The organism is Mucilaginibacter auburnensis (assembly GCF_002797815.1).
In the GTDB taxonomy this organism is placed as follows: Bacteria; Bacteroidota; Bacteroidia; order Sphingobacteriales; family Sphingobacteriaceae; genus Mucilaginibacter; species Mucilaginibacter auburnensis.
Genome location: NZ_PGFJ01000001.1, coordinates 1,903,163 through 2,018,505, shown reverse-complemented (window position 1 = coordinate 2,018,505; position 115,343 = coordinate 1,903,163). Strand labels below are relative to the sequence as shown.

General features: G+C 41.3%; 104 protein-coding genes and 1 other RNA gene (2 of these 105 running past the window's edge). 61 read left to right on the top strand and 44 right to left on the bottom strand.

What is annotated here, in order from left to right:
• Positions 1-889: the beginning of a M56 family metallopeptidase gene (locus CLV57_RS09020; RefSeq protein ID WP_100340972.1), read on the bottom strand. The gene continues 1,280 nt to the left of window position 1, outside the view; 889 of the gene's 2,169 nt are visible here — the first part of the coding sequence; it begins with the start codon at positions 887-889; the stop codon falls past the left edge of the window.
• Positions 890-893: 4 nt separating this feature from the next.
• Complete coding sequence (locus tag CLV57_RS09015) at positions 894-1,256, bottom strand: BlaI/MecI/CopY family transcriptional regulator (RefSeq protein WP_100340971.1); 363 nt, start codon at positions 1,254-1,256, stop codon at positions 894-896.
• A 161-nt stretch (positions 1,257-1,417) separates the two neighbouring features.
• On the opposite strand from CLV57_RS09015, the gene argB reads away from it, so the two are divergent.
• Together argB and proC are read left to right on the top strand one after the other, a co-directional pair.
• A complete protein-coding gene (gene argB, locus CLV57_RS09010) occupies positions 1,418-2,221 on the top strand; it encodes an acetylglutamate kinase (protein ID WP_100340970.1) in 804 nt (267 codons plus the stop codon).
• A complete protein-coding gene (proC, locus tag CLV57_RS09005; protein ID WP_100340969.1) occupies positions 2,218-3,036 on the top strand; it encodes a pyrroline-5-carboxylate reductase in 819 nt (272 codons plus the stop codon). The genes argB and proC overlap by 4 nt, the downstream gene beginning before the upstream one ends.
• Here the strand turns inward: proC and CLV57_RS09000 are convergent.
• Positions 3,033-5,831 carry a PAS domain-containing hybrid sensor histidine kinase/response regulator gene (locus tag CLV57_RS09000; protein ID WP_100340968.1) on the bottom strand — a complete coding sequence of 933 codons (2,799 nt, stop codon included), beginning with the start codon at positions 5,829-5,831 and terminating at the stop codon, positions 3,033-3,035. The genes proC and CLV57_RS09000 overlap by 4 nt on opposite strands.
• Before the next feature lie 180 nt (positions 5,832-6,011).
• Here CLV57_RS09000 and CLV57_RS08995 point away from each other — a divergent pair, with 180 nt between their 5' ends.
• Positions 6,012-7,298 carry a citrate synthase gene (locus CLV57_RS08995; RefSeq protein ID WP_100340967.1) on the top strand — a complete coding sequence of 429 codons (1,287 nt, stop codon included), beginning with the start codon at positions 6,012-6,014 and terminating at the stop codon, positions 7,296-7,298.
• A 63-nt stretch (positions 7,299-7,361) separates the two neighbouring features.
• Here CLV57_RS08995 and CLV57_RS08990 read toward each other — a convergent pair whose 3' ends face one another.
• Positions 7,362-8,321 (bottom strand): alpha/beta fold hydrolase, encoded by a 960-nt coding sequence (locus CLV57_RS08990; protein WP_100340966.1) that lies wholly within the window; start codon positions 8,319-8,321, stop codon positions 7,362-7,364.
• Positions 8,322-8,418: 97 nt separating this feature from the next.
• Between CLV57_RS08990 and CLV57_RS08985 the strand changes: the two genes are divergently transcribed.
• Together CLV57_RS08985 and CLV57_RS08980 are read left to right on the top strand one after the other, a co-directional pair.
• Complete coding sequence (locus CLV57_RS08985) at positions 8,419-9,729, top strand: NAD(P)/FAD-dependent oxidoreductase (RefSeq protein WP_317044577.1); 1,311 nt, start codon at positions 8,419-8,421, stop codon at positions 9,727-9,729.
• Positions 9,730-9,744: 15 nt separating this feature from the next.
• Positions 9,745-11,001, top strand: a complete 1,257-nt coding sequence (locus tag CLV57_RS08980) for a cation:proton antiporter (RefSeq protein WP_100340964.1) — start codon at positions 9,745-9,747, stop codon at positions 10,999-11,001.
• Here the strand turns inward: CLV57_RS08980 and CLV57_RS08975 are convergent.
• From CLV57_RS08975 to CLV57_RS08925, 11 genes are all read right to left on the bottom strand, one after another.
• Positions 10,998-11,606, bottom strand: coding sequence for an FMN-binding negative transcriptional regulator (locus CLV57_RS08975; RefSeq protein WP_100340963.1), 609 nt, complete (start codon positions 11,604-11,606; stop codon positions 10,998-11,000). The genes CLV57_RS08980 and CLV57_RS08975 overlap by 4 nt on opposite strands.
• 138 nt (positions 11,607-11,744) lie before the next feature.
• The gene (locus CLV57_RS08970; RefSeq protein ID WP_100340962.1) at positions 11,745-12,692 is read right to left on the bottom strand and encodes an N-acetylornithine carbamoyltransferase; all 948 of its coding nucleotides are present in this window, start codon (positions 12,690-12,692) and stop codon (positions 11,745-11,747) included.
• 91 nt (positions 12,693-12,783) lie between these two features.
• On the bottom strand, positions 12,784-13,914 hold the full coding sequence (locus CLV57_RS08965) for an aspartate aminotransferase family protein (protein WP_100340961.1): 1,131 nt from the start codon (positions 13,912-13,914) through the stop codon (positions 12,784-12,786).
• 131 nt (positions 13,915-14,045) lie between these two features.
• On the bottom strand, positions 14,046-15,029 hold the full coding sequence (gene argC / locus CLV57_RS08960; protein WP_100340960.1) for an N-acetyl-gamma-glutamyl-phosphate reductase: 984 nt from the start codon (positions 15,027-15,029) through the stop codon (positions 14,046-14,048).
• Positions 15,030-15,033: 4 nt separating this feature from the next.
• Complete coding sequence (locus CLV57_RS08955; protein WP_100340959.1) at positions 15,034-15,501, bottom strand: GNAT family N-acetyltransferase; 468 nt, start codon at positions 15,499-15,501, stop codon at positions 15,034-15,036.
• A complete protein-coding gene (locus tag CLV57_RS08950) occupies positions 15,482-15,877 on the bottom strand; it encodes a cupin domain-containing protein (RefSeq protein ID WP_100340958.1) in 396 nt (131 codons plus the stop codon). The genes CLV57_RS08955 and CLV57_RS08950 overlap by 20 nt, the downstream gene beginning before the upstream one ends.
• 2 nt (positions 15,878-15,879) lie before the next feature.
• Positions 15,880-17,079 (bottom strand): argininosuccinate synthase, encoded by a 1,200-nt coding sequence (gene argG, locus CLV57_RS08945; RefSeq protein ID WP_100340957.1) that lies wholly within the window; start codon positions 17,077-17,079, stop codon positions 15,880-15,882.
• A gap of 89 nt (positions 17,080-17,168) precedes the next feature.
• A complete protein-coding gene (locus CLV57_RS08940) occupies positions 17,169-17,825 on the bottom strand; it encodes an N-acetyltransferase (protein WP_100340956.1) in 657 nt (218 codons plus the stop codon).
• Positions 17,826-18,218: 393 nt separating this feature from the next.
• Entirely contained in the window at positions 18,219-19,175 is a 957-nt protein-coding gene (locus tag CLV57_RS08935; protein ID WP_100340955.1) for a YpdA family putative bacillithiol disulfide reductase, read from the bottom strand.
• A gap of 110 nt (positions 19,176-19,285) precedes the next feature.
• Positions 19,286-19,384, bottom strand: an RNA gene (gene ffs / locus CLV57_RS08930) — signal recognition particle sRNA small type.
• Positions 19,385-19,467: 83 nt separating this feature from the next.
• Entirely contained in the window at positions 19,468-20,403 is a 936-nt protein-coding gene (locus CLV57_RS08925; RefSeq protein WP_100340954.1) for a cation diffusion facilitator family transporter, read from the bottom strand.
• Between the two features lie 113 nt (positions 20,404-20,516).
• On the opposite strand from CLV57_RS08925, the gene CLV57_RS08920 reads away from it, so the two are divergent.
• Positions 20,517-21,200 carry a DUF4397 domain-containing protein gene (locus CLV57_RS08920; protein WP_100340953.1) on the top strand — a complete coding sequence of 228 codons (684 nt, stop codon included), beginning with the start codon at positions 20,517-20,519 and terminating at the stop codon, positions 21,198-21,200.
• A 153-nt stretch (positions 21,201-21,353) separates the two neighbouring features.
• On the opposite strand, the gene CLV57_RS08915 is transcribed toward CLV57_RS08920, so the two are convergent.
• Both CLV57_RS08915 and CLV57_RS08910 read right to left on the bottom strand, forming a co-directional pair.
• On the bottom strand, positions 21,354-22,556 hold the full coding sequence (locus tag CLV57_RS08915; RefSeq protein ID WP_100340952.1) for a GAF domain-containing sensor histidine kinase: 1,203 nt from the start codon (positions 22,554-22,556) through the stop codon (positions 21,354-21,356).
• A 77-nt stretch (positions 22,557-22,633) separates the two neighbouring features.
• Entirely contained in the window at positions 22,634-23,503 is an 870-nt protein-coding gene (locus tag CLV57_RS08910) for a LysR family transcriptional regulator (RefSeq protein WP_100340951.1), read from the bottom strand.
• A gap of 92 nt (positions 23,504-23,595) precedes the next feature.
• Here CLV57_RS08910 and CLV57_RS08905 point away from each other — a divergent pair, with 92 nt between their 5' ends.
• From CLV57_RS08905 to CLV57_RS08885, 5 genes are all read left to right on the top strand, one after another.
• Complete coding sequence (locus CLV57_RS08905) at positions 23,596-24,318, top strand: class I SAM-dependent methyltransferase (RefSeq protein WP_100340950.1); 723 nt, start codon at positions 23,596-23,598, stop codon at positions 24,316-24,318.
• A 135-nt stretch (positions 24,319-24,453) separates the two neighbouring features.
• Entirely contained in the window at positions 24,454-24,735 is a 282-nt protein-coding gene (ppnP, locus tag CLV57_RS08900; protein WP_100340949.1) for a pyrimidine/purine nucleoside phosphorylase, read from the top strand.
• A gap of 92 nt (positions 24,736-24,827) precedes the next feature.
• Entirely contained in the window at positions 24,828-25,157 is a 330-nt protein-coding gene (locus CLV57_RS08895; RefSeq protein WP_100340948.1) for a YbjQ family protein, read from the top strand.
• Between the two features lie 331 nt (positions 25,158-25,488).
• Positions 25,489-25,704, top strand: coding sequence for a hypothetical protein (locus CLV57_RS08890; RefSeq protein ID WP_100340947.1), 216 nt, complete (start codon positions 25,489-25,491; stop codon positions 25,702-25,704).
• Positions 25,705-25,913: 209 nt separating this feature from the next.
• Positions 25,914-28,673 (top strand): hypothetical protein, encoded by a 2,760-nt coding sequence (locus tag CLV57_RS08885; protein ID WP_100340946.1) that lies wholly within the window; start codon positions 25,914-25,916, stop codon positions 28,671-28,673.
• A 32-nt stretch (positions 28,674-28,705) separates the two neighbouring features.
• Here the strand turns inward: CLV57_RS08885 and CLV57_RS08880 are convergent, their stop codons facing one another.
• On the bottom strand, positions 28,706-28,993 hold the full coding sequence (locus CLV57_RS08880) for a YciI family protein (RefSeq protein WP_100340945.1): 288 nt from the start codon (positions 28,991-28,993) through the stop codon (positions 28,706-28,708).
• A gap of 123 nt (positions 28,994-29,116) precedes the next feature.
• Between CLV57_RS08880 and CLV57_RS08875 the strand changes: the two genes are divergently transcribed.
• From CLV57_RS08875 to CLV57_RS08865, 3 genes are all read left to right on the top strand, one after another.
• Positions 29,117-30,301: a galactokinase gene (locus CLV57_RS08875; RefSeq protein ID WP_100340944.1), complete on the top strand. Its 1,185-nt coding sequence runs from the start codon at positions 29,117-29,119 to the stop codon at positions 30,299-30,301.
• Positions 30,301-30,837, top strand: coding sequence for an RNA methyltransferase (locus CLV57_RS08870; RefSeq protein ID WP_100340943.1), 537 nt, complete (start codon positions 30,301-30,303; stop codon positions 30,835-30,837). The genes CLV57_RS08875 and CLV57_RS08870 overlap by 1 nt, the downstream gene beginning before the upstream one ends.
• 82 nt (positions 30,838-30,919) lie before the next feature.
• Positions 30,920-31,606: a hypothetical protein gene (locus CLV57_RS08865; RefSeq protein ID WP_100340942.1), complete on the top strand. Its 687-nt coding sequence runs from the start codon at positions 30,920-30,922 to the stop codon at positions 31,604-31,606.
• Positions 31,607-31,609: 3 nt separating this feature from the next.
• Here the strand turns inward: CLV57_RS08865 and CLV57_RS08860 are convergent, their stop codons facing one another.
• Genes CLV57_RS08860 through CLV57_RS08850 form a run of 3 tightly spaced genes read right to left on the bottom strand, consistent with a single transcriptional unit; the run spans position 31,610 to position 33,923 of the window.
• Positions 31,610-32,248: a uridine kinase family protein gene (locus tag CLV57_RS08860; protein ID WP_100340941.1), complete on the bottom strand. Its 639-nt coding sequence runs from the start codon at positions 32,246-32,248 to the stop codon at positions 31,610-31,612.
• Positions 32,241-33,146, bottom strand: coding sequence for a DPBB and LysM peptidoglycan-binding domain-containing protein (locus tag CLV57_RS08855; RefSeq protein ID WP_100340940.1), 906 nt, complete (start codon positions 33,144-33,146; stop codon positions 32,241-32,243). Before CLV57_RS08855 ends, CLV57_RS08860 begins: the two co-directional genes overlap by 8 nt.
• A gap of 21 nt (positions 33,147-33,167) precedes the next feature.
• Entirely contained in the window at positions 33,168-33,923 is a 756-nt protein-coding gene (locus CLV57_RS08850) for a DUF4905 domain-containing protein (RefSeq protein ID WP_100340939.1), read from the bottom strand.
• A 96-nt stretch (positions 33,924-34,019) separates the two neighbouring features.
• Between CLV57_RS08850 and CLV57_RS08845 the strand changes: the two genes are divergently transcribed.
• Entirely contained in the window at positions 34,020-34,499 is a 480-nt protein-coding gene (locus CLV57_RS08845; protein WP_100340938.1) for a Dps family protein, read from the top strand.
• A 72-nt stretch (positions 34,500-34,571) separates the two neighbouring features.
• Here CLV57_RS08845 and dnaB read toward each other — a convergent pair whose 3' ends face one another.
• The gene (gene dnaB, locus CLV57_RS08840; RefSeq protein ID WP_100340937.1) at positions 34,572-36,125 is read right to left on the bottom strand and encodes a replicative DNA helicase; all 1,554 of its coding nucleotides are present in this window, start codon (positions 36,123-36,125) and stop codon (positions 34,572-34,574) included.
• 274 nt (positions 36,126-36,399) lie between these two features.
• On the opposite strand from dnaB, the gene rlmB reads away from it, so the two are divergent.
• A complete protein-coding gene (gene rlmB / locus CLV57_RS08835; protein WP_100341355.1) occupies positions 36,400-37,158 on the top strand; it encodes a 23S rRNA (guanosine(2251)-2'-O)-methyltransferase RlmB in 759 nt (252 codons plus the stop codon).
• A 3-nt stretch (positions 37,159-37,161) separates the two neighbouring features.
• On the opposite strand, the gene CLV57_RS08830 is transcribed toward rlmB, so the two are convergent.
• The 3 genes from CLV57_RS08830 to CLV57_RS08820 all read right to left on the bottom strand — a co-directional run bounded on the left by CLV57_RS08830 (position 37,162) and on the right by CLV57_RS08820 (position 42,829).
• Complete coding sequence (locus CLV57_RS08830) at positions 37,162-38,430, bottom strand: DUF1501 domain-containing protein (protein ID WP_100340936.1); 1,269 nt, start codon at positions 38,428-38,430, stop codon at positions 37,162-37,164.
• A gap of 4 nt (positions 38,431-38,434) precedes the next feature.
• The gene (locus CLV57_RS08825; RefSeq protein ID WP_245856909.1) at positions 38,435-40,291 is read right to left on the bottom strand and encodes a DUF1800 domain-containing protein; all 1,857 of its coding nucleotides are present in this window, start codon (positions 40,289-40,291) and stop codon (positions 38,435-38,437) included.
• Between the two features lie 81 nt (positions 40,292-40,372).
• Positions 40,373-42,829, bottom strand: a complete 2,457-nt coding sequence (locus CLV57_RS08820) for a TonB-dependent receptor (RefSeq protein WP_245856906.1) — start codon at positions 42,827-42,829, stop codon at positions 40,373-40,375.
• An 84-nt stretch (positions 42,830-42,913) separates the two neighbouring features.
• Here CLV57_RS08820 and CLV57_RS08815 point away from each other — a divergent pair, with 84 nt between their 5' ends.
• Positions 42,914-43,567, top strand: coding sequence for a metal-dependent transcriptional regulator (locus CLV57_RS08815; protein WP_100340934.1), 654 nt, complete (start codon positions 42,914-42,916; stop codon positions 43,565-43,567).
• A gap of 206 nt (positions 43,568-43,773) precedes the next feature.
• On the opposite strand, the gene CLV57_RS08810 is transcribed toward CLV57_RS08815, so the two are convergent.
• Positions 43,774-46,137: an endonuclease MutS2 gene (locus CLV57_RS08810; RefSeq protein ID WP_100340933.1), complete on the bottom strand. Its 2,364-nt coding sequence runs from the start codon at positions 46,135-46,137 to the stop codon at positions 43,774-43,776.
• Positions 46,138-46,141: 4 nt separating this feature from the next.
• Positions 46,142-46,618 (bottom strand): DUF4296 domain-containing protein, encoded by a 477-nt coding sequence (locus CLV57_RS08805; RefSeq protein WP_100340932.1) that lies wholly within the window; start codon positions 46,616-46,618, stop codon positions 46,142-46,144.
• 39 nt (positions 46,619-46,657) lie between these two features.
• On the opposite strand from CLV57_RS08805, the gene CLV57_RS08800 reads away from it, so the two are divergent.
• From CLV57_RS08800 to CLV57_RS08785, 4 genes are all read left to right on the top strand, one after another.
• Entirely contained in the window at positions 46,658-47,347 is a 690-nt protein-coding gene (locus tag CLV57_RS08800; protein ID WP_100340931.1) for a YggS family pyridoxal phosphate-dependent enzyme, read from the top strand.
• 80 nt (positions 47,348-47,427) lie between these two features.
• A complete protein-coding gene (locus tag CLV57_RS08795; protein ID WP_100340930.1) occupies positions 47,428-47,895 on the top strand; it encodes a GNAT family N-acetyltransferase in 468 nt (155 codons plus the stop codon).
• Positions 47,888-48,694: a DUF3298 and DUF4163 domain-containing protein gene (locus CLV57_RS08790; RefSeq protein ID WP_169927070.1), complete on the top strand. Its 807-nt coding sequence runs from the start codon at positions 47,888-47,890 to the stop codon at positions 48,692-48,694. The genes CLV57_RS08795 and CLV57_RS08790 overlap by 8 nt, the downstream gene beginning before the upstream one ends.
• Entirely contained in the window at positions 48,694-49,950 is a 1,257-nt protein-coding gene (locus CLV57_RS08785) for an aspartate kinase (protein WP_100340928.1), read from the top strand. Before CLV57_RS08790 ends, CLV57_RS08785 begins: the two co-directional genes overlap by 1 nt.
• 8 nt (positions 49,951-49,958) lie before the next feature.
• On the opposite strand, the gene CLV57_RS08780 is transcribed toward CLV57_RS08785, so the two are convergent.
• From CLV57_RS08780 to CLV57_RS08760, 5 genes are all read right to left on the bottom strand, one after another.
• The gene (locus CLV57_RS08780; protein ID WP_100340927.1) at positions 49,959-50,939 is read right to left on the bottom strand and encodes a Kelch repeat-containing protein; all 981 of its coding nucleotides are present in this window, start codon (positions 50,937-50,939) and stop codon (positions 49,959-49,961) included.
• A 118-nt stretch (positions 50,940-51,057) separates the two neighbouring features.
• Positions 51,058-51,585: a hypothetical protein gene (locus CLV57_RS08775; protein ID WP_169927069.1), complete on the bottom strand. Its 528-nt coding sequence runs from the start codon at positions 51,583-51,585 to the stop codon at positions 51,058-51,060.
• A gap of 315 nt (positions 51,586-51,900) precedes the next feature.
• Positions 51,901-55,071 (bottom strand): efflux RND transporter permease subunit, encoded by a 3,171-nt coding sequence (locus CLV57_RS08770; RefSeq protein WP_100340925.1) that lies wholly within the window; start codon positions 55,069-55,071, stop codon positions 51,901-51,903.
• A 21-nt stretch (positions 55,072-55,092) separates the two neighbouring features.
• Positions 55,093-56,238, bottom strand: a complete 1,146-nt coding sequence (locus CLV57_RS08765; RefSeq protein ID WP_100340924.1) for an efflux RND transporter periplasmic adaptor subunit — start codon at positions 56,236-56,238, stop codon at positions 55,093-55,095.
• Between the two features lie 37 nt (positions 56,239-56,275).
• A complete protein-coding gene (locus tag CLV57_RS08760) occupies positions 56,276-57,598 on the bottom strand; it encodes a TolC family protein (RefSeq protein ID WP_100340923.1) in 1,323 nt (440 codons plus the stop codon).
• Between the two features lie 358 nt (positions 57,599-57,956).
• On the opposite strand from CLV57_RS08760, the gene spt reads away from it, so the two are divergent.
• The 11 genes from spt to CLV57_RS08705 all read left to right on the top strand — a co-directional run bounded on the left by spt (position 57,957) and on the right by CLV57_RS08705 (position 70,036).
• Positions 57,957-59,165 (top strand): serine palmitoyltransferase, encoded by a 1,209-nt coding sequence (gene spt, locus CLV57_RS08755; protein ID WP_100340922.1) that lies wholly within the window; start codon positions 57,957-57,959, stop codon positions 59,163-59,165.
• Positions 59,166-59,252: 87 nt separating this feature from the next.
• A complete protein-coding gene (locus CLV57_RS08750) occupies positions 59,253-60,371 on the top strand; it encodes a GNAT family N-acetyltransferase (protein WP_100340921.1) in 1,119 nt (372 codons plus the stop codon).
• A complete protein-coding gene (locus CLV57_RS08745; RefSeq protein WP_100340920.1) occupies positions 60,368-61,354 on the top strand; it encodes an NAD-dependent epimerase/dehydratase family protein in 987 nt (328 codons plus the stop codon). Before CLV57_RS08750 ends, CLV57_RS08745 begins: the two co-directional genes overlap by 4 nt.
• Positions 61,355-61,377: 23 nt before the next feature.
• Positions 61,378-62,700, top strand: a complete 1,323-nt coding sequence (locus CLV57_RS08740; protein WP_100340919.1) for an inositol-3-phosphate synthase — start codon at positions 61,378-61,380, stop codon at positions 62,698-62,700.
• A gap of 289 nt (positions 62,701-62,989) precedes the next feature.
• Complete coding sequence (locus CLV57_RS08735) at positions 62,990-65,545, top strand: DUF5686 and carboxypeptidase-like regulatory domain-containing protein (protein WP_100341353.1); 2,556 nt, start codon at positions 62,990-62,992, stop codon at positions 65,543-65,545.
• A 15-nt stretch (positions 65,546-65,560) separates the two neighbouring features.
• Positions 65,561-66,286: a CDP-alcohol phosphatidyltransferase family protein gene (locus CLV57_RS08730; protein WP_100340918.1), complete on the top strand. Its 726-nt coding sequence runs from the start codon at positions 65,561-65,563 to the stop codon at positions 66,284-66,286.
• A complete protein-coding gene (locus CLV57_RS08725) occupies positions 66,287-66,859 on the top strand; it encodes a DUF4833 domain-containing protein (protein WP_100340917.1) in 573 nt (190 codons plus the stop codon). It begins immediately after the preceding gene.
• Between the two features lie 7 nt (positions 66,860-66,866).
• Positions 66,867-67,487, top strand: a complete 621-nt coding sequence (locus CLV57_RS08720) for a sterol desaturase family protein (protein WP_100340916.1) — start codon at positions 66,867-66,869, stop codon at positions 67,485-67,487.
• Entirely contained in the window at positions 67,488-68,426 is a 939-nt protein-coding gene (locus tag CLV57_RS08715) for a phosphatase PAP2 family protein (protein ID WP_100340915.1), read from the top strand.
• 166 nt (positions 68,427-68,592) lie between these two features.
• A complete protein-coding gene (locus tag CLV57_RS08710) occupies positions 68,593-69,378 on the top strand; it encodes a hypothetical protein (protein WP_100340914.1) in 786 nt (261 codons plus the stop codon).
• 103 nt (positions 69,379-69,481) lie between these two features.
• Complete coding sequence (locus tag CLV57_RS08705; RefSeq protein WP_100340913.1) at positions 69,482-70,036, top strand: CAP domain-containing protein; 555 nt, start codon at positions 69,482-69,484, stop codon at positions 70,034-70,036.
• On the opposite strand, the gene CLV57_RS08700 is transcribed toward CLV57_RS08705, so the two are convergent.
• The 5 genes from CLV57_RS08700 to trpD form a co-directional block, all read right to left on the bottom strand.
• Complete coding sequence (locus CLV57_RS08700) at positions 70,033-70,281, bottom strand: DUF1456 family protein (protein ID WP_100340912.1); 249 nt, start codon at positions 70,279-70,281, stop codon at positions 70,033-70,035. The two genes, CLV57_RS08705 and CLV57_RS08700, sit on opposite strands and share 4 nt — an antisense overlap.
• A 73-nt stretch (positions 70,282-70,354) precedes the next feature.
• Positions 70,355-71,122: a tryptophan synthase subunit alpha gene (trpA, locus tag CLV57_RS08695; RefSeq protein WP_100341352.1), complete on the bottom strand. Its 768-nt coding sequence runs from the start codon at positions 71,120-71,122 to the stop codon at positions 70,355-70,357.
• 101 nt (positions 71,123-71,223) lie between these two features.
• Positions 71,224-72,405 carry a tryptophan synthase subunit beta gene (gene trpB, locus CLV57_RS08690; RefSeq protein WP_100340911.1) on the bottom strand — a complete coding sequence of 394 codons (1,182 nt, stop codon included), beginning with the start codon at positions 72,403-72,405 and terminating at the stop codon, positions 71,224-71,226.
• Positions 72,389-73,030 carry a phosphoribosylanthranilate isomerase gene (locus CLV57_RS08685; RefSeq protein ID WP_100340910.1) on the bottom strand — a complete coding sequence of 214 codons (642 nt, stop codon included), beginning with the start codon at positions 73,028-73,030 and terminating at the stop codon, positions 72,389-72,391. The genes trpB and CLV57_RS08685 overlap by 17 nt, the downstream gene beginning before the upstream one ends.
• Before the next feature lies 1 nt (position 73,031).
• The gene (gene trpD / locus CLV57_RS08680; protein ID WP_100340909.1) at positions 73,032-74,021 is read right to left on the bottom strand and encodes an anthranilate phosphoribosyltransferase; all 990 of its coding nucleotides are present in this window, start codon (positions 74,019-74,021) and stop codon (positions 73,032-73,034) included.
• Between the two features lie 340 nt (positions 74,022-74,361).
• Here trpD and CLV57_RS08675 point away from each other — a divergent pair, with 340 nt between their 5' ends.
• The 9 genes from CLV57_RS08675 (at position 74,362) to CLV57_RS08635 (ending at position 87,122) form a co-directional block, all read left to right on the top strand.
• The gene (locus CLV57_RS08675) at positions 74,362-74,757 is read left to right on the top strand and encodes a hypothetical protein (RefSeq protein ID WP_157799110.1); all 396 of its coding nucleotides are present in this window, start codon (positions 74,362-74,364) and stop codon (positions 74,755-74,757) included.
• A 94-nt stretch (positions 74,758-74,851) separates the two neighbouring features.
• A complete protein-coding gene (locus CLV57_RS08670; RefSeq protein ID WP_100340907.1) occupies positions 74,852-75,991 on the top strand; it encodes an efflux RND transporter periplasmic adaptor subunit in 1,140 nt (379 codons plus the stop codon).
• Between the two features lie 61 nt (positions 75,992-76,052).
• On the top strand, positions 76,053-79,214 hold the full coding sequence (locus CLV57_RS08665; RefSeq protein WP_100340906.1) for an efflux RND transporter permease subunit: 3,162 nt from the start codon (positions 76,053-76,055) through the stop codon (positions 79,212-79,214).
• A 7-nt stretch (positions 79,215-79,221) separates the two neighbouring features.
• Positions 79,222-80,673: a TolC family protein gene (locus CLV57_RS08660; protein ID WP_211290040.1), complete on the top strand. Its 1,452-nt coding sequence runs from the start codon at positions 79,222-79,224 to the stop codon at positions 80,671-80,673.
• 115 nt (positions 80,674-80,788) lie between these two features.
• Entirely contained in the window at positions 80,789-83,026 is a 2,238-nt protein-coding gene (locus CLV57_RS08655) for a bifunctional alpha,alpha-trehalose-phosphate synthase (UDP-forming)/trehalose-phosphatase (protein ID WP_157799109.1), read from the top strand.
• Between the two features lie 71 nt (positions 83,027-83,097).
• A complete protein-coding gene (locus tag CLV57_RS08650) occupies positions 83,098-83,310 on the top strand; it encodes a hypothetical protein (protein ID WP_100340904.1) in 213 nt (70 codons plus the stop codon).
• Positions 83,311-83,381: 71 nt separating this feature from the next.
• Complete coding sequence (locus CLV57_RS08645) at positions 83,382-83,696, top strand: hypothetical protein (RefSeq protein WP_157799108.1); 315 nt, start codon at positions 83,382-83,384, stop codon at positions 83,694-83,696.
• Between the two features lie 66 nt (positions 83,697-83,762).
• Entirely contained in the window at positions 83,763-86,060 is a 2,298-nt protein-coding gene (locus CLV57_RS08640; RefSeq protein WP_100341350.1) for a TonB-dependent receptor, read from the top strand.
• Between the two features lie 102 nt (positions 86,061-86,162).
• On the top strand, positions 86,163-87,122 hold the full coding sequence (locus CLV57_RS08635) for a D-2-hydroxyacid dehydrogenase (protein ID WP_100340902.1): 960 nt from the start codon (positions 86,163-86,165) through the stop codon (positions 87,120-87,122).
• 125 nt (positions 87,123-87,247) lie between these two features.
• Here the strand turns inward: CLV57_RS08635 and CLV57_RS08630 are convergent, their stop codons facing one another.
• Positions 87,248-87,457, bottom strand: a complete 210-nt coding sequence (locus tag CLV57_RS08630) for a hypothetical protein (RefSeq protein WP_100340901.1) — start codon at positions 87,455-87,457, stop codon at positions 87,248-87,250.
• A 234-nt stretch (positions 87,458-87,691) separates the two neighbouring features.
• On the opposite strand from CLV57_RS08630, the gene CLV57_RS08625 reads away from it, so the two are divergent.
• Positions 87,692-88,144, top strand: coding sequence for a VOC family protein (locus tag CLV57_RS08625; RefSeq protein ID WP_100340900.1), 453 nt, complete (start codon positions 87,692-87,694; stop codon positions 88,142-88,144).
• Between the two features lie 127 nt (positions 88,145-88,271).
• Positions 88,272-89,726 carry a DUF3943 domain-containing protein gene (locus CLV57_RS08620; RefSeq protein ID WP_157799107.1) on the top strand — a complete coding sequence of 485 codons (1,455 nt, stop codon included), beginning with the start codon at positions 88,272-88,274 and terminating at the stop codon, positions 89,724-89,726.
• A 276-nt stretch (positions 89,727-90,002) separates the two neighbouring features.
• Here CLV57_RS08620 and CLV57_RS08615 read toward each other — a convergent pair whose 3' ends face one another.
• From CLV57_RS08615 to CLV57_RS08605, 3 genes are read right to left on the bottom strand one after another with little or no spacing between them, the layout of a single operon-like run.
• A complete protein-coding gene (locus tag CLV57_RS08615) occupies positions 90,003-90,800 on the bottom strand; it encodes an NIPSNAP family protein (RefSeq protein WP_211290039.1) in 798 nt (265 codons plus the stop codon).
• 11 nt (positions 90,801-90,811) lie between these two features.
• Positions 90,812-91,684 carry an ABC transporter permease gene (locus tag CLV57_RS08610; RefSeq protein ID WP_100340898.1) on the bottom strand — a complete coding sequence of 291 codons (873 nt, stop codon included), beginning with the start codon at positions 91,682-91,684 and terminating at the stop codon, positions 90,812-90,814.
• Positions 91,681-92,652: an ABC transporter substrate-binding protein gene (locus CLV57_RS08605; RefSeq protein WP_100340897.1), complete on the bottom strand. Its 972-nt coding sequence runs from the start codon at positions 92,650-92,652 to the stop codon at positions 91,681-91,683. The genes CLV57_RS08610 and CLV57_RS08605 overlap by 4 nt, the downstream gene beginning before the upstream one ends.
• Positions 92,653-92,725: 73 nt before the next feature.
• On the opposite strand from CLV57_RS08605, the gene CLV57_RS08600 reads away from it, so the two are divergent.
• From CLV57_RS08600 to msrB, 8 genes are all read left to right on the top strand, one after another.
• Positions 92,726-93,877, top strand: a complete 1,152-nt coding sequence (locus CLV57_RS08600) for a methionine aminotransferase (RefSeq protein WP_100340896.1) — start codon at positions 92,726-92,728, stop codon at positions 93,875-93,877.
• 27 nt (positions 93,878-93,904) lie between these two features.
• Positions 93,905-94,687, top strand: coding sequence for an amidohydrolase (locus CLV57_RS08595; RefSeq protein ID WP_100340895.1), 783 nt, complete (start codon positions 93,905-93,907; stop codon positions 94,685-94,687).
• Positions 94,688-94,713: 26 nt separating this feature from the next.
• The gene (locus CLV57_RS08590) at positions 94,714-97,284 is read left to right on the top strand and encodes a GH92 family glycosyl hydrolase (protein WP_100340894.1); all 2,571 of its coding nucleotides are present in this window, start codon (positions 94,714-94,716) and stop codon (positions 97,282-97,284) included.
• Positions 97,285-97,294: 10 nt separating this feature from the next.
• Positions 97,295-97,654: a TfoX/Sxy family protein gene (locus tag CLV57_RS08585; RefSeq protein ID WP_100340893.1), complete on the top strand. Its 360-nt coding sequence runs from the start codon at positions 97,295-97,297 to the stop codon at positions 97,652-97,654.
• 79 nt (positions 97,655-97,733) lie between these two features.
• Entirely contained in the window at positions 97,734-100,028 is a 2,295-nt protein-coding gene (locus CLV57_RS08580) for a penicillin-binding protein 1A (RefSeq protein ID WP_100340892.1), read from the top strand.
• A gap of 73 nt (positions 100,029-100,101) precedes the next feature.
• Positions 100,102-103,263 (top strand): DPP IV N-terminal domain-containing protein, encoded by a 3,162-nt coding sequence (locus tag CLV57_RS08575; RefSeq protein ID WP_100340891.1) that lies wholly within the window; start codon positions 100,102-100,104, stop codon positions 103,261-103,263.
• Between the two features lie 44 nt (positions 103,264-103,307).
• Positions 103,308-103,907, top strand: a complete 600-nt coding sequence (locus tag CLV57_RS08570) for a fasciclin domain-containing protein (protein ID WP_157799106.1) — start codon at positions 103,308-103,310, stop codon at positions 103,905-103,907.
• A 66-nt stretch (positions 103,908-103,973) separates the two neighbouring features.
• Positions 103,974-104,450, top strand: a complete 477-nt coding sequence (gene msrB / locus CLV57_RS08565) for a peptide-methionine (R)-S-oxide reductase MsrB (RefSeq protein ID WP_100340889.1) — start codon at positions 103,974-103,976, stop codon at positions 104,448-104,450.
• On the opposite strand, the gene CLV57_RS08560 is transcribed toward msrB, so the two are convergent.
• Entirely contained in the window at positions 104,440-104,796 is a 357-nt protein-coding gene (locus tag CLV57_RS08560) for a GIY-YIG nuclease family protein (RefSeq protein WP_100340888.1), read from the bottom strand. The two genes, msrB and CLV57_RS08560, sit on opposite strands and share 11 nt — an antisense overlap.
• An 84-nt stretch (positions 104,797-104,880) precedes the next feature.
• Between CLV57_RS08560 and CLV57_RS08555 the strand changes: the two genes are divergently transcribed.
• Positions 104,881-105,657, top strand: a complete 777-nt coding sequence (locus CLV57_RS08555) for an XRE family transcriptional regulator (RefSeq protein ID WP_100341348.1) — start codon at positions 104,881-104,883, stop codon at positions 105,655-105,657.
• Between the two features lie 99 nt (positions 105,658-105,756).
• Complete coding sequence (locus tag CLV57_RS08550) at positions 105,757-106,122, top strand: hypothetical protein (RefSeq protein WP_100340887.1); 366 nt, start codon at positions 105,757-105,759, stop codon at positions 106,120-106,122.
• 150 nt (positions 106,123-106,272) lie between these two features.
• Here CLV57_RS08550 and CLV57_RS08545 read toward each other — a convergent pair whose 3' ends face one another.
• Entirely contained in the window at positions 106,273-106,761 is a 489-nt protein-coding gene (locus CLV57_RS08545) for a hypothetical protein (RefSeq protein ID WP_100340886.1), read from the bottom strand.
• A 415-nt stretch (positions 106,762-107,176) separates the two neighbouring features.
• Here CLV57_RS08545 and CLV57_RS08540 point away from each other — a divergent pair, with 415 nt between their 5' ends.
• From CLV57_RS08540 to arsB, 4 genes are read left to right on the top strand one after another with little or no spacing between them, the layout of a single operon-like run.
• Positions 107,177-107,506: an ArsR/SmtB family transcription factor gene (locus CLV57_RS08540; RefSeq protein WP_100340885.1), complete on the top strand. Its 330-nt coding sequence runs from the start codon at positions 107,177-107,179 to the stop codon at positions 107,504-107,506.
• Between the two features lie 57 nt (positions 107,507-107,563).
• Positions 107,564-108,094 carry a DUF6428 family protein gene (locus CLV57_RS08535; protein WP_100340884.1) on the top strand — a complete coding sequence of 177 codons (531 nt, stop codon included), beginning with the start codon at positions 107,564-107,566 and terminating at the stop codon, positions 108,092-108,094.
• 32 nt (positions 108,095-108,126) lie between these two features.
• Positions 108,127-108,561, top strand: a complete 435-nt coding sequence (locus tag CLV57_RS08530; RefSeq protein WP_100340883.1) for an arsenate reductase ArsC — start codon at positions 108,127-108,129, stop codon at positions 108,559-108,561.
• Positions 108,548-109,612: an ACR3 family arsenite efflux transporter gene (gene arsB, locus CLV57_RS08525; protein WP_100340882.1), complete on the top strand. Its 1,065-nt coding sequence runs from the start codon at positions 108,548-108,550 to the stop codon at positions 109,610-109,612. Before CLV57_RS08530 ends, arsB begins: the two co-directional genes overlap by 14 nt.
• Positions 109,613-109,679: 67 nt before the next feature.
• Here the strand turns inward: arsB and CLV57_RS08520 are convergent, their stop codons facing one another.
• Entirely contained in the window at positions 109,680-110,078 is a 399-nt protein-coding gene (locus CLV57_RS08520) for a (R)-mandelonitrile lyase (RefSeq protein ID WP_100340881.1), read from the bottom strand.
• Positions 110,079-110,148: 70 nt separating this feature from the next.
• Here CLV57_RS08520 and CLV57_RS08515 point away from each other — a divergent pair, with 70 nt between their 5' ends.
• The 4 genes from CLV57_RS08515 to CLV57_RS08500 form a co-directional block, all read left to right on the top strand.
• Positions 110,149-111,240, top strand: coding sequence for an MBL fold metallo-hydrolase (locus CLV57_RS08515; RefSeq protein ID WP_100340880.1), 1,092 nt, complete (start codon positions 110,149-110,151; stop codon positions 111,238-111,240).
• 101 nt (positions 111,241-111,341) lie between these two features.
• Positions 111,342-111,728, top strand: coding sequence for a group III truncated hemoglobin (locus tag CLV57_RS08510; RefSeq protein WP_100340879.1), 387 nt, complete (start codon positions 111,342-111,344; stop codon positions 111,726-111,728).
• A gap of 406 nt (positions 111,729-112,134) precedes the next feature.
• Positions 112,135-114,465 carry an outer membrane protein assembly factor BamB family protein gene (locus CLV57_RS08505; RefSeq protein ID WP_100340878.1) on the top strand — a complete coding sequence of 777 codons (2,331 nt, stop codon included), beginning with the start codon at positions 112,135-112,137 and terminating at the stop codon, positions 114,463-114,465.
• A 26-nt stretch (positions 114,466-114,491) separates the two neighbouring features.
• Positions 114,492-115,343, top strand: the 5' end (the start) of a protein-coding gene (locus tag CLV57_RS08500; protein ID WP_100340877.1) for an FG-GAP repeat domain-containing protein. The gene runs 1,101 nt beyond the window's last position; 852 of the gene's 1,953 nt are visible here — the first part of the coding sequence; the start codon lies at positions 114,492-114,494; its stop codon lies off the right edge, out of view.

The window sequence follows — 115,343 nt, the reverse complement described above, 5'->3', positions numbered from 1 at the left end:
CGCTTTTCAATTTGGCAAAAGCCAGGCAGCTTATCAGCACCACCGGCACTGTAAGCAGGTAAATTACTTTTTTCATTTTATGTGTGGGTTTAGTAAAAAGCATTGTAATACGTTTTTTAAGCGGAACCATACTAAAGTTGTGGTACAAACTACCACCGGATGCGACCGATAAATGCAGCAATAATTCGGCGTATTTGTGTCTGTTGGTTGAGTTACCCACTTCTCTATCCACTTCAAACTCGTGATTTTGCTCAATAGCTTGGGCGTACAGGTAAACAAATGGGTTAAACCATAAAAATACCTGGGCAATTTTAACCAAAATGCGATCAACAGAGTGGAGCAGCTTAACGTGCAGCATTTCATGCGCAATGATCTGTTGCAGTTCATCAGCGGTAAGCTCATCGCTGTTTAAAAAAATATAATTAAAAAAGGAGCCGTTGTTGAGTGTTTTGTCGCCAGTTACTATTTGCACACCGTCCACCTTAGTGCGCTTTTTGTTGCGCATTTTGGATAAAAACCTAACAACTATAATTATAAGTCTTGCAGAAAGCGCGAAAACAGAAAGCTTGTAAAGGGTCGTTAAAACCTCCATCCAGTTTAATGGCGTGCTTACACGTTCAGATACTGCAGGCGCGGCGCTTATTTTTAGAGGTTCGGCTACAGTTTGCAACTGGTTAACATACACCACCTTTTGAATAATTTCAGGATAGGCTTCGTTTTGCTGCACTGTAATGGTCAACAATGGTATAACAAAGCTAAGCGCCATTGTTATTAGTAAATACCAGCGGTTAATTGTAAAAAAGGTAAACCTGCTCAATAGCGCATAATAAAACAGGTAAAATATACCCATGCATGCACTTACCTGAAATAAATAAACCACGGCGTTCATAAGCTTATTTGTTTTTGTTGATGATGTCTTTGATCTTATCAATATCTTCCTTGCTCAACTGCTCTTCCTTTACCATGAATGATACCAGGCTCTCCACCGAATTATCAAAATAACCCGATATCATTTTTTTGAAGAAAGCCTTCCGGTATTCTGCTTTAGTTATAGCAGGGAAATACTGGTACGTTTTGCCATAAGCTTTATAATTCAAATACCCTTTTTTTTCCAGGATGCGAACAACAGAAGATATGGTATTATACGGCGGTTTAGGGTCATCAGGCAAGGCATCAATAACATCTTTAACAAAGCAGCTTTTCAACTTCCATATTACCTGCATTACGCGCTCTTCAGTTTTGGTCAACTCTTCCATAACCAAATGTAAAACTTATTTTTCAGTTATACAACTATTTTTTACGTTAATCAACGTATTTATAAGTTTTATAATTAAACAATCAGTTTGTTATCTATATAACACCTATTTGACACATTTTTGATGGTTTTTTGATTATTTTTGCCGATTATTATAGAATAATGACTGCAAACACCCTTAATATTATTAAAATTGGTGGAAATGTTATAGATAATTCTGAAAATCTATATCATTTTCTTAAAGATTTTAAAGATTTAGACGGTTACAAGATATTAGTACATGGCGGAGGAAAGATTGCCACGCAGGTATCTGAAAGTTTGGGCATTGAAGCCAGAATGATTGACGGCAGGCGTATAACTGACGTTGAGACACTTAGGGTAGTGACCATGGTATACGGAGGCTTGGTTAACAAAAATATTGTAGCACAGCTGCAACGCTTTGGCACCAATGCTATTGGGTTAACAGGTGCCGATGGCAACCTGATAAAAGCACGTAAACGCCCTGTAAAAACTATTGATTATGGTTTTGTAGGCGATTTATTTGATGGTTCAATAAACAGCACCGGTATAGCCAGTTTATTACAGGCAGGCTTTACACCGGTTTTTAGCGCGCTTACGCATGATGGCGAAGGGCAGCTATTAAACACCAACGCCGATACAATTGCGTCGGCTTTAGCGGTGGCAATGTCAGGATTATTTGAAACTACATTGATCTACTGCTTTGAGAAAAAGGGTGTGTTGATGGATGTGAATGATGACGAATCAGTTATCAGGGAAATTGATCCGGCACGCTATGAAGATTTAAAAATACAGCAGATCATCCACAGTGGTATGCTACCTAAACTGGATAACGCATTTACGGCAATAGCCTGTGGTGTTAAAGCGGTAGTGATAGGACGATCAGACGATCTGGGTAATATTAGAGAGAATAAACCGTTTGGTACACGATTAAGTAAAAACACATGAGTTCGCAACAACATGTTGCCATTTTAGGCAGCGGAAATATTGGTCTATCATTGGCTAAAGGCTTGGTAAAATCAGGCCTGTGGCAGCCACAACAAATAACACTTACACGCCGTAACGTTGACGCTATGGCCGAGTACGCAACACAGGGTTATCAAACCACTACCAATAATATGAAGGCCGCCAAACGTGCCGACATTGTTATACTTGCAGTATTACCTCAACAGCTCAACAAACTGCTTGATGAAATAAAACCGGCTATCAAGTCGGAAAAACAATTGCTCGTATCGGTTATATCAGGCGTTAGCTGCGAGGACATACGCTCCTATTTAGAAATGAACGTACAGGTGGTACGCGCTATGCCAAATACGGCCATAGCCATAGGCGACTCCATGACCTGTATAGCAACTGATAACGGCAGCGTAAAAAATGTAAACCTGGTGAAATCATTATTTGACACGGTTGGCGTAAGCATCCAGATCAATGAGGAGCTGATGACATCAGCAACTGCTTTGTGTGCCTGCGGCATAGCTTTCTTTTTGCGTTCGGTACGGGCAGCTTCGCAGGGTGGCACCGAAATTGGCTTTCATGCACATGATGCTTTAAAAATGGCGGCTCAAACTGCTAAAGGCGCTGCAAATCTTTTACTGCAGCTATCTTCGCACCCTGAGCAAGAGATAGATAAGGTAACATCTCCGAAAGGTTGTACCATTGCCGGATTAAATGAAATGGAACATAACGGGTTTAGTTCAGCTATGATAAAAGGCATTAAACTATCTGCCGAGAAAGCCGGCGACCTTTACAAAGCCGAAGATTAATAATCGCGCTTTTTATAGTAGGTAGATATTTTATTAAACAAAACATCTGGTACGAATGGCTTGGTTAGATAGTCATTCATACCAGATGATATAGCTTTGTCGTAAGTATCAGGCATTGCATCTGCAGTAAGCGCGATTATCGGCACTTCAATATCAAACTCGCGGATCTTTTCGGTAGCTTCAAAACCGTTCATAAATGGCATTTGCAGATCCATTATGATTAAGTCGTAGCGCTTTTGCGCCGCTATGCTAACTGCTTCTTCGCCGTTGTTTGCAGAATCTACGTTGATATGCCATTTCTTTAAAAACTTCGACGCTATTAAAAGGTTCATTTTATTATCGTCTACAACCAGCACTTGCATTCCGTTCAATGCGCCTACATCCTGAACGCCAACATTCTTTTTCTCTTCGGTTATTTCAGTATGAGCTAATGCAAACGTGATAACAAATGTAAACTGTGCGCCTTTGCCTGTATCGCTAACTACCGATATATCGCTTTTGTGCAGATTTACCAAACGTTTGGTTATAGCCAAACCCAACCCTGTGCCCATATGCACCGGTTGATTAATTACCGGATCTTGAACAAACGGATCAAATATCACAGATTGATGTTCGGGTGAAATACCTATTCCCGTATCTGCCACAACAAATTTCACCGTAACGCCTGCATCACCTTTAATTATTAGTTGCAATTGCAACGTTATTTTTCCGCTATCTGTAAACTTGATCGCATTGCTTATCAGGTTATTTAATATTTGACTTAGCCTTTGCTGGTCGCCCATTAAATTATCAGGAATACCATCATCTGCTAAAAGTTCAAGCTGCAGGTTTTTTTCAGCTGCCCTCGCACTAAATATATGAATGGTTTTTTGGGCCAATTGCCGCAAGTCAAAATTTTGAGGATTTAGTTCAAGTTTACCTGCTTCAATTTTATTGTAATCAAGTATATCATTGATAATAGCCAATAAATTTTCGCCCGAAAACTTCAATATATTAAGATATTCCATCTGCTCCGGACGAGGATTTTCATTCAATAACAAATTGGTTGTTCCTATAACAGCGTTCATGGGTGTGCGTATCTCATGGCTCATGGTTGAAAGGAACTCTGATTTAAATTTTGAAGACTTTTCAGCCATCTCCTTGGCCGATATCAATTCCTGTGTTACACGAAATTGCTCAGTTACATCCTCGCCAATGCCGGTTATCTCGTCTATCTCACCGTTCTCATCGCGCGTCATGGTGTTTTTCCAACTGATGATGCATTCACTCCCATCTTTACATTTGATGGCGTTGGTATACTTACTCGGTAGTGCATCCGCGTCAATCATTCCGTTTATGTGCTGAACTATGCCGTCAGGAATAAATGAGTTATACCAATTCATTCCAATTATTTCGTCGCGTGTGTAGCCAAGCAAATTTGCCAGGTGCTGGTTGCAAAATACAATGGTGCCCGTTCTGTCAACTGTTACTGCAACCAGGTTAACGGCCTCTAAAATTCGTTTAAATTTATCGTCAGTTCTGGTGTAATCCAGCTCAAACTGTTTTTGTTCGGTAATATCCTGAATCGTACCTATTATTTTGTTTAGTTGTCCTTTTTCGTTTCTCAGTATCTTCCCAATGATAATACTTATATACTTTACTTTTTTTTGAGAGGTGAGTATTCTGAAAACGCAACTATGATCTGAAGCATTGATACCACTTTTGTATAGGTTTCTAACTATCTGCCTATCGTTTTCGTGTACCACTTTCAACAAGAACCGAAAAGGAGAAATGCTGATAAACTTTGTGGTATTTACCTCAAAAATATTGACAAGCTCATCAGAATATGATAACTTTTTGGTTGATGGGCGCCAACTCCAATTACCTATTTTGGCAATAGTTTGTGCTTCTATAAGTTCCGCTTTGCCGCGTTTAATAAGTTTTTCGGATAATTTTATCTCCGTAATGTCTTGTATAATTCCAGCCACCCGCTGAATAGTACCGTCGTTATTTAAGGTTTTGTCTCCAACAATAATCCTGATGTATTTGAGCTCACCTTCCGGTGTAATCAATTTGTGCTCCAACTGCTTCGTTGCGGAAGATGAAACAGCACTCAAAAAAGATTGGCATTTTTCCCTGTCGTCGTGATGAACCAGACTGATATAATACTCAAAAGCGGCTCTGCCTTTTAGCGCTAAACCCTCGCTTCCCATTATGCGGAAAAGGCTTTCCGATAAGAATATCTCCTGACTTGCTTTATCATACAGCCAATTACCTATTTTGGCCACATGCTGTGCTTCAAGTAAAAGCAGCTCTTTCTCTTTCAGCTTACTCTCATATCTTTTTTGCTCTGATATATTTGAAACCGATGCCGAAACACGATTGAGGTATTTACCCTTGTTATCAAATACCGGGGTAACTTTAGCTAACAACCAGGCTCCGGTACCAAAGTCTGATACATACTCTAATGAAGTTGGCTGCTTGTAATCTATAGCAAAATCAAGTGCTTGATTAAATTTAAGCGCTTTCTCATAACCAATAACTTCTTCCAGCTTTTTGCCGATACAAACCCGCGGATCAACTACCCTATCGTCGCGTTCATTGAACCAAACATTAAGGCAAACTCTCTCCTCGTTAAATTCAAATATTACATCGTTCAATGAATTTAACAAAGCGTTCAGATCATCGCGTGCATTGAGGTGCGCAGATACTTTGTTGTCTAACCTTTTTAATAGACCGCGTACCAGTAATATGACTAAAAAAGATAATAATGTTAAACCGACAAAAGCAACTATAAGGTAGAGGCTGAAATGCATTTATGTACAATAACGTTTCGATTTTACGCTCTTAAAGATAACAATTAACAGGTGCGTAGCAAAGCCGTAACAGTAGAAAAAAATATAGTTTTCGGGACAAGTTTTTTACAATTGACAGATGCGATAGTGTAGGGATTACGCTTTCATTTTCTATATTTGTTGCTTACTAACATTCTTTCTATGTCTGGCAAAGCACAACTACAACTTGATGGAAAAACGTATGAACTCCCTGTAATTGAGGGTTCGGAGGGTGAAAAAGCGATAGATATTTCTAAATTAAGAGATCAAACGGGTTATGTAACGCTTGATGTGGGCTACAAAAATACAGGAGCTACAAAAAGTAACATTACGTTTTTAGATGGTGAGCTGGGCGTATTAAAATACCGTGGCTACCCAATTGAGCAACTGGCCGAGAAATCAACTTTTATTGAAGTTGCCTATTTATTGATATATGGGGAGTTGCCAACGGCTGAGCAGCTTACAAAATTTCAAAGTGATTTAACGCATCACACGCTGCTGCACGAGGATATGAAGAAATTTTTTGATGGTTTTCCGTCAAAATCTCATCCAATGGGTCAGCTCTCATCATTAGTTGCCGCGCTGTCTGCATTTTACCCTGAATCATTAAAATCCAATCAAACTGCCGAGGAGCAAAATCAAAGCATTATTAAGGTTTTGGCTAAAATGGCTACTGTGGTATCATGGATATACAAGAAATCTTTGGGCCATCCGGTTATTTATCCTCAAAACAAATACGACTATGTTACCAACTTCCTGAACATGACCTTCGGTCAGCGTACAGAAGAAGTGGAAATTGATCCGGTAGTGGTTAGCGCAATGAATACCTTGCTTATTCTGCATGCAGATCATGAGCAAAACTGCTCTACTTCTACTGTGCGTATTGTTGGTTCATCTGAGTCAAACATTTACGCATCTGTTTCTGCAGGTATCTCAGCTTTATGGGGACCACTGCACGGTGGCGCCAACCAAGCCGTAATTGAAATGCTGGAGCAGATCAAAAACGATGGCGGAGATACCGATAAATGGATAGCTAAAGCTAAAGATAAAAATGATCCTTTCCGTTTAATGGGCTTTGGTCACCGCGTTTACAAGAACTTTGACCCACGCGCCAAGATCATTAAAAAAGCTTGCGATGATATTTTAGAAAAACTGGGTATTAACGATGAGGTATTAGAAATTGCCAAACGCCTGGAAGAAGTTGCGTTGCAAGACCCATACTTTGTTGAACGTAAGCTTTATCCTAACGTTGACTTTTACTCAGGCATTATTTACCGTGCGTTAGGCTTCCCAACAGATATGTTCACTGTATTGTTTGCTCTTGGCCGTTTACCGGGATGGATTGCACAGTGGAAAGAGATGAAAGAGAACAAGGAGCCAATTGGCCGTCCGCGTCAAATATACACCGGAGCTACTAACCGTGAGTATGTAGACCTGGATAAAAGATAGTTAAAATTTATTGTAATGGAACAAAGCCCCTCGGATGAATATCCGGGGGCTTTGTTTTTGAAGTTACTTCGCCAAAAACTCGTTAATGAGCTGAAACTCTTTTTCAGGCTCTTCCACCTGTGGGTTATGGCCCGATTTTTCAAACATTACAAATTGTGCCTGCGGGCAATACTCCTTGTACTTAACAGCCATCCATGGCACGGCAACACGATCATATCTTCCCGTAACTATCAGTACGGGCATTTTAAGATCTTTTAACTGTTTTCTGAAATCAAAATTGCCAATATCGCTACCCACAATAAAATCGCCATCCTTACCCACCATTTGGTAATACAGTTTACTATTGAAGGAATTAGGATAAGGTTTGCCGCCACGCCCTGTAAATTTATCAGGATTATAGGCATACATAAATCCGTATGGAACACGGCCATAAATTTCCTGGTGTTTAGCATCGCTTGATACGGCGCCCTGTTCACGTATCTTCATCAGCTCGTCCCACACTTCCGGATAACCCACTCTTATTTCGTGGTTGGAGTTGTCATCATTTTCCTGCCACATAATAAAACTATGGAAAGTGTCCGCCAAAATTAAATGACTAACATTTTGAGGATACTTAATAGCATAACCCTGCGCTACTACCCCACCGTAAGAATGACCTAAAACAGAAATTTTGTTGAGATTTAAGGCTTTGCGCAAACCTTCCAAATCTTCAACATCGCGTGCTATGGTGTATTCTGCAACGTTTTTTGCCGTGTCAGATTTACCCCTGCCAAAGCCGTCAAAATAAATGAGCTGATGTTTTTTCTCAGCCAGGGGGTCAAAACTGCGCAGGCCCGGATGAGCGCCACCGGGACCACCGGCTATAAAAATTATGGGGTCGCCCTCTCCTATAGTAACAACCCAAAGTTTGGCGCCGTTAACCTGCACATACTTGCCGTCGGTATTGCTGTCAACAGTTTTAACCTGAGCACCCGCTACGCTTATTATCAATGCGAATAAAGAAAACAGTATAAGCTTTTTCATGTTTAAATTTTTGTAATTGCAATATACCGTATTGCAGGTTTATATTTAATACACGGTGTAATATCATTATTATTTTAAATGCCGATGAGTACATTTATTGAAAAACAGATACATGGACAACAACATCAATAAAAAACCCCGTGTAGTAATAATAGGTGGCGGCTTTGCCGGGCTGCAAGTAGCTAAAAATTTAAAAAACACTCCGGTTGAAATATTAATGCTGGATAAGCATAACTACCACACCTTTCAGCCCCTTTTATACCAGGTTGCAGTAGGCGCCTTACCGGCAGACTCCATAGCTTTCCCTATACGCCGGATATTCACTTTTCAGGATAACTTTAATTTCAACATGGCCAATGTGTTGAAGATCAATCCGGATAGTAATACGCTTGATACCAACATTGGCCCAATACACTATGATTATTTGGTGGTAGCTACCGGCTCAAACACCAACTTTTTAGGTAATGACCAAATAGCCCATTTTGCCATGCCTATGAAGAACGTGCCGGAAGCATTGAACATGCGTGTACTGGTGTTACAAAATCTGGAAAAGGCATTGGTAACACGCGACGAGGAAGAACGAGAAGCGCTGATGACCTTTGTTGTAGTGGGCGGCGGTCCCACCGGTGTTGAACTATCGGGCGCGTTAGCTGAGATGCGCCGGCTGATATTGAGTAAAGACTACCGTTACTTAAAAGAGCAACACATGAGTGTTTACCTCATAGAAAGCAAAGAACGCTTATTAGCTGCCATGTCTGAAAAAGCATCAACAGTTGCTAAAGAATATCTGATCAACGACAAAGTGACTGTTTATAACGGCGTACGCGTGCAAAGTTATGATGGAAGTACTTTAACCATTAACAACGGAGAAGTGATCAAAACCCATAATGTATTTTGGGCCGCGGGTGTTAAAGGTGAGTTTCCGGAAGGTTTGGAAAATGCTACCATAGCGCGTGGCACCCGTATACAAACAGACGAGATCAACCGTGTTACGGGTTATCAAAATATTTTTGCCATTGGCGATACATCAGCCATTATAAGCGAAGAATTTCCAAACGGGCATCCGGGAGTTGCGCCTGTAGCTATACAACAAGGGCAGCAACTGGCTAAAAACCTGCTGCGAATTATCAAAGAAGAACCAACCGTGCCCTTTAAATATCATGATAAAGGAACTTTAGCTACGGTTGGCCGCAACAAAGCGCTTGCTGATATTGGCAAGCTGAAATTAACCGGCTTTATTGCCTGGATACTTTGGGGTTTTGTGCATATTATGTCGTTGGCTGGCTTCTCTAACAAAGCTGCTGTTTTTATGGAATGGGTAATTAACTACCTGACTAAAAATAGCGATAACAGGCTTATTTTAAGGCCCTTTAATACCGAAACACGAAAAGTTGATCCCGATCATTAAATAATTTATCCATAAATGGATCTGTTTGCATTAATTGCCCTTTTAGTGATAGTGAGTGCATTTTACTCTTATATCAATGCCCGATTTGTTAAACTGCCGGGCACCATCGGTGTTATTAGTGTAGCTATTATAGGTTCTATATTAACTATAGCGTTCAAAAACTTTTTCCCCGATGCAGCGAAGTACTTAACCCTGCTGGCCCGCAATATTGATTTCTCCGAAATTGTACTCAATATTATGCTGGGGTTTTTACTTTTTGCCGGTGCCTTTACCTTGAATGTAAAACGGCTGAAAAAAGAAATGCGACCGGTATTTCTATTGAGTACCATAGGCGTTATTTTATCGTGCGCAATATTTGGGGTGATATTTTACGGAATTTCAATACTTTTTGATTTTGATATACCACTTGTTTATTGTTTTTTGTTTGGCGCGCTTATTTCGCCTACTGACCCTGTAGCTGTTAGTGCCATCATCAAAAACTCAAAGCTCCCCGATAAACTGGAGACTATTATAACCGGCGAATCCTTATTTAATGATGGCATTGGCCTGGTTCTGTTTATCACCCTTTTGCAAATAGCCCGCACCGGCACAGAAAATATAGATGTTGGCGAGGCTGTGTTTATGTTCATCAAATCTGTATTTGGCGGCATTTTTTTAGGGTTATTATTTGGCTTTATTGCTTTCAGACTCATGAAATCCATTAATGATTTTCAAACCATTGTGCTGGTTTCTCTGGCGCTGGTTATGAGTATCTCGGTAATTTGCGCCTACCTTGAATTTTCTATACCGCTGGCTATTGTTTCGGCTGGTTTATTTGCCGGTAACCGTTCCATTAATTATGATAATACGGAACGTTCGCATCAATCTCTTGAAAAGTTTTGGGAGTTGATAGATGAGATATTAAACACCTTACTTTTTGTAATGATAGGCCTGCAAATGATCAACCTGCCATTTTTAGATAAGTACTGGCTGGCTGGTGCCATTGGCATTGTGGCTATCTTAGTAGCGCGCTGGTTAAGTATAATGCTTCCGTTAACATTTCTGCGCAGAAGGCTTAAAGTAAACTACAGGAGTGTGAATATTTTAACCTGGGCGGGTTTGCGGGGAGGTATTTCAATAGCTTTAGCGTTAGCCCTGCCTAACGGACCTTATAAGCATACTATTTTAGCAGGGGCGTATTTTATTGTGATATTTTCAGTAATCGTTCAGGGCCTAACATTGAACAAGCTCATCAATTCTGCAGATGCAACAAAAGTGCAGGAATCGGATTAATGTTGTTCTTTCATATAATCGGCAATATCGCGGGCGGCGGTATCTGCGTGGTTGCTAAGGTCTTTAATGATATTTTGGCGTTCAGCTGCTGAACGATTTTGGCTGATTTTACTTTTTCCCTGCAAATCATTAACCACAATTTCAAAGCCAACAATTCCTTTCATTAAGCCTGAGCGATAATCCTGAGGTAAAGCATCCCATTGCGGCATATAAGCGGCTTCATAAAATTGAATGCTTTCCTCCAGTAGCTTTACCTTTTCCTCTTCACTTTCTAACAAAGTTACTGTACCATAAGCATGTACAGCTATGTAATTCCAGGTAGGCACATTGCGTTCATGCTCATAGTTTTTTGTGGAGATGTAAGCATGAGGTTCGGCAAATATTACCAAGGGTTTGCACTCCAGCAATTCATCAGCCTGCGGATTAGCTTTGGCAAAATGTGATAACAAAACTATCTGGCCATCCCGCTCCTTCACTACAAATGGCAGATGCGTAGCGTTTGGCACTCCATTATTAACCGTAACAATGGTTGCAAAATTGTACCGCTGCATAAAGCTGATGGCTTCTGCCCGGTCAGCCATTAAGTTTATTTTAGGGATATACATTGTTTGAGAGGCAAGATGTTAGAATCATGAATTAGTATAAAGACCTAATTACAATTACTGGTATACCGAATTCATTTCGGCAACTCGTTAACAACTTGTATATGAGATGCGGAAATCAGTTCAGCGCGATTAGAATCATTATAATGCCTCCAACATATGTTTCAAAACCGCCTGGGCTGCCCAAACACGGTTACCGGCTTCATGTACTACTACCGAGTTTGGCCCATCCAATATCTCATCAGAAAGCTCCAAATTACGGCGTACAGGTAAGCAGTGCATTACTTTCGCATCATTGGTTCCTTTTAGTTTCTCATTGGTAAGCATCCAGTCTTCATTACCCGGCAGTACTTTACCATAAGGCTCATAAGCCGACCAGTTTTTTACATAGATAAAATCAGCATCAGCCAAAGCTTCGTCCTGATTATGCGTAATGGTGGCGCCGTTGGTGAAATCAGCATTTAACTCGTAACCTTCAGGATGTGCGATGGTAAATTCAACATCTGCTTTGCACATCCACTCGGCAAATGAGTTAGGTACTGCCTGCGGAAGCGGCTTAATATGCGGAGCCCAAGTCAAAACAACCTTTGGTCGCCTACGGGTTTTCAGTTCGGTAATAGTAACCAGATCGGCTAAACTCTGCAGCGGGTGGCGCGTAGCAGATTCCAAACTTACAACAGGCACCCCACAAAAATCAACAAATTTATTAAATATGGTTTCGCTGTAATCCTCTTCCCTGTCTTTCAATCCCGGGAAAGAGCGTACGCCAATAATATCAACATACTGGCCCATTACGGCAGCAGCCTCTCGTACGTGCTCAACGGTGGTACCATTCATAATAGCGCCGTCGCGCAATTCCAGCGCCCAGCCTTCTTTGTCTATGTTTAACACCATAACATTCATACCCAAATTCATGGCGGCCTTTTGGGTGCTCATGCGGGTACGCAGGCTCGGGTTTAAAAAAACAAGTCCGAGGGTTTTATTTTCGCCGAGATGCTTATAAGCATATGGATTTTGTTTAAGCGCCAATGCTTCGGCTGCTAACGAGTTAATATCGGTTACGTCGTGTACTGATGTAAAAAGTTTCATAAGCCTCTCCCTAAATCCCTCTCCGGTAGAGAGGGACTTAAAATCTTAATTATAAAATGAACCCGCAAAAATCTCCCCTACCGGGGGAGACTTAGAGGGGGCGCAATACTTTACTAAACGCCTCTAAAAACTGGTCGGCGTGTGCTTTAGTTAAATTTAGTGCAGGTAAAAGCCTTATCACATTTGGTTTGGCTTCGCCGGTGAATATATGATGCTTAAACAGCAGATCTTTTTTTGCATGAGCCAACTCGGCCGGCAGATCAATGCCTATCATCAAGCCCCTACCACGCACCTCGTTAATCTGATCAAACTTCTTAAGTTCTTCGATCAAATAAGATCCGCGTTCGGCAGCATTCTGTATCAGTTTATCCTCTTCCATTACTTCCAGCACAGCCAAAGCAGCAGCGCAAGCTAAATGGTTTCCGCCGAAGGTAGTGCCCAACATGCCATAAGCAGGCTGTATTTTTGGAGATATACTAATAGCTCCAATTGGGAAGCCATTGCCTATGCCCTTAGCCATGGTGTAAATATCCGCGTCAACACCGGCATAATCATGGGAGTAAAATTTACCTGAACGACCGTAACCGCACTGAATCGAATCAGCAATAAATACCGCGTTGTGCTCATCGCAAAGTGTTCTGATCTTCTGCAGGAAGCTTTCCGGCGCTACCTGTATGCCACCCACACCCTGAATACCTTCAATTATAACCGACGATATTTCATGCTCGGCAAAAGCTTGCTCCAAAGCGGCTTCATCTTTCCATGGCAGGCGTACCACATTGTCGCTCTCATTAACCGGTGGAACAATCTTAGGGTTATCAGTAACAGCAACAGCCAGCGATGTACGTCCGTGAAATGCTCCTGTAAAGCAGATCACTTTCTTTTTACCGTTATAGAACGAGGCCAGTTTCATGGCATTCTCGTTGGCTTCAGCACCTGAATTACACAAAAATAATTGATAATCTTCTTTCCCCGACACTTTACCCAGCTTTTCAGCTAATTGAGCCTGTAAAGGAATCTCAATAGAATTAGAGTAAAACCCTATTTTATGCAACTGGTCTTCCAATCGTTTTACGTAGTGCGGATGTGTGTGACCAATAGAAATTACGGCATGACCGCCATATAGGTCCAGGTATTCCTGGCCTTTATCATCATAAACTAAACTGCCAACACCTTTTACAATGTTGATAGGATTAATTGGATATACGTCGAATAGTTTCATTCTTAATTTTTTACTGTCATTGCGAGGTACGAAGCAATCCCTGACTATGTTATGCCGGCTGACTGTCGACGTGAGCTTGCTTCTTTCCCTCAGAATGACGTATTAACATTTTATTGATTTACATCATTACCTTAAAAGGCTGCTGCTTTGAGTCGTAAGCCGGCGCGTTCATCCAGGCAAAATAGTAGGTTCATGTTTTGAACGGCTTGTCCTGACGCGCCTTTAAGTAAATTGTCTAAAATGCTTATTATAAAAAGTTTACTGCCATGTTTTTTAATCTGCAAAAACACTTTATTGGTGTTAACTACCTGTTTTAAGTCAATATTTCTGCTGGTTACGTGCGTAAACGGATGTTCGGCGTAAAAATCATGATAAAGCTTCAAAGCCTCATCCTCCTCCAACTGGCTATCTAAATGGATAGCAGCGAATATACCGCGGGTAAAGTCGCCGCGATAAGGAATAAAATTCAGCGTCTGACCAAAATCAGGCTGTAATTGGTTGAGTGATTGCCCTATCTCATTTAAGTGCTGATGACCAAATGCCTTATAAACAGAAAGGTTATCATTACGCCATGTAAAATGCGACGTAGTTGCAAGGCTTTGTCCCGCTCCTGTTGAACCTGTGGTAGCAGATATATGCACCTCACTGTTCAACAAACCTTTTGCAGCCAAAGGCAATAAGCCCAACTGTAAAGTAGTTGCAAAGCAACCCGGATTAGCAATGTTCTGAGCCGATTTAATAGTTTCCTTATTCAACTCAGGCAAACCATACACAAAGCTTTTGTCGCCATGAGTAGATGTTGCAGAAAGCCTGAAATCCTGACTTAAGTCGATTATCTTAACCCTATCCGGAATTGGGTTAGCATCTAAAAACTTGCGCGCATCACCATGACCTACGCATAAAAACAGCACATCAACATCGGTTGATAACGCATCGGTAAAGCGCATGTCGGTATCACCAAACAAATCGGTGTGCACCTCGTAAATATGGTTACCTGCATTGCTGTTGCTGTGTACAAAAGCTATATCAACGTCAGGGTGATTGATCAGGATCCGCAGCATTTCACCGCCGGTATAACCTGCTCCACCCACTATTCCTGCTTTTATTTTAGTCATGATATTAGTTGTTATCAACGGCCTTACGGTACACCATGAACTCGGTATCCGGTTGCTGTTGTATAAACCCAACAGATTCGTATAAGCGTTGGGCATTAAAATTATCAGTCTGCGTTTCCAACTGCACAAACTTAGCCTTGTTAGCTTTTGCAAAATCCATTGCAGCTTGTATCAGTTTTGACGCAATTCCTTTGTTTCTATAGGCTTCATCTACATACAGGTCATTCAATATCCAATTCTTCACCGCTCGCATAGACGAGTACTTTGGATAAAGCTGCGTGAAACCTACCGGCTTATTGTCCCATAAAGCAACATAAATAACCGACTCGTTATTACTAAGCCTATCATTAATGAAACTTTCAGCTAACGCCATTTCCGATTCTTGTTTATAAAATATTCTGTATTTATCAAACAGTTCTGCAACCAGATCAGCCTCATTCGCCGTTATGCGTTTAACAGTTAACTCTATCATTTTTTGTTGATGGATAACTGTATAAAATAAATTCCAGGTCTGCTTGTTGGCGGTTATCAATCATATGCTTCCTACCAGGTAATATTTCCATACCCTGCTGCTCCCTTAACTCGGTTTCAACACCGTCAATAGTGAAGAGTGCGCGACCTTTTAAAATAAAAAACACTTGTGATGCCTTTTCATGATAATGCAGTTGCTCGGCAGTATCAGGTGGCATCAATTCTTGCTTAACAGACAATGCTTCGGTGTCAACAAAGGTCCACCCATGGCAATCATCGCCCCAGGTGTAATGCGCTATACACTCGCTCTTTGAAAACACACCCCCTCCGCCCCCTAAAGGGGGAACCTGATTGAATGTATTTGACACCGCTTCCATAATTAAGCTTCGGTGGCATTTACTTTATGGTAGATCATTACCTGATTACCAAATATTTTAGAGAAGCCTTTGACGTCTTCCCCACTCCATGCGTTGTTCATTTCACCGTAGCTGCCAAATTTGTTTGACATTAAATCGTGGTCAGACTCGATGCCTACAACCTGGAAACGGTAAGGCTGTAATTCAACAAATACTTTACCGCTTACCTGTTTCTGCGTATCGGTAAGGAAGGCTTCCATATTACGCATAATTGGGTCGTGGAACTGTCCTTCATGCAGCCAGTTACCGTAGAACATAGATAACTGATCTTTCCACGTTAACTGCCATTTGGTTAGTGTGTGTTTCTCTAAAGTATGGTGCGCTTTAATGATGATCATTGGTGCAGCAGCCTCAAAACCAACACGACCTTTTATTCCGATAATGGTGTCACCAACGTGAATATCTCTACCAACACCATAAGAACCGGCAATAGCTTGCAGCTCTTGTATCACTTTGGTTGGATGGTCAAATTTTACGCCATTTAACCCAACTAACTCGCCTTTCTCAAACTCCAACTCAACGTTTTTTGTTTCGGTTGCAGTAACCTGAGTTGGCCATGCATCTTCAGGTAAACCAAGGTTTGAAGTAAGCGTTTCTTTACCACCTACAGATGTACCCCATATGCCCTTGTTGATAGAATACTTGGCCTTTTCAAAATTCATTTCAACACCATGTTTTTTAAGATATTCTATCTCTGCTTCACGGCTCAATTTCAAATCGCGTATTGGCGTAATGATACCTACGTTAGGAATGAGGATATTGAAGATCATATCAAACCTAACCTGGTCGTTACCCGCACCGGTGCTGCCATGTGCAACAAACTCAGCGCCTATCTCTTTAGCATAATTAGCAATAGCTGTAGCCTGGCTAACGCGCTCAGCGCTTACAGATAGCGGGTAAGTATTATTCTTAAGTACGTTACCGTAAATTAAATAGCGCACGCAGGTATTGTAAAAGTTCTTAGTCTCATCAACCACATGGTGAGAGGTTACACCCATTTCATAAGCGCGTTTTTCAACCGTTTTCAGCTCTTCTTCACTAAAACCGCCGGTGTTTACAATTACCGAATGCACTTCGTAACCTAAATCTCTTGTAAGATAAATACAGCAAAATGAGGTGTCTAATCCACCGCTATAAGCTAAAACTACTTTCTTTTTTTCCATTGTTGTTGGTTATAGAGACGCAATACCTTACGCCTTTTATTAATTATAGTTGTAAGCAGACGCTACATATTGCGTCTATACCATTCATTCTATTTTAAAGACTCGTCCAAACTTTGCCCAAAACTCTTTATAGCAGTTTCAATACGTTTAAACAAATTAGCTTTGTGAGTTATTTTTTCCAGCTTGTTCTCCTGTTCCTTTTGTTTTTCGGCGGGGTCAAACAGCATAGCTGTACACATACAGTTTTTACGCTCTTTGCTGGTTAAAATATCATAATTAACGCAACTGCGGCAGCCCTTCCAAAACTCTTCATCCTGCGTAAGTTCTGAATAAGTTACAGGTTCATAACCTAACTCCGAGTTGATCTTCATCACCGCGAGCCCCGTAGTTAAACCAAATAGCTTAGCCTCAGGATATTTTTTACGAGAAAGCTCGAAAATTTTATGCTTGATAGACTTAGCCAAGCCCACTTTTCTAAATTCAGGAGAAACTATCAAGCCGGAGTTAGCAACAAAGTCGCCATGGCTCCATGTTTCAATGTAGCAAAAGCCTGCCCATGTACCATCTTTATGCAACGCTATAACCGCCTTTCCTTCCAGCATCTTATTGGCAACATACTCAGGCGAGCGCTGGGCAATGCCTGTACCGCGTGCTTTGGCAGAATTGGCCATCTCATCGCAAATTTGCTGAGCATAATCAACGTGTTGTGCGGATGCTACCTGTATATCAAAATCTTGTATGGTCATTATTGATGATAGAAAAATTACTTTTAAATTTTGGCTTTTAAGGCCTTAGTAATTAAAGTGTTTTTTGACGCAGAAGTTTAAAACAACTTCGGTTTTTTTGAGGCAACGCGCTTCAATTAAACTCTTGGGATGTAGAGTCTTCGTCGAGATGGGGTAAATAAAACAGTTGAAACCAAAGCAGCGGCTAACGGAGCTTTGGTAGCTCTCGCAGCAGGCTTATTTATGCTTTGAAGGTTCATTTCTATCGTTGTTTGTTTTATTTGAAATTTGACGCAAAAGTTTGCATTATTTTTAACTTATACAAGGAAAAAGTTGATTAAGTTGACTGAGTGAACAGGTAATAAAAATAAGTTTACAATAGCTTAATAATTCGCTGTGAATAAAAGCATTCAATTATCGCTTTGACACTATATCATCTAATATCATTTCTGCATGTACCCGCGAGTTTTCAATAAACCATAAATGTGTATCCAATCCGCCGCAAACCACTCCCGCCAGATATAAACCGGATAGGTTAGTTTCCATTGTTTCAGGATTGTATTGCGGGATAAATTTGTTTTCAGATAAATTAAGTCCCCATTTTTTTAGCAGCTCAAAATTGGGTTTATAACCCGTCATGGCCATTACAAAATCATTCGAAACAGTCACTACTCCTTCAGGCGTTTCAATATCTACTTCGTATTCGCGAATAGCTTTTAAATTGGAATTAAAATAAGCCTTGATGCTCCCCTCCTTTATTCTGTTCACAATATCCGGACGCACCCAATACTTAACCCTGTTACTTACTTCTTCACCACGAATAACAAGCGTAACTTCGGCGCCCTTTCTGTGTGTTTCTAATGCTACATCAATGGCAGAGTTGCTTGAGCCTACTACAACCACCTTTTGCATTGCAAAATAATGAGGGTCTTTGTAGTAATGTTTAACCTTTGACAGGTCTTCGCCGGGTATATCAAGCGTTACTGCAACATCATAAAAGCCAGTAGCGATAATTACATTTTTAGCTTGGTAAACTGCTTTTATGCTTGTAACTGTATATATCCCCCCCTCCGCGGTTATGCTTTGCACCGCTTCAAAAAGCTTTACAGGTAAATTATGAGATGTAGCAACCCTGCGGTAATATTCAAGGGCTTCGGCACGGTTTGGCTTGTTGTTGATGGTTACAAATGGAACGCCGCCAATCTCCAGTTTTTCGGAAGTGGAAAAGAAGGTCATTGTTGACGGGTAGTTAAACAATGAATTTACCAGGCAGCCTTTTTCAACAATAACAAAATTCAAACCTTCCTTTTGCGCGCGCAGTCCACAGGCAATACCAATAGGGCCAGCACCTATAATGATCAAATCAAGCATTGTGCTAAGATAGCGGTTTTGAAAAGATTAGTTTTTGAAGATTAAAGATTGGTTGAGAAAGACCAGAAAATTTACATTTAGTAAATCATTCCAAAAAATAATGCACAAAAAATGGGTAAGCTACTTTTATCGCGCCGCTCAACTCTCTACCCTTGCTGCGTTCCCACCCTGGGGGAGTTCAAGAGGAGCTGGCCGTAAAAGACTTACCCACCGCAAATATAGAAAAACCTTTGCTTTGCGGTTAACAAAATGTTAAAACTGGCGGTATTTGCTTTAACACGCACATTAACAACTAAATATATTTTTGAATATTCGGGTCAACGCGTCTTTCATACACCTCAGGCTGAATTATTACGAATTTTATCAGCCTGTATTCCGCTTTAATATGGTCGCGAATGCGGTCAATGGCATCATTTATCTGCGCTGTGTTTTGGTCGGGTTTAAATGCAACAATCAGCATTAACAGCACCTCCTCCGGCGATTGGTAACTGGAGAGCAGATGCATTAAACGTAGCACTGAGGCATCTTCTTCAACTATTGCCCTAACCCTGACCTTTGTTTTCTTGCTTATCCCCTCTCCCATTAACAAGCTCCTGCTCTCCCTGGCCAGTATCATTGATACAAATACCAATAGCAAACCAACAAGTAATGAAGCAACGCCATCAATAAAGGGTTTATTTAAATGATGACTCAGCCACAAACAAATTAATACAATGAGTAAACCCAATACAGCAGCGGCATCTTCAAAAAGCACCAGGAAGGTTGATGGATCTTTGCTGTTAACAATAGCCTGCCACCAACTTTGACCATTTCTAATTTTGTTAAATTCAATAGCGGCTATTATTAATGACGATCCCTCAAATACGATAGATAACGAAAGCACCACATAGCTCCACTTCGGGTTACCTAATTCTATTGGATGCAAAATATGCAATATGCCCTGGTAAATGGATATACCGCCACCCAGCCCAAATATCATAATAGACACTACAAACGACCAGAAATAAAGCTCCTTACCATATCCAAGCGGATGGTATTTATCGGGCTTTTTCTTGCTTAACCGTATACCCAACAGCAGCAAAAGCTGATTAATTGTATCAACAACCGAGTGCACGCCCTCGGCTATCATGGCAGAACTATTGCTCACCGCGCCGGCAATAAATTTAGTTACTGCTATAAGCAAATTAGCTGCTAACGCGCTGTAAATTGACTTTTTAGATGAGGCCATGCCTTAAAAATAACATACATGGTTTTTTGTTTTTACCCACCATAAAATCATTTTTAAAACCATTAGCTATATGTCATTGTTAAGTAATTATTAAATAAAAAACAGATACCCTTATGAAACACTTAGTGAAAACACATCAAATTAAAAACCTATTCATCGCATCAGCTTCTTTATTATTTCTATCATTAGGCTTGTCCTCATGTTCAAAAAATAACGACGAAGCACAGATGGGTACATCAGCAGTAATTGCCATAAACGCAGCATCATCTGCGTCAACGGGGCAAGATTTTTATGTAAATAACGTAAAAATGAACTCATCCGCTTTGGCTTATTCGCAAAATACAGGTTATGTGAACGTTCAAAATGCAACTAACGTCCAGTTTAAATCAGCAGGTACATCTACAGTTAATGCAACTTCAAATGTAAACTTCGCTGCAGGCAAAAAGTACTCGGTTTACTTTACTGATGATAACGCCATTGTGTATCAGGAAAACGATCAAACTGCTCCATCATCAGGTAAAGCACGTGTTAGATTTGTAAACCTTAGCCAGGCATTATCTGCAAAAGCGGATGTTGGTTTAAACGCAGGCGCAAAATTCATTTCAGACCTTGCCTACAAAGCAGTTTCTGCTTACAACGAGGTTAATGCCGCCACTACATTTTCTTTATACTCAGCAGGTTCAACAAGCGTATTGTTAAACTTACCAGTTACTATTCAGGCCGGAAAAATTTATACTATTTATTTTTCAGGCAAAACAACTGCAACTATAAATTATCAGGTGGTTGTTGAAAATTAATATGGTATTAAAAATATCATAATAAAAGCGGAAGGCCCTTAAAAAAGGGCCTTCCGCTTTTATATTTGCCTAAAAAGATGAGACTTTTTGGTTTAGCAGTTTTATTTATACTGGTGGTAATGTTTGTCAGAACAATGCGCAGATAACGCATTATTAAACTACCAGTTGCGGTAATTGTATTTCAAAGGTTGCACCTTCGCCTGGCTTTGATTTAATATGGAATGTACCGTTCAAGCCATGCACCAAATGTGTAACCAGCGCTAAACCAAACCCGTAACCCTTTTCGCCTTCTGTACCTTTTGTTGTTGCAGAAATACCACCCAAAATTTGATCGATCGCCTCCGCCGACAATCCAACCCCACTATCACTAACAATAATTTGCAGCATTGTTGGGGTGTCTTTTTCGGTTTGCAAAGTTAATGACACTCTTACCTGACCACCTTCGGGTGTAAACTTCATAGCGTTAGATATGAGGTTACCTATTATTTGCAGCAATTTATTTTTTGAAAAAGGAACAGTAGCGGTATCCGGCGATAAATGCACACCGAAATTAATATTTTTATTCCGCGCTTGCGGACTGTATAACTTCTCCAACTTATCCTTCAATAAAATAAGATTAAACTCATCAGCCCCCGGGGCTTTTGTCTCTTCGGCAGTAAGTATCTCATCGGCCAGTTCTAAAAGCGATTTACCACTTTTCTGTATCAAATTAATAAACTCCAAAACCTCATCAATCTGATTGGTTTTACCCTGCTCACTTATAATTTGGGCCAAACCAATTATGCCACCTAAGGGGCCCCGTATATCATGAGCAACTTTCTTTTTGGTTTCATCCGCCTGTTTTAGCTTTCCCTTTAAATCGTTTATCACCTTAAGAGCCCGCAAACGATTAACTATCTCGTTGGCTATTATCTTTAATAGTTCGGTCTTTTCCGGAGAGATAGTTTTTAGTTCTTTGTCGAGCATGCACAAAGCGCCAATGTTGTTACCTTCCGGCGTTGTAAGTGGTAAACCATAATAATACCTCAGGTTTGGGTCATCGGTTACATAAAACTTATCCTTAAAACGTTCATCAACTGCAAGGTCGGCCACTTCAAATGGCGTGTCACCCATTATGGTATATTGACAAACCGAGTCCTCGCGCGGCATTTGATCTATTTCCAAACCATGGTTTGATACACTCCATTGGGTAAATGAATCAATAAGATTAACCAATGATATTTTTGTACCTGCAACGTTAGCTGCAAGCCGGGCAAGGTCTTTAAAATTATCTTCTAAACTACTGTAATCCAGGTCAAATTCTGAAAGATCTAAAACCCTTTCAAATTCGTTTTTCGGGACAGGTGGATGAAACATGTTGTTAAAATTGAATATTTATTATAAAACACTGCAATTTACGGCAGCGAATAAAAAATAAAAAATATTACCATCATTTATTCGGAGTAGTTTTCAATAAACCATTTAAGCGCAGCGTTTTGATGCGCAGCTTTATAAGCCAGAACAACCTCTGTTTTAACAGGAATATGAGCTAAAGATATAAACTGCAATTGCTTGTTATCATTTTTTGCTGATAAGGGCAATATTGAAACACCTAACCCAGCTTCTACTAATTGCAAAATAGAATGCACATTATTGGCTTCGTGAATAATGTTAGGTACAAAACCCAGCCTGCTGCAAATTTCTAACAAGCTTGCGTGGTAATGCGGAGCATATTCTTTATTAAAAAATATGAAAGGCATGTTTCTAATAACTCCCCCAATATCGTTTTGTGAGATTGGAAGGGTATGCTTTGCCTGCATCACCAACATAAATGGTTCAAAATACAAACTATTTACCTTCAGTTTAGTAGACTGTACCGGAGCTCTCAAAATGCCAACATCTAACCTCCCTTGTTCAAGCGCCTCTATCTGTTTAATTGTAGGTCGTTCAAACAAACTGGTTTTAACGTAGGGGAAATTTTCTCGCAACAATTTAAGAACCATTGCCATTCGAGGCTGATAAAGTGAGCTGATATAACCAATACGCAACTCTCCGCTTTCCGCCTCGTGTATTTGTTTTGTAACACGTTTGCTTTCTTCAAGCCGCGTTAGTATACCATCTACTTCATGTAAAAAATAGCTTCCGGCATCTGTAAGTTGCACCCTCTTATTAGTTCGGACAAATAATTGTGCGCCCAATTCATCCTCCAATTCTTTTATCTGTCTGCTTAGCGGGGGCTGAGATATAAACAGCGCCTCGGCGGCTTTCCTAAAGTGCAGAAGCTCTGCCACCGTTTTAAAATAAATAAGATGTCGTATTTCCATTGATACCTTTAAAATATCATTAATTGACAAAATTGATATTTTTCAAATATTGATAAAGCAATTAGATTTGGCAATAGCTAACAAAAACACTTATGAATTACGATTACTCAAAAAAAGCAGGCAATAAAGAGATACGCGAACGTTTTGACAACGATGTTGAACGATTTTCAAACCTCGACACCGGACAGTTAACTACTATTGATGCCACCGTTACAATGGAACTTTGTACTGAAGCAGCCAAATATGTCAACCCAATCGCTAAAGATCTGTTAGACATTGGTTGCGGCGCCGGTAACTACGCTTTAAAAATGCTTGAAAAAGTAAGCGATTTGAACTGCACGCTTAATGATTTAAGCAGGCCGATGTTAGATAGAGCAAAGGAACGTGTTAGCGCGGCTACTACTGGCAGGGTAACTATTTTACAGGAGGATATGCGCAACCTTAACTTACGTGATGAGAGCTTTGATATAGTATTAGCCGCCGCTACTTTACATCATTTGAGAGATGATGCAGATTGGGAACATGTTTTTAAAAACATATACCGTATGCTTAAACCGGGGGGCAGTTTTTGGATATCAGACCTGATAACACATGATGCTGAACCACTCAACCGTTTGTTCCATCAAAAGTACAGTGATTATCTGGACACATTAGGCGGACCGGAGTACCGTAAAAAAGTACTTGATTATATTGCTTATGAGGACACTCCGCGTTCAGTAAACTATCAAACAGATCTATTGAAAAAAGTTGGCTTTAAACAAGTTGAAATACTGCATAAAAACTCATGGTTTGCTGCGTTTGGCGGAGTAAAATAATAGTAGGCCGACACATGTCAAATGGTTCTCTACACAATATTCCGTAGTGATGAATTATCAATGTTGGCTCATGGACTAACAACTATGAACTATGAAACAAAATTCCCATCTTCGGGCACTTAATAAAAAAACACAATGATAAACGTAAACGAATACTTTGATGGTGCTGTAAAATCGCTTGGCTATGCATCAGCTGAAGGTAAATCAACCATCGGCGTAATTGAAAGCGGCGAATACGAATTTGGCACATCAAGCCATGAAACAATGATAGTTATTGAAGGCGAGCTGATTGCTCTTTTACCAGACAATAACGAATGGAAAAGCTTTACCAATGGCCAATCATTTGAAGTGCCGGCCAACTCCTCATTCAAAGTAAAAGCTACAGCGCAAACCTCTTATTTGTGTAAATACAAATAATTTAAGCGCTGATGTAATTTTTAGCCCGCATTATATTCTAATTTAAAACCGTTAATTAACTTACGGGTTTAAACTTAAAATTATAACGAAAAATGGATACTTCATTAGTTACCACGGCCAACTCATTAGATGGCTATAAAATTGTTAAGCAATTAGGCGTTGTACGCGGTGTTACTGTACGTAGCCGCAGCGCGCTTGGTAATATAGCAGGTGGTTTTCAATCTTTATTTGGTGGCAGACTTTCAATTTATGTTGAGCTTTGCGAAAACACCAGGCAGGAAGCTTATCAATTGCTGATTGAGCACGCAAGGGTTATGGGAGCAAATGCAATTATAGCTATGCGTTATGATGCAAACGAAATAATGCAGGGAGTTACCGAGGTATTGGCTTATGGTACAGCAGTAGTTGTTGAAAAAGAGTAAATACAGTAGTGATATTTATTAAAAGCCGTTTACGTTTGTAAGCGGCTTTTTTCTTTTAATATAAAAATGTATAACCTTATTTAATGCTTTTTATGCTATAAAACTTACATCACAACGGTTAAATTGAGTATATCTGCAAACACATTTTTGCGTTAATGGGCAATAAGTTTTCCACATAATGCAAAAAAACATCAAAAAAAGCGCGTTTCTAACATTTTCAGGAATAACTTTTAGTTAACCCATTGTACATGTTAATAACAATACATTATGTTTGTACAAACAATTATTACCTAACAGAGTTAAAAAATTTTAAAACATTTAAGAACTTATCATGGCAACACCTAAAAGTGGCGGCATTACCGCCTATTCAGTGAAGACAAAAACTAAAAATGTACCGATGGTTGATCCTGTTATCGATGTAAAATCTGGCAGATACATTGCAACCGGTACCGATGGTCAAGGAAACAAAATGGCTGCTATTATGAGCAAAGCAACTGCCGAAGGCCATATTAGCAGTGGTGCCGCTAAAAAAGGAAGCGGCTGGTAAAAAATACCACAACCTGAAATTTTACAAGGCAGAATTCTGATAAGGGTTCTGCCTTGTTATTTTAACAGCAAACTGTAAATTATTATTTAAAGAAAAGTTATAGCGCTCCAAATACTATAAATGCTAAAAAAATGTTAAAATAGCATGTTTAAATGCCATGCCCGGTGTAACTTGCCTATATTAGCCAACATTCGAAAAATCAATTTCAAATGAGCCTTAAGAGATTTACCTTTTTACTGTCATTGTTTTTATTGGTCGCAACATCGGCCTTTTCACAAACCGATTCCATTCCGTTAGTTACGATCGCTCAAAAAACGGCCGATTACAACACACAGTTTCCAATTGAAAAAGTGTACCTGCATTTTGACAAACCTTATTATGCAGTTGGCGACACTGTTTGGCTTAAAGCTTATGTAACTGCCGATAGTTATGGCGAATTGAAACAAAGAGTTCCCTCTACTCTTAGTAATGTTGTTTATGTAGATGTTATCCATCAGGATACCATTGTACAAAAGCTTAAACTGGCAGCCACAAAAGGGGTTGCTTTTGGCAATATAGCTATAACAAAAGCAAGGTATCAACAGGGTAATTACCAAATACGCGCTTATACTAAATGGATGCGAAACTTTGATGCAGCCTACTTTTTTGACAAGACAATAAGCATAGGCGATGCCATTAATAAAAACGTACAAACCAATATTTCACTAACATCATCAACACAAAATAACGCTGCTAAAGTACAGGCAGTCATTACCTATCGTAATCCGGATGGTAGCGCCATAGCAGGAAAAAAGGTTAATTGGAAGGTACAAACCAAAGATGACGAGGTGCTATCAAAAGGCAAAGAAACTACCGATGCCAACGGAAACATCAGAGTAGCTTTTAACACCAATAAGTTAACAGATCTGGCTACGAGTAAGCTCATCACTGACATTGATGCGAACTCTAAAGAAGTAACTAATCAATTTTCCTTAAAAAATACCGGTGCTTCAATTGACCTTCAGTTTTTCCCGGAGGGTGGCGATCTGATAACAGGTGTTGCTTCGAAAGTGGCGTTTAAAGCCATTCAACCCAATGGTATGGGTATTGATGTTAAAGGAAGTGTTACTGACAATACCGGCGCAACCGTGGTTGATTTTACATCGCAACATTTGGGTATGGGCGTTTTTAGCCTCACTCCTGCTGCAGGAAAAACCTATAAAGCCACTGTTACGTTTGCCGACGGTTCAAAAAACACGTACGATCTACCAAAAGTAAGTGCTCAGGATTTGACCATAAGCATAGTCAACGTGTCACATCAACGCATAACCATGAACCTTCTTTGTAATGATGCATTTCTTCAAAAAAACAAAGGCAAAAGGTTCTATTTAATGGCAACAAATGGGCAGGCCATATTTTATGCTGCACAAACGGCTCCACTTGATGCAACTACTTATCCTGTTCTTTTGCCCAACAAAATGCCATCAGGCGTAACCAAGATAACTGTACTGGGCAGTAACGGCGATGCGCTTTCAGAGCGGCTTGTGTTCGTCAATAAACCTGATGACCAGTTAGCACTTACACTAACCACGCCTAAAACTGTTTACACCTCGCGTGATAAAGTGGTGATGAGTGTAATGGCAAAAAATGGCGCACAACCTGTAGAAGCTGACCTTTCAGTAACCGTGCTCGACGAAACTAAAGTACCATTTGATGAAAACTCTGAAACAACTATTTTAAGCTATCTGCTGCTAACATCAGACTTAAAAGGATATATAGAAAAACCCAACTACTACTTCAATAATGCTAATGATAAAACTGCAGCAGACCTTGATGTATTAATGCTTACGCAAGGCTATCGCAGATTTGCTTATAAAGACATTATAGCCAACCGCTTACCTGTTCAGCCCAAATTTTTAGCTGAAGATGGGATTACCATAACAGGAACACTGCGCACTTCTGCCGGCGTGCCAATTAATCGTGGTAATGTAAATTTTGAGATCAAGGATCGCCGCATATCAACTAATACCACTACCAATACAGTTGGCGAGTTTGCCTTTTCTAAGTTGTATTTCCCGGATTCGTTACAAGCTATGGTGAGCGCTAAAGGAAATGCCAACAGTAATAACTTTATGATATTGGTTGACAATGAGTCTGCGCAACCTATAACGCCAAGTATAAACGCCCCCGCAGCGTTTGTTAATATTGATAGTGCTATGCGGCCTTACCTGCAAAACAGTAAAAAGGTAGCTGATAACTCAAGAGTACTTAATGAGGTTACCATCCGCGCTAATGTTGCACCTAAAGTTAAAAAGCCAAGTCACGCTGACAACTCTTCGCTAACGGGTTTAAGTGCCTTTGCAGACCATACAATTGATGGTTCTACCCTGGTTTGCCCAACCATGTTTGATTGCTTAATGGGTTCGGTAGCCGGTTTGATGGCCGACCAGAATAATTTGTACATCAGAAGATATTATCAACAGGGAGATCAAAGACCTGTAGCTATATATTTAAATAACATAATGCTTGATTATGCGGGGCTTAGATCTGTTGACCCAAAAACAGTTGAATCTGTTGAGGTATTTATGAATGATGGAGTGAGCGGAATTAACCGCATGAGCAACACGAATGGTGTTGTGGTGATCAATTCAAAACGCGTAGAAACACCTAAAATGAGTAAAGACCAGATAACCGCTGCATTAGAGGATCTGATGCCTGCTAATAGTGGTGTTAAGATAAAACCAAAAGGCTTTAGCGCGGCAAGAACATTTTACAGCCCGCGTTATGACGTTACTAAAGAAAGTGCCATAGGAGGCGATTTGCGTACCACTATTTACTGGAACCCGCGTATAAATACAGATAAGGCTACCGGTGCTACAAGTTTTGACTTTTTTAACTCTGACGGAAAAGGTACTTACCGCGCCATTGTTGAGGGTATTGATGCCAACGGTAATATCGGGCGATCTGTTTACCGGTATAAAGTTCAGTAAAACAAAGGGCCGTTTTTAAACGGCCCTTGTTTTTATAATTCTGCTACCCTGGCGGTTTTAACATCAACGGTTTCCCAAATGCCCTGCGTAACATAAGGTTCATTACTTTTCCAGGCCTCTAATTCCTCCTCGGTGTTAAACTGCATTATCATTACTGATCCAACAGCATCGCCCTTTTCATTCAGCATAGCCGCGGCTGATATAAGATTACCGGCTTGCTTTGCAGCACGGGCATGTTCAAGGTGGTGCGGCCTCACGTTTAAACGGCGTTGCACTGCTCCTTCGTCAGTATGATCGTATCCAGTTACAATGTATTGCATAAATTTTTGATTTAGTGAATGGAACAAAGCAACACTTTGCTGTGTTTTTTATTTAAAGCAATATTAAACTAAATAGTGTAATAATTACAATATTTGCCTGCCCAATAAAACAGCTGCATAAACATGGATCTTTCAACTAAATTTACCGAAATATATCAAAAGCAAGCGCTCAACGCATTCTTTGCGCCAGGGAGGATCAACCTGATAGGCGAACATATTGATTACAATGGCGGCCTGGTGCTGCCGTGTGCCATTGAATTTGGCACAACACTTTACACCGCCCCTAATAACGATAATGTAATACGCCTTAAAAGTTTAAACTTTGATGAGGTTATAGAAATACCATTACAGAACGGCTACACCAAACAAGGCGACACCTGGTACAATTTCCCGTTGGGTGTGGCCGATTATTTTATTAAAAATGGCCATACGCTGCAGGGGCTTGATATGCTGTATTACGGCAATATCCCAATAGCTTCGGGTCTGTCATCATCAGCATCAATAGAAGTAGTTACTGCTTATGCTTTTAATGAATTGTTTAACGCCGGATATTCCAAACTCGACCTGGTGAAATTTTCAAAATCTGTGGAGAATAATTTTATTGGCGTAAACAGCGGCATTATGGACCAGTTTGCGGTAACCTTTGGCGAGAAAGATAAAGCTATGGCCATTAGCTGCGATACACTCGACTACAACCTTGTGAGCGCGCAGTTAGGCGATTATGTTTTGGCCGTGGTAAATACCAATAAGCCACGTAAACTGGTGGAATCAAAGTATAACGAACGCGTTGAAGAATGTGCGGCGGCTTTAAAAGCTTTCAGGCAGCGCTTTGATATTGAAGATCTTTGCGATATAGACGCGGCAACTTTTGCAGAAAACGGCCACCTGATAGCAGACGAAACAGTATACAAACGCGCTCAACATGTTATACTGGAAAATGAACGTGTTAAACAATCTATACAAGCATTATCACAGAACAAGCTTGCGGAATTTGGCCAGCTGATGTATGCATCTCATCAATCATTACGAGACTTGTACGAGGTAAGCGGCATTGAACTGGACGCCGTGGTTGATTACAGTAAAACTAATCCAGACGTAGCAGGAGCCCGCATGACCGGAGCCGGATTTGGTGGTTGCGCTATTGCTTTAGTTAAAAAAGCAGGGTTTGATAATTTTAGCAAAGAAATAACCGCTTATTACACCCAAAAAATCGGTTACGCCCCTACTGTATATCAGCAGAATATTGGCAATGGTGTTGGATCAATACAACTATTGTCAGTACCTAAACAAAATACGGATAGCCTGTAATGCGCAAATTAAAATTAGATGAACTGAACCGTCCGTCAGTTGCGGAGTTTAAAGAACAGGAGAAACTACCCGTAATTGTGGTTTTGGATAATGTGCGCAGTATGCACAACATTGGCTCTATATTCCGCACCAGTGATGCTTTTGCGGTTGAGCAGATATGTTTATGTGGTATATCAGCACAGCCGCCTCACCGTGAAATTGAGAAAACCGCGCTTGGCGCTACCCAATCTGTCGACTGGACTTATTATGCCGAAGTTGAAGAAGCTGTTAATCAACTTAAAAATAACGGTTATAAAGTTATAGCCATTGAGCAAGCCGAAAGCAGCACCATGCTTAACGAATTTATTCCGGTTGAAGGCGAGAAATATGCCCTTGTATTTGGCAACGAGGTTAATGGTGTAAGCGATGAAGTAATGAGTAAAGCTGATGGCTGTATTGAGATACCACAATTCGGCACAAAACATTCCTTTAATATCGTGGTATCTGCAGGTATAGTGCTGTGGGACTTTTTTGCCAAACTTAATCTTAAGTCGTAGCAGACCAATCAATTACACGTTTTATTGGCCGTGCCTTTTTTAAAGGATATATTTGCGCCTGCACCAATTGTGATGTATTGATATGAAAAAGGTACTTTTTGCTTTATTAGTTGTTTTATCTGCCTGTAGTTCAAACAAACCAACCGAACCTTACAGCATAACCAACGTAGCAAAAACACCTGAAGGCGCTAAAATGGATGTACAGTTGAAGGGCAGATTGACGAGGCAACAAATGTTGGACATTGCCGGCAACATCCGAAATGACAGTTCACATTATGAGGCGCTTGATTTACAATTTTTGTTGCCGGGTAACAGCTACAAAAATTCAGGTGGCATAATCGTTTATGCTATGGCTGGTTACCCTAAGCCAGGAATTGTAACCGCTAAAGATACTGTACGCGATTATGATAATAAGATATTGAACTTTCAGCTTATAGGCTTTACCCCTGAGGCCGCAAAACACCTTTTATCGTTAAGCCCGTCTGAAATGGCAGGCAAACCGGTTTTAGGAAAATTTATTGATGATGCCGCCGGTACCATCAGTATAATTTACGATGACAAAAAAGACGGACAATACTATATTATTGAAATGGATGCTGACGGAAATATTGTATCAAAAATACAACCGATGGCCATAACACACAATGGCATACAAAAGCTGATAGTAAGCCAGCGTGGCGATTACATGACAGTAAAAGACAGTATACTTACCATGTACAGCATTGACGATCCGGAAAAGCCATTTAGAAGCGTTAAGGAAGGTATTTAAGCATTACTCGCCGAATACCGTTCTTCTTAACTCAACAGATATTTCTTCTGTCACCTTTTCTATATTCTCGGTAGTATTGGTGTTGTTGATGATGATCTTGTGGCACTCTTCCTTGTAAGGCAATAAATATTCATTATAAGCCGGCACAACATGATGAATCCATTTATACATTACATCATCATTAGAATAGCCGCGCTCTAACAGATCCCGTTTCAATCGGCGCTCTAAGGCTACAGCCTCATCTGCATCAACAAAAACTTTCATATCCATTAACTCGGCAATGCCTTTAAAATGCATAATAAACAGTCCTTCTATGATCAATATCGGCGCCGGTTTGATCTCGAGCATTTTCGGAGTGGCATTTGGGTTATTAAAGGTATATTCCTTTTTATAGATTACTTTACCATTAATTAATTGCTGAACATCTCTTTCAAATGCATCAGCATCAATGGTACGTGGAAGGTCAAAGTTATATAACTTATTTTCCTCAGGCGTCATGTTATGAGCCACGGGTATATAGTAATCATCCTGAGATACTAAACATACCTCATCTGTGGTAAAATGGTCAAGAAAACGGTTTAAAAAGAAAGTTTTACCCGAGCCGCTTCCACCGGCAATTCCAATAATATATGGTTTACTCATTAGGAACGCCGTAGCTAATGTTTACCTGAACTCGTTTATCTAAAGCACCAATTGAATCGGACACGTTTTTAGTAACAACTATAATGGCACCCTTAGTGGCCTCGCTTTCTGTAAACCTTCCAACAACTTTGGCAAAAGTAGTTTTACCGGTCATGGGGTTAGTAATTTTTATAACAGTGCCCACAGGTGCAGTAGCATGAAGCGCCAGTTTTTTTGAAGGATCCAAACCTTCATCGGTCATTGATACGGCTATGCCTTTCTCTGCTTTCTCATACAAGCCATATCTGTTGGCACCAAATTTAACGGCGTTGATGCTATCCTGTGCATTGGTGTAAACGTTAGAGTCTCTTTTAGCAATAACAGGCTGTGGTGTGGGAGGTGGCGTGGCAGAATTTAACTTAACTTTCAATAATTGCCCCACAACCGCATTGCTTGACGGCAGATTATTCAGTTTAACAATGTCGTCAACTGTAGAGTTAAAACGTTTAGCAATAGAATAGAGTGTCTCGCCTGCCGAAACTTTGTATTGCTGCACATTAGGATCAGAACTGGTGCTTGCCATAACTGTTGAAGGTGTAGCAGCCTGAGGTGTTGATGTTGCTACAGGAGCTGTAACTACCGGCTGAGATGTTGGTGCTATAAACGGCAACTCAGTTGGAACTTTAACAAGGCCTCCTACTCTTAAAGCCACATTGTTATTGAATTGCTGGATAGTTTTGGGACTAACATTATATTTTCGACCTAAAGAATAATAAGTTTCCTTAGGGTCGAGTTTGTGCAAAATAACCTTTTTACCATCCAGGTTCTCTACACCAATAGAATCAACCGGAGCGGCAGCAAATAATCTGGCCGACAGGGTTAATATAGGCGCAGTCAACAACAGTATTTTAAACTTCATAATATTTTTACTATCAGGCAATTACAAATACAAAACCTTCAATTCAGTCTTGTTTTTTAAATAGATCACCCGGTTATTAAACAAAATAAACGCCTCGGGCTGCATTTTTTGTATGTTGTTATTTAACAAATCTTCGTACACTAATTCGTCTTCCTTCCACACATACAAATGCTGGTTAAACATCCCATCCAAAAGCGTGTGCAAAGATACAATTATGTATTTATTGAAGGCAACATAATCCAAAACGTGATTATATGACGCAACCGGTAGCTTAAAGTTTAAACTGCCTACTGTTTTCTGCTCCGGGAATATGATGTTATTGAGGTATTGCTTGTCTTTTGCAGCATCATATAATCGCAGGTTAGCACCTGTGTTAACATCAGTTAAATAAAGTTTTCGGGGCTGGAACTGCGGAGCGTAAGTTACAGGGCCATCTAAACTTAAATGATCAAAAGCAATAGCGTAATTACTCCATAATTCTGAACCATCCTTAGCAATTGCAATAATTCCTTTATGAACAGGAGAGTTTTGCGACTGATACCCATGCAATAATAACACGCCATCATAGGCAGCTTCAATACCCACAAGCCAACGCTCCGGAGTACTGATATTCTCAAACAACGTATCTCCGGTGTTAAGATCAAGGGAAGAAAATGATACCGACTTATCTTCGGTTTTGCGCAACTCGAGATAAATTATACCTGTAGATTCATCTATTTCTATTCGCCATATCTGGCCATTAAATGCTTTACTGATGGATGGTAAAAGCTGCGTCATATAAATACAAATATGCTCTTATTACTAAAAAGAATAATAGTTTTATTAAACAAAACATGCGTAAAGCCTGTTCACATCACAACAATTGAAAACATTATGGACGCTAAAGAAATCAGCCTTACCGAAAAAGCAGTAAAACCCGTTGTTGATCATTTAAATGATCTGTTGGCAAATTATCATATTCACTACCAAAAATTAAGAGGTTGCCACTGGAACGTAAAAGGGAACAACTTTTTTACGCTGCACATTAAGTTTGAAGAACTATATACACAAGCTCAGTTAACTATTGATGAACTGGCGGAGCGCGTGTTGACGCTTGGGAAACCTCCTGTGAGTACTTTTGCAGAATACATTGAGATATCTCAAATTAAAGAAGTTAATACCATCGGCATGAAAGATACCGATATGGTGAAAGCTATTATTGAAGATATGGCCAAGCTAATTGAGCTGGAACGTGATATAATGGAAATTACCGAAAAGGCAGGCGATGACGGCACCAATGACATGGTGAACAAGTTTATGCAGTTTAAAGAAAAAAACACCTGGATGCTGCGTTCATTTGTTAATGAGGACTAACTTATTATAGCTTTCGTTAAACAACAAAGCCACCTCATGGGTGGCTTTGTTGTTTAACGTTTATTTCAATAATTAAAAAGGTGGTTCATCTTCCAGATCATCCATACGAGATGGGCGAATGATAAAATTATTAGGCTTTTCAAAGCTATCAGATGGATTCAAGCCTGCAAACGGATTATTCTGCTCAAAGCTATCCATACTTTGATCCAGATCCTGAAACTTAACATATTTACCCACAAACTTCAGGCGTACCCGGCCTGTTTCGCCGTTACGGTGCTTTGCTATTATTACCTCACCAACGCCTTGCGTTGGGTTATTATCTTCATCTACTTCCAGTCCGTAGTACTCAGGGCGGTAAAGGAACAATACCATATCCGCATCCTGCTCAATTGAGCCCGACTCACGTAAATCTGATAACATTGGACGCTTAGAGCCACCAGGACGATTCTCAACCGCACGGCTCAACTGCGAAAGTGCAATTACCGGCACGTTTAACTCCTTAGCTACCGATTTAAGCGCGCGGGAAATACTACCTATCTCCTGCTCGCGGTTACCGCCCTTGCCATCACTCTTACCATGCATCAGCTGTAAGTAGTCAATGATGATGAGTTGGATATCATGCTGTGATTTTAAACGGCGGCATTTAGCCCTGAACTCAAAAATATTCAAAGCCGGGGTATCATCAATAATTATAGGCGCTTGCTCTAATCTGCCAACTTTTGAGTGGATCTGCTGCCACTCCCACTCTTCCAAAGTGCCTTTTCTGATCTTTTCCTGTTCTATTTCTGTCTCGCCCGAAACCAAACGATTAACTAATTGGATAGACGACATCTCTAACGAGAAAACTACCACTGGTTTGGCAAAATCAACGGCGGCGTTGCGTGCACAACTCAATACGAATGCTGTTTTACCCATTGCAGGGCGGGCAGCTATAATAACCAGGTCAGACTTTTGCCAGCCTGAGGTCATTCTATCCAGTTCAGTAAAGCCCGATGCCACACCTGTAAGTCCGTCCTTTTTATCTTTAAGCGCCTCAATTTCCTTTAACGCCTCGTTCAAAATATCATCCATTTTACGCGAGTCGCGGCGGAGGTTATTCTGAGCAATGTCAAATAGATTTTTCTCGGCTTTATCTAACAGGTCAAGTACATCGGTAGTATCTTCGTAAGCTGTATTGATGATCTCGGTTGAGATCCTGATCAGCTCACGCTGTATATACTTTTGAATAATGATACGCGAGTGATACTCAATGTTAGCAGCAGATGCTACACGATTGGTTAACTCCGTAATGTAATAAGCGCCCCCAATCATCTCCAACTCGCCTTGTGAGCGTAGTTGGGAGGTTACAGTAAGAATATCAACAGGCGATGTTTTTTCAAACAAGGTACGTATGGCCTGAAATATTTTTTGGTGATTATCGCGATAAAAAACTTCGGGTTTTAAAATATCAATAACAGACGATAACGCGTCTTTTTCCAACATTAAAGCTCCTAATACAGCCTCCTCTAAATCAGTAGCCTGAGGGGGCAATTTACCCATTCCGGCATAAGGCGAAGGGTTGGATATCCTGCTCCTTCTGTCGTTGGCACTGGCTTTAAAATTGGAATTTTCGTTCTCAAAAATCATGTATCAAAAATAGGATAAGTATGCTAACATTAGGTTAACACACGGAAAATAAAACCTCGTTTTTAGTATCATTACAAACGATTTTAATTAACACCTATTGTTAACAACTTGTTGAATAGTGAAATTTCGCTTTGATTATCAATAATTTAATTAGATGTTGATAACGTTTTTAACATGTTAACCATTGTTCAAATTGGTGTGTATAGTTACTTCAATAAAGGCTTAATCAATTAATATAGCTACTTTTGTATTTCAGACAGTTATATAAAAAATGATGTTTAACAACAGGGAGAGCAGAGAAAGCAATCAAATGATTTTTGGTATACGTGCGGTGATAGAAGCCATACGTTCGGGCAAGGAAATTGAGTCACTTTATCTGCAACGTGGTATTAGCGGCGGTTTAATATCAGAATTAAAAGAACTGTTGGACCAGTACAACATCACCGCTCAAATGGTGCCTGTTGAAAAGCTTAATCGCCTTACTCAGAAAAACCACCAGGGCGCGGTTGCGTTTATTTCACCTATTATTTACCAGCGGATAGAAGACATTATACCGCAGATATTTGAAAAGGGCGAAACTCCGCTTATACTAATTTTAGATTCGATTACCGATGTGCGCAACATGGGCGCTATTGCCCGTACAGCCGAGTGCAGCGGCGTACACGCCATAGTGATACCTGCAAAAGGCTCGGCACAGATCAACCCCGACGCTATTAAAACCTCTGCGGGAGCGTTATATAAAATACCAGTTTGCCGCCATAATGATTTTATGCAAACCGTTAAGTTTATACAGGAATCGGGCCTGCAATTGGTTTGCTGCACCGAAAAAACCAAAGAATATATTTACAAACCTGATTACACCGTGCCTACTGCTATAGTGATGGGATCAGAAGAAGACGGCGTACGCAATGAAATCATCCGCATAGCCGACCATCTTGCTAAAATACCCATGCACGGCGAAATTGAGTCATTAAACGTTTCTGTAGCAACAGGCATCATACTTTATGAGGCAATAAGGCAGCGGTTAGATTAACAACTACCCGCGCATCACACCTATTTGATTCCCTTTCCAATCAGGGAACAGTATACGGTCGTTTTTTAGTTTAAGGTGCTTATCTGCCACTTCGCTAAATACCGCTCTAAAATCTGTGGTAACAGCCAGGTCGCGGCCGTCTTCCAGGTTTTCTATAGCTAATGGCTTAACATTGCCATGCACCATGCCGCCATTTACATCATTCCCTAAAATAAAATTGCATGATGCGCGGCCATGATCTGTACCGCCGGTACCGTTTTGCTTAACTGTTCGGCCAAACTCTGTCATGGTCATTACCGTAACATCATCCTGATACAGCTCCATATCATTCCAAAATGCAGCGATACACGCGCTCAGGTCTGCAACATTGCGTGCGAACAGGCCTTTATCAGTTCCCTGGTTAAAGTGGGTATCCCAACCGTTCGATTCTGTAAAAGCTACCTCCAAGCCAACATCCATTTTAATGAGCTGGGCTATTTGCTTTAACGAATTACCCAACGCGGTATTAGGGTAAATTACATTATTTGCGGGTTTGTAGTTTTTAATATCTGTTTTCTGCAACATCTTTATAGCATCAAAACTTTCCTTGCCGGTATTTTTGAGCAATGATGATGTTGTTTGCTGATACAGATCCTCAAAGCTTTTAGCTGCTGTGTTTGCACCACCGGGATTACCACGCATCTGTATGGCAAAGTCCTGCAAATTACTTACTGCCAGAGCCGGATTATCGCCGTAAAATGAACGCGGCAGGGAGGATGTTAGGCTTACTGCCTGAAACGGTGTCGAATCATGCCCGAGCAAACCTACCGCCCTATTGAGCCAACCGCTTGATGTACCCTTGTTAAATGGTGTTCCCGACTCAATATAATCCTGCGCATCAAAGTGTGAACGTGTATTATTTGGCGAACCGATGCCATGTACTATTGCTAACTGCTTTTGTTTATACAATTGGGCAAAAGGTGCCATTGATGGGTGCAAACCAAAATGCCCGTCAAGATCAATAAGCGGATCAACGTTTCCTCCTTTAGCTGCCGACATAAATAAAGTTGGCCGAGCTTCTTTCAGATAATTATCAGTAAAAGGTGTAACTGCCATCAGCCCATCCATTGCGCCGCGCTGAAATATGCATACCATCACCTTTCTTTTTGAATATAGCTGACGCGATTTTTCGCTCGCCACCGCTTCTGCCAGAAAGCCGGGTATACCCCCCATCAGGCCCACGCCTAACAAAGCAAGACCTCCTGATTTAATAAAACCTCTTCTTGATACCATTTTGTTACCTCCTTTGAAACTCAGGTGAACCAATAATAATCCCAACAACCTGTGCCAGCATGGGGTTGTTTTTCAGCGTACTTACCTGGCCTGTTTTATGCTTTTTACTATTATCATCACCAGGTATCATTGAATTATTTACGCTGTCTGCCGGCGTTGCTTTAGCCGCTGCTGCCGCCACCTTTTGTGCCAGATCAGTTTGACTTAACATGGGTGTTAACTGTTTAATAGTAGCACTCAGGTCGCGCTCCGGCATAATTATTTTGCTGTAAACAGATAATGCAGCTTCCGCACTTTCGGGCTCCCGATTATAATTTAATGCTGCCAGATCAATTTTTAAACCCGGAATACGACCGGAAGCCAAAGCCAAACCAAAATTCATCCGGGTAAGTAAAGCGCTACTATTTATCCAATATTGCGCTTTATCTGGGAAACCCGTTGGTGCCTGATAAGCGTAAATGCGCTGTCCCATTTTGTTGGCCCAATTATATAATTGATAAGGTTGATCTATTTCTGCATTCAATGCCCTAACCGAACTGATAGCCAACTCAAACGGCGATTTTGTTTTTTCCCTGAGCGAAGCACTGCTCCAAAACTCTGGAGCAGAAACCATCGTGATCAATACCTCCCGTATATTGCCATTGCTCCGATTAAACGTTTTTTCCATTTTGGCCAATAAACTTGGGGGAGGATTATCGCTTACAAACCTCACAGCCAGTTTTTTTGTAATAAATTTTGCAGTTGACGGATGGTGAGCCAGCATCTGCAACAGCTTTAAACCATCGTTGTAGCCGCCATTAGCCGGAAAATGTTTTCCTAAAACAGTTTTCTCACCATTATCATGCCTGTTAGGCGTAAACAAGAAATCGCCTTCGTGTACAAAACCTCGTTGCGGCAGTTTATCTTCGCCGATACGTTCCACCAATTTTTCAACTGCGCCGCCATTACCATAAGCTCCCATGGGATAAACGGTCCATCCGGTTAAAATTCTTGCAGCCTCTGTAACATCTTGCTGGGTATAGCCGCCATCTACGCCAAGGGTATGTAACTCCATAACTTCACGAGCATAATTCTCGTTAAGTCCGGCATTTTGCTTTGCCGGTTTTTGCATAGCAACATTGCGCATCAGTTTTTTATCAGTCTGATCATTACTGCCAACACTGCTAAAATTATCCAGGTAATACAGCATAGCCGGAGATTTAGCTGTAGCTAAAAGCAAGTCAGAAAAATTACCTGTTACATTGGGCCGAATGGCATCACGCTCATAACTGACTATGAATTGTGCACTTTGATTTTTTGTTAGCGAAACATTAAAGTGATTGAACCAAAAATCAGTTAATACTTCATGCAACTGATTTTTACTGTAAGCCGCACACAGCACTTTTTGACTAAAAAGCTGCCTTAGCAGCTCCTGTTCAGTTGATAAGCCATGTAGCTTACGATAGTTATCTAAGGCATCCCTGTATTCTTTACGATCAGTTTTTACCGAGTCTTTGTTCAAAACGCCGTCTTTCACTGCCATGCGTAACAAAACAGCATTTTTTGGATATTGGGCTACGATATCTTTATTAGAAAGTTTTAAAGCATCATATTTATTTAGCAAACCGTTAAGCGAATCATCAGGCAAGCTGCCATCCAACTGCTGCATGAACCATTTCTCTATTCCGGTTTTTACTACCTCATCTATCTGGCCTGGCGTGGCGCCATAGGTAAACCTGCTTAGCAAATGTGCAGCGGCCTGCCTTTCGGTTAATCCGGCTTTTTTGTAAGGGAAGGCTACCTTACCATCGTTTTGGTGAAAAATTGTGAAAGCTGATGCAAGCGTAAAAATGCCAATAAGAAAAATAAGAACGGAATACATGCTGACTCTCATCACATTAACGTTTAATATGATTATGACAACATAGAGAGCTATTAGTTTAATTTCATTACATCAAAGATTTTAGAAAGGCACTGTTAACCTAAAACTAATGTTTCTACCCATGTTGTAAATGCCATACCTGCCGTTTGGCGAGCTTTGATAATATTCGAAGTACTTTAAACGATTTAAATGTGACTGATAGGCTTTATCAAAAATATTGTCGGCCATTACTGTTAGGTCAAATGCTGTATTGCCATTTTTATTTTTTACCGTTACACCTGTGCCCAAACTAAACAAAGCGTAACCGGGAGTAGCCGTTTCTGTATTATCAGCAGCGTAGAACCTGTTTTGGGTCGCATACATATCGGCAGCAGCCCTAACATAAAAGCTATTGAACGTTCCTTTTACCTCCGACCTGGCATGTAGTGGTGGAATAAGCGGCAAGTATTCAGCATCGGTTCCTTTTGCATCATTGCGCACACCTTTTATGTATGCAATGCTATTGTTAAAGTTAAGCCATTTGAGTTGGTCAGGATGAAGGTTTAAGGTTAATTCTGCGCCATATAAGCGGGCGGATGCCTGCTGGTACTGATAGGTTGTATTTCCCGGAACAATAATAACCGGGTTGCCGTTTGCATCCGTTAATTTAGATTGAAAAATATAATTGCTGATGTTGTTATTGAACACCTCAGCAGATATGTCAGCATCTTTTAAATAGGCCGAAAAACCCAGGTCCTGCTGCATGCTAAACTCAGGACTGAAATTTCTATTACCTAAATATACAATATGCGCACCGGGGTCGAGCCCATTGGAACCTATTTCAGTAATATTTGGCGCACGGTAACCTCGGGCTATATTAGCTTTTAATAAAATGCGCTCGGTTAAGCTGTAGGTAATACCCGCACTACCTGATATGCCAGTGTATGTTTTATTAAATGCCGGGAACTGCAACGGCGCTCCAGCGGCGATATCAGCAGCGTTGCCTCTGCGTTCAAAACCTGTAGCAGGGTCTATGCCTACGTAAAAGTCGTTCCAACTTATGTGGCGATTATCATAACGTAATCCACCCAAAACATTAAATAAACCGAATTTCTTTTTCACCAAAACGTAAGTACCGGCATCAAACAGGTCATAATCAGGTATAGGGAAAGCAGTGCCATTTTTACTACGATTGCCTTGTAACATACCGTTAAAACCTAAAGTACCCTCCCATCCGTTTATAATTGGCAGATTGTATTTTACGTCATAATTAAAGGTATTCAATACAACAAATAACCCTGGCTGGGAAGGCGCGGTGGGGTGGTTATACTCCCTGCGTACGCTTTGTTGTACAGCGAACAAACCATCTATACTACCTTCTCCAACATTAACCACACCATGCGTGTAAATTCGATAATGTTGAATGTGCTGATACAAGGGTGCTATTTTGTAAGAGTGCAACTCCTCGTCACTTACTACCGGGCGGTTGGTTATATCATCCAGATCTGCTTCAAAAACCTGCTTGGTAAACCTGCGGCTAAACTGCTCGCGGCTACCGTCTGGTATCTCCTGTTTATTATCATACAAGTTAGCTGCTATTTTAAACTCGCCCCATTGCTTGTTAAGCTTAGCCATTGCAGAAAGATTGAGTTCCTGAAAACCTGTGTTATAAACAAAACCATCAACACTGTTGCGGTAATCGTGCGCGCGTTTGTAGGAAGTACGAAAGTTATATTTCCAGTCGCCACCACGATAATTTAGGCCTAAAGATGAGCCTACACTCCCATTATTGGTATGTGCCTCGCTGCTAAAGTCGCCATGCAGTTTGTTATCCTCCTTATAGATCAATTCGGGAATGAGATTGATAACTCCCGCCAATGCGTCAGAACCATACCTTAAACTTGCCGGACCCTTGATTACTTCTATCCTGCTTATACCAAACTGGTCTATCTCAATACCATGCTCATCGCCCCATTGCTGGCCTTCCTGCCTAACGCCATCATACAGGGTTAAAACTCTATTGTAGCCTAAGCCTCTAATGAATGGTTTTGAAACGTTAGGGCCAGTTGTTACAGCACTTACACCCGGTACGCCGCGTGTTATAGCATCAATAATATTGCTGTTAGCCTGGCTGTTAATAGCTTTGCTGTTCATTACTGCAATGGGCACAGGGTTGGTTTTGATCTGCGTGGCCCGGGAGACACCGGTAACCACCACCTCATCAAGATTAGTTTCGATTGGAGTTAATGTGATAGATAGTTCTAATGGACTGCTGGTCACCTTAATACGTTGCCTTATAACATTGTATCCGATTGCGGAAATCTGCAGCTCATGCTCACCAGGTTTGATATCACTTAACTTGAAATTGCCCTTTTCGTCTGTTTTAGTACCGTTTGTTGTGCCGATAACTTTTACAGTTGCAGAAGCAACCGGTTCACCTTTAGCGGAAACAGAACCTGATACAACGCCACTCTGAGCTTTTAATAAATAAGGACAAAGTGAAAGCAGAACAACACAAAACCTAAAAAACATATTTAACTTTTCTAAATAAAAATACATTACAAATCAAATAAATAAAATTAGGTATACCTAATTTTATTTAACTAAAAATATTTTATTTAGTTTTGGGTTTACCAAAAAAGAATGAATACATTATCAGAAGAAAATTATTTAAAGGCTATTCTTAGGCTTTCGCAAAAGTCGGATGAAAAGATAACCGCTACTGCCATAGCCGAAGCATTGGGTAATAACGCTGCCTCAGTTATTGATATGATAAAGAAGCTGAGCGATAAAAGCCTTATTGAATATGATAAAAAGAAAGGTGTGAGGCTAACGCCTCAAGGACTCAAGGACTCTATCCTGATAATGCGCAAGCATCGTTTATGGGAAGTATTTTTATTGGAAAAACTGGGCTACCACTGGGATGAGATACATGATATTGCCGAAGAACTGGAACATATCAGCGATGCTACTCTCGCCGACAGGCTGGATAAATTTCTTGGCTTCCCGGAATATGATCCTCATGGAGACCCCATACCTACCGCTTCGGGCAAGCTTCCTAAAACTTATACAGTAAGTCTCGCTAATGCAAAAACAGGCGCAATCTGCCGTGTTGCCGCTGTGAGAGATACCAGTACTGCCTTTTTGCAATACCTTGTTAAATTAGGAATAGGTATTAACTCGCAGATAAAGGTGGTAGAAAAAATTGATTATGATGGGTCTTTGGTGATCAAAATTAATGAAGGCGATAATGTAACTGTATCGCAAAAATTCAGCGAAAATATTTTGATCAGCTAAGCCTTTTACTCATGATGGATTAGAGTATCATCCACAACAGGTCTATAAATAAAAGTAACCCAACGGCCCAATTCAATATTTTAACGCTTTGAGGAGTTTCTGGATAATAGTCTTTGTCAGAAAATTGCATAATCACTAATCTTTATTGTTAGGTTATACGCAACTTTTATACTCGAGGTTATTAAATTGTAGCGTTTTTTTTATTACTATTTGAGATAAACATAAGTAATGCCATCCCCTCCCCGGTCGGCATGTTCGTCTTCAAGTCTGTCTACCTGGTCGTACTTTTTCAGATACTGTCGTATCATTTTACGCAGAATACCATCGCCTTTACCATGCAAAATTTTCAAGTTGCCATAACCCATCATTAACGCCCGGTCAAATAAACGTTCTATAGCAGCAATGGCATCCTCAGTACGCATACCGCGCACATCAATTTCCGGATTAAAACCGGCAAAGTCATTGGTAGCACTGGTAAAACTCCTGCGGATATCTTTAGGTATTGACGATTTGGAAACCTTTTGTACACGCTTACGCTTGGCTACCGTTCTTAAATCGCCAATGGCAATAATTATGTTATCCTTGGCAATTTCCATTACCTGTCCTGTAGTTTCCGAATCAGTTAATTTTACCCAATCGCCAATGTTTATTTCGCTATCATCTTCGGGTGCGCGTTTTTGCACCGGTGGTTTTACTACATTCTTTTCTAACTCACGGCTCAGGTTGTCGCGAAGTTTCCGGGTTGTTTCTTTATCAGCATTGCTGCTTTTTATCTCAGAAATGGTGTTTTCTACCAGCTTGTTAGCGTTTAAGATGATATTTTTAGCTTCATCTTTTGCTTTGCGGATCAGCTCCTTTTTATTTTCATCAAGATAACTTTTCAATTTCTCGTTCTCCGACAAAAGCATGTTTACATGTTTTTGCTGTCGCTCCAGTTTTACGCGCGTATCCAGTATTTCCTTTTTTTCTCGCTCTAAGCCAACTAATAAGGTATCAACGCTTTTTTGGCCGGCACTAATTTTGTTTTTGGCCAACTCAAGCACCTGTTTTGGCAAACCTATTTTTTGCGCTATTTCAAACGCGTATGAGCTGCCGGGCTTACCTATTTCTAAAATATAAAGCGGCTGCATTTCAACGTTGTTAAACAACATGGATGCATTTTCTATACCCTCGGTATTACCGGCAAATATTTTCAGGTTAGAGTAGTGGGTAGTTACCATCCCCCTTACTTTTTTAATGTTGAGTGATTCTAATACCGCTTCGGCAATGGGGCCACCAAATTGCGGATCTGTTCCAGTACCAAACTCATCAATCAATATCATTGACCTGCCGTTAGCCTGCTCAACAAATGTTTTCATTTTTGAAAGATGGGCACTGTATGTACTCAGGTCACTTTCAATGGATTGGTCATCGCCTATATCAACAAAAAACTGCTTAAAAACGCCAACCTCACTGGCCTCATCGGCCGGTATAAGTAAGCCTGATTGCGCCATTATCTGCAGCAAACCAACTGTTTTCATGCAAACAGATTTACCACCTGCGTTGGGACCAGACACCACTACTACACGGGTTCCTTCATCAATCTTCAAATTAAGCGGAACAACTGTTTTACCCTCCTTTTTAAAATTCAACAGCAGCAAAGGATGCCTTGCATTGGTTAGTTTAAGCGATGGCTCATTAACTACCTGCGGCATATCTGCCTCAATGTCAATGGCGAAAAGCGCCTTGGCGCGTACAAAATCAAGCTTGGTTAACAGGCTATGGTACGATAATAATAAAGGAACATACGGCCTCAACTCGTTTGTAAGCGCAGTTAGTATCTTAACTATCTCGCGGCGGCGTTCAAACTCCAGATCGCGAATAAGGTTATTCAATGTAAATACTTCCTCCGGCTCCATGTAAACGGTTTGGCCAGAAGCTGACTCATCGTGAATAAAACCCTTTAACTTACGTTTGTTTTCAGCCAGTAAGGGTATACACAACCTGCCATCTCTAACGGTTAATGAGCCATCTGCAGTCCACCCGTTTGAGGATGCGCTTTTGAATATCTGATCTATTTTACGACGGGCATCTTGCTCTGCTTTTGCAATACCGGCAGTTATATCTGCCAGTTCACGTGATGCGTTAGGCTTGATTTTACCCTTGGCATCAATAACCTGCTCTATTTTTTTAACAATGGCTTTTTCAATTGGCAAATGTTCAAACAACGCCTCTAAATTTGGATATTGCCCTTCGCGTTGGTTAAAGTAAGCTATAACCGCAAACACAGTGGTAAGCGAAGACAGTACCTGAAAAAACTCGTCCTCTGTTAAAAAGGCGCCTTCCAACTTGGCTTTGTTGGCTAAAGATTTAATATCAAAAAAATGATGAATAGGCAATGCAGCATCATTTTGCAGTATGTTTTTGAATTCAGCTGCCTGATTCAGAAACTTTTTTATCAGGTCAAAATTGCTCATCACCTGTATCTTGTCAACCATTTGCTGACCCATTATACTCAGGCAATGCGCTTTTATTAACTCCTTTACCTCTGTAAAACCCAGCTTATCAATACTATTATTCGGGTAAAGCATTATCTTATAGAACCTTTTGGTTTATTTTTAATTTAAGCGATTTCGCGTTCTTCACAGAATCGCGTTCAAGTGAATCTTTCTTTTGCGCTGCTTTGGTTTTGGCTTGGTTTCGCCTTGCCTCTGCACTTATTTGCTTACTCTGTACTTTACCGGTCGAGTCAATTTTGGCAGCAAGCAGCTTTCCTATTTGATCATAGATAAGCACCATTTGCTCAGGCTCACCGGCGTAATATTTTATGCTCTTATTGAACAAGGCCGTATCTATTCCATATTTTTTAAAAACCTGTTTATAACGGTTAGTACCGTATTTGTAAATGCTGTCATTTGCGCCATGCATCATCATGGTACCATCAACCAAATGGATATCGGTTAAAATGAGTGCCATTTTATTTTTGTCGATCACACCGGTATCACCTTTATTGTCTTTACAGGATGCAATAAAGATCAAAGCCGAAAAAAACAACGTAAGATGTTTGCGCATTACTTAATTTAGCAGTTTTAAATAACAAAATTACGATAAATGAGCATTGCCGATAACATTAATAATTTAAAAAGCCAAACCGACGCACAAAAGGTTACATTGGTAGCAGTATCAAAAACTAAATCGGTTGCTGATATTATGGAAGCCTACAATGCCGGACAGCGTATTTTCGGCGAAAATATGGTGCAGGAACTGGTTGATAAACAGGAACAACTGCCTGATGATATCAAATGGCACCTTATTGGGCATCTGCAGAGCAACAAGGTAAAATACATAGCGCCCTTTATAGCCATGATACAATCTGTTGATAGCATAAAGCTGTTGCAGGAGATCAATAAACATGCTCTAAAAAACAACCGCATTATTGACTGTTTATTACAGGTTTATATTGCAGATGAAGAAACTAAATTCGGACTGGGTTTTGACGAAGCCATTGAACTGCTACGTTCAGACGAATTTTCGGAACTTAAAAATATACGCATACGTGGCTTAATGGGAATTGCTACCAATACCGAAAGCGAAAAGCAATTGAAAGAGGAATTTTACGAACTGAAAACTTTTTTTGACGGTATTAAATTAAGCTTTTTCAGGAAAGACGCTAACTTCGATACCGTATCAATGGGTATGTCTTCAGATTATGAAATTGCCATAGAACAAGGCAGTAACATGATACGTTTAGGAAGTACTATTTTTGGCAGTCGTGTAATTAAGCACTGGAAAAACAACTAAATGATTTCGGATTTCGGAGATGTGATTTCGGATTTAACTTAACCTAAAAATAGGCTCCAATGACTAATGAATATTAACTAATGACCATAAACATAAGAATTGCTGTTAAGGAAGATTGCCCGCGCTTGCTTGAATTGGTTAATGAATTGGCCGTTTATGAGAAAGCGCCTGAAGAAGTAACCGTAACCTTGCAGGAATTTGAAGAAGCGGGCTTTGGCCAAACACCGGTTTGGCGTGCTTTTGTTGCAGAGGCTAACGGCCTGATAGTTGGCTTCGCGCTATATTACACACGATTTTCAACCTGGAAAGGTTGTCGTATGTACCTGGAAGACTTTATTGTTACGGAGACCATGCGTGGCAAGGGCATAGGTAAATTGCTTTTTGAACGGACACTGGCTGAAGCCCACGAAAAAGGTTACAGCGGCGTAGTTTGGCAGGTACTTGACTGGAATGAACCTGCCATTAATTTTTATAATAAATATAACGCGAAGCTGGAAGCCGGATGGCTCAATGCATCATTACCAAAAGAACAATTGCAACATGTATAGATTAAGAAGCGGATTATTTTGTTTAATGATTTTACTGGGACTGAATGCCTGCCAATGGGGTGAAACCAATAAAACCCAACCGGATGTGAATACCGACACATTGGCGTACACTTACAAAACCATCCATCAGCGGGCTAATGATTGCGGTGATAAAGCTGACACTAACTGTACTGTAGCTAAGTTAAAGTACCCAGAATTTAAAACTGACAGCGCACTTAATGATACTATTAAAAGCAGGCTACTTAACATGTTTTATACTGATAAACCTTACAGCGGAATTGACGATATGCTGAAACGTTACTTTGACAGCTATTATAACATGAAGAAAACCGATGAACGCCCGGATATGGTGTTTGACCTGGACGCCTATGCTAAAATATTAAGGCAGGATTCAAGCCTTACCACGCTTGAAGTTAGCGGGTATTCTTATCAGGGCGGCGCACACGGCGGATCGGTTACTACATTTATTAACTGGAATACCAAAAGCAATAAAAGTGTAACACTATCGGATATCCTGATAAATAATTACCAACCGGAGCTAAACAAAATAGCTGAAAAGATATTCAGGAGTCAGGAAAAATTAAGTGATACTTCATCGCTGGCTAATGATTACTTCTTCGCGAATGATAAATTCGCACTTAACAATAACTACTCGATAACGCCGCTGGGGTTACGCTTCTTTTATAATCAATATGAAATAAAGCCTTACGCAGCCGGCACTACAGAGCTTTTCGTTCCTTATAAAAATATCCGCTCACTTTTACGCCCTAATACGGTTGTAACGCAATACATTAAATAATGCTTGTTTTTAAATTCGGTGGCGCGTCAGTTAAAGATGCTGATGGAATAATCAATCTGGCCCGCGTGGTTGATGGGTATAAACAACAACAACTGCTTATTGTTGTGTCGGCCATGGGTAAAACCACCAACGCTTTAGAGGCATTGACCAGGGCTTATGTTGATGGGACCCAAAACATGCACGCGCTGTTTGAGGATATCAAACAATACCACTACAACATTATGAGTGAGTTGTTTGAAGCATCGCACCAGGTTTTTGATGATGTAGCCAATACCTTCGTAGAAATTGACTGGATGATTGAAGAGGAGCCGCATGATGATTACGATTTTATTTATGATCAGATCGTTTCCATTGGCGAACTGGTATCTACTCGTATAGTTTCTGCATTTCTCAATCTGAAAGAGCTCAAAAACCAATGGGCTGATGCACGCGGATTAGTGCATACTGACAATACTTATCGCGAGGGAAAGGTAATATGGGATAAAACCCGCGAGAGCATTAGTAAAAGTATCCCTCAATTACTGGATAAAGGATTTGTGGTAACACAGGGTTTTTTAGGCGGAACATCTGAGAATTTTACCACTACACTTGGTCGCGAAGGTTCTGACTATACGGCGTCTATTTTTGCATCATGCCTCCACGCCGAATCAGTAACTATATGGAAGGACGTACCGGGCGTTTTAAACGCCGACCCAAAGCATTTTGCTGATACGGTTAAGTTTGATGAATTGAGTTATAATGAGGCTATTGAAATGACCTTTTATGGCGCAACGGTAATACACCCTAAGACGATAAAACCGCTGCAAAACGTTAATATTCCATTACTGGTAAAGCCATTTACCGACCCGGACGCAACAGGAACCATCATCGCTGAAAATATCATTCCCGTTTTTAAAAAGCCGGTCATCATTCTTAAACAACAGCAAACATTGGTTTCTATTTCTGCCAAGGATTATTCTTTTATTGGTGAAAACCACTTAAGCGATATATTTGGCCGGTTTGCTGCCAACCAGATCAAGATCAATACCATGCAAAACTCAGCGTTAAGCTTTAGTGCATGTGTTGACCACAAAGAGGAATGGTTTGACAGACTGATAGCAGCATTAAGCTACAACTACAGAGTGCGCTACAACACAGGGCTTAGCCTGCTAACCGTAAGGCATTACGGTGAAAACACCCTCAAAGAGTTGACCTCAGGAAAAACAGTATTATTGGAACAGTTTAGCAGAAACACCGCACAGGTTGTTTACAAATAAACGCCAAGCTATTTGCTGAAGACTTCTATCGACTTAAGTAAAGGCGAACCTCCTTTATTACCAACTCCGGCAACAGTGTATATTTTACCTTTGTAAAGCACAGCACCGCCTGCATGGCGTCCTTCAACAAGTGATGCAACACTGCGGAAGGTGTTTGTTTTTACATTGTACACCTCAACTTCGTTATGAGCTACGCGTTGTTTATCGCTTTCACCAGCTATTATAAAGATGTCGTCTTTGATAACAATAACGCTGTTACCTTCGCGTGGTGTGGGTAGTTTGACTGATGCCGCATTCCATTTACCCGATTTAAAATCATAAACATCAACAGCGTCCAACACATTAGCTAAACCTTTTTTCTCCTGCGTATTTGATTGTATACCGGCTATGAGATAGAGTTTATCTCCAACAACTGCTGCCCGCACATGGTCGCGGGCGGTTGGCGCATCAATAAGTTTTGTCCATTTACCGCTTTTGGGGTTATACTCATCAAACCAAGTTACGTTACCGGTCCAATGGCCATCCAAAATACCGGTAACCATGTAAAACTTGTCTTTGTAAATCACTACCCCGCCCGAGCCTCGCCGCCTGTCGGCAGGTATTTCATCGCCAACACGCCACGTATCAGTTTTCGGGTTATAAATATAAATATTGGCAACCGGCTGTTCATGTGGGTATTTACCCGTCATCGCACTAAGTAGATATACCTCATCTTTATAAACAACTGCCTGAAAATGATTTAATTCGATCGGTGGCTTAGCGCCCTTGGTCCATACATTGGTTTTAGGATCAAAAATATCTACTTCTGTAATACCTCTTCCACCAAGCAGATAGAACTTGTCTCTAACCGCTACAAAATCACATTCTTCGCGGGGCGTAAAATTTCCTGTTGTGGCAAGTATCTTCCAGGTGTGGTTTTCAAATTGAGCAAAAGCGTTTAAGCATGGCAATATTAGTCCTATCAATAAGGCTAAGAAGGTCTTTTTCATAATTGGTTAAATGGCAAATAAATGTACGCGAATTTGCTGCCATTTGCAGACGTAAAATTTAAAAACAAAAAAGCCCTCCGAATAATCGGAGGGCCCTGAATTTTATCTAATCTAATTATTACAGACCGAAGCCATAAGCTACACGTAAACCTACTAAGCCATAGTTAACACTCTGACCTGAGAAGTTTTCGTAACGGGCAGATACATCCCATTTTTGATTTGCAAAACCCAACCCCGGAGAAACAATTAATTTTGTATTTCCGCCTTTGTTGGTTTCGAAACCAGCACCTGCTTCTGCACCGAAATAAAGATTCTCAGCAAAGAAGCCTTTAACACCTAATTTAACAGGAATCATGCCTACATCGCCCGCTTTGTAAGGACCAACTGGAGTGTTTATATTCTTACCAAAGAAATTGTAAAAACCTGAAGTTAAAGTCCAAGCTAAGCCTTCATCAGCTCCATATTGTAAACGTGGAGTAATACCGGCATAAATGTTAGAACCATTGTGTGCAGCTCCTGTAGGTACACCTACCTCAGCACCAATACCGAAACGTAATTTACTATCTGATTGAGCATTTGCATTTGTTCCTATAAACATTGCCACACCTGCTATAGCTGCGGCAGCTAATTTTGTTAACTTTTTCATTGTTGTGTCTATCATTTAAGGTTAATTAATGTGAACACTTGTTCAAATACTTTGCCACTGTGCCAAAAAACAGACTAATGCTAAGGCTAACAAAGTAGATAAAAACCCTATTTTACACATGAATGATAAAGTTAAATGCTGATATTCAATGCTGATTGCCTGGCCAATGAATTTTGAAACGACGCAACCAAAAAATATTAAAAAACAATAAGAGTACGACCTTTTTTGTATACACTTTGTATGCAAAACGCATCTAAAACAAATAAAAAAACCCTCTCGTTGTTTTGAGAGGGCTTTTTTATACCATTATCCTAATCAGGTCTGCGGGTCGTGTTCCGGATCAGGCTTGTAATTTCGTTCCAACTCAGCGAGCTTTTCTTTACCATATGCCAGCTTAGTTATCAAATAAAATAACACCGGAACAATAAATATTGCCAACAAAGTTGCAGCAAGCATACCACCAAATACCGTGAAGCCTATGGTTTTACGTGCTATTGCGCCTGCGCCTGATGCAAACAATAATGGCAATACACCTAAAATAAATGCAAGCGATGTCATAATGATCGGTCGCAAACGTAACCTTACCGCATCCAGTGTTGCTTTTTCAAGTTCTACCCCTCTGTCAACGCGCTCCTTGGCAAACTCTACTATTAGGATGGCGTTTTTAGCGGCCAAACCTATCAGGGTAATTAAACCAATCTGAGCGTATACGTTATTGTCAAGATTTTTATTGAATGTAAGGAATAATATAGCTCCCAAAGCGCCAAGCGGCACTGCTAATAACACAGAAAAAGGTACCGACCAACTTTCATATAAGGCTGCCAGGAACAGGAATACGAACCCTACTGACAACATAAATATGTAAACCGTTTTTGAACCCGATAACTTTTCCTCACGGCTCAGGCCGGTAAATTCATATCCGTAACCCTGAGGTAAGGTTTGGGCTGCTACTTCTTCCAACGCGTTCAGTGCGTCACCACTACTGTAGCCGGGCTTAGTTGTACCATCAATCTCCGCTGCTCTAAACAGGTTAAAGTGCGTTATTAGCGGCGCGTTCTCTATCATTTTGTAAGTGGTAAGCGTGCTTAACGGCACCATGTTACCCGTTGAGTTACGTACAAAATATTGCCCAATGTTCTGAATATTGGTACGATAGTTCGTATCGGCCTGAGCTAACACTCTGAATGTACGACCATATATGGTAAGGTCGTTGATGTAGGAACTACCCATATAAACCTGCAAGGCGTTATTGATATCGCTTATCTGCACACCTAAACGTTTCGCTTTTTCACGGTCAATAGTTAGCTGATAAGCAGGTGTGCGTGCTGTAAAGAAGCTATACGCTCTGGCAATCTCCGGGCGTTTGTTAACTTCTCCTACAAAATTATTCAGCACCGTTTCAAAGTTCTTGATATCACCTCCGGCCTCTTTTTCTTCCAGCATAAAAGCAAAACCCGAACTGTTACCCAGGCCCGGAATAGCAGGCGGAGGTATAACCGTTACATTTGCTTCTTTATACTTTGCCAGCTTTTGCTGTAAAAAACCAACTAACTCCAATGATGTACGCTCGCGTTCATCCCATGGTTTAAGCTGAACAAACACGGTAGCACTGTTTGATTTTGTTGCGAAGTTTACAACGTTCAAACCACCCAAAGCGGCATAATGACCAACCTCAGGTACGCTATCCAGCGTTTTCATTACATCGTTCAATACAGCTACCGTCCTTTCTGTAGATGAAGCTTCAGGCAAATCATAAGTAACATAAATACGCCCCTCATCCTCTACCGGTATAAAGCCTGTAGGTTTCTTCATAAACAGGAATACCGTACCCACTATAATACAGATCAGGATGATCACCACCAATCGTGAGTTTTTAATACTACGGTGCACACCATTGCGGTATTTGCCGGTTACCCGGTCAAACCATGTATTGAACTTGTAGAAGAACTTATCTAAGCCGGTTGACTTATCATCTATTTTATGTGGTTTCAATATTAAGATACACAGTGCTGGCGTAAGCGATAAAGCCACAAATGCCGATATCAAAACAGATATAGCAATAGTGATAGCAAATTGTTGATATAACCTGCCAACAATACCAGGAATGAACCCAACCGGCACAAACACCGCAGCTAAAATTAAAGCGATGGCGATAACTGGCGCTGATATATCTTTCATTGCCGCACGTGTAGCGTCAACCGGTGAAAGACCTTGCTCGTCCATGTAGTGCTGCACAGCCTCTACCACCACAATGGCATCATCCACCACAATACCAATAGCCAGTACAAAACCAAATAATGTGAGTGTATTAATGGTAAAACCTAATGGTATAAAGAAAATGAATGTACCGATGATTGATACCGGAATAGCCAACACAGGTATTAATGTTGTACGCCAGCTCTGAAGAAAAAGGAACACCACTACAATTACCAATACCAATGCAATGATCAGCGTTTCAACCACCTCATGCACTGATACCTTAATAACCGTAACGGCCTCAAATGGCACCATGTAATCAACATCATTCGGAAAGCTCTTTTTGATCTGCTCCATTGTAGCATACACATTCTCAGCAGTTTCCAGCGCGTTGCTGTTAGGCGCCTGATAAACCAACAGGTAGGATGCACGTTTGCCATCCACATAAGAGTTACCTGCATAGTTGAACTTACCAAGTTCAATACGTGCAACGTCTTTTAAATGCACGATAGCGCCGGTAGCAGGTTGTGTACGTACTACTATATTTTCAAATTCGCTTTGGTTGGTTAAACGGCCTTTAACCAGCACGCTATACTCAAATGTTTGGCCTTTTTGCTGTGGCGTTGAACCTACTGTACCTGCTGCAACCTGTGCGTTTTGTTCCTGTAAGGCTTGAGTAACATCAGCAGCGGTCATACCTAAAGCAGCCAGTTTATCGGGCTTTAACCAAATACGCATACTAAAGTCATCAGCACGGGTAAACACGTCGCCTACCCCTTTGGTACGTAATAGCGCGTCACGAACAAATATGTTGGCATAGTTGTCTGTAAACGTAACGTTATGTGTACCCGTAGGCGAATACATAGCTACCAGCATTAAAATACTTGGATTACGTTTACGCACCGTTAAACCAAGGCGCTGTACCTCCTGTGGTAAAGTTGGTGTGGCAATGCCTACCCGGTTTTGCACATCAAGCGCTGCAATATTAATATCTGTACCTACGTCAAAGTTAACGGTCATGCTCATGCCGCCGTTGTTGGTACTATTACTTTGTAAGTAAGTCATGCCCGGCGTGCCGTTCACCTGTATCTCCACGGGTGTAGCTACCGTTTGCTCAACCGTTTGTGCATCAGCACCAACATAACTGCCGGTTATTTGCACTGTTGGCGGTGTAATGTCAGGATACTGCCCTATTGCCAAAGTGCTAATAGCAATTATACCCACAATTACAATCACCAGTGATATCACGATGGCCGTAACAGGCCTCCGTATAAAAGTTTCTGCTATCATTCTCTTCTATATTATCCGCTATTACTTTGCCTGTTGTTTTGCTTGTGGATTAGCGGGTGTATTTCCCTGCATCGCGCCACCTGTAGTTATTTTACCACCGTCGCGTAGTTTCTGGAAACCTTCTGTTACAATTTTATCACCAGGTTTAACACCGTCCATCACAACTACGTTGCTGCCAATGCGCGGGCCTAAGGTTACCTTTTGTTGTTTGGCTATGGTATCTTGCGATAAAAACACAAAGAACTCTCCCATTTGCTCGGATACCGCTTTGTAAGGTATTTGCAGGCGGTTGCCCGAATCATTATTCAACACTTTCAATACTCCGCTCATACCATCTTTTAAAGTACCTTCGGGGTTTGCAAACTCTACCCTAACTTTTATGGTACCGGTGAGGTTATTCACGCCCCTGTCAATAGCCAGTATCTTCCCGGTTTTATTGTATGGCGTTCCGTCTGACAGTTGTAAACGGAAAGTTGAATCGGTGTATTTGCGTTGAAGATTATAAAACCTGTCAATGTCCTGCTCATTGACTACCACGTCAACAGCTATAGGATTTTCGCTTGAAATGGTATTTAATAAGGTAGTACCAGGTGTAACCTGAGAACCTAATCTGACTTGTGATATACCTATGCGACCGGTAACCGGTGCTGTAATAAGCGAATAGGAAAGATCAGTTTTAGCGCTGAGCACTGCCGCCCTTGCTACTTCAACCTGACTTTTAGCCATTTCGTAATTAGCAGTAGCCTGATCAACCGTTTGACGTGCTACCGCATCATTTTTAAGCAGCATGTTATATCTGTCTATATCCTTTTGTGCTTTTGATAAGTTAGCCTCAGCACTTAGCAAATTAGCATTTGCCTGCGCATAAGCAGCCTGATATTTGCGGCGGTCTATTTCATACAGCGTTTTGCCTTTAGGTACAACCTCGCCCTCCTTAAAATATATGCCTGTAATAAATCCGGTTACGGCGCTGCGAAGCTCAACGTTATTTGTTGACACCACAGTACCCTGGTATTGATCGTAGTAAATCGCATCGGCTGTTTTCGCCTCTTCAACGGTCACCGGCGTTGCCGGAAGCGGGGCATTTTGAGCCGACTGCTTGTCTTTACATGATGTAAACGCCAAAGCAACAAGCGCCGGAAACAATAAGGTATTATATTTTTTCATTAGTAATGTTTTATAGAGACAAAGTGATTTTAAACTGTTATTCAATTGGTAAAGTACCTAAAGCTTTTTGCAGGTCTATTTTGCTGGCCAATACCTGAAATAAAGCATTGTAATAATTTAGTTGCGCCGTACGCAGATCTGACTGAGCCACAATAACATCCAGGTAAGTTTTAACACCCTCTCGGTATTGCAGACTTACTACACTGTATACATCTGTTGCCAGAGCTACGTTCTGTTTAAGCGTTTGCCAATTATTATAATTGCTTTTGTAAGCTGCCAATGCATGCACATACTCAGTGCTAATGGCGTTTTGCTGGTTAATAATATCCAAATCGGTACGCTCAACCTGTAACCTTGCGCGACTTAAATTTTTCAGTCTCCGGCCTCCCTGAAATATCGGAATATTCAATGTTAAGCCCGCGTATGCGTTAGTAAATGAGCGACTGTAGAGATGGGCCAGGTTATTGTTTAAGAAGATGAGGTTGTATGAACCTACCGCTGCAAGAGACGGTAGAAAACCGTATTTATAGTAGTTAACATTTACGTTTTGCAGGTTCTTCTGCGTTTGTAACAATTGATATTCAATACGGTTGGTATAATTTAAAGTCTGATTGGTATCTGCAACAGCCTCCTGTTCGTATCGGGTTGAGTCATAACTCAGCTCAAAACTTTTATCTGCCTGTATGCCCATTATTTGCTTTAGCGTGGCCATTTTCACCTTAATGGTCTCGGTAGTTTGTTTGCGCTGAGCCAATTCATTATTCAGGGCAATAGTGGCCTGCTTGTAATCTATTTTATCAACCACGCCTGCCTGATACCTGCTGCTGGCATCCTTTAAGCTACGTTGTAACCTGATGATGTTCTCATTAATTATACTGAGTTGCCTCTGCGATAAAAGCACATCAAAAAAAGCCTTGCTTACGTCTGATACAACATCTATACGGCTGCTTACTTCATTTTGGCTGTAGTATAAACGTGAGTATTTAGATGCTTTTGAAGCCTGCAGCACCTCGTTATTATATATGGTTTGATTAATTTGAGCACCAAGTGTAGAAAACTCTCTAAAGGCTGTTCCACCGGCATTAACCTGCGCGGCGTTAACCGGCCCTCCTCTAAAGTAATGTTGATACTGGTTAGATGATGTAATTTGCGGCAACCATGAGGATAATGAAATGTCTATGTCCTTTTCATTGATCACCCTGTCAATAGCGGCCTGCTTCAATGCGGGTTGATTGCGCAATGCAAAATTTATACTTTGCTTTAATGTTATTGTAGCAGGCAAACTGTCGGCAGGTGTTTGCGCAAACAACAGCAAGGGTGTACAATACGTTAAAACAGTTAATAGATACCTTTTTTTCATATAAGTAGATAAAATGAACCTCGTCCGGAGCGGAACAAATTTATTAATCAATCGTTTAATTAACTAAAAAGATGTGCGAAGATGAGGGGATTTCTCGCTAATAGAAAGTGTAATGCAAAAATTTTACCTAATTTAAACACTACGCACTAAAAAGAGTAACATTTGTTACGCGAGAAGCATTTTTTTAAAAAATTTGAAATTTGCGCACTTAAATAAACAAAAAAATTAATTAATTTGCCGAGTGGGAAATCACATGCTTGTTAATTAACAGGCATCATGTTAAAAAAATTTACATACTAAATATAGGTTATAAGCTTATTCGTGGTATTTTTACAAAAAATTTAAGCAGGGTTAATACATGGTTAAAAAACTACATGAGAAAATTGCTCAGTTCAAAGATGCAGCAATGATCAGGGAGAAGGGCTTGTATCCGTATTTTAGGCCTATTGAATCCGGACAGGATACAGAGGTGATAATTGACGGCAAGCGCGTGTTGATGTTTGGTTCAAACTCATATCTTGGTCTAACTAATCACCCTAAAATTAAGGAAGCATCAAAAAAAGCAATTGACAAATATGGATCAGGTTGCGCAGGTTCAAGATTTTTGAACGGTACGCTTGATATACATATTGAATTAGAGGACAGATTGGCCAGTTATGTAGGTAAAGAAGCCGCTGTTTTATTTAGCACTGGCTTTCAGGTTAACCTTGGTGTATTATCATGCGTTACCGGAAGAAATGACTACCTTATTTTAGATGAATACAATCACGCTTCTTTAATTGACGGGAGCCGCCTATCCTTTTCAAAAGTTATAAAGTACGGCCATAATGATATGGCCGACCTTGAGCGTAAGTTAAGCATCCTACCCGAAGAAGCGGTTAAAGTTATCGCTGTTGATGGTATATTCAGCATGGAAGGTGATATTGTTAAATTACCTGAAATTGTTCAGATAGCCGATAAGTATGGTGCCAACATAATGGTTGACGATGCACACAGCTTAGGGGTTATTGGGCATTTGGGTGCCGGTACAGCCTCTCACTTCAATCTGACAGATGAAGTTGACCTTATAATGGGTACATTCAGTAAGTCGTTGGCATCATTAGGCGGTTTTATTGCTGCTGATGCAGAAACTATTGATTATATGAAGCATCGCGCACGTTCATTAATGTTCAGTGCGAGCATGACGCCGGGTTCTGTAGCAAGCGTTATAGCAGCTTTAGACATTATTGAATCAGAACCTGAGCGCATTCAGAAACTTTGGGACAATACTAATTATGCCATGAAGCTATTATTGGACGAAGGTTTTGACCTCGGCCCAACAGAAAGCCCTATCCTACCAATATTTGTACGTGATAATGATAAAACTTTCCTGGTTACCAAACATCTGCAATCATCAGGTATATTTGTTAACCCGGTAGTTTCTCCGGCAGTACCGTCAGATTCATCTCTACTGCGCTTCTCATTAATGGCAACGCACACATTTGAGCAAATTGATGAGGCGGTTGAGAAGATAGCAAAAGCCTTTAAAGATGTTGGCGTACCAATGCGTGTAAAGGAACGGATCTAACACTTAAATAAACTAAAAAAAATGTGCGGCTATTTAAAAGTAGCCGCACATTTTATATTCAGACCAATTTTACCATAGTCATCTCTAATGAGAAAAATAATTTCGGTTGCATCAAAAAAAGAGCTCGGTGCTTTTATTGATTTCCCCCACGACCTGTATAACGATGACCCCAATTATGTGCCCGAGCTTTTTATAGCACAACGCGACCTGCTCACAAAACACCCTTTTCATAAGCACAACAAGTTACAGGCTTTTTTAGTGTATGACAACGATAAGGTGGTTGGCCGCATAGCAGCTATTTTAAACAACGCGCATAACGAGTACAATAAAGCCAATGATGGCTTTTTTGGTTTTTTTGACTGCGTAAATGATAAAGAAGTTGCAGCACTACTTTTTAAAGCAGCTGCCGATTGGCTTAAGGATAAAGGCATAACCGGAAAGTTTATAGGGCCAACCAATTTCTCAACCAATGAAGCATGTGGCTTGTTGATACGGGGCTTTGATACCCCCCCTATGTTGATGTACACCTACAATGCGCCTTATTATCAGAACCTGATAGAAGGACTTGGCTTCGATAAACAGATTGATCTGATATCGTGGCACTGGGACGGGCAGGCCTATGATGATAAGTCTGTGCGTTTACTGGATAGTTTGCAGGAGCGCTTAAAACGAAGCAACGTGGTTATACGAAAGGTTGATCTTAAAAATTTTAAAGATGAGACTATAAAGCTGCGTGAAGTTTATAACCACGCGTGGGATAAAAACACCGGCTTTGTGCCTTTAACGGATGAAGAGTTTGATTACCTGGCAAAAGATCTGAAACTGATACTTGACCCCGACTTTTGTTTGATTGCTGAGCAGGAAGGTAAAATAGTTGGCTTTGGTATTGCACTCCCTAACTACAACGAAATTTTTAAAACCATTAAGCGCGGTCGGTTGTTACCTACGGGCATTTTCAAACTGTTGTTTAACAAAAAGAAGATAACAGGCATACGCATTTACGCATTAGGTGTAATTGAAGGTTACCGTAAAATGGGTATTGAGGCTTGTTTATACGGCACAATTATAAAGGAATACAAGCGCAAAGGCTATTTGCACGCGGAGGCCGGCTGGACGCTTGAAAACAACGATATGATCAATAAAGCAATTGAAGCTATAAAGGGCGATCCTCAAAAAACATATCGTTTGTACGAAAAACAAATATGAAGGAAAGGGTTTTAATAACCGGTGCAAGTGGTTTTGTAGGTTATCATTTAATTAATGAGGCGCTTGCAGCAAACTTTGAAGTTTTTGCAGCAGTTAGGAAAAGTAGTAATGTAAGTCACTTAAATGGTTTAAATATCAATTTTACCGATATACAATATAATGATCCTTCTGCTTTAGAGAAAGAAATGCGGCAGAAACAATACACGTATATTATTCATGCGGCAGGCGTAACCCGGGCACGAACTATTGAGGAGTATAACACTATAAATGCACAATACACCTTCAATCTGGCAAAAGCCGCGGTTGATTCGGGAATCAACCTGAAAAAATTTGTGTTGGTAAGTAGTTTAGCAGCAATTGGTCCGCTGAATGACATAAAAGCAATAATTGACGAGGATACTACACCAAAGCCCATAACGGCTTATGGAGCCAGTAAACTGCTTGCCGAACAGAAACTAAAAACTATAGCAGATTTAAACTATACCATACTAAGGCCCACCGCCGTTTACGGGCCGCGCGATACCGGGATATTTATCTTTTTTAAACAGCTAAGCAAAGGTATTGAAGCTTATATAAGTCGTGCGGAGCAGAAGCTAAGCTTTATATATGTAACAGATTTAGCTAAAGCATGCGTAAATGCTTTAACAAGTGGAGAAAAAAAAGCTTATAACCTAAGCGATGGTAAAAGCTACAGTAAATACGATTTGGGTAACGAAACCCGCCTCGCGCTGAATAAGAAAACGTTTAAGTTTCACATTTCGGTAAATTTTATGAAAATTGTAGCAAGTGTGGCAGAAAAAGTGAGTAATTTGAAAGGTGAAGCGCCTATACTTAACCGCGAAAAACTAACAGAACTAACTGCCGTTACCTGGATATGCAGTATTGAACAGGCAAAAAAAGATATGGGTTTTAACCCGCAATATGATTTGCACCATGGCGTGGCCGAAACCATAATGTGGTACAAACAAAATAAATGGCTTTAATAAATAGATAATTTACTTTAATAATGAAAAACAACATTCAACCTGCCAATGGCAAACTGGGAATATTGATTCCTGGTTTGGGAGCCGTGGCTACTACATTGATTGCCGGCGTTGAGGCGGTAAGAAAAGGCATATCACAACCTATAGGATCTGTTAGCCAGATGGGTACTATCCGTTTGGGTAAAAGAACTGAGAACAGACGTCCGAAAATAAAAGATTTTGTACCATTAGCCAGTTTAAACGATGTTGTTTTTGGCGGTTGGGATGTATACCCTGACAACGTTTTTGAAGCTGCTTCAAAAGCTGCCGTGTTAGAAAAAGACCTGCTTGCTAAAATAAAACCTGAATTGGAAAGCATTGTGCCAATGAAGGCCGCTTTTGATCAAAATTACGCTAAAAACCTAACCGCTACCAACGTTAAAGAAGGTACCCGTTATGAGTTAGCACAACAGGTTATTGAAGATATTCAAAACTTTAAAGAAGCTAACGGTTGCGACCGTATAGTTTTAGTATGGTGCGGTTCAACCGAGATCTACTACGAAGCATCAGACGTACACAGCACTTTAGATAAGTTTGAGGCAGGCCTTAAAGCTGACGATAAACTGATATCGCCAAGCATGATCTATGCGTACGCTGCCTTAAAACAAGGCATTCCGTTTGCTAACGGTGCTCCTAACTTAACAGTTGATATCCCGGCATTGATCGAGTTAGCTAAAATAACTCAAACGCCAATTGCAGGTAAAGACTTTAAAACCGGTCAGACATTGATGAAAACCATTCTGGCTCCCGGTTTAGCTGCACGTTCATTGGGCGTAAACGGTTGGTTCTCTGATAATATTTTAGGTAACCGCGACGGTTTAGTATTGGATGATCCTGATAACTTTAAAACCAAAGAGGTTTCAAAACTGGGTGTATTGGAAGACATTTTCAAGCCTGAAGAAAACAAGGAGCTTTATGGTGATATCTACCACAAGATCCGCATTAATTACTATCCGCCACATGGCGATAACAAAGAAAGCTGGGATAACATTGATATTTTTGGCTGGTTAGGCTACAAAATGCAGATCAAGATCAACTTCCTTTGCCGCGACTCTATTTTGGCTGCTCCTATTGCGTTAGACTTAGCCTTGTTCTGCGACCTTGCTAAACGTGCCGGAATGAGCGGTGTACAAGAGTGGCTTTCTTTTTACCTTAAATCGCCTCAAACTGCTCCGGGATTACACCCCGAGAATGACATATTTAAGCAATTGGCTAAATTGGAAAATACACTGCGCCATATGATGGGCGAAGACCTGATCACCCATTTAGGATTGGACTATTACGAAGAGTTAGCAGAAGCTCAATAATCCCTCCTACTTCAATAAAAAAAGTCGTTGCTCAACAGTAACGACTTTTTTTATTGGCTATTGTTTTATGCTGAATAAATTGTAACAAACTAAACCGTTAGTCATCTAAAAATTCGCTAAAAGTTTTAGTGTTTACTGTGCGTCACAAAATCGCTATTTGACTTTTTGACCACAGAAGTCCGCTTTTTGTTATATATCTTTGCTGCCTTATTAGTAAGCCGGATTGCAACCATACGGGCACAAAAATGTTATGATGTTAAGGCGGTTACAATTGGTAAGTATATTTTACATGAATTTTAGATATTTGTTAAAAGGGCTTTTCGCGTCGGCGTTCTTTTTATTGTATTCAACACTGTTGGTTGCACAAAATACCATAGTTTCCGGTAAGGTTATAGACGCTTCCGACAAACAACCTCTTCCTTTTGTAAGTGTGGGCTTTCCGGGTACGACCGTTGGTGTAACTACCGATAGCGATGGTAAATTTACTTTAAACACCAGCAGACAGGTAACGCAAATAAAAATTTCCTTTGTGGGATATAAAGAAGTTGTGCTGAATATTTCTCCAGGTAAAACTCAAACGTTAAATACAGTTAGTTTACAACCAATATCCGAACAATTAACTGAGGTTGAAATAAGATCAGGTAAAAAGGTTAGATATCGTAACAGAGACAACCCTGCCGTTGAACTGATTCGCCGCGTGATAGCTAATAAAGAGAAGAATCGCCCGGAGAGATACAACTATGTTGAGTATCGCGAATACGATAAATTACAATTTGCGCTGAGCAACCTTCCTCCGTCGCTTACTGAACGAAAATTACTGCGTAAATACGCTTTCCTTTTAAATAACAAAGATAGCGTTACCGTACCCGGCAAGGCGCTTACGCCTATATTTTTAGATGAGAAACTTTCTCAATATTACTACCGCCGTAATCCGGAAGCGGAACGTACGGTTTTATTAGGCGAGAAGAAAACGGATTTAGGTTCTTTTATTGACAGTGATGGTATAAATGATTATATCAAGAACTTATACGCTAAGGTTGATGTTTATGACAATAACATCTTCCTGGTTACCAAAAACTTTTTAAGTCCCATCTCTGATAATTCTCCAAACTTTTATAAGTTTTTTATTACAGACACCATCACCACTGCCGATAACAGCAAACTGGTTGAGTTGAGCTTTACACCGCGTAATACCGAGGATATTTTATTTGAAGGTAAAATTTACGTAACTATTGACAGCAACTACGCCGTGCAACGCGTTAAGCTGGGCATTAATAAGAACATTAATGTTAACTACTTAACTTCAATGAACATCAATCAGGATTTTGAAAAAAACACTGATGGTCGTTATCGTTTAGTGAAGAGTAATACCCTTGCAGAATTTAAAGTTGGTAAGAAACGAAATGGCGGCTTCTTCGGTATCAGAACCATCACTTACGGAGATTATTTGATCAACCACCCTCGCCCTGATACTGCTTATACCGGTGAAAAACAAACTGACGAAGAAATTGAAGCGCTACAAAAACAACCTATTGAATTTTGGAAGCAAAACCGCTTAGATACGTTGACCACAGCCGAATCAAAGGTTTATACCAATATTGATAGCTTAACCAATATGCCATCATTTAAACGTACGATGGATATTGCTACACTTGTTTTAGCGGGTTATAAATCATTTGGTAAGTTTGAAATTGGCCCCGCCAATACTTTTTACAGCTTTAACCCGGTTGAAGGTTTAAAACTACGTTTAGGCGGACGTACTACGCCAGAGTTAAGCAAGCGTTATTATTTTGAAACCTATGCTGCTTACGGCTTTAAAGATGAAAAATGGAAGTATTTTATTAGCGCTACCTACTCGCTAAATAACAAATCTATTTATAAGTTCCCGCAAAACTATGTACGCTTTAGCTTTAACCGTGACACAAGGGTACCGGGAGCGCAATTGCAATTTGTTCAACGGGATAACATTTTCTTATCGTTTACACGTGGTACCAACGATAAATATCTTTACAATGACCTTTACCGTTTTGATTATGTGCGAGAGTTTGAAAATCATTTTAGCTACTCGTTCACTTTCAGAAATTTAAAGCAAACACCTGCCGGATCATTGTATTATCAAAACAATACCGGTCGTATTCAGGATCTTACTACCAGCGATGCAACTTTGATGTTCAGGTATGCACCTAACGAGAAGTTCTACCAAGGCAAAATATACCGTATCCCTATACCTAACAAATACCCAATATTCACTGTTGATTATACTATGGGTATCAACAAATTATTTGGTGGTCAGTATGGCTATCATAACCTCCATGCAAGAGTAGATAAACGTGTTTATCTATCGCAATTAGGCTGGGCCGATGTTTTTGTTGAAGGTGGCCGTATGTTTAGTAAAGTGCCTTATCCGCTGTTAAACATATTCAGGGCTAACCAATCATTCAACTATGATATTTACTCTTACAACCTCATGAACTTTTTAGAGTTTGTAAGCGATAAATATGTGAGTGTAAATATTGACCAGCACTTCCAAGGCTTCTTTTTTAACAAAGTGCCTTTGTTAAAAAAATTAAAATGGAGAGAAGTTGCCTCATTTAAAGCTATTAAAGGTGGTTTAACAGATCAAAACAACCCCGCCATTAACGGATCATTGTTTCAGTTTCCGGTTACTTCAACAGGAGCGCCTATTACCTACGCGTTAGGCAATGAACCTTACATGGAAGGCAGCGTTGGGATAGAAAATATCTTTAAACTTTTGCGTGTTGATTTGGTTAGAAGATTTAGCTATCTGGATCATCCGCAGGTAGCGCAATACGGCATCAGGGCCAGAGTAAAATTCGAATTTTAATCGTTACCTTCAACAATGCAACAACCAACATCGCTCAGAACAAGCTTACAATTAGGCATATACAAAGTTATTGACCCATTTGTTAAGCTTTTAATTAAGTTAGGTTTAACGCCGAACGCGGTTACCACCATTGGCTTTATGCTGAATGTTGGTGTTGCTGTGATATTTATTATTGGTGCTGAGGCCGGCCATCGTGGGGACCTTACATATGTGGGCTGGGCAGGTGGTTTAATACTTTTTGCGGGCTTGTTTGATATGTTAGACGGGCAGGTTGCTCGCCTGGGTAACATGAAATCAACCTTTGGCGCTTTGTATGATTCGGTACTTGACCGCTACAGCGAGCTGATTATGTTTTTGGGTATTTGTTACTATTTGGTGGCACACCATTACTTTTTAAGTTCTATTTTTGCCTTTGTTGCGTTGATAGGTTCAATGATGGTGAGCTATGTACGTGCAAGGGCCGAAGGTTTAGGAATTGAATGCAAAGGCGGTTTAATGCAACGCCCTGAACGTGTTGTTACTATAGGGCTTTGTGCAATGATGTGCGGTGTTGCCTCGGTATACATAGGTGGTGATTACAAATTATATGCATTCGGACTTAAGTTTCACATTTTTGAAACCATGTCTATTTTTACTATACCTATAACGCTGTTAGCGGTATTAACTAACATAACAGCATTTAACCGTTTAAAAGAGGCGAAGAGAAATTTGCTGGAGAAAGAAAAAGGGATCGATATTTAAATGAAATTATTTTTTACACTATTACTGTCTGTTTTTTACGTTATAAACCCTGCAACAGGTAATTTTCAGAAGAAAAAAAACAAGGAAGCCAGCAATACCTCGATTGAGGATAAATACCCTACGCCACCAGACAATCCTAACCGTTTGTTTTACGTTCAGCGCGACCCGAACATAAATACCATAATGTATGATTTGAATCTGGACAAAAATGGCAGGCCAGATGCTGAAACTCCTATACATGCTTATTGGATACGTTATGCTGAAAAAGGCGAGAAAGATGAACTTAATTACCTTCAGCGTAAATTTGCTTACGGTTTGGTAACAAAAAAAATTAACGATGAGCAATTTGATGTGAGATTTGTGTCGTATAAAAAGCTACCGCTGACCCTTAAAAAGGCTAATGACGATAAATATCATGTTTTCATCAACGCAGATCAAAAGCAAATCATGCTTAATCGTATCTTTGTAAAAATTGAAGGCGGTACCCTAATGTTACCTAACGTTGTTTATGTGGAACTAAAGGGTGTTGATGCAGCAACAGGTAAAGAAATAATGCACCGCTTTAAACCATGATTGCGTTATGAAAAAGAAATATATATCTAATTCCCAGGATTCAGTAAGAATGTTTAAAAGCGATTTTTTAGAATTGCTTTCAAAGGTTCATTATACCGTTCCTTTATACATATTTATTCCGGTTATACTGGCTTCAACCTATTGGGCGCTTGCCGAAAAAGGTTTAAGCTTTCTTACTTACGTTGAGTTCTTTTTTATAGGATTGGCCGTTTGGACGCTTACCGAATACGTAATGCACCGATTTATTTTTCATTATGTACCTAAGAACAAAATAGGTTTACGCCTGCATTTTATATTCCATGGTGTACACCATGATTATCCCAGTGATGCAAAACGTTTGGTTTTACCACCATCAGTAAGCATTCCATTGGCTACAGCGTTTTACTTTTTGTTTAACGCTATTTTACCTGAAAATTATGTTTTCGCGTTCTTCCCGGGCTTTATTTTAGGCTATCTGTTTTATGATATTACCCACTATGCCATTCACCACTTTAACTTTAAAGGAAGCATCTGGAAAAAAATAAAACAGCACCACATGCTGCACCATTACCAGGATCCAGACAAAGGTTATGGCGTAACATCTCCGCTTTGGGATAAAATATTCAGTTCAGATTTTATTAAAAAATAGATGAATGGTGCTGTTGATCAGAGTTTAGCAGTTAATACCCGTTCTATACTAACTGTTTCGCTATTATCAATAGCTTACCTGCTCTTATCAGCTTGGGTGGTTGGCTTCAAAACCGACCAGTTAGTGCTTGTAGGTATATTCAATGTTTGTTTTTACGCAGCGGATATAACCCGTAAGTTTATTTTAGGGTTTTCGGTTTTTATAGTTTACTGGATACTGTTTGATTACATGAAAGCTGTGCCAAATTATACCATCAGCCATGTACACCTGGCTGATCTGTATAACTTTGAAAAACAACTTTTCGGTATAAAATACAACAACCAATTACTCACGCCTAATGAGTATTGGAAACTAAATTCAAAAACCATACTTGATATTATTGGCGGCCTGTTCTATCTGTGCTGGATACCCGTTCCATTAGGTTTTGGCGCCTATTTATTTTTCAAAAACAGAGGTCAGTTTCTGCGCTTTGCCATGACCTTTTTTTTAGTTAACCTGCTGGGTTTTGTGGTTTACTACTCCTTCCCCGCCGCACCACCCTGGTATATACAAGAACACGGCTTCGTTTTTTACCCCAACACCCCCGGAAGTACCGGAGGACTGGCACGTTTTGATAATTATTTCCACATTAACCTTTTCCATTCTATTTATCAAAAAGGCTCTAACGTATTTGCCGCCATGCCATCGCTGCACTCGGCTTACCCTATCATTGTACTTTACTACGGTTTAAAGAACAAGTTAGGCGCTGCCAACATAATATTAGCAACTGTTATGATAGGTATTTGGCTTACAGCGATATACACCAGCCACCATTACGTGTTAGATGTTTTGGCTGGCATAACCTGTGCAATTATCGGTATAATCCTGTTTAACTTGATTTTAAAACAAATAAACCCTTTTAAACGCTTTGTTGACAAATACGAGGCTGCTATTCAGTAATTAATTACTGAATAATTTACTGTACATTTCTGCATACACTTCTCATTAGTTATCTTCATAAGTTTTTTAAATAGTACCTTCTATTGGCTATTTCTCCATGCAGGTAGAAGTTGCTGCAACCGGGCACACTATTTGATTAGCAGTTACTGCCGTTACACTTTTTTGTATGAAGAAATTTTACTTGATCCTGATCGCGCTTATTTGCTCGGCAAACTGCTTTGCGCTTGTGAAGATTGACAGTCTTAAACAGCAAATTTCTCCAGTGGAAAATCGTGTGGCAGAGCTAAAATCGCAGTTGGATTCAACCCAAAATGATTCTGTAAAAGCTATTTTATACGCGGAAATAGCAGCGCAATATCTTAATTATGATAGTTTAGAAAATAAAAAAACCCGATTTGCATACCAAAATGAGGTACTGAACTACACGTACAAAGCCTTGCATCTATTTTCGCGATATGCTGATACAGTTGGTTTACGCAATTGCTTTGATTATCTGGCCACTGTTTATCATTCGCAAAAAAAATTTCCGCAAGCCAAATGGTTCATTATACAATCAAATTCATTATCGCGCGCCATACACGATGGTACTAATGTTATGCGATCATTGATCAAAATGGCTGCTATAAAAATGGATATCAAGGATTATACATTGGCTATGCGCGACCTGAATGAAGCCTTGAAGATTTCCGTAGCTAATCGCGATCCCCGAACAGAATCAACAGTACAACTGAACTATGCCTTGCTGTACAACCGGATGAAAAATCCTAAAAAAGGCAAAATAGCAATGGACAGACACCTGTTTATTGACGATAGCCTGCACAAAGCTGAGATGGACATGGTAGTGAAAACAGTTGTTACGGACTCAACAACTGTTGTTAAAAAAAAAATACAGCCCAAGCTAACCAAAAAAGCGCCGCGCCCGGATTCCTCCAAAAAAATAGCGTCATTATAATTCTTCTGCTAATAATTGCGATTGCTGTCGCGCTTTGGATGAACAAAAGACAGCGTAACTCATAGGCTATTAAACCCAAAAGAAGTTGAAGCGTCTTATCAACATGAGATCTATCATTCTAACATTATCAGCCCTGGTGTTATTGGCATGTAGTACAGCTAAGCAGGATGTACCATCAGGCAATAAGTTTAAGCGTGAATTTTTAGAACGTATAAACAAAGTAAGGCAAAAAGGATGTAATTGCGGCGGACTATACATGCGCCCTGTTGCCCCACTGGTTTGGAACGACCATTTGGAAGATGCCGCTATAAACCACGCAAAAGACATGTCTAAAAAGAACTATTTTAGTCATGATAGCAAAGATGGTCGTAAAATAGTTAACCGCATTGAAGATGCCGGTTACAGCCGCAAGGGTTACAAAAGCTACCAGGTAGGTGAGAACATAGCACAGGGACAACGTACAATTGCCGAAGTAACAGAAGGCTGGTTCAAAAGCCCCGGTCATTGCCAAAACCTGATGGAGCCTGGTTTTAAAGAGATAGGCATTGCCTATTATAATACGTACTGGGTGCAGGATTTTGGCGGAAGGGAAGAATTCTCTGACGAAGTAAAAAAGCTGCTTAAAAGCGGAAAAGCCCGCATAATTGAGCGCAACTAAGCTTTATCTGCTTTTTGCAGCGCCGGTGGCAGCGGACCACGTTTGTGGATGATCAATCCATTAAGAAAATTCCTTAAAAACTGGTCGCCGCACGGTTTAAAGTTAGGGTGATCATCGCTTCTGAAAATGGCTCCCAGTTCTGTTTTAGTAACCCGGAAGTTCACCAATTCCATTATTTTGATGATCTCGTCGTCGGTAAGCTTCAAGGCAACTCTAAGCTTCTTCATCACATCGTTATTACTCATGTTATTTCCTTATTTTATTTGTAACGGTGAAACACAAAATTTACTCAAACTAACGGATCAAAAGCGCATCACATCAACGTATGCTTTGTATAAATTTGGGTATCTTTTCAAGATAGTTCTCCTCCCCTAACAATTTTACAAACTTACTGCCTACAATAGCGCCGTTGGCATACTCGCAAGCCTTGCTGAATGAAGCCTTATCTGTAATACCAAAGCCAATGATGGTAGGGTTATTTAACTGCATATCCTTAACACGCTGATAGTATTCCTCAATATTAGCCGACACATTAAGGCTTCCCCCTGTGATAGACGAGGAAGATAACAGGTAAATAAAGCTGTTGCTTAAAGCGTCTATCTTACGTATACGCTCCGGCGATGTTTGCGGAGTTACCAGGAAGATATTACTGAGGTTATTGTCTTTAAAAAAAAGCGCGTACATACTCTCATACTCATACATCGGCAGATCGGGTACAATAACGCCGTCAACCCCAACTCCGGCCGCTTTTTTACAGAAACGCTCAACGCCATACTGCACAATAGGATTAACATAACCCATCAGTAAAATTGGGATAGTTATCCGCTTACGCAGGTCAGCCAATTGCTCAAACAACAGATTTAAGGTCATGCCGTTATCCAACGCCTGTTGTGAACTATGTTGAATGGTAGGGCCATCTGCTACCGGATCTGAGTAAGGGAAACCAACTTCCAGGAAATCTGCACCGGCCTTTTCAAGCGCTTCCGCAATATCAAGCGTAGCATTTAAAGTGGGATAACCAGCTGTATAGTAAATAGATAAAAGGTTATTATTCTTCTCGTTGAAGAGTTGATTTAAGCGATTCATTTGCGTTGTTTTTGTGCACATGGTCAATGGACCATAGCCCATAGTTGTATCGGTAATTAAATGTAAAGCCATGGTCTATGGACAATGGACCATGGTCTTAACTAATATCCAAAGTGTTTAATATAAGTATCCAGATCTTTGTCTCCCCTACCCGACAGGCAGATCACCACGTTATCGTTGGCTTTAAATTGCATTTTCTCTAACTGTGCCAAAGCATGCGCCGACTCAATGGCCGGGATAATGCCCTCTAACTGGCAGCACAGTAACCCCGCCTGCAGTGCTTCGTCATCAGTAACGCTGGCATACTGCGCACGCTTAATTTTATAGAGGTGCGCATGTTGAGGACCAATACCCGGATAGTCTAATCCCGCCGAAATGGAATATGGTTCTACCACCTGCCCATCGTCTGTCTGCATTAAAATAGTACGACTGCCATGCAAAACGCCCTCTTTGCCCAAAAATGTAGTAGCAGCCGAATGGCCGCTGTCCACGCCTTTTCCCGCGGCCTCGACAGCTATTAACTTAACATCCTCGTCATCTAAAAAATGATAGAACATGCCCATAGCATTGCTGCCCCCACCTACACAGGCCATTACGTACTGCGGTAGTTCATTACCTGTATGCTCCAGCAGTTGCTTTTTAGTCTCATAAGATATTATTGATTGAAACTTAGCAACCATCTCAGGGTAAGGATAAGGCCCAACTACCGAGCCGATGATGTAATGTGTATCAACCGGGTTGGCTATCCAGTCGCGCAACGCTTCGTTGGTTGCGTCTTTTAAAGTTTTACTGCCGGAAGTTGCAGGAACCACTTTTGCGCCCAACATCTTCATTCGCGACACGTTTGGCGCCTGCCTGGCCATGTCCACCTCGCCCATGTAAACTACGCACTCTATACCCATTAAAGCGCAAACTGTAGCCGTTGCAACACCATGCTGACCTGCGCCTGTCTCTGCGATAATGCGCTTTTTGCCCAGTCGCTTAGCCAAAAGTATCTGCCCTATGGCATTATTTATTTTGTGCGAACCGGTATGGTTCAGGTCCTCCCGTTTAAGAAAGATGTTAGCGCCATATCTCTCAGAATATCGTTTTGCGAAATACAGAGGCGATGGCCTGCCAACGTAGTCTTTCATCAGTTTATCAAACTCAGCCCTGAAGGCGGGGTCGTCAAGTATGCTTAAATATTGCTGACGTAACTCCTCCACATTGGGGTAAAGCATCTCGGGAACGTAGGCACCACCGAAATCGCCATAGTAGCCCTGCTCGTTAACTCCGTATTTCATTTTTAGTATATTTTTTTATAATGGCAAATGCCTTTTCCAATTTCTTTATGTCTTTAACTCCCAGTGCGGTTTCAAAGCGACTGTTCACGTCAATACCGTAAAACTGCGGGTGTTTAATTTTTTCTATCTGGTCAAGATTATCAATGCTCAAACCTCCGCTTAAAAAAAACGGAACATTCAAATTATAGCTGTTCAGCATGCGCCAATCAAAGGTTTCTCCGGAGCCGCCATGCGCTGCTGTTTTGGTGTCGAACAGAAAAAAATCAACCTTACCGACATAATCTTTCAGTTGCTCAAAATCAAAACCTGCGTCAACCCCAAAAGCCTTTAAAACTACAACTTTGTTTTTGAATGCTGCTGCAAAATTGGCACTTTCCTTACCATGTAGCTGTATAGCATCAAGACCATAGTCATCTATTAATAGCTGAATATTCTCCGCACTTTCGTTTACAAAAACGCCCGTCTTTAAAATAGTGTCAGGTAAAGCATCAATCCCGGTAGCATCAATATTCGAAACAAATCGTGGCGAGCGCTCGTAGCAAATTAAACCGATAAAATCAGGCGCTAAAGCTGCAACAGCTTTTATGTTATCCGCATCGCGTAAACCACAAACCTTTATCTTCATATTAGTTCGCTAACAAAGTTTTAAAACTCTTTAAGGCTTTGAGTTGCATTAGTGATTCTTCTGCTTCATAAAAACAATCACCAAACGTGTTGCCCTTTTTTATTGTTTTAATAGCCAAAGCCGCGTTTACCAAAACAACATTATTTTGTGCTTCGGTACCGTTGCCGTTTAACACAGTAGTAAAGATCTCAGCAGACTCATCAACAGTACTGCCTCCTATTATCTCAATTGGGTCGATTCTTGTAAAGCCTATTCCCTCCGGCGAATAAATTTTCTCGCCTTCCGGAGAAAATGTTTTAAAATCGCAGGTTAATGATACCTCATCATAACCGTCAATGGCGTTTAATATGGTATAGCTCCTGTCGGAGCGCTGATACAGGTAAGCGTACATGCGCGCGAGCTCCAAATTATAAACCCCAACCAACTGATTTTTTGGCTGCGCCGGATTAACCATAGGCCCCAACATATTAAAAAAAGTTTTTACACCCAGTTCGCGCCTTATGGGGGCCACTGTTTTCATTGCCGGGTGAAACAGCGGAGCATGCAAAAAGCAAATATTGGCGGTATCAATGCTTCTTTTTAAAGTATCAATATCGCTGGTAAAGCTATATCCCAAATACTCCATTACATTTGATGAGCCGCAGCCTGACGACACGCCATAATTACCATGTTTGGCTACTTTGTAGCCTGCACCGGCAACCACAAATGATGCCAATGTTGAAATATTAAATGTATCCTTACCGTCACCACCGGTTCCACAAAGGTCTATAGCTTCTACACCACCCAAATCAACAGGCAAACAAAGGTCAAGCATCGCATCCCTAAAGCCTTCTAACTCATTTACAGTTATATTGCGCATGCAGTAAGCAGTCATGAAAGCTGCAATTTGCGAGCTGTTGTATTTGCCTGTCGAAATAGCCGTTAAAATTTCTTGCGCCTGCTCTTTTGTAAACGACTTGTTTTCAAAAAGGTGATTTAATATTTGCTTCATAAATTAACCAGAGTAATTAAAATGATCTTAAAACAAAAAAGGGTTACCGAACTGGCAACCCTTTAGCGTATAATATATAATATAACACGGGCTTGCCCTACGATTTCTCGTTAAGCCACCACCAGTTAATGTTTAATGTTTTGACCATCATTTTATTGGGACAAATATGAAAATTGTTTTTTTAAAGTTTTGATATTTTTAAAAATAATTTGATATCCAAACATAAGTTTACATATGTCTTATCATTAATTATAAAATTTGTATTACAAACGTCAAAATAATATCATTTTGTCTACAACTGCTTTCATTTTTTAATTTTTTAATCATTAAATTCGCAGATATGCTAAAGAGATGGGCAAATATAGTGATGTGCATATGGCTGATCAATTCAGTTATATGGTTTCAGGTGCCTACCAGTTTAGCATTAAATGCTAATTATTCAGACGAATCGCAGGAGAATTTGGTTGAAATGAGTTCGCTGTTTTGCTCAGCTGCCCATTTTCTTTTTGATGATGCTGACGAAGCTCCTCAAGGCGACAGTCATAAAATAAAATACCGTAACCATTTTTTGGTTAACCGTGTTACCATTGCCGCGACAATGGTGCCAACCCAAATTGCAACCTTCTGTTTCGAGAACGTTCCTACAACTATAAAGCTCTATATAGGAAAATATAATACTGTAAGTCATTTTTTACCAAGCTATTATAACTTTCTATTCCGGCTAAGTCCTTTCTGATCTGCCATAATTATTCTGCTAACGCATCCGCGTTCTTTCTATCAGATGTCACTATAAATCGACATCAAACTACACTACGCATAATATAAAAATCATGGCAACTAAAAGATCTGTTTATATATGGCTGTTGGTTATTGCATTACCTGTTTATATAACAGGCTGTACAGCTAATAGTCAGGATAACGAAGAACCAAAACAAACTATTGAACAATTACCGGTAATAACCCTTACCGCAAAAGATACCGTTTTACAAACCCCTTATGTGGCCGATATACAGGCTGTTAGAAACGTAGAGATACGTGCCCGGGTAAAAGGCTTTCTTGAAAAAATTTATGTTGATGAAGGCAAACCTGTTACAAAAGGACAGCTTCTTTTTAAAATAAGCGACGAAGAGTATCGCGTTATGCTAAGCAAAGCAAAAGCCTCATTAAGTAGCGCTATTGCCGCCGCCCGTTCTTCGGAAGTTGAGGTAGAACGCATTAAGTTGTTAGTAGATAAAAAGGTTATCTCAAAATCAGAACTTGAACTGGCCTACTCTAAACAAAACGCAGACAAAGCCGCTATTGAAGAAGCGCGCTCTGCAGTACAGAGCGCGGAAAACCATTTGGCTTACACCAGCATACGCGCTCCGTTTGATGGCATAGTTGACCGCATTCCCCTTAAAGCAGGTAGTTTGATAGATGAGGGAACTTTACTGACGGATGTTTCTGACATTTCTGAGATGTATGCCTACTTCAGCTTTCCTGAAAATGAGTATTTAAGATATCAGCGTGCAGAAAGAAAAAAAGTGTCAGACCCTAACGTAAAGTTGGTCTTGTCTGATGGCAGCGCTTACCAGCATCCCGGAAAAATAGAGACCATTGAAGGCCAGATAGAGCAATCAACCGGCTCAATAGATTTCAGGGCAAAATTCCCCAACCCCAATAAACTGTTACGCCATGGCGCTACAGGTAAACTGTATATTTCTAACAACGTAGATTCTGTTTTACTGGTTCCTCAGCAATCGGTATTTGATGTACAGGATAAAAGCTACGTATACGTGGTAGATAAAAACAACATGTTACACATGCAAAGTATTGCGCCTGTAACCCGCCTTGCCCATTATTATGTGGTGAAAGATGGCGGTTTAAAACACGGTGACAAAATTGTGTATGAAGGCACTCAAAATGCGCGCGATGGCATGGTTATAAAACCTGTTGATGCTTCGGCAGGAAAAAAACTGGCTATGAAATAAGTAACGGCTCGCCGCTAAGCTGCGGGCTGCCAGATCTTTTATTTTTATCTAACGTACTACTATGTTCGAAATGTTCATCAGGCGGCCGGTGTTGTCGCTTGTAATCTCCTTGTTAATTGTTTTAGTGGGCATACTGGCTTTATTACAGCTACCCATTACGCAATTTCCTGATATTGCTCCTCCTACTGTTACCGTTACGGCCAACTATACCGGTGCCAACGCCGAGGTGTGTGCCAAAGCAGTAGCCACCCCGTTGGAGCGTTCCATTAATGGTGTGCCGGGTATGACTTACATGTCAACCGTTTGTACCAATGATGGCTTAACTATTATTGAAGTAAACTTTGCCGTGGGAATTGACCCCGATCAGGCGGCTGTAATTGTGCAGGGGCGTGTTTCAAAAACCCTTGATGAGTTACCTGAGGAAGTAACAAAAGCAGGTGTTCAAACCGAAAAGGAAGTGAACAGTATGCTGATGTACCTCAACATTATAAGTGAGGACGACAACCTTGACGAAAAATTCATTTACAACTTTGCCGATATCAATGTTCTGCAGGAGCTTAAGCGTATTGACGGTGTTGGTTATGCCGAAATTTTAGGCGCTAAAGAATATGCCATGCGTGTTTGGTTAAAACCCGATCGCATGAGTTCTTATCATGTGTCGACCGATGATGTGATCAAAGCCATCAGGGCACAAAACGTGGAAGCGGCACCAGGTAAAACAGGTGTAAGTTCTGATAAATCGCCCCAACTTTTGCAATACGTATTACGCTACCCGGGTAAGTTTTTTGAACCGGAAGAATACAAAAATATTGTGATTAGGGCCGATGCTACCGGAGCTGTATTAAAGCTCCGCGAAATTGCTGATGTTGAGTTTGGCTCATTAAATTATGGCATGGTGTCTAAAACTGATGGCAGGCCATCCGCCTCTATCATGATCAAACAGCGTCCGGGTTCAAACGCGCGTGAGGTTATTACCAACATCAAAAGCCGCATGGCCGAACTTAAAGCAACGCAGTTCCCTAAGGGAATGGGATATAATGTTAATTATGATGTTTCCCGCTTTTTGGATGCCTCTATACATGAGGTATTGCGTACGCTGGTTGAAGCCTTTTTATTAGTGTTTGTTGTGGTTTATCTCTTCCTCCAGGATTTCCGTTCAACCTTAATATCAGCTTTAGCCGTACCTGTTGCGCTTATTGGAACATTGTTTTGTATGCAGGCATTGGGCTTCTCTATCAACCTGTTAACATTATTTGCGCTGGTACTGGCCATAGGTATTGTGGTGGATAACGCCATAGTTGTGGTAGAGGCCGTACACGTAAAAATGACTGAAGAACACCTGTCCCCCATGGATGCCACCATTGCTGCCATGAAAGATATTAGCGGTGCCATAGTTGCCATAACACTGGTTATGTCGGCAGTATTTGTTCCTGTGGCGTTCATGTCGGGACCGGTTGGTGTATTCTACCGCCAATTTTCATTAACACTGGCGTTCTCCATCGTAATATCAGGCATTAACGCTGTAACCTTAACACCGGCCCTTTGCGCCCTTATGCTAAAACCCCACAACCCTGCTGCGCATAAAGGAGCGTTGGGTCGGTTTTTTGACAAATTTAATGCCGGGTATGACGCTGTTGGTAATCGCTACACCAGCTTTACGGCTAAAATTGCAGGCCGTAAAGGTCTTACTATAGGTATATTAGCCTTTTTCTTTGTTGCAACCTGGGGCGTTAACGCAATACTTCCAACAGGCTTTATCCCTACAGAGGACCAGGGCGTTATCTATGTGAACGTTACTACGCCTCCTGGCGCTACGGTTGAACGTACCGAAAACGTACTTTCAGCCATCTATGAGCAGGCTAAATCATTAGAAGCGGTTGAATCCATGTCAACCTTGGCTGGTTTCAGTTTGGTAAACAATACCGCCGGTGCTTCTTATGGTATGGGTATGATCAACCTTAAAGCATGGGACGACCGCAAAGAGCACGTAAATGATATTATTGCCCTACTTGAAAAAAAGACCAAAAATATCTCAGACGCAACTATTCAATTCTTGCCTCCTCCTACTGTACAGGGTTTCGGTAACACCAGTGGTTTTGAATTCAGGATATTAGATAAAAGTGGTACAGGCAATTTGGTAAAAGAAGCCGAGGTGACCAACGCCTTTGTTGAAAAACTTAATGCTACTCCTCAAATTGTTGGAACATCAAGCAGCTTTAACGCTACATTCCCGCAGTACCTTGTGTCAATTGACCAGGCTGTGGCTGCACAAAAAGGCATTACCATTGACGATGCCATGTCTACTTTGCAAACGCTAATGGGTAGTTATTACGCCTCTAACTTTATTCGTTTCGGACAAATGTATAAAGTGATGGTGCAAGCCTCTCCTGAATACCGGGCCAAGCCGGAAGATCTGCTGCATTTAACCATTAAGAATGATAAAGGCGAAATGGTGCCATTCTCCACCTTTATCACGTTGAAACGAGTGTTAGGTCCGGAACAGGTTACCCGTTTTAACATGTACACATCTGCAATGGTTACGGGCGATGCAGATGCTGGGTTTAGTAGTGGTGACGCTATTAAGACCATCGAAGAAAAAGCGTCTGAGCTACCCAAAGGATATGTGTTCCAGTGGTCTGGTATGACGCGTGAGCAAATATTGTCAGGAGACCAAACCTTGTACGTATTCCTGCTATGTCTAATATTTGTATACCTGTTGTTATGCGCTCAGTACGAAAGCTTCCTATTGCCGCTTCCGGTTATACTTTCATTGCCTACAGGTATTTTCGGAGCATTCTTCTTCCTGAAGATACTTGGCCTCGAAAACAACATTTACGCGCAGGTGGCCTTAGTAATGCTGATTGGTTTATTAGGTAAAAACGCTATCCTTATTATTGAGTTTGCGGTACAACGCCAAAAGCAAGGCGCAACGGTGTTACAGTCAGCCATAGAAGGTGCCTCGTCTCGTTTGCGTCCAATCCTCATGACCTCCTTCGCGTTCATAGCCGGTTTGATACCGCTGTGTATAGCAACCGGAGCAGGTGCAGTTGGTAACCGTTCAATAGGAACCGCTGCCGCAGGGGGTATGTTATTCGGTACTGTATTCGGTTTATTCATTATTCCGGGCTTGTATGTAATATTTGCTTCTATGGGCAAAAAGAAACCTCAACCGGCAGTTATGCCTATAGAGACAACGCAACCCGAACATATTAACCATCATTAATTAGCTAATGTTACGTATTCTAAAATCATATAAATTATATACCACCATCCTGCTGTTAGCCATGGCAGCAGGATGTAAAAACTATAAGGCAGTTACCGTTAAATCGGATATGGCTTTACCTGAGCGTTACATTGGCCCTACTTCGGATTCAAGCGCTTTACCGTCTATGCCATTTAAAGCTTTTTTCTCCGACCCACATCTTACTGCCCTACTGGATACTGCGTTTAAGTCAAACCTTGATCTGCAGGTAACTTTGCAAAGGGTTGAAATGGCGGCGGCTAACTTCAGGTATAATAAATCGTTATTGCTACCCTGGGTTAATTTTAACGCAACTGCGGGTGCAGATAAGTTTGGCGCGTACACTATGAATGGTGTAGGTAATTATGATAGTAACCTTTCGCCTAACTTAAACAGTAAACAAATTATTCCAACCAACCCTACGCCCGATTTTTTTATCGGTGTTAGAAGCTCATGGGAAGTTGACTTGTGGGGAAAGCTGAAAAATCAAAAAAAGGCAGCATTGGCCCGTTACCTGGCAACCCAAAGTGGTGTTAGATTGGTATCTACAGAACTGACCGCTCAAATCGCTGCTAACTACTACGAGTTGCTTGCATTGGATAGCGAAATGCGCATCATTGTGAAAAACATAAAACTACAGGAAGATGCCCTGGAAATTGTGCAGATACAAAAGCAAGGCGGCAGAGCAACCGAGCTTGCCGTTCAGCAATTTGTAGCGCAATTGGCTTATACCAAAGGCTTAATGTATGAAGTACAGCAGCAAATTACCGAAACCGAGAACTCATTGCGGTTGTTAACAGGCAGCTTTGACCGAAAAATAACGCGCGATACCTCGATTATATCATTAGCTGAACCACGCGAATTGGAAGCCGGTATACCTACACAACTATTACTCAACCGCCCGGATATACGCCAGGCAGAACTGGAACTGGTTGCGCTTAATGCTGATATCCGTTCGGCAAGAGCTGCGTTTTTCCCCGCATTAACCATCAATGCTTATGGCGGTTACAATGCTTTTAAAGGAGCGTTGTTATTTGACCCGACTTCGGCTGTTTTCGGTATTGTTGGCGGACTTACCGCCCCTTTGCTAAACAGAAAGCGAATAAAATCCGACTATGAATATAAAGTAGCCGAAGCCAGAGCAGCACTATACGATTATCAGAAAACCATTATAGGCGGCTATCAGGAAGTGATGAACAGTTTACGGGGAATGGACAATTTCCGCAACTATTATCAGCTAAAAGAAAACGAAGTTACGGCATTGAATAACGCGGTTAGCGTATCGCGGGACCTTTACTTGGTTGGCCGCGCTACCTATCTGGAAGTAATTACCGCCCAAAAAAATGTATTGGATGCCGAGTTGCAACTGGCTGTCACCAAAAAGAATATATTTTTAAGCGAGGTTAATTTGTACCGCGCATTAGGCGGCGGTTGGCGCTGATAGCTACTGCTTTAAATTTTACTAAACCATAAACCTTATTAGTCGTTTTTAATAAGGTTTGATGCAGGGAAGGTCTCCGCAGACCTTCCTTTTTTATTTTAAAAAAGTGAAAGAGATGAAGAACAGATTAATAATCATATCAAACAGGCTACCATTAACAATTGAACAAAACGGCGATGAGTATAAACTAAAGCCATCTTCGGGTGGGTTAGTATCTGCTATTAGCTCTTACCTTCAAAAACAGGGTAAAGGCAGCGTGTCTGAAGATATATGGGTAGGCTATCCCGGTTGCGACGAGCGACTATGGAATAATGCAGAACGGCCTGAAGGTTCAAATACTGATCATAACTTTTTGCCGGTTTTTATTGATGACGACACCTATCAGCATTATTATGATGGTTTTTCCAATTCATTGATCTGGCCCTTATTTCATTACTTCCCGTCCTTTGCTCAATATGATGACGCTGATTTTGAGGCATACATGAGTGCTAATAAAATATTTGCCGATACATTAGCGCAACACATAAGGCATGATGACATGGTGTGGATCCATGATTATCACCTAATGCCTTTAGCCGGTATGCTTAGAAAACGCTTTCCGTGGTTGACAATTGGTTTTTTTCTACATATCCCCTTCCCTTCTTACGAACTGTTCAGGGTAATACCCAAAAAATGGCAGCACGAAATACTTAAAGGCATTGCGGGCGCTAACCTGATTGGATTTCATACCATAGATTATGCTTCGCATTTTTTAACGAGCATTGAGCGGGTTTTAAAAGTACAACGAGACGGTCAGCATTTTGTATGGGATGACAGGAGAATAAAAGTTGATGCCTTCCCTATCAGTATTGACTTTGACAAGTTCTACCAAGCGGCTGATAGCCCAGACGTCGCCGCCTTTAGGGAAACATATACAACCCTAAAAGACGGCAAACAACTCATATTTTCTGTAGATAGGTTAGATTACACTAAGGGATTAGAAAACCGGTTAAAAGGTTATCATCAGTTTCTGTCAGACAACCCGGACTATATAGGTAAAGTAGTGTTTATCCTGGTAATAGTACCCTCAAGAGATGCCATAGATAAGTATGCCGAGCAGAAAAAAATGATCGATGAATATATAGGCAATCTCAATAGCTCCATGGGTTCAATAACATGGCAACCTGTTATCTATCATTACAATAGTCTTTCATTTGATGAGCTGATTGCGTTATACACAAGTTGCGACCTGGCACTCATCACCCCATTGCGTGATGGCATGAACCTGGTTGCCAAAGAGTTTGTGGCCAGCAGAAAAGACCAGCGCGGCGTTTTAATATTAAGCGAAATGGCCGGCGCGGCCCGAGAACTAACCGATGCCTTACAGATCAACCCAAACGATACGGCTGAGATTGCTACCATGATCAAACAGGCGCTTGAAATGCCCGAGGCTGAACAGGCCAAACGCATCAGCGCTATGCAGAACTGTATAAAGCACTACAATGTTGACACCTGGGCATCTGATTTTTTTGATAATTTAACAGCTACAGTTAGTCATCAGTTAAACACACAGCCAGCTTTACTGGATAATTTCTCAAAGGCGCATCTGCTTAAAAAATACGGCGGAGCACAAAAGCGACTGTTGCTGCTTGACTATGATGGTACGTTGGTACCCTTTACTAAATTTCCGGAAGATGCAGTGCCTGATGAAGCACTTTTGAGCATAATAAAAGAGCTGGCAAATAACGCCGATAATGATGTTTACATTATCAGCGGCCGTTCAAGTTCATTTCTGCAACAATGGTTGGGCAACTTAAATGTGGGCCTAATTGCCGAGCATGGCGCTAAATTTTGGTACAGAAGCGGTAAATGGGACTATGCCGTTAAGGAGGACATACAAGAGCTAATGAGCAAAGTTGAGCGCATTATGGATTTATACGTAGCCAAATGCCCGGATACGTTCATTGAACACAAAGAGTTTTCGCTGGCATGGCATTATCGCAACGCTGATCCGGTTTTGGGTGGCTTGAGGGCACACGAGTTGTTTGACCAACTGGTTGACTTAACCGCATCATTGCCACTAAATATTTTAAACGGCAATAAAGTTATCGAGGTACGCATTAAGGGCATAAATAAAGGCGTTGCAGCGCAAAAAGTAATTGATGCTGATAGTTATGACTTTATACTTTGTATTGGTGATGATAAAACTGATGAAGATATGTTTAAAAAACTGCAGGGCTTGCCAAATGCTTACACTGTTAAGGTAGGCGACGAAATATCGTTCGCAAAATACCACTTGCATTCGCCTTACCTTGTACAGTCTTTACTGCACAATATTTCTGTTTACCCTGAACCTGAAAAGCAATCCAGATAGAACGCCCTGCCCTGCCTGATCAAAAACAATTCTAATTTAAACAAGTTGTGTAGTAACAAAAACACATCACCATGAATAGAACAGTTGGAATTATTATGATCGTTATCGGCGTAGTTATGCTGATATGGACCGGTTTTACTTACACCAAAAAAGAAAAAGTAGTTGATGCAGGTCCGCTGGAAATATCTGCAGATAAAGAAAAAACTGTGAGCTGGCCACCTTATGCCGGCGGTATTTTATTGGTTGGCGGCATAATAGTTTTCGCCACTGCAAAAAAATCGTAAACGCAACATTGTAAATTTTACTTAATGCAAACTTGTTGCTTTTAGCTTTAAAACATATCTTTGCAGAGGTTTTGAAAAAGAAGGCGAAAAATATTTTAATAGCAATTACCTTGCTGCTGTGTTTTAGCACGGGGCAGGTAATTGTTTTAACCCACAGCCACATTGCTGTAGTTTCTAAAACTTCTCCATCAAAACATGCAACTACAAGCGCAGACGAGAGTTGTAAGATCTGCCAGATCAGTCATGCTTCAACACCGCTTTTAAATATTGAATTGCCCAATGCCATTATTTATGGCATTGCCTATAAACACCAACAAACAGCTTCACCTTCGTACCAAAACATTTCGTTGGTGCTGGCTGCCACCCGCGGTCCCCCTACTGTTTAACTGAACACCCCAATGCCTTACCGGCATATTTATCATTATTCTTTTTATCAGTTAAACAATTTTGTAATGAAGTTTAAATCATTATTCAGCTTTTTTATAGCTGTAATATTCCCATATTTTTTATTTGCCGGAGTTGCAGGCTCAATAAGCGGCACATTAACAGATGTTAAAACCGGTGAGAAACTTCCCGGTGGCGTTATTACTATAGCTCAACTGCGCCTGAGTACCACTACGGATGCCGACGGCAAATTCTCTTTCACCTCACTCCCATCAAAAGGGCGTTATGTAGTTGAGGCCCGCTATTCGGGTTATAAAACGCAGGTTAAAACGGTTGATCTGGCAGCCGGCGCAGACCTTAACTTTGCTTTAGAGCGCAGTATTGTTGAAATACGCGAGGTGGTTATAACCGGCACGCCTATTACCTCAAGCAACAAAAGTAACAGTACCTCTGCCAGCAGCGTATCGCGGGAAGAGTTACTCACTTCTTCAACCAACCTGATAGATGCATTAGCCAGACAGGTGCCCGGCATGAGCCAAATAACTACAGGTGGCGCTATATCTAAGCCTGTTATCCGCGGTTTAAGTTATAATCGCGTAGTTACGCTATCTAACGGCGTAAAACAACAAGGTCAACAATGGGGCGATGAGCACGGCATTGAACTGGACCAAAATCAGGCCGACCGTGTTGAGGTGCTGCGTGGCGCTGCATCATTATTATATGGTTCAGATGCTATTGGCGGGGTTATCAACGTGCTCGACCCGCTGGTTCCATCTCCGGGAAAAATTAAAGGCGAATTTTTAAGTAGCTATGCCACCAATAACGGCTTAACCAACACATCGTTAATGCTCAGTGGTAACAGCAATGGCTTTGTATGGCGCGGCCGTGGTTCTTACCAAAACGCAGGCGACTTTAAAACTCCAGCGGGTTATTATATCAACAGTGGCTTTAACAACACCAGCTTAAGTGGTATGCTGGGGCTAAATAAAGAGTGGGGTTACTCGCATTTAAATTTCTCCTACTTTAAAAATAACATTGGCTTTAATGATGCCGAACCTGGCGACCAGCTATATACAGATATTGCAGGTGGCCGTAAGTTGGATTTCCCACGACAAGACATTCGCCATTATAAACTGGCCTTAAACAACAATTTTATTATAGGTAACAACACTTTGAAGTTGGATCTGGGTTATCAAAAAAACCAACGCAGGGAATTGGAAAGCGCAGATCCTGCTCTCTTCTTCGACCTGAATACCTTCTCGGCTGATGCTAAATATTATCTTGGTGAAGCAAACGGATGGCAGCCTATTATTGGCCTGAGCGCATCTAACGAAAGCAGTAAAAACAAAGGTTATGAGTACCTCATACCAGAGTATGACCAAACATCTGTAGGGGCTTTTGTTTATGTCAAAAAATCATGGGATAAAAATACCTTCAATGCAGGCATACGCTTTGACCATATAAATAATGATGGCAAACAATTTTTTGTTGAAGGCGAGGAAAAATTTCCGGGCTTTAAAAACAGGTTCAGCAATGTAAGCGGCGCGTTGGGCTTTACCCACTTGTTCAGCGAGGGTGTAACTTTTAAAGCCAACGCAGGCTCTGCCTTCCGCGCACCTAATCCTGCAGAGTTAGGTTCAAACGGTGCACACGAGGGTACCATACGCTATGAAATTGGCAATCCCAACTTGAAACCTGAGCGCAGCTATCAGGCAGATGCTACCTTAGATTTTGACGGAAAAGTAATTTCAGGCAGTATCGGCGTTTCCCAAAACTATATCAACAATTACATCTACGCCTCGGCAGTTCCAGGTCAGCAAATCACCGAGACCGATGAAGATGGTAATACCAAAAACTTCGATGTTTACCGTTATGGGCAGGTAAATGCTAACTTATATGGTGTTGAGGGAAGCTTAAACCTGCACCCTGCTGAGTTTTTGCACTTTGACAATACGTTCTCGTACACCCACGCGCAGAACAAAACTTTTGATCGTCCGTTGGCGTTGATCCCTGCCGGAACTATCAGGAATACCTTACGCTTTGAGCCAAAAGTAAACGGACTGAACAGCTTTTTTGTATCAGTTGGCGTGGACAACTTTTTCAGTCAAAATCGAGTTGACCCAACTTTTGAAACTACGGCAGGTGGGTATACATTGCTAAATGCAGGCATAGGTGCCGGCTTTAAAATGGGCAAACAGGCCTTTAAGTTAGCCGTGTCTGGCAACAACTTAACCAACAGGCGTTACTATGATGCGTTGAACCGCCTTCGTCCGGGCCGTTTGGCATTAACCAATCCAACTTTTGGTGTTTACAATCCTGGGCGAAATGTTACCTTCAGCTTATTTGTGCCGCTTAATATTAATTAAGCAAAAATTAGTCTGACAAAAAACCTTCTTCCATAAACGGAGAAGGTTTTTTGTTTTGTGGGATATATTAAAGCGTTAATTTGCGCAACAAATAATCAACCAATGAAAATAGTAGTACTTGACGGCTATACACTTAACCCCGGCGATATTAGTTGGGACAGTTTGATGCAAATGGGCGATGTAACCATTTATGACAGAACCCCTGTTGAGCAAGTAGTGGAACGCGCTAAAGATGCAGAGGCCATTCTGACCAACAAAGCAAAGGTTACGAAAGAGCATATTGATAAGTTGCCCGCACTTAAATACATAGGCATTTTGGCTACCGGTTATAATATTATTGATATTGAAGCTGCTAAACAAAGGGGCATTATAGTGAGCAATGCGCCCGGATACAGCACTGCGTCGGTAGCGCAACTGGTTTTTGCTTTTTTGCTGGAGATGGCCTTGCATGTGCAGAAGCACAGTGATTCTGCTAAAAGAGGCGACTGGGTTAAATCAGCTGATTTTAGTTATTGGAACTCACCGTTAATTGAACTTGCCGGTAAAACTATCGGCATTATTGGTTTTGGCGAAATTGGTCAGCGTGTGGCCGATATCGCTTCAGCATTCGGGATGAACGTAATTGCCCATAGCCGCACACAAAGAAACCAATCGCATCGCGCCAACTTTGCATGGGTTGATTTAGATGAACTGTTAACAACGGCAGATGTAGTGAGCATACATTGTCCGCTTACTCAGCAAACGAAAGGCCTGATCAACAAAGAAAGCTTGAAGAAAATGAAGTCGACCGCTCTGCTGGTAAACACATCCCGCGGACCTATTATAGTGGATCAGGATTTAGCGGATGCTTTAAACAACGGCGTTATTGCGGGAGCAGGTATTGATGTGCTTTCTGTTGAGCCGCCTCCAACTGATAACCCATTATTATCTGCCAAAAATTGTTTGGTTACACCGCATATTGCATGGGCAACTAAGGAGGCCCGCTTACGCTTGTTGGAAATTGTTGTAAGTAACCTAAACGCTTTTATAAAAGGGCGGCCTGTTAATGTAGTTAATAAGTAACGGCAAGCCATCATATAAAACAGAAAGCTCCCGATTTTTCGGGAGCTTTTTGTTGTTATTCCAAATTATGGGAGACAAGCAACACCGCGATGCGGATCACGATGGCTTAATATATCTTAAAGAAACTACTTCTTCTCGTTAGCGAAAGGAAGGCTTGAAATGTACATTACAATACCTACACCGAAAACAATGAAGCCACCGTAAGTAGCCGCTGCTGCTGCTTTTAAACCGCTTTCTGAATCGGCTGGGTTTAACTCATGAGGAGGAGTTAAAAAGAAACAACCAGCAATTATGGCTAAACCAACAAATGTTAAAACAAGTCCTAAACTCTTCATATTATAATTATGTACAATTAGCGCAAATATATAAACTTTGTATTTTATTTACATTTTTAAGCGCCTTTTTATATCAACATTTTAACATTGATGTTTAACGGCGATACCCTACCCGATAAACTGACCTGATCTCCCCTCAACATTGTCGTACATGCCCCTCTCCTTTTCATAAACAGGGAAGTAACTTTACATCAACAAATATTCATCTAAAACAATTTACGGGAGGCAAACACTATGCAAAAAATAACACCGTTTTTATGGTTTGACAACAACGCCGAAGAAGCCATTAACTTTTATGTATCTGTTTTTAAAGATGCTAAAATTGGCAGCATGCACAAAATGGGCGATAAACTATTAACAGCATCTTTCACTATTAACGGCCAGGAATTTATGGTACTCAATGGTGGACCAATGTTTAAGTTTAACGAGTCTGTATCCTTTTTTGTTAAATGTGCAGATCAGGCGGAGGTTGATTACCTATGGGATACACTTACCGCTGATGGCGGACAGCCAAGCCAATGCGGCTGGTTAAAAGACAAGTACGGCCTGTCATGGCAAATTGTTCCGCAAATGATGGAAACGGTTTTATGGGGGCCTAATAATGAGGGGGCAAAACGCGCCATGAACGCCATGATGCAAATGAGCAAGTTGGATATGGGTAAACTACAAGAAGCATATAACGGGTAGCAAATGTTTGCATCACAAAAAATTAATGTGGTGCAAACATTTTATAAACTTTAGCCTTTATACACACGGCACCAACACTTACTTACCTATTTGTCAGGAAATATGTTATAGCCCGTGCCGTTATTTTATGACGCTACTTCGACCTACTGCAATTAAAGCTAATGTTCTTAAGCTGCTTTTTACATTCTCGTTCGTTTTATTGTTTGCTGATACCTTTGCGCAGGTCGTGCCTGTTTTAGAGTTACCGGCAGTTGTTGACAGCACCAAAAGAAAGCGCCCGCCAATAGAACCTCCCCGCGAAAAACACTTTGGCAGAGCTGCTGCAAGTACCGGACTGGCATTGGTTACCCCGTTTTTATACAATAAGTTCATAGCCAAAAAAGATTACGCCGACATTAACCTTTCTACCATGGGGCGCAATCTTAAGCCGAGCGCCTGGGAATGGGACCGCGACCCTTTTCAAACTAACCAGTTTGGTCACCCGTATCATGGTAGCTTGTATTTCAACTCTTTCAGGGCAAATGGGTATAATTTTTATGAATCTATACCGGGCACTGTAGCCGGCACGTTGGTTTGGGAGCTACTTGCAGAAAACGAGCGACCTTCTATCAATGATGCTATTAACACTTCTTTTGGTGGTATAGTATTGGGTGAGATGACCTACCGCCTGTCTAACATGATCGTGAACAACCGTGGCCGCGGGTTCAAGCGTAATGCCAGCGAGGTGCTTGCTTTTGTGGTAAGCCCAATGAATGGCTTTAACCGTATTATCACGGGTAAGTGGGGTAAATCTACGCGCAATACCATAGAGCGCGATTCGTCAAAAGTATTGGCTGATTTTGACCTGGGCTATCGTCGGTATAATGCCGACAACCGTGGTATTTATGGGCTGTACGGACACATGAAGTTCTTATATGGCACACCTTACCAGGGTTATCGTACCCCGTTCAGTAATATAGTAGTAAATATTGAAGCCGGTAAAGATGATAGTTCTGTAGTAAACCTAATAAGTGTTTATGGCTCGTTGGCGGGATGGCGCATTCGCTCAAATAAAGAAATTAACCACGTGGTGGTACTCTCTGCTAATTATGACTACATCAGGAACCAGGCATTCTTTTTTGGAGGGCAAAGCGTTAAAGCTAACCTGATCTCAGAATTCGATTTGCCTAAAAAGTTCAAGCTGACCACCAATGTAGGTGCCGGTCCTATACTGCTTGGTGCCGTTCCGGCATTTCGTATATTCAATAAGCGCGATTATTATTATGGCATGGGAGTTTCTGTAACAGGCGGTGGTACTATTGCTTTTTCTGATAAGATCTGTTTCGGTATTCATTATAACGGTGGTTACCTCGGCACCGTAAATGGCGACCCATCCCACTACTATCTGCATGCGGTATCAAACGAGTTGGACGTTAAGATCTATAAAAACCTTTCGGTAGTTGGCGAGTCGGGTTACTTTACGCTTCAGGGCAATTACAGAGACTTTCCCGATGTAGTTAAAAACTACCCTTATGTAAGGCTATCCGCACGTTATACGGTTAATTTTAATAATGCCGACAGGTACAAATTCCAACGCCGTTAGTACACTAAGCTGTACCACATCAATAGGCGAAGTAACTTTTTTATATAATAAAATTTGGACAAATCAATATTGGTTATCAAATACTTGCACAACACTTAATTTAATCAATATCTCCATTTTTGAACCAAACCGGTCAAACTCGCCCAATCTGGTCCACCAAATGGGACAGATTTGAGAACACTAAGTAAATTTACCAAATACAAAAAGTGTTCAGCAGTTTTGCTGAACACTTTTTTCTTAGCATGCTTGAAAGAGCGTAAGCTCTCAGACACTTTATCAATAATCCGAGTAATCTGTAGGATACAAATAAACGCGCTCATTTTTTGATACGTTGCCTTTGTATTGCGGATCTTTACTCAAGGCCGAAAACTGCGGGTCGCTCATAAATACCTTCCATTTATCGGTATTCTCCTGCTGATTGTTGAAGGTGGTCATGTACATCAGGTTAGGCATTTTGCTGCCTGCTACAACCGCTCCGTAAAATACCGCGTTAAAGTTAAGGCGCTTAAATATGCCCATTTCATCGCCATCATTAAACATTTTTAGCTTGTTAAGATGCAAAGCCTCGGTAGCGCCTTCATAGCTGCGCAGTTCGTAAACGCGGTCTTTTTTAGGTCCTGTCAATTTTGGAGTTTCCGGTTCGGGTGCACCTGTCATAGCACGTAAAATTATCGTCTCAATACGAGCATAAGGCGTGTTGGCCGATGCTGCTTCCAGGTAATCCTTACCGGCTGCTACGTATTGCTTATCATTAGTTAATTTCTGATCTACAGATTCTAACTCATCAAAAGTTTTATACGGAGCAAAAACGTAAATTTTCTTATCGAGGCTATCCTGCTTAATTACTTTGAACACGCCAACATTTTTCACACCGGCACGATGCATGGCAGGCAGGTAAGCATCTTTAAAGTAAGCGTCTAACCTGTCTTCCTGCGCCTGGGTTTTATAATGGTACACCTTAATTTTGTACAGGTAACGTGTAGCGGCCTGCACCTGCACACCTGCAAACAGGCACGTTACAAACGCGAATACAGCAAGGCATACCAAAGGGCAGCTTTTGTAGAACATTTTCATTTTATAGGGTTTTATAATGGTTTACTAAAAAAATTCAGTCGCGGCAAGCTAACAATCAGTAACACAAACAGTGCGGTAACCAGCTTAAGCAATTTGGCATCAACACCAATATCTAGCGTAAAGGCCAACACCAGTTGAAAAGCCACAGCTCCGGCAAGCACCAACGCCAAACTCAGCCAAACAGATGTTATTTGGAAGCGGCTTATTAAAGTTTCGGCAATAATTACAGAGCCTAAGCCTATTATCACAATGCCTATACCCATATTAATATCTGCAAAACCTTGCAGCTGGCTCATTAAATAACCGCTCACCGCGGTAAGCGCGTTAGCTAAAGCTAAACCAATTATTTTCATGGTATCGGTATTTACACCCAATGCCCTGATCATGGTTTCGCTGTCGCCGGTGGCGCGCATAGCCAAACCAAAGTCTGTTTTAAGCAGGTAACCTATCAGCGCTATAATTGTCAGCACAAATAAAGCTAATATCCAGAAGGTATTGATGTTGGCATCGCCGCTAATAAATAAAATAGTATACAATGAGGGCGTATTAATTAACGGCAGATCTGAGCGCCCCATCACCAATTGATTAATGGAGTACAGCGCTGTCATCACCAATATGCCCGCCAATAAGGCATTTATTTTCAACTTGGTATGCAAAAAACCGGTTATTGCTCCTGCTACCGCTCCTGCCGCAAACACGGTAGGCAACACCAGCGCAAATGGCAATTTATGGGTCAGCATAACCGCTGTAACCGCACCGCCAAGTGTGTAGCTCCCATCAGTAGTAATATCAGGTATCTTAAATATCTTCATGGATATAAAAATACCCAACGCCAGTCCGGCAAAACACAAACCTTGCAACAGTGCTGTTAAGTAAAAACTCATTTTACAGCTTCAAAATTTGCAGGCATCACAATGTTATATTTTTTGGCAGCCTCGGCGTTATACACACGTTTGCGCAGTTTCACCATTTCGGGTTTCAAACCATCGGTTTTGCCGGTTTTTAAAAACTGCGCGGCCTGCTCTCCCGCCTGGTAACCCCATTGGTAAATATCGGCGCCAAAGGCGGCAACCGCGCCACGTTTAACCAAACCGGCTTCGCTGGTAAAAATAGGCACATTAGCCGCGTTGCAATTTTTCAAAACCGTTTCAAAAGCTGCAAATACGGTATTATCTGGATTGGCAAAAAAAGCGTCAATATTTTTGCTCAACAACGATTGTGTAACCAGTTGCGCATCTGCCGAAGTATTTAGTGGCAGTGCGATGAGGGTAATACCTGCTGCATCAGACAATTCTTTGATGTGTTTCATGGCATCTTCTGATTGCGGCTCGGCCTGGTTATAGATCATGCCGATAACCAGCTTTTTACCTTTAGGTTTAAGCAGTTGCGGAATGATATTGAAAGATGTGTCAATGTATTGCAGGTCTTCCATTGCGCCAAACAGGTTGGCCGGAGCTTTTCCGGTGGCATCTATAACCCCCATACGCTCAGGCGTTGGCGAAACCATTTCAAAAATGGGTATGGCTTTGGTTTTTTGTACCGATGTAAGGGTTGATAAAGTAGTGCAGGTAGCCAAAAGGTCAACCGGTTCAGAAATAAAATAATTAACTATCTGGGTGAGTGTTGGCAAACTGTTCTCGGCGTTTTTGTATTCAATTTTCACTGTTTTGGCATCTTCGCTAAAGCCGTTCTTTTTCAGCGCGTCTGTAAACCCAACACGGGCTTGTGATAGCGTTGCATCTTCCAGGTAATCAATAAAACCAACTACCGGAACATCGCTTTTTTTTGAGGAGTTACAGGCAGATATAATAAGTGCAAAAAGTATAACAGGGAGGCAGAATTTTATCTTCATGGTACTAAGTTAAATAAAATGAAGCGATGCAAAAAATGCCCAGGCTAAGGCTTTTTTGTTACTTTAGCATTGCATGACTACCATAACATCTAAATTACCATCTGTAGGTACAACAATATTTACTACCATGTCGGCCCTTGCTACCGAGGTGGACGCCATCAATTTATCGCAGGGATTTCCGGATTACGAGTGCTCACCCGAACTGATAGAACTGGTGAACAAAGCCATGCTTGATGGCCACAACCAGTATGCTCCTATGGGTGGAGTAATGCAGCTTAGAGAGCAGATCGCCTTAAAAACAGAGAAACTTTACGGTGCTAAATATGATCCCGCGACGGAAATAACGGTAACAGCGGGTGGCACACAAGCTATTTTTACGGCTATTTGCACAGTGGTGCATCCTAATGATGAGGTGATAATTTTTGAGCCTGCATTTGATTGCTACGCCCCTGCCATAAAACTGATGGGAGGCGTGGTTAAATCAATGGAACTGCAACCACCCGATTACCGCATTGACTGGGGCATGGTTAGAAAGTTGGTGAGCAATCGCACCAAACTCATTATTATTAACTCGCCGCACAACCCAACAGCTACCATTCTGCAAAAAGAAGATATTGACGAGCTAAGCGCTTTGGTGAAGGACCGTGATATTTTTATTTTAAGCGATGAGGTATATGAGCATTTGATATATGATGGAGCTACTCACCACAGCATGGCCCGCTACCCGCAACTGGCCGAGCGGAGCTTTATAGTGGCATCCTTCGGCAAATTGTTTCATGTTACGGGCTGGAAGGTTGGGTATTGCCTTGCCCCTGCTTACCTCATGAACGAGTTCAGAAAGGTGCATCAGTATAATGTATTCAGTGTGAACTCGGCAATGCAAACAGGTATGGCGCAATATTTAGCCGACGAAAATGTTTATCTGGGTCTTCCCTTCTTCTTTCAACAAAAGCGGGATCACTTTGCCGAAGGCTTAAAACAAACATCACTTGAGTTGCTTCCATCACATGGGTCATACTTCCAATTGGCTAAGTACGGGCACCTGAGTGATGAGAGCGATATTGACTTTACTTTACGCTTAACAAGGGAAGCCGGCGTGGCCTGCATACCTACATCTGTATTTTATTCAAGGTGTACAGACCATCGCATAATACGCTTTTGCTTTGCCAAAAAGCAAGAAACGCTTGATAATGCCGTTAATAGATTGATAAATTTTAAGCTTTGACCAAGCCATTAACTAAGGGACAATAGAATGGAAAATTTGAAGATCACAACATTTCAGGGATATCTTTTTTGGGAAAACGTTGATAAAAACCTGCAGAACATAGGTTTACGCCTTTCAGGAGGTATTCGGGAAAAAACGGATCTGATAATTTTACCAGAGATGTTCAATACCGGTTTTTCCATGAATGCTGCCGCTTTAGCCGAACCCATGGACGGTAAAACCATGGCCTGGATGCATCAAACCGCCATTAAATATAATTGCGATATTACCGGCAGCCTTATTATTAAGGAAAACAATAAATACTATAATCGCCTGATATGGATGCGGTCGGACGGTACCTATCAGCACTATGATAAGCGCCATTTATTTGCCATGGGCAAAGAGCATGAAACTTACACTGCCGGCAACCGGCGCATAATGGTGGAGTTAAAGGGTTGGAAAATTTGCCCCGTAATTTGTTACGATCTTCGTTTCCCGGTGTGGCTGCGAAACACCAAAGAGCTTTACGATCTGTTACTTGTTGTTGCCAACTGGCCCGAAAAGCGCGCTGCCCATTGGCGCGCCCTGCTTACTGCACGCGCCATTGAAAACCAGGCGTATGTAATTGGCCTCAACCGTGTTGGTCATGATGGAAATGAGATCTATCACTCAGGCGACTCAAGTTGCATTGACCCTACCGGAAAAACAGTTTACTATAAACGAGACGAAGAAGATATTTATACCTTCACTATTGTGGCCGACGAGGTAACCAAGATCAGGGCGGCTATGCCTTTTTTGAAAGATGCGGATGATTTTGAGATAAAACCTTAATTTCACATTCAATTTAATTTATTGTAATGAGGTTATTTCGTGCTGTAATATTTACCGCGTCAACACTCGCCTTTACGCTCCACGCATCGGCACAAAAAAAACAGGATTACACCAAATTTGTAGACCCATTTATAGGCACAGGTGGTCACGGCCACACCTACCCGGGCGCAGTGATGCCATTTGGCATGATGCAATTGAGCCCGGATACCCGCCTTACCGGCTGGGATGGCTGCTCGGGCTATCACTATACAGATTCGCTTGTTTATGGCTTTTCGCATACCCACTTAAGCGGCACCGGCGTACCCGATTATTGCGATGTGTTGTTTATGCCCACCACCGGGCAGCCGCAATTTAAAAACACGGAATATCGCTCGATATTTCAAAAGAAAAATGAGGAAGCATCGCCTGGTTATTATAAAACGCATTTAGATAAATATGATATAGATGTGGAGCTAACCGCCACAACGCGCGTTGGTGTTCATAAATACAATTTCCCATCAACCAAACAGGCCAACATCATAATTGACCTTCAACACCGCGACCAGGTTACCAATTCATGGATTGAAGTTATTAATGACCACGAGATACGCGGCATGCGGCAATCAAAAGGCTGGGCTAAAGACCAATACGTTTATTTCTACGCCAAATTTTCAAAGCCGTTTAAAACTTACGGAATAGCTGTTAATGATGCAGTAAAAGATGGAATAAAAAAAGCCGAAGGCAAAAACATTAAAATGTTCCTTCAGTTTGATGACCCCAACGAGGTGATCAGCAAGGTTGGCATATCATCTGTTAGCGCGGAGGGGGCTTTAAAAAACCTGGATAAGGAGGTGCCCGATTTTGATTTTAAGCGCGTTGAAAAAGCCGCTAAAGCAGCATGGAACGTTGAGCTTTCAAAAATTGAGGTAGAAGGCGGCGCGCCCCCCTCCAACCAGCGCACAATGCCACCGGGTATGGCTGACCCTGCAATGCAAAGATCAAAAGCCGATAAAACCAAAAAACCAGTTGCTCCGCCGGATTATGCTAAAATAAAACAGCGGGTATTTTATACGGCTATGTATCACGCAATGCTGGCGCCAAATGTTTATAACGATGTTGACGGGCAGTACCGTGGGTTGGACGGTCGCATTCATTATGCTGATGGTTTTAACTACTATACTGTTTTCTCGCTTTGGGATACTTACCGGGCAGAACACCCGCTTTTAAATATCATAGACAGAAAACGCACTGCCGATTTTATTAAAAGCTTTCTGGCTATTAACCGCGAAGGTGGCTTGTTGCCTATCTGGCCGCTGGCATCTGATGAAACGTATTGCATGATAGGCAATCACGCCATCCCGGTTATTGTTGACGCTTACGCCAAGGGTATAAGAGACTTTGATGTGAAGGAAGCTTATGCGGCCATGAAGTCGGCTGTCAATAAAAATCATTTTGGGTTAGAAAGCTACCGTAACAGCGGTTATGTTGCCACCGCTAAAGACGAGACCGAAGTAGTTTCCAAAACCTTAGAGTACGCGTTTGACGACTGGTGCATTGCGCAAATGGCTAAAATGCTGGGCGAACAAAAAGATTATCAAACCTACATAAAACGAGGACAGTACTGGAAGAACAACTTTAACAAACAAAACGGTTTTATGCAGGCGCGCGTTAACGGTGCATGGAAAACCCCTTTTGACCCGAACGAGGTTGACCAGAAATTTTACGTTGAAGGCAACGCCTGGCAATACAATTTTCATGTACCGCAGGATGTTGAGGGCATGATAAAAAGCTACGGCGGAACAGACAATTTTGCCGCGAAGCTTGATGAGTTATTTACCACAACAGCCAAGCTAACCGGAACCGAGTTGCCAGACATTACCGGCTTAATAGGCATGTATGCGCATGGCAATGAGCCCAGCCATCACCTGGCTTATTTGTTTAATTTCACTAATACGCCCGATAAAACACAGCTTTACCTTAACCGTATTTTCAACGAGTTTTATAATGACAAACCCGATGGCCTGACCGGTAATGAAGACTGCGGACAGATGTCGGCATGGTATATTATGTCGGCTTTAGGTTTGTATAACATTGCGCCCGGCCAACAGCAATATCAAATAGGATTACCGCAATTTGCCAAAGCTGTAGTACATCTGGAAAACGGCAAAAAACTCACCATTACCAACAGCGGCGCTGTTGCGGGCAGAGATAATATTTATGTGCAGGGCATTAACTTCAATAAAAAATCGCACAATAAGCTCTATATTAATCATGATGATATAGCCAATGGTGGTGATCTGGAAGTATTTACCGGCAGGTTGCCTAACCGCATGGCCATGCAGGATATGGAAAGGCCCACATCAAAAATAGCTGATAATTTGATCGTACCTAATCCTGTTATTACTGTTTTACAAACGTTGGTGCCGCCTACACAGGTGAGTATCACTGCTAATGATGTTGAAGAAAACGTTCTTTACTATACAACTGATGGCACCACACCTACCACAGCTTCTGCCGTTTACAGCAAACCCATCCCATTAGCAGCGGGCATGACCATAAAAGCGATAGCAGTTAAAAATGGTGTATCAAGTTTTGTAACAACAGCTACATTTAAATAGTCAAAAAAACATGGCACTAAACGAAGCATTGGCAAATCGCATAAGGGAAGCGCTTTTTAATAAGGGCATAACGAATGTTGAAGAGAAAAAAATGTTCAGCGGTATGTGTTTTATGGTGGATGGTAAAATGTGTGTTTGCGCCAGCGATGATGAGATGCTTTGTCGCGTTGGCCCAATGTATTTAGAAGCTTTGGAGATACATGGCATAAGGGGAATGATACGCAATGGGAAGCCTTTAAAGGACTATATTTATGTGAGTCCTGAACTTTTGAATGATGATAAAACCTTCAATTATTGGATAGATACCTCGCTGGCTTTTAACAAATTTGCCAAAGCCACAAAAAGTAAAAAAACAAAGGCCGGCAGCTGAAATTTATTTGCTGTTATTTCGTTGTTACTGAATTATGAATGGCTTATGTTTTTGAGCCATATTTTTACATATTTACCGAATGTTTAAACGCATACATAACAAATTCTTAAGGTATACGCTCATACTCATTTATTTCACGATCCTGTTTTTCTGCAGTATTGAACTTAATTTTTTGTGGCTGTTCGGATACTCGCCTGATATGGAGGATATTAAGCAACCCCAATTATCATTAGGCTCACAGGTTTACACTGCCGACGGCAAATTAATAGGCCAATATTACCGCGAGAACCGTTCGCCGGTAGAATATAAAGATATCTCCCCTAATCTTATCAACGCGCTTGTTACCACAGAAGATATCCGTTTTTATAAACACGGCGGAGTTGATTTTTTTGGCTTCGCTACAAGTATGTTATCCACCGCAACCGGCGACAGGCGCGGCGGAAGTACCATTACACAACAATTAGCCAAAAACCTTTTCTCCACCCGCAAGCGTAAATCGCAGGGGGTTATCAGTCATGTGCCAGGTTTGCGCACTGTTGTTTTTAAGTTTAAGGAATGGTTAACCGCCTTTAAGCTGGAGCATGTTTATAGCAAAGAGCAAATATTAACACTGTATTTCAATACCGTTCCTTTTGGTAATAATTCATTCGGTATAAAAACAGCTACCCTAAAGTTCTTCAATAAAAACCCCGATAACGTTAATCCTGCCGAGGCTGCCACACTGGTAGGTATGTTAAAGGCAACATCAACTTACAATCCTATCAATAACCCCGAGAAAGCTAAAGAACGCCGTAATGTGGTGTTGAGCCAGATGTTGAAATATGATCATATTACCAAACAGCAATATGAAACGTACAGCAAGCAGCCTGTAAATCTGGATCTGCGCTACGTTGAGAACACCTCGCACGGCGACTCTTACCTGCGCGAGGCTGTGGAACGCTGGTTAAAAGACTGGTGCAAGGAAAATGATTACGACCTATATGAGGACGGTCTGAAAATTTACACTACCATTGATTCTCGCCTGCAACAGTACGCCGAGGAAGCAGTTGCCGAAAAAATGAAGATGCTTCAAAAACGTTTTAACAATGTTTGGGGCGATAAAAACCCTTGGCGCGATTCAAAAGGTAACGAGATAAAGGATTTTATTTTGAAAGCTGAGCAACGCCTGCCAATTTATAAGCTGTTAAAAAAGAAATACAAAGGCGATACCGTTGAAATAAAAAAATACTTTGAAACGCCTAAACGCATGAAGGTTTTTACCTGGAATGGCGATAAAGACACCACTTTTTCAACTGTAGATTCTATAAAATATTACGCCCGCATTTTAAACACCGGGATGATGAGTATTGAGCCGGCTTCGGGTAAAATTAAAGTTTGGGTGGGCGGTATTGATTTTAAACACTTTAACTACGACCACGTTAACCAGGCCAAACGCCAGGCGGGTTCAACCTTTAAACCTTTTGCTTACTTAACTGCACTGGATAACGGCTTCACTCCCTGCGATAAATTTACCGACAAGCGCGTTAGCATAAAATATAAATATGGTGGTAAAGACGAAGTTTGGGAGCCTAATAACGCCGATTGGAATTTTTCCGGTCGTGAAATGTCTTTACGTTGGGCCATGGGTAAGTCTGTTAACTCCATAACAGCCCAGGTAACCGAACAAGTGGGTTGGGATAAAGTTGTTGAATACGCGCACAAAGTGGGCATTGAAAGCGAATTAAAGCCCGTACCATCTGTATCATTAGGTTCTAATGATGTTTCTGTTTACGAAATGGTGCGTGCCTACAGCACGTTTTTAAATAAAGGAGAAAAAATCGATCCATTGCTGGTTACCAGAATAACAGATCAGGATGGCAATTTGTTAAAAGAGTTCAAACTGAACAGCGAACGTGCAATAAGCGAAGAAACAGCATGGTTGATGCTGTACATGTTCCGCGGAGGTATGGAAGAGCCCGGAGGAACTTCGCAGGCTCTTTGGGAGTACAACCTGTGGGCTAAAAACAACCAGATAGGCGGCAAAACCGGCACATCATCAGATTATGTTGACGGCTGGTATATGGGTATTACCAAAGACCTGGTAACCGGTGTTTGGGTTGGCGCGGATGACAGAAGCGTTCACTTTAACTCTTCAGAAACCGGCGAAGGTTCGCGCACGGCCTTACCTATTTTTGGCCGCTTTATGGAAAAAGTATACGCCGATCCGAAGTCGGGTTATACCGTTGGGCCTTTCCCAAAACCATGGGTTAAGATCACCAAACAGTATGAGTGCCCGTCTCCACGCATCAGGGTTGATACAGCGGTGGTTGACAGTTTGATGGAAGTTCCGTATGATACACTTCAAACAGAACCTGTTCCGGCCGTAGCACCATAAACCGCCTTAACAAAAATTAACATTATTTAACAGCGCATTTAACTAAATTAGCGCTTGCATAATATTATTTTACATGGCCAAATCCTGCTCCTTAATTACTAAAACAGCAAAAAAATTTGTTGTATTTTTAACTATTGCCATTTCATTATTGGGCGCGCTGAACGCTAAAGCGCAGTACTTCGGGCAGAATAAGGTTCGCTATAAAAAATTAAAATTTCAGGTTTATAAAACGCCCCATTTTGAGCTGTACTACTACCTCAAAAATGATAGCCTGATAAAACGCATGGCGCAGGAAAGTGAACTGTGGTATACCTTGCATCAGCAGGTTTTTAAAGACACTTTTAAAGTAGCCAATCCGGTTATATTATATGCCAATCACCCTGATTTTCAGCAAACAACAGCTATTGATGGCGATATTGAAGTAGGTACAGGCGGTGTTACCGAAGGTTTAAAAAACCGTGTTGTGATGCCGGTAATGGAGAACAACCACGTAACCCGCCACGTATTGGGCCATGAGCTGGTGCACGCGTTTCAATATCATATTTTGTTGGGTAAGGGCGAAGAGTTTGAGAACATGAACAACGTGCCTTTGTGGATGATTGAGGGTATGGCCGAGTACCTTTCCATTGGTAAAAAAGACACGTACACATCTATGTGGATGCGGGATGCCTACCTAAACAAAGACATCCCAACCATACGCGACCTTACCGAAAGCAACAAATACTTTCCCTACCGTTATGGCGAGGCTTTTTGGTCATTCATAGGCTCAACTTATGGCGATACAGTAATTGTGCCGTTCTTTAAAAATACAGCACGTTTTGGTTTGCCTTACGCCATACGCCGCACCTTTGGTTACGATGATAAAACCCTTTCGGAGCTTTGGAAAAAATCTATCGAAACAACTTACAAACCTTTTTTAACAGATACGGTACAGAAACCTATCGGTCAGGTATTGATTGACGAGAAAAATTCGGGTAAGATGAATCTCGCTCCCTCAATCAGTCCGGATGGTAAGTACATGGCATTTTTATCCGAAAAGAATCTGCTATCCATTGACCTTTTCCTGGCGGATAACCGAACGGGGCGTATCCTGAAGAAACTCACCAGTAGAACCACCAACACGCACGTTGACGAGTTCAACTTCCTGGAATCTGCCGGTACATGGTCGCCGGATGGGAAGAAATTCGCCTTTAGTATTTTCAGCAAGGGGCGCAACCGCATGTTAGTGGTTGAGGTACCGAGCGGAAAAGTTCTGTATAATGTGTCCATGGAAAAGGCTGAACAGTTTGGCAACTTATCATGGTCACCAAATGGCAAGGAAATAGTTTTCCAGGGGATGGCCGAAGGTCAAAGTGACTTATACACTTATAACTTCGACACAAAAAAAGTAACACAGTTAACCAATGATAAATACTCAGATTACCAGCCTAGCTTTTCGAGAGATGGGAAGAAAGTAGTTTTCTCTTCCGACAGAACAACTTACGACCAAACCCTGTCGCAAGCCATTACCTTCAATCTGGCTGTTTATGATATGGAAACCGGGGCCGTAACTAACCTGAATATATTTAACGGCGCTAACAATTTAAATCCGCAATATTCGGCAGATGGGTCGGGTATTTACTTCTTGTCTAACCGCGACGGTTTCCGCAACCTATACCTGTACGATGTAGCGACGGCTCAGGTAAAACAAATGACCAACCTGTTTACAGGTATAAGCGGAATCACCGAGTTTTCGCCGGCATTGAGCGTAGCCGCAAGTGGCGACGTTGCCTATTCTTATTATCGCGCGCAAAAATATACCTTGTATAACGCTAAGGAATCAGACTTTACAGCTGCGACCGTTGATCCCACGCAGACCAACTTCGCAGCAGGCACGCTTCCGCCGCCTCGTTCAGTAGGTGTTGACCTGATCAACTCTAATCTGAATAATTTCCTGGCTTATCCTAAACTACCTGCCGATTCTATCAAATCAGTCAAATTCAGGTCGAAGTTTAAAATGGATTATCTGGCTGGTAGTGGTATAGGCGTAGGCATAAATTCATTTGGTTACACGGGCCTGGCCAGTGGTGTACAGGGAGTTTTCAGCGATATTTTAGGTCGGAACCAAATATATGCAGGTTTAGCTGTTAACGGCGAATTGTACGATTTTGGTGGTCAATTTATGTACATCAATCAGGAAAGCCGCTGGAACTGGGGTGGTGGGGTATCGCATATTCCATACCGTTTTGCAACTTATAATAACGTAATAACAAAATATCCTGAAAATAATCAGCCGGTAGATGCCTTAGAAGAAAGGTATGACATTATACGCACTTTTCAAGATCAGCTTTCAGCATTTACTTCCTACCCATTTTCAAAAGTTCACCGCCTGGAATTTGGTGCAGCGGCTTCAAAGTATTACTACAGGGTTGATAGGTTTAGCACCTATTACAAGTATCAAAATCAACAAATAACTTACTATTTAGGCAGTGAAAGAAAGAACGTGGGCCTCAATGAATATAATGCCGATCCGGCTAATAGCGGGTTCAGTTTACGCTCATTTTCGGTTTTTCAACTTAGCACAGCTTTAGTCGGCGACAATTCATTTTTCGGGGTAGCGGCTCCGCTAAGCGGGTTCAGGTATCGTGTAGAGGCTGCTTATAATGTAGGTAGCTTTAAGTTTTTCGCGCCAACAATTGATCTGCGTAAATACGCCCGCCTTGCCCCTGTTACCCTGGCCATGCGCCTGTACGGCTATGGCAGGTTTGGCAAGGCTGATGCATTGTACCCGTTATTTTTGGGCTATCCTTTCCTGATAAGAGGTTACGAATCGCAAACCTTTTACAGCAATAACGCAAGCCGCCCAACCAATGGTTTCACCATTGATCAGTTATCTGGCTCTCGCATAGCAGTTGGAAGCTTTGAGGTGAGGTTACCTTTTACCGGACCGGAAAAACTTTCTGCAATAAAATCAAAATTCCTGTTCTCAGACCTGAACGTGTTTTTTGATGCAGGTTTAGCCTGGAATGCGGGCAATGAGATCAAATTTGGCCTCGCGCCTGATAGGATCGGCACCGATGCCAACGGCCTTGCGGTTTACAACACCAACCAGCGTGTACCTGCACTAAGTACAGGTCTGTCATTACGTGTTAACCTGTTTGGGTACTTTGTGTTAGAACCTTATTTTGCTTTCCCGCTTAACCGTACAGAAGTGAAAAAGCCTGTATTTGGCTTAGGTTTTACACCGGGTTGGTAATTAACACCCTAACAAGGCACGGTATTGGTTTTTATAGCGGTATTATGAAAGTAATACTGTTAAGCCTTGCATTTTGCGCTATAATAACTACAGGTAAAGCTCAATCGGCTCTTTTAGCAAACAATACAGTAAAAACACAGTCTGCAAATGCGGTCAAACCAAAAGCAGATGCTATGGATCCGAAGAAAAATATTCCGGAGAATTTGTCAGCAGTTAATTTCTCTGAATTCTTTTTAAAAGCTTTAAAAGCTTCAGATCTGGTGGAGACATTTAACAACACCGGCCCGCTCACTGTGTTTTTACCAGTTGATAGCGCCTTCAATAAATTTTCAAAAGGAAGGCTTGATTCGTTGTTAATGCCCGAAAACAAGTACGACCTTATAGAACTTTTAACCTACCATGCCTTACCCGGTAACGTGCGCGAAAAAGATATAGCCAAACATATTAAGCGGGGGAAAGGAAAAACGAGCTTTCAAACCATTGCCGGTGCCTGGGTTACTGCCACGTTTAACAACAATGGCGATATTATTTTAACCGATGAAAGAGGTGGAAAAAGTAATATAGTAACAAGTAATCTGAAGCAAAAAAACGGTGTGGTCCACATTGTGTCTGCAGTGCTGATGCCCAGGCTTCAGCCTATATAAATATACCTTATTGTGACAAACTGATACGTGGCGTTTTGCGTATTTTTGATAAATGTATTTATAGTTATGAAAAAAATAACAGGAGTATTATTAATACTGGTTACGCTGGCAGCCTTTAGCTGTGAGAATAGTAACGGGCAACAGGTAAAAAGAAAGGCGGCAAAAACCAATGCCGAATGGAAGAAGATATTAAATGAAAATCAGTATCATATCATGGTAGAAAAAGGCACGGAATCTCCCTTCCGTAACGCCTATTATGATAATCACCAAAAAGGCGTATACGTTAGCGCTGCAACCGGCGAGGTTTTATTCTCGTCAGATGATAAATATGACAGCGGTACAGGCTGGCCGAGCTTTGTTAAACCTGTTGACGAAAGCAAAATAGAAATAGTTAAAGATAACAGCTACGGTATGGATCGCGACGAAGTAATTGAGCGCAGCACCGGCCTGCACCTGGGCCACGTTTTTGATGACGGCCCCGTATCTCGCGGCGGTAAAAGATACTGCATGAACTCCGGAGCACTTAAATTTATTAAGCGCTAAGCGGCGTTCTGCTTATATTAATAGAAGGTCGTACCAGTTGCGGCCTTCTTACTCCACTCTCAAAATTAAGTGCTGCGGTCAGATCTATCCAATCAGCATTGACCTGTCTTATCAATCTTTCTTTTTGCGGGCGCGTAAAAGTACTCACTGTTTTAAAACGCTCCATAGCCATTTCTTCGTTATTGATCTCTTCAAAATAAACCAAACGGTTTAGCTGCTTTGAATTGTCAAAGAACAACGTAGGCATCTCATTATAAAATTTGATGGTTTTTAGCAGATCAGAGCACAAGCCAACATGTAAGTTATTGCGGTTTCTGTCGGTTATTATATAGATAAAGCGTTTCATTTGATAATAAAATTTGCTGATGAAAAAATAATTACTAACTTTATGAGCATAAAATTACTAATTAAATTAGCAATTCCAAATTTTATGGCAAATATTTCTCAAAATATTAAATTCCTCAGGAAGAAGAAAGGTCTTACACAGCAACAGTTTGCAGATGAGATAGGTATAAAACGTTCTTTAGTGGGCGCTTATGAAGAAGAGCGCGCTGAACCAAAATACGAATTACTAAAAAAAATAGCATTGTATTTTGATATTAGTCTGGATGATTTTATAAACGAGGAGATAAATGAGAAATGGGCGCCTAAGCCAAAAGGTAATCCTGATAACCTTCGCATATTAAGTATATCTGTTGATAAGGAAGATAACGAGAATATAGAAATGGTGCCTGTAAAAGCCAGCGCCGGTTACCTTAATGGTTATGCAGATCCGGAGTATGTGGCTAAGTTGCCTAAGTTTTATCTCCCTATGTTCAAGCAAGGCACCTATCGGGCGTTCGAAATAAATGGCGACTCTATGCTTCCCCTACCATCAGGCACTACTATTATAGGTGAATATGTGGAGAACTGGGCCGATGTTAAACCTGGCCAAACCTATGTGGTGGTATCAAAAACCGAAGGCGTTGTTTATAAAAGAATAGGCAATAAGTTTAAAGACAATAAAAAGCTAAAGTTAATATCAGACAACCCGGTTTATGAGCCTTACGAAGTAAGCGGCGAGGATGTGCTGGAAATATGGAAAGCCAAAGCCTATATATCTATGCAATTACCCGAGCCAACGCCTGAGCCTACTATGGAAAGCCTTACTAATATGATGGCCCAGATGCAAAGATCAATAAGTAAATTACAGCAGGGTAATAACTAATTTGTACTTTTTTTTACGGCAACATTTAAGTTACATACTAAAAGTTAAACCTTTAGCGTATATCTTTATCATATACTAAAACAATAAAAACCGTAAAAAATGAAAAAAGTATTATTAGTTGGCGCTTTTGTATTAGGCGTTAGCGCTGTAAGTTTCGCGCAAGGACCAGGTGGTGGCATGCGTCGTACACCTGAGCAATCTGTTGAACAGCTAAAAACATCACTTGCAGGTATTACTGATGCTCAGTCTGCAAAATTACTTGATGTTTACAAAGCACAAGCTAAAAGCAGAGACAGCTTAATGGCTGCAGCTAACGGTGATATGGGTTCAATGAGAGAAAAAATGGCTCCTCTTACCGCTGCGGTAACTGCAAAACTGAAAAGCATTTTAACTCCTGAGCAGTACGCTGCTTACGAGAAACAGCAGGCTGAAAGACGCGCTCAAATGGGCGGCGGTCCTCGCTAATAAACTGTTGTTTATGTAAATAAGAACGCCTGCCTATTTTGGCAGGCGTTTTTATTTACACTGTTTTGCAAGCTCAGCGCACAAAAAAATCCGCTCCGGTACATATCCCGGAGCGGATCACAAAAACTAAAAGGGTAAATTGTAGTGGGCTTATTTAATAGCTTGGAAAAAAGCAAGATTTTGATTTGGCGTTGCTTTTAACACAATTTCTTTATCGCCTTTTAAAAGGTCAACAAAATAAACAAGTGGCTCAACAGTGTTAGTTTCATATTTAATAACATGGCTAACAGTATAATCAGCATATTTAGCTGTTACTTCTTTACGGCTGCTTTCAGGCAAAGCTGATAAAGCAACTTCTTGAGTGCGGCCAAGGTACTCACCGTCAAGGTCATAAAAAGCAGTATATTTTGCGCCTTCCAAAACGAAGTCAACTTTCTGGCAGTTTGGAGTTACTGTCCAAACTACGTTCGAAGCATTATCATAATCTACAGCGAATTTGTTAAGGGCACTGTATGATACATTTTTCTCGCCTTCGGCTTTAGCTTTTTTTCCACCATCTGCAAAAGCGTTAACACTAAACATTGCTGCGATTGCTGCTGTAATAAATAACTTTTTCATAGTCTTAAATTTTAAATCCATAACAAAAGTAAGGCAACATTAACGATTTGGCAAATAAAATTGAATTTTTATAAAAATTTCATAATACAGTTACGAAAACGTTGGTATTTTTCAATATTTTCAATCAAAATAGTGTATCTATTACAATATCTTCAATTTACTTAGTGTACAAAATACATGCATAAATTTCAGTTGTGTAACAAACACACTAACAAAACTCATTGTACTACAAAAAAGTGCCACAGTTTTTAATAAACGCCATTTTCATACCATTTTAATATTGAGGTAACGTAGCTGATACATTACATTTTTGTGACATTTTAGAAAAAAAAATTCATCAAAAAATATATCTTTTTTACATAATTAACACTGTTATTACATTTAGTTGGATTTAAATATTGTAATAGAATAAATTAATCGCAATATTGCGATAGACATGGGCGTAACACGTACAGATATATTTAACGATGAGCAAAACCACTTGGCGGTAATGCTGAAAGCCCTTGCCCACCCCGCGCGTATTGCCATACTGCAATATATTATAAAAGCCAACGCCTGCATTTGCGGCGACCTGGTAGATGAACTGGGCCTGGCACAGGCAACCATATCCCAGCATTTAAAGGAGCTGAAAAGCGCAGGACTTATACAGGGAACGATAGATGGCGTGAGTGTATGTTATTGTATAGAACCAAAGGCATGGGCGCTGTTAAAAAAACAGCTCAACATATTCTTTGATTCATATACCGAACCTAAAAGTTGCTGTTAAAAAAATTTGAATTAATCTATCGCAATATTGCAATATATATATTTAACTCTATTAAGAATGGAACATTTGAAATGGCATCAGTTTAAAGAACAACTAAATGCCAATACCGAACTAACGCTGCAATTTCAATATGCGGAAGGTAAATGGGTAGATGCAGCCTACCATATTACCGAAGTAAAGCAGGCCCCCATAACCTCTGTAGATTGCGGAGGTGTTATGAATGCCTGGACAGAAATAATTGTACAGCTATACGAACCGCTTAATGAGCAAACAGACCGCGCCATGAAAGTTAGCAAGGCGCTTTCTATTATTAATGTGGTTGAAAAGGCACTGCCGTTACATCCAAACGCTATAGTTAAAATTGAATTTGGTAATTCAAAGTTTGATACCCGCCAAATGCTGCCACAGGGATTTATTAACGACGGCGAAAATTTGATAGTTGATCTTCGTCCTGATACAGTTCAATGTAAGGCGAACGATCGCGGCGGCAGCTGTGGTACACCCGAAATTGCCGCTAAACCTAAAATACAATTACAAAACTTAGCCGCACCTGCAACATCATGTGCGCCCGGCTCCGGATGCTGTTAACAATTTCACCATATAGATAAGTAACAGGTTTTATGAAAAATATATTAGTTCTGTGTACCGGCAACAGCTGCCGCAGCCAGATTGCGCATGGTTATCTTCAACATTTTGCAGGCAATGCCGCCCGCATATATAGTGCAGGTATAGAAACCCATGGTGTTAACCCAAAAGCCATACAGGTTATGGCCGAAGACCATATTGATATCTCGCACCATACCTCAAACAATGTTAATGAATACACAAGTATCCCTTTTGACGCGGTTATTACCGTATGCGATAATGCAAACGAAGCTTGTCCTTATTTTCCCGGCGAGGTAAAACGTTTTCACAACAACTTTCCCGACCCGGCAAAAGCTACAGGAACCGCTGAGGAAGTGTTGGCCGAATTCAGGCAGGTGCGAGACCTCATCAAGGTTTATTCACTCAATTTTGTAAACAGCTTTATCAATCAAAGCAATGAGCGCAAATAACTGTGCACCTGCTGCAGAGCGTAAGCGCCTTGGTTTTTTAGACAGATATTTAACGCTATGGATATTTTTAGCTATGGCTATTGGTGTGGGCATAGGCTACTTCCTACCCTCAACATCAGGCTTTATTGGTTCGCTTTCAATCGGTACCACTAATGTACCGCTGGCCATTGGTTTAATATTGATGATGTACCCCCCGCTGGCCAAAGTAAAATACGAAAACATGGGCGAGGTTTTTAAAAATACATGGGTTTTAAGCATATCGCTGCTGTTGAACTGGGTTATTGGTCCGCTGCTCATGTTTTTTTTGGCCATTACATTTTTAAAAGATTACCCTGAATACATGATTGGCCTTATATTAATAGGCCTTGCACGTTGCATTGCCATGGTAGTGGTTTGGAACGAGCTGGCAGAAGGTAACCGCGAATATGCAGCCGGATTAATAGCACTTAACAGTATATTTCAAGTGTTGTTCTACAGCATTTTTGCTTACCTTTTCATAACTGTACTTCCGCCCTACTTCGGGTTAAAAAGCTTAGAAGTGGATATTACTATTGTACAAATAGCCGAAAGCGTTGGTATATATTTGGGTGTACCTTTTGCAATGGGTATCATATCGCGCTACACACTTATCAAACTAAAAGGCGAGGACTGGTTTCAAAACCGTTTTGTACCGCTTATATCTCCCATAACCCTTATTGCCTTACTGTTTACCATAATGCTTATGTTCAGCTTGAAAGGTAACCTGATAGTAAATATACCTTTTGATGTACTGCGAATAGCATTACCCTTAGTAATTTATTTTACGGTGATGTTTGTTGCAAGCTTTTTCGCTGGCAAGTATTTTGGAGCAGATTATTCAAAGGCTACATCAATTGCGTTTACAGCCACAGGTAATAATTTTGAGTTGGCAATTGCTGTTGCAATTGGAGTATTTGGCATCAACTCCGGTCAGGCATTTGCGGGAGTAATCGGTCCGTTAGTAGAGGTACCCGCTCTTATAGCGCTGGTTAACCTCGCATTTTGGTTTAGAACAAAATACTATAGCAACTGATAAATTTTGCAACTAAAACAAGATGCAAGCGGCTATAAACCTATTTGCACCTTGCGTGTTGACGTTTTTAATTGCCGTTATATTGCTGCTCGGTTACCGGTTCCATCCAGTCAACCGGCGAACCATTTAGTTTCTCGTTCACTGCAATATGGCTCATGGCGGTTGTAGCCGTTGCACCATGCCAGTGCTTCTCATCAGGGTGAATGTAAATCACATCCCCCTGAAAAATATTCAGGCGCTCCTCTCCTTCTTTCTGCACCCAACCCGCTCCGGCGGTAACTATAAGCGTTTGCCCCAGCGGATGGCTGTGCCAGCAGGTGTGCGCACCGGGTTCAAAGGTAACCAGTAGGGAATATACCCTTGCAGGTGCCGGTGGTTCAAACAGTGGGTCAATACGCACTTGTCCGGTAAAATATTCGGGCGATGCATAGGTAGATGGCTGTGAGCCGATGCGTTTAATTTCCATAACTGTAGATTTTGCGACTAAGATAAGTAACAATACCTCGTAATGGCTCGTTATTTGCATTTAGGAGGGTATGAAACATAGTTGGCTAAATTTAGGTATTGCAAGCCTTTTGATAACAGCTATTGCGGCATGCGGGCTTGTACGTTCGGTTGGTAGAAAGCCGCAAGGTGAGATACTTGCCGGATATGACACTCTGCATAATTACAAAAACGGATCTTTTCAGAATACAGGCCAAAGGCTTGATTCGGCGGTCGACAGGCAACGTTGGCTATTTCTAAAAAGTCGCCCGGGCACTAAAAGGCCCTCGGCTGCTGTTCCCTTTATAAAAACCGATCTGAAAACTTTGAAAGCCTCCACGCCTACTATTGTATGGTTTGGGCATTCATCTATCTTGATTAAAACAGAACAAGGCAACATATTGATCGATCCGGTTTTTAGTAACCATGCCGGACCGGTACCGGGTTTTGTAACCGCTTTTAAGGGGACCAAAGAATACAAGGCCGAAGACATGCCGCCTATAGATGTGCTGGTAATATCGCATGATCATTATGACCACCTTGACTATCGCACTTTAAAAAAACTAAAAAGCCGCATTAAAATGGCTGTAGTACCTGTAGGCATAGGTGCCGACTTAATATACTGGGGTTTCGATCCTAAAAAAATAATTGAACTCAATTGGACGCAGGATGTAACCCTACCGGGTGGTTTACACATAACCGCTACGCCTGCGCAGCACAAAAGTAACCGTACGTTTGGCTCCACCAACAAAACGCTTTGGGCATCGTATATTATACAATCGGGCCCGTACAAGATATTTTACAGCGGAGACGGCGGTTATGGCCCGCATTTTAAACAAATTGGCAACAAATATGGCCCCTTTGATCTGGCGCTTCTGGAATGCGGGCAGTTCAGCCCCAACTGGCCATGGACACATTTGGTGTTTGGCGAAACCGCCAAAGCAGCTATTGATCTGCAAGCCAATTTATTGCAGCCTGTTCATTGGGGAAAGTTTGTTGAAGCCGATCACCCCTGGAATGAGGCCATAAAAAAATTGATACCAACTGCCGAAAAATTAGGCGTACCTTTAAACATACCTCGCATTGGTGAACCTTATGCCTTGGGTGACGAACCTAAAACCGATGTTTGGTGGGATTTTTATTAAGTCGGCTATTAAAAAAAGTGATGAACATCATCATAATTTATGGCGATTAAAAGACACTGCTAACATGTTTTATAAATAGTTTTGTTCAAAAATCACCAGCCATGAAACAGGATATCAGCAGCCTTGACGACATAAAACTTTTAGTGAATACCTTTTACGGTGGTGTACAAGAGGATAAACTAATAGGCCCTATATTCAATAATATTATTCAGGATTGGACACCACACCTGGAAAAGATGTATACGTTTTGGCAAACTGTTTTATTGGGCGATCATACTTACTTCGGCAGTCCTTTTCCACCTCATGCCAAACTGCCTGTACAACCCGAACATTTTGAACGCTGGTTGTTTTTGTGGCGCTCAACTGTTGATATGTTTTTTAAAGGCGAGAAAGCCGAAGAAGCCAAATGGCGCGGTAAAGCCATGGCCGAAATGTTTATGGCCAAAATAAGCTATTTCAGAGAGCGGCAAACCAAACCGCTTATTTAATTGGTCATTTGTCATTTGTCATTGGGCTTATCTGATCGCTATTGGGTATCGCAGTAAGCAATGTTCTCAACCGTGCAACTAATGACTAATGACAAATGCCTAATGACAAATGACCAATCCCAATGACTAATGCCTAATGACGAATGCCTAATGACCAACCGTGTAACATTTAGGCTATATGTTGCTTTATAGCTGTTTATCTTACTAATTTGTAGCCAGCTAATTAGTTGGTTGAGCATATCCCCCATACTGCATACCAACTGCATTTAGCCAGCAATTATACCAATTACCTAAAGCCGCGAGGTTTGTTTTTTTGATTTGACGAGGACGTTTTTACACGCCCTTTTGGTGCTATTGGTTTTTTGCTAAATACCCGTTACGAAACCCGTTTTTACTCAAATTATATATGAACTCAAATTTCTACAAAAAACCACCACTCAAAGGGTGGATCTATGTAGGCATCTTTGCGCTTACCCTGGCAGCGGTTGTTGCGGGGTGTATGGCCCGTAAAGGTGCCATTGTTAACACCCCTACCGGCATCATTCCATACAAAACATGGACCACCTATGGCGGCGGACCTGATATGTCGCGCTATACCGAGTTGAATCAGTTTACCAAAAACAACGTTAACCAGTTGCAGGTAGCCTGGCACTACCCCACCATGGACAATGTGGAATATAACTTTAACCCCATTGTGGTGGATACCGTTATGTACCTGATGGGCAAGAACAACTCGTTGATAGCTGTGAACGCAGTCAACGGTAAAGAAATCTGGATACACAGCGGCCTGGCAGGCATTACCCGTAAAGGGGTGAACTACTGGGAAAGTGCCGACCGAAAAGATCGCCGCCTTATATTTTCCCTGAACAATACGCTTCAGGAAATTGACGCGCTTACAGGCAAGTCTATCCTCAGCTTTGGCAACAATGGCTTCATCTCCTTAAAAAATGACCTGGGCCGCGACCCGGAAACCGTGAGTAGAGGTGCCTCACCCACACCGGGACAGCTTTTTGGAAATACCATCATACTGGGTTCGGCTCCGGGTGAGGGCTTGTTTTCTGCGCCCGGACATATTCGTGCCTACAATGTGCTCACCGGCAAACTGGAATGGATATTTCATACCATACCCCAACCACAGGAATATGGTTATGATACCTGGCCCAAAGAGGCTTATAAATACATAGGCGGCGTTAACTGCTGGGGCGAAATGTCGTTAGACAAGCAGCGCGGCATTGTCTACGTACCGCTTGGCTCCCCAACTTATGATTATTATGGCGCAGATCGTATTGGTGCCAACCTGTTCAGTGATTGTATTGTGGCTTTGGATGCGCGCACCGGTAAAAGGTTATGGCACTATCAAACGGTTCATCATGATATTTGGGATTATGATATCACCGCCGCGCCACAATTGATCACCGTTGATAAAAACGGCAAAAGCGTTGACGCGGTTGCCATAGCTACCAAACAAGGATTTTTGTATGTATTTGACCGAGTAACCGGTGATCCGCTTTTTCCGATAGAAGAACGCCCTGTTCCGCCGAGCGATGTTGCGGGCGAACAGGCCTGGCCAACACAACCGCACTCTACACTACCTCCATTCACCCGTCAGAAAGTTACAGTTGAAGATTTGAACCCTTACTGGACTCCCGGCCACGCCGACAGCATAAAACGCAAAGTAGCCGCGGCCAGATCAGGATTATTTACGCCATTGAGCGATAAATACGACGTGATTGCTATGCCCGGTGCCGTAGGCGGCGCTAATTGGGGCAACACCGCATCCAACCCTAAAAAAGGCATTGTGTATGTGGCCTCCATGAATCATGGTTCTATTTACAGATTAACTAAAACGCCGCCCCGCAATACAGCCATGTCTGCACAGGCAATATCTGCAGCGCAAACAGCATATGTACAAAATTGCCAAACCTGCCATGGCGCTAACCGCGAAGGTGCCGTTGGCCCGGCTATCAATAACATTGGCAACCGCGTTACTTTAGAAGCTTTTAAATCGTTAGTTGCTACAGGTAAAGGCCAAATGCCACCTTTCGCGCATATTGATGAGCAAACGCTTAATGGCATTTACCGCTTTATAACAGGTAATACATCTGCAGGTGGTCCTCCGGGCGGTGCTGGTCGTCCGGGTGGTTTTGGTAGCGCCCGCACAGCTACACCCGTGACCGGCCCCGTGGTAGCATCAGGTGGCGCGCCGGATGCTGTTGCTTTTAACACGCAGCGCCCTACCAAAATGTTAACAGACTATCCAGAAGGCGTAAAAAACTTTGATAGGTATACCACACCATATGGCTTGGCCAACACCGATCTGGTTACGCCGCCATGGACCACCATTACAGCGTACGATCTGAACAAAGGCACCGTACTTTGGAAAAAACCTATTGGTCAGGATGCGCGCATCCCTTTAAAAACAGGTCAGGAAGAAATGGGTGTGCCTGCAGGTTCGCAGCGTAAAAGCATGATCGTTACCTCAACAGGAATATTATTTGCCACCATTGCTAACGGCCAGATCTATGCTTTTGATGCAGAAAACGGAAAGGTGCTGTGGAAATATGATCTGCCGCGGGATACCGACGCGCCAATGAGCACCTACCAGGTTAACGGCAAGCAATACTTAATAGTACCCGCGCAAAGCGCCTTTGGCCCCGAAGCGGGCGACAGAGCAAAGCTACCGGACGCTTATCCATCGGGCTACGTGGTATTCACTCTCCCCGACAAAAAGAAATAGTCCTTTCCAAAACTTAAGAGAAGAAAATGAAACGTATCATTTCAACCATCATATTAGCCGGTTTAACTGCCCTATCATACGGGCAAGGCACGCCCGGCGATTTTACAGGGCGAGGCATGAGCCTCATTCCTGATTATACTTTTAAAGCTTCTGCCTTAAATGGTTTCCACACCCTCGGTAGTGGTAGCTGGCAGGCTGCAAACGGCCTTGTAACAGTCAAAGCAAATGGCGTTGGCTACTTAGTTTCCGACAAATCATTTCAGGATATACAATTACACACACTTTTTAAAGCAGATGCAAATACAGAAGTTGGCTTTTTGTTTCGCATGGAAAAAACCAGCGATGGGTACAAAGGCTTTCTGGTATCTGTAAAAGGTGCTGAAACAGGTTCATATAAAGTCACCTTAGATGCGCAGGGGAAAGAAAAAAGTCGTGAAAAATTGCGTAACGTAGGCGGCATTATCCGCCAGGCACCACCACTTGATCCCAATGCTCCTGCCCGACCCAGTGGCGGAGCACCGCGCCCCAGCGGTCCCGGCGGCGCTGCTCCGGCTGTAACATTACCGATTACCCGACCCGTTACTACTGTTGTGCCCGGCCAATGGAACCAGTTTGAAGGAATTATTGACCTTAACATGCTGCGCGCTTATTTTAATGATGGTGGCGAAAGCGGCGTTGCAGCCGAGGAAACTGATGGCAATTTCGGTGCGTTTGCTTTAATGGTGAATGGTAACGGGCAGGTGCAGTTTAATGAGTTAAGCTATCAGGATGTTGGCATCAAAACCCTGCTCAAAGAGCAAAGTTCGGCACGCTTTAAGGTACAGCAAATACAGGATATGTATTACTCATGGGCTGCGGGAGCGGGCGATTTTAACCGT

Excerpts from the sequence above, each read along its gene's own strand:
- CLV57_RS08995 (WP_100340967.1), top strand. The coding sequence starts at position 6,012 with ATGTCTGGCAAAGCACAACTACAACTTGATGGAAAAACGTATGAACTC.
- CLV57_RS08845 (WP_100340938.1), top strand. The coding sequence starts at position 34,020 with ATGGACGCTAAAGAAATCAGCCTTACCGAAAAAGCAGTAAAACCCGTT.
- CLV57_RS08550 (WP_100340887.1), top strand. The coding sequence starts at position 105,757 with ATGAAAAAAGTATTATTAGTTGGCGCTTTTGTATTAGGCGTTAGCGCT.
- argG (WP_100340957.1), bottom strand. The coding sequence starts at position 17,079 with ATGGAAAAAAAGAAAGTAGTTTTAGCTTATAGCGGTGGATTAGACACC.
- CLV57_RS08975 (WP_100340963.1), bottom strand. The coding sequence starts at position 11,606 with ATGTATATCCCTAAAATAAACTTAATGGCTGACCGGGCAGAAGCCATC.
- CLV57_RS08615 (WP_211290039.1), bottom strand. The coding sequence starts at position 90,800 with ATGAAAATGTTCTACAAAAGCTGCCCTTTGGTATGCCTTGCTGTATTC.
- CLV57_RS08785 (WP_100340928.1), top strand. The coding sequence starts at position 48,694 with ATGCTTGTTTTTAAATTCGGTGGCGCGTCAGTTAAAGATGCTGATGGA.
- CLV57_RS08925 (WP_100340954.1), bottom strand. The coding sequence starts at position 20,403 with ATGGCCTCATCTAAAAAGTCAATTTACAGCGCGTTAGCAGCTAATTTG.
- trpD (WP_100340909.1), bottom strand. The coding sequence starts at position 74,021 with ATGAAGCAAATATTAAATCACCTTTTTGAAAACAAGTCGTTTACAAAA.
- CLV57_RS08600 (WP_100340896.1), top strand. The coding sequence starts at position 92,726 with ATGACTACCATAACATCTAAATTACCATCTGTAGGTACAACAATATTT.
- CLV57_RS08885 (WP_100340946.1), top strand. The coding sequence starts at position 25,914 with ATGAGCCTTAAGAGATTTACCTTTTTACTGTCATTGTTTTTATTGGTC.
- CLV57_RS08965 (WP_100340961.1), bottom strand. The coding sequence starts at position 13,914 with ATGAAACTATTCGACGTATATCCAATTAATCCTATCAACATTGTAAAA.
- CLV57_RS08750 (WP_100340921.1), top strand. The coding sequence starts at position 59,253 with ATGAGAAAAATAATTTCGGTTGCATCAAAAAAAGAGCTCGGTGCTTTT.
- argC (WP_100340960.1), bottom strand. The coding sequence starts at position 15,029 with ATGACTAAAATAAAAGCAGGAATAGTGGGTGGAGCAGGTTATACCGGC.
- CLV57_RS08585 (WP_100340893.1), top strand. The coding sequence starts at position 97,295 with ATGGCACTAAACGAAGCATTGGCAAATCGCATAAGGGAAGCGCTTTTT.
- CLV57_RS08780 (WP_100340927.1), bottom strand. The coding sequence starts at position 50,939 with ATGAAAAAGACCTTCTTAGCCTTATTGATAGGACTAATATTGCCATGC.
- CLV57_RS08800 (WP_100340931.1), top strand. The coding sequence starts at position 46,658 with ATGAGCATTGCCGATAACATTAATAATTTAAAAAGCCAAACCGACGCA.
- CLV57_RS08555 (WP_100341348.1), top strand. The coding sequence starts at position 104,881 with ATGGCAAATATTTCTCAAAATATTAAATTCCTCAGGAAGAAGAAAGGT.
- CLV57_RS09015 (WP_100340971.1), bottom strand. The coding sequence starts at position 1,256 with ATGGAAGAGTTGACCAAAACTGAAGAGCGCGTAATGCAGGTAATATGG.
- ppnP (WP_100340949.1), top strand. The coding sequence starts at position 24,454 with ATGATAAACGTAAACGAATACTTTGATGGTGCTGTAAAATCGCTTGGC.
- CLV57_RS08880 (WP_100340945.1), bottom strand. The coding sequence starts at position 28,993 with ATGCAATACATTGTAACTGGATACGATCATACTGACGAAGGAGCAGTG.
- CLV57_RS08635 (WP_100340902.1), top strand. The coding sequence starts at position 86,163 with ATGAAAATAGTAGTACTTGACGGCTATACACTTAACCCCGGCGATATT.
- CLV57_RS08890 (WP_100340947.1), top strand. The coding sequence starts at position 25,489 with ATGGCAACACCTAAAAGTGGCGGCATTACCGCCTATTCAGTGAAGACA.
- CLV57_RS08560 (WP_100340888.1), bottom strand. The coding sequence starts at position 104,796 with ATGAAACGCTTTATCTATATAATAACCGACAGAAACCGCAATAACTTA.
- CLV57_RS08765 (WP_100340924.1), bottom strand. The coding sequence starts at position 56,238 with ATGAAAAAATATAATACCTTATTGTTTCCGGCGCTTGTTGCTTTGGCG.
- CLV57_RS08860 (WP_100340941.1), bottom strand. The coding sequence starts at position 32,248 with ATGAGTAAACCATATATTATTGGAATTGCCGGTGGAAGCGGCTCGGGT.
- CLV57_RS08640 (WP_100341350.1), top strand. The coding sequence starts at position 83,763 with ATGAAGTTTAAATCATTATTCAGCTTTTTTATAGCTGTAATATTCCCA.
- CLV57_RS08515 (WP_100340880.1), top strand. The coding sequence starts at position 110,149 with ATGAAACATAGTTGGCTAAATTTAGGTATTGCAAGCCTTTTGATAACA.
- CLV57_RS08630 (WP_100340901.1), bottom strand. The coding sequence starts at position 87,457 with ATGAAGAGTTTAGGACTTGTTTTAACATTTGTTGGTTTAGCCATAATT.
- CLV57_RS08700 (WP_100340912.1), bottom strand. The coding sequence starts at position 70,281 with ATGAGTAATAACGATGTGATGAAGAAGCTTAGAGTTGCCTTGAAGCTT.
- proC (WP_100340969.1), top strand. The coding sequence starts at position 2,218 with ATGAGTTCGCAACAACATGTTGCCATTTTAGGCAGCGGAAATATTGGT.
- CLV57_RS08670 (WP_100340907.1), top strand. The coding sequence starts at position 74,852 with ATGGCAACTAAAAGATCTGTTTATATATGGCTGTTGGTTATTGCATTA.
- CLV57_RS08745 (WP_100340920.1), top strand. The coding sequence starts at position 60,368 with ATGAAGGAAAGGGTTTTAATAACCGGTGCAAGTGGTTTTGTAGGTTAT.
- CLV57_RS08920 (WP_100340953.1), top strand. The coding sequence starts at position 20,517 with ATGAAACACTTAGTGAAAACACATCAAATTAAAAACCTATTCATCGCA.
- CLV57_RS08815 (WP_100340934.1), top strand. The coding sequence starts at position 42,914 with ATGAATACATTATCAGAAGAAAATTATTTAAAGGCTATTCTTAGGCTT.
- CLV57_RS08625 (WP_100340900.1), top strand. The coding sequence starts at position 87,692 with ATGCAAAAAATAACACCGTTTTTATGGTTTGACAACAACGCCGAAGAA.
- CLV57_RS08660 (WP_211290040.1), top strand. The coding sequence starts at position 79,222 with ATGTTACGTATTCTAAAATCATATAAATTATATACCACCATCCTGCTG.
- CLV57_RS08535 (WP_100340884.1), top strand. The coding sequence starts at position 107,564 with ATGGAACATTTGAAATGGCATCAGTTTAAAGAACAACTAAATGCCAAT.
- CLV57_RS08850 (WP_100340939.1), bottom strand. The coding sequence starts at position 33,923 with ATGACGCAGCTTTTACCATCCATCAGTAAAGCATTTAATGGCCAGATA.
- trpA (WP_100341352.1), bottom strand. The coding sequence starts at position 71,122 with ATGAATCGCTTAAATCAACTCTTCAACGAGAAGAATAATAACCTTTTA.
- CLV57_RS08865 (WP_100340942.1), top strand. The coding sequence starts at position 30,920 with ATGAAAAAGGTACTTTTTGCTTTATTAGTTGTTTTATCTGCCTGTAGT.
- CLV57_RS08705 (WP_100340913.1), top strand. The coding sequence starts at position 69,482 with ATGAGATCTATCATTCTAACATTATCAGCCCTGGTGTTATTGGCATGT.
- CLV57_RS08935 (WP_100340955.1), bottom strand. The coding sequence starts at position 19,175 with ATGCTTGATTTGATCATTATAGGTGCTGGCCCTATTGGTATTGCCTGT.
- CLV57_RS08570 (WP_157799106.1), top strand. The coding sequence starts at position 103,308 with ATGAAAGTAATACTGTTAAGCCTTGCATTTTGCGCTATAATAACTACA.
- CLV57_RS08545 (WP_100340886.1), bottom strand. The coding sequence starts at position 106,761 with ATGGATTTAAAATTTAAGACTATGAAAAAGTTATTTATTACAGCAGCA.
- CLV57_RS08810 (WP_100340933.1), bottom strand. The coding sequence starts at position 46,137 with ATGCTTTACCCGAATAATAGTATTGATAAGCTGGGTTTTACAGAGGTA.
- argB (WP_100340970.1), top strand. The coding sequence starts at position 1,418 with ATGACTGCAAACACCCTTAATATTATTAAAATTGGTGGAAATGTTATA.
- CLV57_RS08990 (WP_100340966.1), bottom strand. The coding sequence starts at position 8,321 with ATGAAAAAGCTTATACTGTTTTCTTTATTCGCATTGATAATAAGCGTA.
- CLV57_RS08505 (WP_100340878.1), top strand. The coding sequence starts at position 112,135 with ATGAACTCAAATTTCTACAAAAAACCACCACTCAAAGGGTGGATCTAT.
- CLV57_RS08870 (WP_100340943.1), top strand. The coding sequence starts at position 30,301 with ATGCGCAAATTAAAATTAGATGAACTGAACCGTCCGTCAGTTGCGGAG.
- CLV57_RS08820 (WP_245856906.1), bottom strand. The coding sequence starts at position 42,829 with ATGTATTTTTATTTAGAAAAGTTAAATATGTTTTTTAGGTTTTGTGTT.
- CLV57_RS08610 (WP_100340898.1), bottom strand. The coding sequence starts at position 91,684 with ATGAGTTTTTACTTAACAGCACTGTTGCAAGGTTTGTGTTTTGCCGGA.
- msrB (WP_100340889.1), top strand. The coding sequence starts at position 103,974 with ATGAAAAAAATAACAGGAGTATTATTAATACTGGTTACGCTGGCAGCC.
- CLV57_RS08715 (WP_100340915.1), top strand. The coding sequence starts at position 67,488 with ATGAATGGTGCTGTTGATCAGAGTTTAGCAGTTAATACCCGTTCTATA.
- CLV57_RS08795 (WP_100340930.1), top strand. The coding sequence starts at position 47,428 with ATGACCATAAACATAAGAATTGCTGTTAAGGAAGATTGCCCGCGCTTG.
- CLV57_RS08905 (WP_100340950.1), top strand. The coding sequence starts at position 23,596 with ATGAATTACGATTACTCAAAAAAAGCAGGCAATAAAGAGATACGCGAA.
- dnaB (WP_100340937.1), bottom strand. The coding sequence starts at position 36,125 with ATGATTTTTGAGAACGAAAATTCCAATTTTAAAGCCAGTGCCAACGAC.
- CLV57_RS08950 (WP_100340958.1), bottom strand. The coding sequence starts at position 15,877 with ATGGAAGCGGTGTCAAATACATTCAATCAGGTTCCCCCTTTAGGGGGC.
- CLV57_RS08710 (WP_100340914.1), top strand. The coding sequence starts at position 68,593 with ATGAAGAAATTTTACTTGATCCTGATCGCGCTTATTTGCTCGGCAAAC.
- CLV57_RS08825 (WP_245856909.1), bottom strand. The coding sequence starts at position 40,291 with ATGTATTCCGTTCTTATTTTTCTTATTGGCATTTTTACGCTTGCATCA.
- CLV57_RS08740 (WP_100340919.1), top strand. The coding sequence starts at position 61,378 with ATGAAAAACAACATTCAACCTGCCAATGGCAAACTGGGAATATTGATT.
- CLV57_RS08530 (WP_100340883.1), top strand. The coding sequence starts at position 108,127 with ATGAAAAATATATTAGTTCTGTGTACCGGCAACAGCTGCCGCAGCCAG.
- CLV57_RS08590 (WP_100340894.1), top strand. The coding sequence starts at position 94,714 with ATGAGGTTATTTCGTGCTGTAATATTTACCGCGTCAACACTCGCCTTT.
- CLV57_RS08730 (WP_100340918.1), top strand. The coding sequence starts at position 65,561 with ATGCAACAACCAACATCGCTCAGAACAAGCTTACAATTAGGCATATAC.
- CLV57_RS08580 (WP_100340892.1), top strand. The coding sequence starts at position 97,734 with ATGTTTAAACGCATACATAACAAATTCTTAAGGTATACGCTCATACTC.
- CLV57_RS08830 (WP_100340936.1), bottom strand. The coding sequence starts at position 38,430 with ATGGTATCAAGAAGAGGTTTTATTAAATCAGGAGGTCTTGCTTTGTTA.
- CLV57_RS08735 (WP_100341353.1), top strand. The coding sequence starts at position 62,990 with ATGAATTTTAGATATTTGTTAAAAGGGCTTTTCGCGTCGGCGTTCTTT.
- CLV57_RS08650 (WP_100340904.1), top strand. The coding sequence starts at position 83,098 with ATGAATAGAACAGTTGGAATTATTATGATCGTTATCGGCGTAGTTATG.
- trpB (WP_100340911.1), bottom strand. The coding sequence starts at position 72,405 with ATGAAATACGGAGTTAACGAGCAGGGCTACTATGGCGATTTCGGTGGT.
- CLV57_RS08575 (WP_100340891.1), top strand. The coding sequence starts at position 100,102 with ATGGCCAAATCCTGCTCCTTAATTACTAAAACAGCAAAAAAATTTGTT.
- CLV57_RS08760 (WP_100340923.1), bottom strand. The coding sequence starts at position 57,598 with ATGAAAAAAAGGTATCTATTAACTGTTTTAACGTATTGTACACCCTTG.
- CLV57_RS08520 (WP_100340881.1), bottom strand. The coding sequence starts at position 110,078 with ATGGAAATTAAACGCATCGGCTCACAGCCATCTACCTATGCATCGCCC.
- CLV57_RS08725 (WP_100340917.1), top strand. The coding sequence starts at position 66,287 with ATGAAATTATTTTTTACACTATTACTGTCTGTTTTTTACGTTATAAAC.
- CLV57_RS08510 (WP_100340879.1), top strand. The coding sequence starts at position 111,342 with ATGAAACAGGATATCAGCAGCCTTGACGACATAAAACTTTTAGTGAAT.
- CLV57_RS08970 (WP_100340962.1), bottom strand. The coding sequence starts at position 12,692 with ATGAAACTTTTTACATCAGTACACGACGTAACCGATATTAACTCGTTA.
- rlmB (WP_100341355.1), top strand. The coding sequence starts at position 36,400 with ATGTTTAACAACAGGGAGAGCAGAGAAAGCAATCAAATGATTTTTGGT.
- CLV57_RS08805 (WP_100340932.1), bottom strand. The coding sequence starts at position 46,618 with ATGCGCAAACATCTTACGTTGTTTTTTTCGGCTTTGATCTTTATTGCA.
- CLV57_RS08595 (WP_100340895.1), top strand. The coding sequence starts at position 93,905 with ATGGAAAATTTGAAGATCACAACATTTCAGGGATATCTTTTTTGGGAA.
- CLV57_RS08940 (WP_100340956.1), bottom strand. The coding sequence starts at position 17,825 with ATGACCATACAAGATTTTGATATACAGGTAGCATCCGCACAACACGTT.
- CLV57_RS08675 (WP_157799110.1), top strand. The coding sequence starts at position 74,362 with ATGCTAAAGAGATGGGCAAATATAGTGATGTGCATATGGCTGATCAAT.
- CLV57_RS08665 (WP_100340906.1), top strand. The coding sequence starts at position 76,053 with ATGTTCGAAATGTTCATCAGGCGGCCGGTGTTGTCGCTTGTAATCTCC.
- CLV57_RS08685 (WP_100340910.1), bottom strand. The coding sequence starts at position 73,030 with ATGAAGATAAAGGTTTGTGGTTTACGCGATGCGGATAACATAAAAGCT.
- arsB (WP_100340882.1), top strand. The coding sequence starts at position 108,548 with ATGAGCGCAAATAACTGTGCACCTGCTGCAGAGCGTAAGCGCCTTGGT.
- CLV57_RS08720 (WP_100340916.1), top strand. The coding sequence starts at position 66,867 with ATGAAAAAGAAATATATATCTAATTCCCAGGATTCAGTAAGAATGTTT.
- CLV57_RS09000 (WP_100340968.1), bottom strand. The coding sequence starts at position 5,831 with ATGCATTTCAGCCTCTACCTTATAGTTGCTTTTGTCGGTTTAACATTA.
- CLV57_RS08955 (WP_100340959.1), bottom strand. The coding sequence starts at position 15,501 with ATGATAGAGTTAACTGTTAAACGCATAACGGCGAATGAGGCTGATCTG.
- CLV57_RS08790 (WP_169927070.1), top strand. The coding sequence starts at position 47,888 with ATGTATAGATTAAGAAGCGGATTATTTTGTTTAATGATTTTACTGGGA.
- CLV57_RS08775 (WP_169927069.1), bottom strand. The coding sequence starts at position 51,585 with ATGAAAAAGTTAACAAAATTAGCTGCCGCAGCTATAGCAGGTGTGGCA.
- CLV57_RS08540 (WP_100340885.1), top strand. The coding sequence starts at position 107,177 with ATGGGCGTAACACGTACAGATATATTTAACGATGAGCAAAACCACTTG.
- CLV57_RS08620 (WP_157799107.1), top strand. The coding sequence starts at position 88,272 with ATGACGCTACTTCGACCTACTGCAATTAAAGCTAATGTTCTTAAGCTG.
- CLV57_RS08855 (WP_100340940.1), bottom strand. The coding sequence starts at position 33,146 with ATGAAGTTTAAAATACTGTTGTTGACTGCGCCTATATTAACCCTGTCG.
- CLV57_RS08895 (WP_100340948.1), top strand. The coding sequence starts at position 24,828 with ATGGATACTTCATTAGTTACCACGGCCAACTCATTAGATGGCTATAAA.
- CLV57_RS08915 (WP_100340952.1), bottom strand. The coding sequence starts at position 22,556 with ATGTTTCATCCACCTGTCCCGAAAAACGAATTTGAAAGGGTTTTAGAT.
- CLV57_RS08910 (WP_100340951.1), bottom strand. The coding sequence starts at position 23,503 with ATGGAAATACGACATCTTATTTATTTTAAAACGGTGGCAGAGCTTCTG.
- CLV57_RS08875 (WP_100340944.1), top strand. The coding sequence starts at position 29,117 with ATGGATCTTTCAACTAAATTTACCGAAATATATCAAAAGCAAGCGCTC.
- CLV57_RS08770 (WP_100340925.1), bottom strand. The coding sequence starts at position 55,071 with ATGATAGCAGAAACTTTTATACGGAGGCCTGTTACGGCCATCGTGATA.
- spt (WP_100340922.1), top strand. The coding sequence starts at position 57,957 with ATGGTTAAAAAACTACATGAGAAAATTGCTCAGTTCAAAGATGCAGCA.
- CLV57_RS08655 (WP_157799109.1), top strand. The coding sequence starts at position 80,789 with ATGAAGAACAGATTAATAATCATATCAAACAGGCTACCATTAACAATT.
- CLV57_RS08605 (WP_100340897.1), bottom strand. The coding sequence starts at position 92,652 with ATGAAGATAAAATTCTGCCTCCCTGTTATACTTTTTGCACTTATTATA.
- CLV57_RS08980 (WP_100340964.1), top strand. The coding sequence starts at position 9,745 with ATGGATCTGTTTGCATTAATTGCCCTTTTAGTGATAGTGAGTGCATTT.